At 65.9% G+C, this 91,010-nt stretch carries 89 protein-coding genes, 1 tRNA gene, 1 other RNA gene, 1 pseudogene and 1 riboswitch (1 of these 93 cut by a window edge); of the genes and pseudogenes, 33 read left to right on the forward strand and 59 right to left on the reverse strand.

The genetic code is table 11. The annotated features are described in order from the left end of the window. From ACTHQX_RS00640 to ACTHQX_RS00675, 8 genes are all read right to left on the reverse strand, one after another. A protein-coding gene (locus tag ACTHQX_RS00640) for a DEAD/DEAH box helicase (protein ID WP_111905907.1) crosses the window boundary here: on the reverse strand, nucleotides 1-824 show its start. Its footprint begins 955 nt before the window's first position; the window shows 824 of its 1,779 coding nt (coding positions 1-824); its start codon is at nucleotides 822-824; its stop codon lies beyond the left edge, outside the window. Beyond that, on the reverse strand, nucleotides 824-1,165 hold the full coding sequence (locus ACTHQX_RS00645) for a DUF3039 domain-containing protein (protein ID WP_440155157.1): 342 nt from the start codon (nucleotides 1,163-1,165) through the stop codon (nucleotides 824-826). The genes ACTHQX_RS00640 and ACTHQX_RS00645 overlap by 1 nt, the downstream gene beginning before the upstream one ends. Nucleotides 1,166-1,216: 51 nt before the next feature. Next, the gene (gene nagB, locus ACTHQX_RS00650) at nucleotides 1,217-1,999 is read right to left on the reverse strand and encodes a glucosamine-6-phosphate deaminase (protein ID WP_440155158.1); all 783 of its coding nucleotides are present in this window, start codon (nucleotides 1,997-1,999) and stop codon (nucleotides 1,217-1,219) included. Nucleotides 2,000-2,080: 81 nt separating this feature from the next. Further along, nucleotides 2,081-3,652 carry a transporter gene (locus ACTHQX_RS00655; protein WP_440155160.1) on the reverse strand — a complete coding sequence of 524 codons (1,572 nt, stop codon included), beginning with the start codon at nucleotides 3,650-3,652 and terminating at the stop codon, nucleotides 2,081-2,083. After that, complete coding sequence (locus tag ACTHQX_RS00660; RefSeq protein ID WP_190602120.1) at nucleotides 3,634-4,398, reverse strand: ABC transporter ATP-binding protein; 765 nt, start codon at nucleotides 4,396-4,398, stop codon at nucleotides 3,634-3,636. The genes ACTHQX_RS00655 and ACTHQX_RS00660 overlap by 19 nt, the downstream gene beginning before the upstream one ends. A gap of 84 nt (nucleotides 4,399-4,482) precedes the next feature. Beyond that, on the reverse strand, nucleotides 4,483-5,580 hold the full coding sequence (locus tag ACTHQX_RS00665; RefSeq protein ID WP_440155482.1) for an NADH:flavin oxidoreductase/NADH oxidase: 1,098 nt from the start codon (nucleotides 5,578-5,580) through the stop codon (nucleotides 4,483-4,485). A gap of 5 nt (nucleotides 5,581-5,585) precedes the next feature. Next, the gene (locus ACTHQX_RS00670) at nucleotides 5,586-6,563 is read right to left on the reverse strand and encodes a co-chaperone YbbN (protein WP_440155162.1); all 978 of its coding nucleotides are present in this window, start codon (nucleotides 6,561-6,563) and stop codon (nucleotides 5,586-5,588) included. Nucleotides 6,564-6,645: 82 nt separating this feature from the next. Then, nucleotides 6,646-8,388, reverse strand: coding sequence for a hypothetical protein (locus tag ACTHQX_RS00675; RefSeq protein ID WP_440155163.1), 1,743 nt, complete (start codon nucleotides 8,386-8,388; stop codon nucleotides 6,646-6,648). Nucleotides 8,389-8,580: 192 nt separating this feature from the next. Between ACTHQX_RS00675 and ACTHQX_RS00680 the strand changes: the two genes are divergently transcribed. Continuing rightward, complete coding sequence (locus ACTHQX_RS00680; protein ID WP_440155165.1) at nucleotides 8,581-9,948, forward strand: AI-2E family transporter; 1,368 nt, start codon at nucleotides 8,581-8,583, stop codon at nucleotides 9,946-9,948. 13 nt (nucleotides 9,949-9,961) lie between these two features. Here ACTHQX_RS00680 and ACTHQX_RS00685 read toward each other — a convergent pair whose 3' ends face one another. Both ACTHQX_RS00685 and ACTHQX_RS00690 read right to left on the reverse strand, forming a co-directional pair. After that, complete coding sequence (locus tag ACTHQX_RS00685; RefSeq protein ID WP_440155167.1) at nucleotides 9,962-10,759, reverse strand: alpha/beta hydrolase; 798 nt, start codon at nucleotides 10,757-10,759, stop codon at nucleotides 9,962-9,964. A 53-nt stretch (nucleotides 10,760-10,812) separates the two neighbouring features. Beyond that, nucleotides 10,813-11,169: an ATP/GTP-binding protein gene (locus tag ACTHQX_RS00690; RefSeq protein WP_440155168.1), complete on the reverse strand. Its 357-nt coding sequence runs from the start codon at nucleotides 11,167-11,169 to the stop codon at nucleotides 10,813-10,815. 155 nt (nucleotides 11,170-11,324) lie between these two features. Between ACTHQX_RS00690 and nucS the strand changes: the two genes are divergently transcribed. Next, nucleotides 11,325-12,020 carry an endonuclease NucS gene (gene nucS / locus ACTHQX_RS00695; RefSeq protein ID WP_236803957.1) on the forward strand — a complete coding sequence of 232 codons (696 nt, stop codon included), beginning with the start codon at nucleotides 11,325-11,327 and terminating at the stop codon, nucleotides 12,018-12,020. A gap of 294 nt (nucleotides 12,021-12,314) precedes the next feature. Further along, nucleotides 12,315-12,518, forward strand: a complete 204-nt coding sequence (locus tag ACTHQX_RS00700) for a cold-shock protein (protein WP_003804766.1) — start codon at nucleotides 12,315-12,317, stop codon at nucleotides 12,516-12,518. A 153-nt stretch (nucleotides 12,519-12,671) separates the two neighbouring features. Here the strand turns inward: ACTHQX_RS00700 and ACTHQX_RS00705 are convergent, their stop codons facing one another. The 12 genes from ACTHQX_RS00705 to ACTHQX_RS00760 all read right to left on the reverse strand — a co-directional run bounded on the left by ACTHQX_RS00705 (nucleotide 12,672) and on the right by ACTHQX_RS00760 (nucleotide 22,282). Beyond that, nucleotides 12,672-13,103 carry a DUF2550 domain-containing protein gene (locus tag ACTHQX_RS00705; RefSeq protein WP_440155169.1) on the reverse strand — a complete coding sequence of 144 codons (432 nt, stop codon included), beginning with the start codon at nucleotides 13,101-13,103 and terminating at the stop codon, nucleotides 12,672-12,674. A gap of 10 nt (nucleotides 13,104-13,113) precedes the next feature. Then, nucleotides 13,114-13,398 carry a F0F1 ATP synthase subunit epsilon gene (locus tag ACTHQX_RS00710; RefSeq protein WP_111905897.1) on the reverse strand — a complete coding sequence of 95 codons (285 nt, stop codon included), beginning with the start codon at nucleotides 13,396-13,398 and terminating at the stop codon, nucleotides 13,114-13,116. 1 nt (nucleotide 13,399) lies between these two features. Beyond that, a complete protein-coding gene (gene atpD, locus ACTHQX_RS00715; protein WP_111905896.1) occupies nucleotides 13,400-14,854 on the reverse strand; it encodes a F0F1 ATP synthase subunit beta in 1,455 nt (484 codons plus the stop codon). A 72-nt stretch (nucleotides 14,855-14,926) separates the two neighbouring features. After that, nucleotides 14,927-15,817 (reverse strand): F0F1 ATP synthase subunit gamma, encoded by an 891-nt coding sequence (locus ACTHQX_RS00720; RefSeq protein WP_440155170.1) that lies wholly within the window; start codon nucleotides 15,815-15,817, stop codon nucleotides 14,927-14,929. Nucleotides 15,818-15,893: 76 nt separating this feature from the next. Continuing rightward, the gene (atpA, locus tag ACTHQX_RS00725; protein WP_440155483.1) at nucleotides 15,894-17,531 is read right to left on the reverse strand and encodes a F0F1 ATP synthase subunit alpha; all 1,638 of its coding nucleotides are present in this window, start codon (nucleotides 17,529-17,531) and stop codon (nucleotides 15,894-15,896) included. A gap of 83 nt (nucleotides 17,532-17,614) precedes the next feature. Continuing rightward, nucleotides 17,615-18,442: a F0F1 ATP synthase subunit delta gene (locus ACTHQX_RS00730; protein WP_236803965.1), complete on the reverse strand. Its 828-nt coding sequence runs from the start codon at nucleotides 18,440-18,442 to the stop codon at nucleotides 17,615-17,617. Next, nucleotides 18,442-18,999: a F0F1 ATP synthase subunit B gene (locus ACTHQX_RS00735; protein WP_236803967.1), complete on the reverse strand. Its 558-nt coding sequence runs from the start codon at nucleotides 18,997-18,999 to the stop codon at nucleotides 18,442-18,444. Before ACTHQX_RS00735 ends, ACTHQX_RS00730 begins: the two co-directional genes overlap by 1 nt. 53 nt (nucleotides 19,000-19,052) lie before the next feature. Beyond that, nucleotides 19,053-19,271 (reverse strand): ATP synthase F0 subunit C, encoded by a 219-nt coding sequence (gene atpE, locus ACTHQX_RS00740; protein ID WP_003804776.1) that lies wholly within the window; start codon nucleotides 19,269-19,271, stop codon nucleotides 19,053-19,055. 78 nt (nucleotides 19,272-19,349) lie between these two features. Continuing rightward, nucleotides 19,350-20,150 carry a F0F1 ATP synthase subunit A gene (gene atpB / locus ACTHQX_RS00745; RefSeq protein WP_102972065.1) on the reverse strand — a complete coding sequence of 267 codons (801 nt, stop codon included), beginning with the start codon at nucleotides 20,148-20,150 and terminating at the stop codon, nucleotides 19,350-19,352. Nucleotides 20,151-20,231: 81 nt separating this feature from the next. Further along, nucleotides 20,232-20,570 carry an AtpZ/AtpI family protein gene (locus ACTHQX_RS00750; RefSeq protein ID WP_440155172.1) on the reverse strand — a complete coding sequence of 113 codons (339 nt, stop codon included), beginning with the start codon at nucleotides 20,568-20,570 and terminating at the stop codon, nucleotides 20,232-20,234. Further along, nucleotides 20,570-21,064 (reverse strand): hypothetical protein, encoded by a 495-nt coding sequence (locus ACTHQX_RS00755; protein ID WP_440155174.1) that lies wholly within the window; start codon nucleotides 21,062-21,064, stop codon nucleotides 20,570-20,572. The genes ACTHQX_RS00750 and ACTHQX_RS00755 overlap by 1 nt, the downstream gene beginning before the upstream one ends. Nucleotides 21,065-21,154: 90 nt before the next feature. After that, nucleotides 21,155-22,282: an MraY family glycosyltransferase gene (locus ACTHQX_RS00760; protein ID WP_236803973.1), complete on the reverse strand. Its 1,128-nt coding sequence runs from the start codon at nucleotides 22,280-22,282 to the stop codon at nucleotides 21,155-21,157. 303 nt (nucleotides 22,283-22,585) lie between these two features. Between ACTHQX_RS00760 and ACTHQX_RS00765 the strand changes: the two genes are divergently transcribed. Beyond that, a complete protein-coding gene (locus ACTHQX_RS00765) occupies nucleotides 22,586-23,482 on the forward strand; it encodes a glycosyltransferase (protein WP_440155175.1) in 897 nt (298 codons plus the stop codon). An 18-nt stretch (nucleotides 23,483-23,500) separates the two neighbouring features. Here the strand turns inward: ACTHQX_RS00765 and ACTHQX_RS00770 are convergent, their stop codons facing one another. From ACTHQX_RS00770 to argS, 10 genes are all read right to left on the reverse strand, one after another. Then, a complete protein-coding gene (locus tag ACTHQX_RS00770) occupies nucleotides 23,501-24,271 on the reverse strand; it encodes a WecB/TagA/CpsF family glycosyltransferase (RefSeq protein WP_440155177.1) in 771 nt (256 codons plus the stop codon). Then, nucleotides 24,268-25,071, reverse strand: a complete 804-nt coding sequence (locus tag ACTHQX_RS00775) for an L-threonylcarbamoyladenylate synthase (RefSeq protein ID WP_440155178.1) — start codon at nucleotides 25,069-25,071, stop codon at nucleotides 24,268-24,270. The genes ACTHQX_RS00770 and ACTHQX_RS00775 overlap by 4 nt, the downstream gene beginning before the upstream one ends. A 15-nt stretch (nucleotides 25,072-25,086) precedes the next feature. Beyond that, entirely contained in the window at nucleotides 25,087-26,016 is a 930-nt protein-coding gene (gene prmC / locus ACTHQX_RS00780; RefSeq protein ID WP_440155180.1) for a peptide chain release factor N(5)-glutamine methyltransferase, read from the reverse strand. A gap of 15 nt (nucleotides 26,017-26,031) precedes the next feature. Then, nucleotides 26,032-27,105, reverse strand: coding sequence for a peptide chain release factor 1 (prfA, locus tag ACTHQX_RS00785; protein ID WP_236803983.1), 1,074 nt, complete (start codon nucleotides 27,103-27,105; stop codon nucleotides 26,032-26,034). A 288-nt stretch (nucleotides 27,106-27,393) separates the two neighbouring features. Continuing rightward, the gene (gene rho, locus ACTHQX_RS00790; protein ID WP_440155182.1) at nucleotides 27,394-29,610 is read right to left on the reverse strand and encodes a transcription termination factor Rho; all 2,217 of its coding nucleotides are present in this window, start codon (nucleotides 29,608-29,610) and stop codon (nucleotides 27,394-27,396) included. 448 nt (nucleotides 29,611-30,058) lie between these two features. Further along, on the reverse strand, nucleotides 30,059-31,024 hold the full coding sequence (gene thrB / locus ACTHQX_RS00795; RefSeq protein ID WP_236803990.1) for a homoserine kinase: 966 nt from the start codon (nucleotides 31,022-31,024) through the stop codon (nucleotides 30,059-30,061). An 11-nt stretch (nucleotides 31,025-31,035) separates the two neighbouring features. Continuing rightward, a complete protein-coding gene (gene thrC / locus ACTHQX_RS00800; protein ID WP_236803992.1) occupies nucleotides 31,036-32,142 on the reverse strand; it encodes a threonine synthase in 1,107 nt (368 codons plus the stop codon). Continuing rightward, on the reverse strand, nucleotides 32,143-33,471 hold the full coding sequence (locus ACTHQX_RS00805; RefSeq protein WP_440155185.1) for a homoserine dehydrogenase: 1,329 nt from the start codon (nucleotides 33,469-33,471) through the stop codon (nucleotides 32,143-32,145). It abuts the gene before it with no gap. Then, nucleotides 33,472-34,959, reverse strand: coding sequence for a diaminopimelate decarboxylase (lysA, locus tag ACTHQX_RS00810; RefSeq protein ID WP_440155186.1), 1,488 nt, complete (start codon nucleotides 34,957-34,959; stop codon nucleotides 33,472-33,474). Between the two features lie 5 nt (nucleotides 34,960-34,964). Next, entirely contained in the window at nucleotides 34,965-36,614 is a 1,650-nt protein-coding gene (argS, locus tag ACTHQX_RS00815) for an arginine--tRNA ligase (protein ID WP_440155188.1), read from the reverse strand. A 203-nt stretch (nucleotides 36,615-36,817) separates the two neighbouring features. Here argS and ACTHQX_RS00820 point away from each other — a divergent pair, with 203 nt between their 5' ends. From ACTHQX_RS00820 to ACTHQX_RS00845, 6 genes are all read left to right on the forward strand, one after another. Continuing rightward, on the forward strand, nucleotides 36,818-37,276 hold the full coding sequence (locus ACTHQX_RS00820) for an FMN-binding protein (protein WP_440155189.1): 459 nt from the start codon (nucleotides 36,818-36,820) through the stop codon (nucleotides 37,274-37,276). Between the two features lie 9 nt (nucleotides 37,277-37,285). Next, complete coding sequence (locus ACTHQX_RS00825) at nucleotides 37,286-38,188, forward strand: FAD:protein FMN transferase (protein ID WP_440155191.1); 903 nt, start codon at nucleotides 37,286-37,288, stop codon at nucleotides 38,186-38,188. Beyond that, nucleotides 38,185-39,741: a ferredoxin--NADP reductase gene (locus tag ACTHQX_RS00830; protein WP_440155192.1), complete on the forward strand. Its 1,557-nt coding sequence runs from the start codon at nucleotides 38,185-38,187 to the stop codon at nucleotides 39,739-39,741. Before ACTHQX_RS00825 ends, ACTHQX_RS00830 begins: the two co-directional genes overlap by 4 nt. Before the next feature lie 93 nt (nucleotides 39,742-39,834). Next, nucleotides 39,835-39,907 (forward strand) — tRNA-Arg (locus ACTHQX_RS00835). A gap of 98 nt (nucleotides 39,908-40,005) precedes the next feature. Then, nucleotides 40,006-41,046, forward strand: a complete 1,041-nt coding sequence (locus tag ACTHQX_RS00840; protein ID WP_440155194.1) for a M4 family metallopeptidase — start codon at nucleotides 40,006-40,008, stop codon at nucleotides 41,044-41,046. A 60-nt stretch (nucleotides 41,047-41,106) separates the two neighbouring features. Continuing rightward, a complete protein-coding gene (locus tag ACTHQX_RS00845) occupies nucleotides 41,107-41,391 on the forward strand; it encodes a protealysin inhibitor emfourin (RefSeq protein ID WP_111905874.1) in 285 nt (94 codons plus the stop codon). Here ACTHQX_RS00845 and ACTHQX_RS00850 read toward each other — a convergent pair. Further along, nucleotides 41,388-42,356, reverse strand: coding sequence for a GlxA family transcriptional regulator (locus ACTHQX_RS00850; RefSeq protein ID WP_111905873.1), 969 nt, complete (start codon nucleotides 42,354-42,356; stop codon nucleotides 41,388-41,390). The genes ACTHQX_RS00845 and ACTHQX_RS00850 overlap by 4 nt on opposite strands. A gap of 81 nt (nucleotides 42,357-42,437) precedes the next feature. Between ACTHQX_RS00850 and ACTHQX_RS00855 the strand changes: the two genes are divergently transcribed. The 4 genes and pseudogenes from ACTHQX_RS00855 (at nucleotide 42,438) to ACTHQX_RS00870 (ending at nucleotide 48,674) form a co-directional block, all read left to right on the forward strand. Continuing rightward, nucleotides 42,438-42,605 (forward strand): hypothetical protein, encoded by a 168-nt coding sequence (locus tag ACTHQX_RS00855; RefSeq protein WP_003804817.1) that lies wholly within the window; start codon nucleotides 42,438-42,440, stop codon nucleotides 42,603-42,605. A 142-nt stretch (nucleotides 42,606-42,747) separates the two neighbouring features. Then, on the forward strand, nucleotides 42,748-46,785 hold the full coding sequence (gene hrpA / locus ACTHQX_RS00860; protein ID WP_440155196.1) for an ATP-dependent RNA helicase HrpA: 4,038 nt from the start codon (nucleotides 42,748-42,750) through the stop codon (nucleotides 46,783-46,785). Between the two features lie 240 nt (nucleotides 46,786-47,025). Continuing rightward, complete coding sequence (locus ACTHQX_RS00865) at nucleotides 47,026-47,391, forward strand: hypothetical protein (protein ID WP_440155197.1); 366 nt, start codon at nucleotides 47,026-47,028, stop codon at nucleotides 47,389-47,391. Then, nucleotides 47,354-48,674, forward strand: a pseudogene (locus tag ACTHQX_RS00870) (HNH endonuclease). Before ACTHQX_RS00865 ends, ACTHQX_RS00870 begins: the two are co-directional and overlap by 38 nt. Before the next feature lie 25 nt (nucleotides 48,675-48,699). Here the strand turns inward: ACTHQX_RS00870 and ACTHQX_RS00875 are convergent. The 3 genes from ACTHQX_RS00875 to ACTHQX_RS00885 form a co-directional block, all read right to left on the reverse strand. After that, entirely contained in the window at nucleotides 48,700-49,128 is a 429-nt protein-coding gene (locus ACTHQX_RS00875) for an HIT family protein (RefSeq protein ID WP_440155199.1), read from the reverse strand. Continuing rightward, nucleotides 49,125-50,279, reverse strand: a complete 1,155-nt coding sequence (locus ACTHQX_RS00880; RefSeq protein ID WP_440155201.1) for an NAD(P)-dependent alcohol dehydrogenase — start codon at nucleotides 50,277-50,279, stop codon at nucleotides 49,125-49,127. The genes ACTHQX_RS00875 and ACTHQX_RS00880 overlap by 4 nt, the downstream gene beginning before the upstream one ends. A 73-nt stretch (nucleotides 50,280-50,352) precedes the next feature. Beyond that, nucleotides 50,353-51,195: a sulfurtransferase gene (locus ACTHQX_RS00885; RefSeq protein ID WP_440155203.1), complete on the reverse strand. Its 843-nt coding sequence runs from the start codon at nucleotides 51,193-51,195 to the stop codon at nucleotides 50,353-50,355. A gap of 60 nt (nucleotides 51,196-51,255) precedes the next feature. Here ACTHQX_RS00885 and ACTHQX_RS00890 point away from each other — a divergent pair, with 60 nt between their 5' ends. Continuing rightward, nucleotides 51,256-52,335 (forward strand): PLP-dependent cysteine synthase family protein, encoded by a 1,080-nt coding sequence (locus ACTHQX_RS00890; RefSeq protein WP_440155205.1) that lies wholly within the window; start codon nucleotides 51,256-51,258, stop codon nucleotides 52,333-52,335. Here ACTHQX_RS00890 and ACTHQX_RS00895 read toward each other — a convergent pair. Further along, complete coding sequence (locus ACTHQX_RS00895) at nucleotides 52,332-52,988, reverse strand: MBL fold metallo-hydrolase (RefSeq protein WP_440155207.1); 657 nt, start codon at nucleotides 52,986-52,988, stop codon at nucleotides 52,332-52,334. The genes ACTHQX_RS00890 and ACTHQX_RS00895 overlap by 4 nt on opposite strands. 95 nt (nucleotides 52,989-53,083) lie before the next feature. Between ACTHQX_RS00895 and ACTHQX_RS00900 the strand changes: the two genes are divergently transcribed. After that, entirely contained in the window at nucleotides 53,084-53,548 is a 465-nt protein-coding gene (locus ACTHQX_RS00900) for a Fur family transcriptional regulator (RefSeq protein ID WP_236804021.1), read from the forward strand. Between the two features lie 50 nt (nucleotides 53,549-53,598). On the opposite strand, the gene ACTHQX_RS00905 is transcribed toward ACTHQX_RS00900, so the two are convergent. From ACTHQX_RS00905 to ACTHQX_RS00925, 5 genes are all read right to left on the reverse strand, one after another. Next, entirely contained in the window at nucleotides 53,599-54,474 is an 876-nt protein-coding gene (locus tag ACTHQX_RS00905) for a metal ABC transporter permease (protein WP_236804022.1), read from the reverse strand. Continuing rightward, nucleotides 54,474-55,289 carry a metal ABC transporter ATP-binding protein gene (locus ACTHQX_RS00910; protein WP_180987318.1) on the reverse strand — a complete coding sequence of 272 codons (816 nt, stop codon included), beginning with the start codon at nucleotides 55,287-55,289 and terminating at the stop codon, nucleotides 54,474-54,476. Before ACTHQX_RS00910 ends, ACTHQX_RS00905 begins: the two co-directional genes overlap by 1 nt. Continuing rightward, on the reverse strand, nucleotides 55,286-56,272 hold the full coding sequence (locus ACTHQX_RS00915) for a metal ABC transporter solute-binding protein, Zn/Mn family (protein WP_440155209.1): 987 nt from the start codon (nucleotides 56,270-56,272) through the stop codon (nucleotides 55,286-55,288). Before ACTHQX_RS00915 ends, ACTHQX_RS00910 begins: the two co-directional genes overlap by 4 nt. Before the next feature lie 127 nt (nucleotides 56,273-56,399). Then, nucleotides 56,400-57,470, reverse strand: coding sequence for a hemolysin family protein (locus tag ACTHQX_RS00920; protein WP_440155211.1), 1,071 nt, complete (start codon nucleotides 57,468-57,470; stop codon nucleotides 56,400-56,402). Further along, a complete protein-coding gene (locus tag ACTHQX_RS00925) occupies nucleotides 57,467-58,849 on the reverse strand; it encodes a hemolysin family protein (RefSeq protein ID WP_440155485.1) in 1,383 nt (460 codons plus the stop codon). Before ACTHQX_RS00925 ends, ACTHQX_RS00920 begins: the two co-directional genes overlap by 4 nt. Nucleotides 58,850-59,304: 455 nt before the next feature. On the opposite strand from ACTHQX_RS00925, the gene ACTHQX_RS00930 reads away from it, so the two are divergent. From ACTHQX_RS00930 to ACTHQX_RS00950, 5 genes are all read left to right on the forward strand, one after another. Next, on the forward strand, nucleotides 59,305-63,132 hold the full coding sequence (locus tag ACTHQX_RS00930; RefSeq protein ID WP_440155213.1) for a multifunctional oxoglutarate decarboxylase/oxoglutarate dehydrogenase thiamine pyrophosphate-binding subunit/dihydrolipoyllysine-residue succinyltransferase subunit: 3,828 nt from the start codon (nucleotides 59,305-59,307) through the stop codon (nucleotides 63,130-63,132). A gap of 142 nt (nucleotides 63,133-63,274) precedes the next feature. Beyond that, nucleotides 63,275-63,874, forward strand: coding sequence for a GDSL-type esterase/lipase family protein (locus tag ACTHQX_RS00935; protein ID WP_102972034.1), 600 nt, complete (start codon nucleotides 63,275-63,277; stop codon nucleotides 63,872-63,874). Nucleotides 63,875-63,964: 90 nt separating this feature from the next. Further along, nucleotides 63,965-64,792, forward strand: a complete 828-nt coding sequence (locus ACTHQX_RS00940) for a DUF4097 family beta strand repeat-containing protein (protein WP_440155215.1) — start codon at nucleotides 63,965-63,967, stop codon at nucleotides 64,790-64,792. Then, a complete protein-coding gene (locus tag ACTHQX_RS00945) occupies nucleotides 64,792-65,397 on the forward strand; it encodes a PadR family transcriptional regulator (RefSeq protein ID WP_440155217.1) in 606 nt (201 codons plus the stop codon). The genes ACTHQX_RS00940 and ACTHQX_RS00945 overlap by 1 nt, the downstream gene beginning before the upstream one ends. 122 nt (nucleotides 65,398-65,519) lie before the next feature. After that, on the forward strand, nucleotides 65,520-65,594 hold the full coding sequence (locus tag ACTHQX_RS00950) for a 50S ribosomal protein bL37 (protein ID WP_369299106.1): 75 nt from the start codon (nucleotides 65,520-65,522) through the stop codon (nucleotides 65,592-65,594). Nucleotides 65,595-65,677: 83 nt separating this feature from the next. Here ACTHQX_RS00950 and rsrA read toward each other — a convergent pair whose 3' ends face one another. Together rsrA and ACTHQX_RS00960 are read right to left on the reverse strand one after the other, a co-directional pair. After that, nucleotides 65,678-65,938: a mycothiol system anti-sigma-R factor gene (gene rsrA / locus ACTHQX_RS00955; protein WP_102972031.1), complete on the reverse strand. Its 261-nt coding sequence runs from the start codon at nucleotides 65,936-65,938 to the stop codon at nucleotides 65,678-65,680. Beyond that, nucleotides 65,935-66,822 (reverse strand): sigma-70 family RNA polymerase sigma factor, encoded by an 888-nt coding sequence (locus tag ACTHQX_RS00960; RefSeq protein WP_440155486.1) that lies wholly within the window; start codon nucleotides 66,820-66,822, stop codon nucleotides 65,935-65,937. Before ACTHQX_RS00960 ends, rsrA begins: the two co-directional genes overlap by 4 nt. 307 nt (nucleotides 66,823-67,129) lie before the next feature. On the opposite strand from ACTHQX_RS00960, the gene ACTHQX_RS00965 reads away from it, so the two are divergent. The 9 genes from ACTHQX_RS00965 to ACTHQX_RS01005 all read left to right on the forward strand — a co-directional run bounded on the left by ACTHQX_RS00965 (nucleotide 67,130) and on the right by ACTHQX_RS01005 (nucleotide 75,334). After that, nucleotides 67,130-67,699, forward strand: coding sequence for a DoxX family protein (locus ACTHQX_RS00965; protein WP_111905857.1), 570 nt, complete (start codon nucleotides 67,130-67,132; stop codon nucleotides 67,697-67,699). Nucleotides 67,700-67,705: 6 nt separating this feature from the next. Continuing rightward, nucleotides 67,706-69,142 carry a 3-phosphoshikimate 1-carboxyvinyltransferase gene (gene aroA / locus ACTHQX_RS00970; protein WP_440155218.1) on the forward strand — a complete coding sequence of 479 codons (1,437 nt, stop codon included), beginning with the start codon at nucleotides 67,706-67,708 and terminating at the stop codon, nucleotides 69,140-69,142. Then, nucleotides 69,126-70,241: a ribosome small subunit-dependent GTPase A gene (rsgA, locus tag ACTHQX_RS00975; protein ID WP_395404667.1), complete on the forward strand. Its 1,116-nt coding sequence runs from the start codon at nucleotides 69,126-69,128 to the stop codon at nucleotides 70,239-70,241. The genes aroA and rsgA overlap by 17 nt, the downstream gene beginning before the upstream one ends. Nucleotides 70,242-70,307: 66 nt before the next feature. Beyond that, on the forward strand, nucleotides 70,308-71,120 hold the full coding sequence (gene hisN / locus ACTHQX_RS00980) for a histidinol-phosphatase (RefSeq protein ID WP_102972027.1): 813 nt from the start codon (nucleotides 70,308-70,310) through the stop codon (nucleotides 71,118-71,120). 181 nt (nucleotides 71,121-71,301) lie between these two features. Continuing rightward, nucleotides 71,302-71,415: riboswitch (SAM riboswitch) on the forward strand. A 34-nt stretch (nucleotides 71,416-71,449) separates the two neighbouring features. Then, nucleotides 71,450-72,868: an aminotransferase class V-fold PLP-dependent enzyme gene (locus ACTHQX_RS00985; protein WP_440155221.1), complete on the forward strand. Its 1,419-nt coding sequence runs from the start codon at nucleotides 71,450-71,452 to the stop codon at nucleotides 72,866-72,868. A 102-nt stretch (nucleotides 72,869-72,970) separates the two neighbouring features. Next, nucleotides 72,971-73,744 carry a class I SAM-dependent methyltransferase gene (locus ACTHQX_RS00990; RefSeq protein ID WP_440155223.1) on the forward strand — a complete coding sequence of 258 codons (774 nt, stop codon included), beginning with the start codon at nucleotides 72,971-72,973 and terminating at the stop codon, nucleotides 73,742-73,744. 31 nt (nucleotides 73,745-73,775) lie between these two features. Further along, nucleotides 73,776-74,489 (forward strand): metal-dependent transcriptional regulator, encoded by a 714-nt coding sequence (locus ACTHQX_RS00995; RefSeq protein WP_440155225.1) that lies wholly within the window; start codon nucleotides 73,776-73,778, stop codon nucleotides 74,487-74,489. A 6-nt stretch (nucleotides 74,490-74,495) separates the two neighbouring features. Beyond that, nucleotides 74,496-74,972, forward strand: a complete 477-nt coding sequence (locus tag ACTHQX_RS01000) for a fluoride efflux transporter FluC (protein ID WP_440155227.1) — start codon at nucleotides 74,496-74,498, stop codon at nucleotides 74,970-74,972. Next, a complete protein-coding gene (locus tag ACTHQX_RS01005) occupies nucleotides 74,969-75,334 on the forward strand; it encodes a fluoride efflux transporter FluC (RefSeq protein WP_440155229.1) in 366 nt (121 codons plus the stop codon). The genes ACTHQX_RS01000 and ACTHQX_RS01005 overlap by 4 nt, the downstream gene beginning before the upstream one ends. On the opposite strand, the gene ACTHQX_RS01010 is transcribed toward ACTHQX_RS01005, so the two are convergent. Further along, the gene (locus tag ACTHQX_RS01010) at nucleotides 75,331-76,710 is read right to left on the reverse strand and encodes an MFS transporter (protein ID WP_440155231.1); all 1,380 of its coding nucleotides are present in this window, start codon (nucleotides 76,708-76,710) and stop codon (nucleotides 75,331-75,333) included. The two genes, ACTHQX_RS01005 and ACTHQX_RS01010, sit on opposite strands and share 4 nt — an antisense overlap. A 22-nt stretch (nucleotides 76,711-76,732) precedes the next feature. Here ACTHQX_RS01010 and ACTHQX_RS01015 point away from each other — a divergent pair, with 22 nt between their 5' ends. Together ACTHQX_RS01015 and ACTHQX_RS01020 are read left to right on the forward strand one after the other, a co-directional pair. Then, complete coding sequence (locus ACTHQX_RS01015; RefSeq protein ID WP_440155487.1) at nucleotides 76,733-77,095, forward strand: hypothetical protein; 363 nt, start codon at nucleotides 76,733-76,735, stop codon at nucleotides 77,093-77,095. Between the two features lie 91 nt (nucleotides 77,096-77,186). Beyond that, nucleotides 77,187-77,321 carry a hypothetical protein gene (locus ACTHQX_RS01020; RefSeq protein ID WP_262982881.1) on the forward strand — a complete coding sequence of 45 codons (135 nt, stop codon included), beginning with the start codon at nucleotides 77,187-77,189 and terminating at the stop codon, nucleotides 77,319-77,321. A 100-nt stretch (nucleotides 77,322-77,421) separates the two neighbouring features. Here ACTHQX_RS01020 and ACTHQX_RS01025 read toward each other — a convergent pair whose 3' ends face one another. The 14 genes from ACTHQX_RS01025 to ACTHQX_RS01090 form a co-directional block, all read right to left on the reverse strand. Beyond that, nucleotides 77,422-78,405, reverse strand: coding sequence for a S1C family serine protease (locus ACTHQX_RS01025; protein ID WP_440155233.1), 984 nt, complete (start codon nucleotides 78,403-78,405; stop codon nucleotides 77,422-77,424). 178 nt (nucleotides 78,406-78,583) lie between these two features. Then, nucleotides 78,584-78,952: a transfer-messenger RNA gene (gene ssrA / locus ACTHQX_RS01030) on the reverse strand. 122 nt (nucleotides 78,953-79,074) lie between these two features. Then, nucleotides 79,075-79,545, reverse strand: a complete 471-nt coding sequence (gene smpB, locus ACTHQX_RS01035) for an SsrA-binding protein SmpB (RefSeq protein WP_003804881.1) — start codon at nucleotides 79,543-79,545, stop codon at nucleotides 79,075-79,077. Between the two features lie 127 nt (nucleotides 79,546-79,672). Next, nucleotides 79,673-81,061 carry a peptidoglycan DD-metalloendopeptidase family protein gene (locus ACTHQX_RS01040; RefSeq protein ID WP_440155236.1) on the reverse strand — a complete coding sequence of 463 codons (1,389 nt, stop codon included), beginning with the start codon at nucleotides 81,059-81,061 and terminating at the stop codon, nucleotides 79,673-79,675. Between the two features lie 24 nt (nucleotides 81,062-81,085). Beyond that, nucleotides 81,086-82,000: a permease-like cell division protein FtsX gene (gene ftsX, locus ACTHQX_RS01045; protein WP_102972019.1), complete on the reverse strand. Its 915-nt coding sequence runs from the start codon at nucleotides 81,998-82,000 to the stop codon at nucleotides 81,086-81,088. Then, nucleotides 81,997-82,821 carry a cell division ATP-binding protein FtsE gene (gene ftsE, locus ACTHQX_RS01050; protein WP_440155238.1) on the reverse strand — a complete coding sequence of 275 codons (825 nt, stop codon included), beginning with the start codon at nucleotides 82,819-82,821 and terminating at the stop codon, nucleotides 81,997-81,999. The genes ftsX and ftsE overlap by 4 nt, the downstream gene beginning before the upstream one ends. 173 nt (nucleotides 82,822-82,994) lie before the next feature. Further along, nucleotides 82,995-84,110 carry a peptide chain release factor 2 gene (gene prfB / locus ACTHQX_RS01055; protein WP_236804057.1) on the reverse strand — a complete coding sequence of 372 codons (1,116 nt, stop codon included), beginning with the start codon at nucleotides 84,108-84,110 and terminating at the stop codon, nucleotides 82,995-82,997. Nucleotides 84,111-84,170: 60 nt separating this feature from the next. Beyond that, the gene (locus ACTHQX_RS01060; RefSeq protein WP_440155240.1) at nucleotides 84,171-84,584 is read right to left on the reverse strand and encodes a pilus assembly protein TadG-related protein; all 414 of its coding nucleotides are present in this window, start codon (nucleotides 84,582-84,584) and stop codon (nucleotides 84,171-84,173) included. 65 nt (nucleotides 84,585-84,649) lie between these two features. Continuing rightward, entirely contained in the window at nucleotides 84,650-85,225 is a 576-nt protein-coding gene (locus ACTHQX_RS01065) for a hypothetical protein (protein ID WP_236804061.1), read from the reverse strand. After that, on the reverse strand, nucleotides 85,206-85,601 hold the full coding sequence (locus ACTHQX_RS01070) for a TadE family protein (RefSeq protein ID WP_440155243.1): 396 nt from the start codon (nucleotides 85,599-85,601) through the stop codon (nucleotides 85,206-85,208). Before ACTHQX_RS01070 ends, ACTHQX_RS01065 begins: the two co-directional genes overlap by 20 nt. Before the next feature lie 3 nt (nucleotides 85,602-85,604). After that, the gene (locus ACTHQX_RS01075; protein ID WP_440155245.1) at nucleotides 85,605-85,847 is read right to left on the reverse strand and encodes a hypothetical protein; all 243 of its coding nucleotides are present in this window, start codon (nucleotides 85,845-85,847) and stop codon (nucleotides 85,605-85,607) included. A gap of 72 nt (nucleotides 85,848-85,919) precedes the next feature. Continuing rightward, nucleotides 85,920-86,861, reverse strand: coding sequence for a type II secretion system F family protein (locus tag ACTHQX_RS01080; protein WP_440155246.1), 942 nt, complete (start codon nucleotides 86,859-86,861; stop codon nucleotides 85,920-85,922). Further along, on the reverse strand, nucleotides 86,858-87,712 hold the full coding sequence (locus ACTHQX_RS01085; protein ID WP_440155247.1) for a type II secretion system F family protein: 855 nt from the start codon (nucleotides 87,710-87,712) through the stop codon (nucleotides 86,858-86,860). The genes ACTHQX_RS01080 and ACTHQX_RS01085 overlap by 4 nt, the downstream gene beginning before the upstream one ends. Next, entirely contained in the window at nucleotides 87,712-88,935 is a 1,224-nt protein-coding gene (locus tag ACTHQX_RS01090; RefSeq protein WP_440155249.1) for a CpaF family protein, read from the reverse strand. Before ACTHQX_RS01090 ends, ACTHQX_RS01085 begins: the two co-directional genes overlap by 1 nt. A gap of 281 nt (nucleotides 88,936-89,216) precedes the next feature. Here ACTHQX_RS01090 and ACTHQX_RS01095 point away from each other — a divergent pair. Further along, nucleotides 89,217-91,010 (forward strand): GH25 family lysozyme (locus ACTHQX_RS01095; protein WP_440155251.1); only part of this gene is annotated, 1,794 nt, incomplete at its 3' end.

The following is a 91,010-nucleotide window of genomic DNA, read 5'->3' on the forward strand; positions in this document are numbered from 1 at the left end:
CCCGCCAGGACGGCGGGAATCCATTCCCCCGCGGGGTTCAGGGCGGTCCGCCATGCCTGCGACGTGATGTCCTTGGTGACCGCGGCCTCGCCGAGGGAGGCGGCCATCTCGTCACCCGCGCTGGTGCGCCAGCGCATCTGCCCGGAATAGGCCATGAAGATGACCGGCCGCACCACATGGTCACGGAGCGCATTGCCGTAGCCGTAGGTGTAGTCCGATTTGGAGCGACGGATGCCCTCGCGGTCCTCGGTGTACTCCACGAACGGAATGGGTGAGGTATCCGAGCGGAAGGGCGTACCGGTCAGGGACAGCCGCCGGGCCGCGGGGTCGAAGGCCTCGCGGAGACCGTCGCCCCAGGACAACGCCTCGCCGCCGTGGTGGATCTCATCAAGGATCACCAGGGTGCGGGCGGCTTCGGTCTTGGCCCGGTGCAGCATGGGCTTGCTTGCCACCTGCGCATAGGTCACGGCCACGCCGATGAATCCGCGGCCGTGTTGGCCGTCGGAATTCTTGAAGTTGGGGTCAATCGCGATGCCGACGCGCGCGGCGGCGTCAGCCCACTGCCGCTTCAGGTGGTCGGTGGGCGCCACGATGGTTACGCGGTTCACCGTGCCGGCCTCGATGAGCATGGAGGCCACCCTGAGCGCAAAGGTGGTTTTGCCGGCGCCGGGCGTGGCCACGGCCATGAAGTCGCGGGGAGCCTTGCTGAAGTAAAGGTCCAGGGCTTCCTGCTGCCAGGCACGGAGCTTCTGGGCGGTTCCCCAGGCTGCACGTTCCGGATAAGCCGGAGGCAGGGTGGGTCCGCCGAAGAGTGTCTCCGTCACTACTTGTTGTTGCCTGAGTCTCCGCCGGACCCCTTGCCGCCGTCGTTGCCCGGGCGGAGGCCGTCATAGACCTCTTTGCACTCCGGGCACACTGGGAACTTCTGCGGATCCCGTCCGGGCGTCCAGACCTTGCCGCACAGCGCGATGACCGGTTCGCCCGTCATGGCGGACTCCATGATCTTTTCCTTGCGCACGTAGTGCGAGAAGCGCTCACGGTCGCCGGGCTCCACTTCCTGGCGCAGTTCCTCGCGCTCAATGGTTGCGGTGGACGATCCGGTGCCGGAAAGCTCACGCATGGGGTCGTTGTCGAGAGGATCCGTCGTGCTACTCATGGCATCCATCTTAGCCGTTCCGGACGGGCGGCCGCGGGAGGACCCGGGCGCAGGTTGCTGTCAGAGCCCCTGCCACGCCGGTTTGTGGTCGAAGGTGTGCCGGTAGTAGTCGGCGAGCTTCAGTGACGACGCGGCGGCCTCGTCCACCACGATGGAGGCATGGGGGTGCAACTGCAGGACAGAGGCAGGGCAGATCGCGGCAAGGGGCCCCTCCACAAGGTCGTGGACGGCCTGCGCCTTCTGGGCGCCGGTGGCAATCAGGATCGCGTGCCGCGACTCGAGGATGGTGCCCAGCCCCTGGGTCACCACATGGTGCGGAACCTCTTCAAGGCTGTCGAAAAAGCGGGCGTTGTCGCGCCGGGTCTGCTCGATGAGCGACTTGATCCGGGTGCGGGATGCCAGCGATGATCCCGGCTCGTTGAAGCCGATGTGCCCGTCGGTTCCCAGGCCCAGGAGCTGCAGGTCGATGCCGCCGCGCTCCCTGATCCGGTCCTCGTAGGCCCGGCAGGCTGCCGGGATGTCCGCAGCGCTTCCGTCCGGTCCGAGGACGTTCCCGGGGTCGATGTTGACCCGGTTCGCGAAATCGCGGCGGATCACCTCCCGGTAGGACTCGGGGTGTCCGGGCTCCAGCCCGACGTACTCATCCAGGGTGAAGGCGCAGGCGCGGCTGAAGTCCAGGCCGGCCTGTTCGTGGCGCCGGGCAAGTTCCTCGTAGACCGGCAGCGGCGATGATCCCGTGGCCAGCCCCAGCACGGCGTCGGGCTTGCTCCGCAGCAGGCTTTCCACCGCGTCCGCCACGAGGGAGGCAATCTGCTTGCCGCCCGGAAGTATGACGACTTCCATTTCCGGCCTTTCTCTCAGCTGTCCTGCTAGTCAACCACGGCGGGTCCCCGCCCGGCAGGGGCACTCAGCGGTTGGGGGTCTTCACCGGTTAACAGCGACCTGGGCCAGGAGCTCGGGGCCGCGGGCATCAAGCCAGCGCCCGCCCACCCGGACCCCCACAATGAACAAAGCCGCGCCCAGGACGGGGCCAAGCGCCAGGTTGACCCAGCCGAACAGCGGATCACCCGTAAGTACCTGAGCCAGGACCAGGCCGGCCTCCGGGAGGACCAGCACCAGGAGGACACCCATCCCGCCAAACTGGACGGCGAGGGTCTGCCCCACGTTGCCCGGGGGCTTCTTGAACGGGCTGTCACCGGGAAGAGGTACGGCAATCGTGTAGCGGGCGGATACCACGGACGACAGGCCCAGCCCGGTCAGTAGCACTCCCACGGATATCCCCAAGATGGAGGGCCACCACGTCCAGTCCCCTGTGATGAAGAACGGCACAATGGCGAGAACCAGCACGGCGGGCAGCGCAAACGCCAGGCAGGCCAGCGCGCGCCCCAGCCGGTCATGGACGCCCCGCACGCCTGCGGCCAGGTGCAGGGCAAACGCGGTGTTGTCGTACGAGACATCCCCCGAGATGGACCACGCCAGCAGGAACGCGGTAAGCGGCCCGGTGACCATCAGGACGCCATAGTCGTTGGTTTGGCTGCCTTGGAAGGCCAGGACAACCGGCAACAGCGGAATGACCACCAGCGAACCTGAGTACCGGGGATCGCGGAACCAGTAGGTGAGGGCCCGTGCCGTGATGGCACCGGCCGGCGTGCCGGGCAGGAGCGCGAAGAGCCCCAGCCGCCCGCCCTTCCGGCGGCTGCTTCCGGCATAGGGCGGCGTGACCAGCGCGCGTTCGAGCAGCAGCTTCCAGCACCAGGAAAGCCCGGCGAGCGTGGCCACGGCGATGAGCAGCTTGAGTCCTGCCGGGCCAGTCTGGCCCCTTTCGAGGTCGCCGCCCAGTGACCAGGCGGCCCCCAGCGGCGTCCAGGAGATCCTGCCGGCCAGCTCGGACAGGAAGGCTCCTGATCCCCCCATCCCCTGGAAGATGCCGGCGGTGATGGGGCCGAGGAGGACCAGTGGAACCATGAAGGCAATCCCGCTGACGTCCTTGAAACGCCGTGAGGCAGCCAGGCTTGCAGTGGCCGTTGTGACGACGCGGGAGAACACCACACAGGTGAGCACGCCCAGGATGGCGCCCACCAGCGCGCCCACGGCTGGCAGCACACCGCGCGACCAGGTGACCACGGTTCCCAAAGCGACGAGCAAAGTGGCCAGCCCCGGGAGCCCGATGAGGCCGCCGAGTGCGAGGCCGGCCAGCAGCTGCGGCAAGGGCACGGCCGACGTCGTGAACCGGGCCGGGTCCAGAGTCATGTCCACGGCCGAGGCAATGACGGGCACAATCCCCCAGCCCAGCAGAGCGGCCGAGCCGCCGAGCACCACAAAGGTCTGGGCCAGGCCCGGATCCTCCTGGCGGAGGAGGACCAGCAGCACCACGCACATGCCCACGATGCCCAGCGCATACAGTCCGCCAAAGGCCAGCCCCACCAGCTGCCACGGGCTGCGCTTCAGGCCGTTTCGCAGCAGCGTGAGCTTCAGCCTCAGAAGGTGCGCAACCATTCGAGCCCCTCCGTCTGGCTCCTGCCGCCCACAAGCTGCACGAACCTCTCCTCCAGGCTCGCGCCGGCCCGCACCTGGTCCACCGTTCCGGCAGCCAGGATCCGGCCGCCGGCAATCACGGCGACGTGGTCGCACATCCGCTGCACGAGGTCCATCACGTGGCTGGACACGATCACGGTACCGCCCGTGGCCACGTACCTCTCCAGGATGTCCCTGATGTTGGCGGCGGAGACGGGATCCACGGATTCGAAGGGCTCATCCAGCACGAGGACCTTCGGAGCATGGATCAGCGCGGAGGCCAGCGCGATCTTCTTGGTCATGCCGGCGGAGTAATCCACCACGAGGGTGCCCGCGTCCTGGCTGAGGTCCAAAGCAGCGAGCAACTCCCCCACACGGGCAGCCACCACGGCCCTGTCCATGCCCCGGAGCAGCCCGGCGTAGGTGACCAGCTGCTCACCGCTGAGCCGGTCAAAGAGCCGCACTCCGTCGGGCAGGATGCCCATCAGCTTTTTGGCTTCCAGCGGCTGCGCCCACACATCCACCCCGTGGACCACCGCCGTTCCGAAGTCGGGGCGGAGCAGGCCCGTGGCCATGGACAGGGTGGTGGTCTTGCCGGCACCGTTGGGCCCGACAATGCCGAAGAATGAACCGGCGGGAACGTCGAGGCTGATGCCGTCCACAGCGATCTTGGTGCCGAAGCGCTTGGCAAGCCCCCTGATCGAGAGGGCTGTTAAGGGAGTGCTCATGCACTTACCCTAGTCTTGGCCTCTCGCCGGGGGGATCCTCCGGAAGGAGTAGAAAACGTACTGACGCGGTACGCCGAAAAGCTGTCAGAACGTGCGGCGCGGCACGGCCCGTTCGTACTGCGGCGCCCAGCGCAGCTCGTGGCCGAGTTCAAAGGCGGCCCGCAGCCACCAGTGCGGATCCCGCAGTGCCGCCCGGGCGATAAAGACGCCGTCGGCCTGTCCGGTGGCCACCACATGTTCGGCCTGCCCGGGGGACGTTAGCAGCCCCACAGTGCCGGTGGCGACTCCTGTTTCGCGGCGGATCCGGGCTGCGAACTCCGTCTGGTAGCCCGGCCCGGGCTGGATCTGCTGGTGCGCCACGGCCCCGCCGCTGGACACGTCCACCAGGTCCACTCCCCGTTCGGCGGCCTGCGCGGCCAGGCTGACCGAGTCCTCAACGCTGATGCCGCCCTCTGCCCAGTCGGTTGCCGAGATGCGAAGCAGCAGCGGCATGGACTCCGGGATGACATTGCGGACAGCGTCGATGACGGCCAGGGTCAGCCGGTTGCGTCCCTCCGCATCGCCTCCCCAGGCGTCCGTGCGGTCGTTGATCAGCGGGCTCTGGAACTGGTGCAAGAGGTAGCCGTGGGCCCCGTGCAGCTCGATGGTGTCAAAGCCGATGCCGACGGCGCGGCTTGCAGCGGCGGCGAAATCCGCGATGACGCGCCCGATGTCATCCTCGGTCATGGCCGCGGGCGGCGCGTAGCCGTCGAACGTCTGGGTGCCCGGTCCCACTGTCTCCCAGCCGCCCTCGGACGCCGGGACCGATCCGCTCCGGCCCGAAAACGGCCAGTAGGTGGACGCCTTCCGTCCCGCATGGGCCAGCTGGGCACCGATCTTGGCGTCGGCGACGCCGTGGCGGTGCACGAAGCGGACGATCCGCTCCCAGCCCTCCGCCTGCTCGTCCTTGTACAGCCCCGCGTCGCGCGGGCTGATGCGCCCTTCGGCGTTGACAGCCGCAGCCTCGGTCAGGATGAGGGCCGCTCCCCCGGCGGCGAACGATCCGAGGTGCATGAGGTGCCAGTCGTTGGGCACTCCGGGGGCCTCGTCAGGTTCGCAGCTGTACTGGCACATCGGCGAAACCCAACCGCGGTGCTGCAGTTCCAGGGAACGCAGCGTCAGGGGCTGGAACAGCGCGGGCACCGCCACTAAAACAGCACCCGTGCCAGGGCCTGGCGGGCCTTGCCCACGCGTTCATCGGTGGTTCCGACAACTTCGAACAGCTCGAGCAGGCGCACGCGGGCGGACTCGCGTTCCGGGCCGAAGTTCCTGCCGATATACGCGACGACGCGGTTCAGGGCATCCTCCACATGGCCGCCTGCGAGATCAAGGTCGGCAATGCCCAGCTGGGCGGTGAGGTTGTCCGGTTCATCCGCGGCCAGCTGGCGCAGTGCCTCGCCCTCAGGTCCGGAAAGGCTCTGCAGGCGTTCCATGAGTTCCACCTGCGCCAGGCCAGCCTTGGCCTCGGCGTCCGCCGGCATCTCGACGAGCGCCTGCCGGTAGGCAGCGGCCGCAGCAGCGTAGTCACCCTCTTCAATGGCGTCGAAGGCCTTCTGGTGAAGCGGCGGCAGAGGGGCCGGGGCAGATTCTTCCGATGTGCCCGCGCCGCCTCCGACGTTGCCGGTCACTCCGTTGGCGGCCGCAACCGTGAGCAGTTCGTCCAGCAGCGGGCGGATCTGCTCCTCGTCGGCGCCACCCTGGAAGAGCGGAACCGGCTGGCCCTTGAGCACGGCGACGGCGGTGGGAACGGCCTGCACCTGGAACGCCTGGGCCAGTTGCGGGAATGCTTCGATGTCCGCGGCGGCGAGGACCAGCCGGCCGCCGTAACTCTGGATGATCCGGTCAAGCGCATCCAGCACGCTGGTGGACTCGGGCGAATAGGCGGCCCAGAGGGCAAATACCACGGGCACCTGGGCGGACAGCTCCACAAGGCTCTGGAAGTTCGCCTCGGTGACGTCCACCCGGAGCGCGGGTCCGGCGTCGGCCTGCTGGGAATCAGCGGCGCCGGTCTTGCCTGGAGGCGCCGGCGGCGCCGGGCGCTGCTTGAGGGAGGAGAGGTCGACGGCGCCGCGAAGGTTAAGCTGGCTCGCGGCCGAAGGGACAGGGCGGGAAGCTGGCGAACTCATAGCTCCCACTCTAGCCACAAGAGCGGCCGCGGTAAGCACCGCGGCCGCTCGAGTGACGGCAGGTTTACGACAACGCCGTTCCTTACTTGAAGCTGGCGCCAACCAGTCCGCGCGTGGCGGCCACGAGCTTCATCGGATCCTTCGAGGTGGCCGGCGGCACATAGACGGCTACGGATTCGGCGAATTTCAGCACCATCCCGGTAGTGGTCTCCTTGCCGCCAGCGAGAACGGCCGCATCGTTGCCGATGGACAGCTTGTCGCCCTCCGCCTTGGGGGTGCCGTCGAAGTTGAAGGTCAGGCGGCCAAGGACCAGCGCCCCGCCGTCCTCCGTCCGGAACACGACAGTGCTCTCCGGAATGACCTTGTGCGTGAACGCGAACTTGCCGTCGACGCCATCCTTCACGATGTCAGCCTGGTAGGACAGCGTGTCCGCGATGTACGGGGATGATTCCCCTTCAACCAGCTTGCTCTTGAATGTGGAGTTGGACTTGGTCAGCCGGTCAGCCAGGCCGGCGAGCGCTTCCTGCCCGCTGTAGAGCAGGCCGGACTTGTCGTCCGCGGCAAGCGACTCGGTGCCCCCGCGCACGATCGCGGGGAAGGTGGTGCCGGGCTGCAGCGGCGACGTGCCCACAAGCTTGTAGTTTTCCCGCGGCGAGTTCTGCACGAGCGTCAGCAGCTGAGGCACGACGTTGCCTTCGCCCTGCGTAACGGCCATGACAGAGCGCGGCCATTCGCGCTTGTCCGTCACCACCGTGGTCAGGAGCTTCGTGGAACGCACAGGCATGCGCGCGTCATAGGAGGCCACACGCGACCTGATCTTGTAGTTCTGGGTCCGGACCTCAAGTTCCGTTCCGGCAACGCGGGCGGTCAGCTTCTTGGCGTCCTTGGCGGCGTCGCCCGAGTCGGTGGCGCTGGCCACCTGCTCCAGGATGCGGCGGAACTGGGCGTCCAGGACCACCGGCGTGCCCGTCGCTGCAGGGGGTGCGGATGCGCTGTTCGTCGGGGCCGCGGACGTGCTGGCCTGGGCGGCAGCTGCGCCGCCGGCGAGGACAGCGGCGGTGGTGGCCGCGACCACCACGCTGAGCCGCGCGGAGGAGGACCGTTCACCAGCCTTGGCCGCCGCCTTGGCGCGGGCGCGCCGGGCAAACGGGCTGCCCTGCTTATCGGTGGCCTTGCTGGCGGACCCGCCGTCAGCCGACCCGCCGTCGCGGGAAGCCCCGCCCTTGGGCTTGAGGACCAGCAGTACCCCACCCGCGATAATGAGGAGTCCGCCGAGGACCATGAGCGGCACGGCCCAGGGCATGGAGGTGTCATTGGGGAACGTCATGGAAATGGACGACGGCGCGGGCTTCTTTCCGTCTGCTGCGAGCAGCAGGGACCAATCGCCGTCGGCCGGGGCGGACCACGTGTAGTCCAGCTCGCCGCTGGCGTTCTCGGTGCTGACCCAAAGGTCGGAGCCGGCAGGCGACGGCGCGCTGGCTTCACCGTCGGTGTGCTTAACCTGCAGCGACTTCTTGTCCTCGGAAAGTCCGGTGACCGTGTTGTGGGCGGTTTTGCCCACCCAGGCGTCGACGTCATCCGGGCGTCCGGCCGCGAGCAGGAAGCTGCCCTCACCCTTGACCTTGATGGTGACCGTTCCGCCCTCGAGGGTGCGGAGCTTCTGGTCGATAACGGTCAGGGGCGCGGCTTCGCCGGCGGAAGCCGTTGCCGTTACCGTCTCGGCAGGAGCCCAGAAGGTCTTCTGCCCGATGCCGGCCAGCAGTGTCAGGAGGCCGAGCAGCACAAGTGCAACTGCAGTCTTGAAACGCAAAGGAATACCTATCATCAGCGGGGGTTTACCTCCAATAGTAACCGTTTTGTTACCAATAGGCCGGATCGGGGGCCGCGGAGCCCCGGCTGCCGACCAAGCGAAGCGCTGCCCGCCCGGCTATTCACAAGGCTGCTGATAGTGTTTGCGATGATCATCACATCCGGCCCGCAGCCGCGGCGCCACGCACGGTAAAGGCATCAGAAAGCAGTGACTGAACACACGGATCCGTCCATGCGCGGCCCCGAAGATCTGCCCGACGCCGACTCCCCCCAGAGCCTGCCGGCACCACAGGACACTGCTGCACACCACGCGGCAGAGTCCAGCACCGCGCCACAGCCCGCCCCGCACCAGAAGCCCGTCAAGACGAAGGGCCGTCCGGCAGCCCTCGGTGCCGTGCTGAGGCGTCTGCGCCAGCCGATCCCCGGCGCCCAGCCGCGGCTCCGCTTTGAATTCCCGCCCGAGCATCCCGACAACCTTCAGGCAGAAGATGCCGGCGAACCCGGGGACACCGAGCGTTTCGGTTCCCCCGGGCCACGCATCTCGACCCAGCACCCGCTGTACCTGGGATTCATGGGCACCGTGGGCGTCGGCCTGGCCCTCCTGGTCTACTGGATCGGTTCCCACACCACCCAGCTCCTGCTCTGGATCGTGGCCGCCCTGTTCATCGCCCTCGGCCTGGACCCGGTGGTGCGCTGGTTGGAGGGCAGGAAGATCCCCCGGCCCGCCGGCATCCTCGTGTCGGTATCCGTGCTGATGCTCGCCGTCGTCGGCTTCTTCGCCACCCTCATCCCCACGATCGTGGAGCAGGTCACCGAGCTCGTGAAGCAGGCTCCAGTGTGGGTGCGCGACTTCATTAACTCGGATTTCTTCCGGACCGTGGACAACCAGTTCGGCGTTCGCGACCGCATCACGGAGGAACTGGACAAGTTCGTCAAGAACCCGGAGGCCATGAGCGGCATCTTCGGCGGCGTCGTCGGCTTCGGTTCGACGGTGGCCAATGGCCTCTTCGGCACCCTGATCGTGCTGGTGCTCAGCCTGTACTTCCTCGCCGCCCTGCCCGCAATGAAGAAATGGGGCTACCGGCTGGCACCGCGGTCCCGGCGGGGACGGGTCGAGGCGCTGTCCGAGGAGATCAGCCGCTCCGTGGGCAACTACGTCATCGGCCAGGCGGTGGTCGCCCTCCTGAATGCCACCTTTGCCTTCATCGTCATGTCCATCATCGGCGTGCCGTTCGCCGTGCTGCTGACGTTCGTGGTGGCGCTGCTGGCCTTCATCCCCCTGGTGGGCGGGCTCATCGCCGGCGTGGTGGTCATCCTGATCACGCTGACGCTGGGCTGGCAGTCCGCCCTGGCCTACGCCATCTGCTACTTCGCCTACCTGCAGTTCGAGGCGTACTTCATCTCGCCGCGCATCATGCAGAAAGCAGTGGCGGTGCCCGGCGCCGTTGCTGTCATCTCGGTGATCGCGGGCGGCAGCCTGCTAGGCGTCCTGGGGGCACTCATTGCCATCCCGACGGCGGCCGCCACCCTGCTGCTCATCAAGGAGATCTACATCGTGCGCCAGGACAAGCACTAGGCACACCCAAGCACTAGACGGCGGCGGCCACCGGCCCTTCCCATTCCTGCGGCAGGCCCTCGACTCCCGCGCCGTCGCGGGTGACGTCGTCCACGATCTCATTCAGCACCCGGGCGGCCTGCTTCTCCCCCACCCAAAGGTGCTTGGCGCCGTCGACCCCCACCACCCTGGCCTGCGGCACAAGGCCGAACCGGGCCTCTGCAGCGGCGGGCCGGAGGTAGTCGTCGTGCTCGGGCACCAGGACGGTCAGCGGCTTGCCGGCGGCCGCCCAGAGCAGCAGGTGCTCGTCGGTGGCGCGGTGCAGCGGCGGGGACAGCAGCACTGCGCCCTCCACCTGGGAGGCCACCGGTTCCACGGCGCCGTACATGAGGGCGAGCTCGGTGCCGAAGGACCAGCCCACCAGCCAGCGGTTCGGCAGCCCCCGCTCGACGGCGAAGCGCACCGCCGCCTCCACGTCGTACCGCTCGCCGATGCCCTCTTCAAAGGTTCCGTCGCTGGTTCCGCGCGGCGAGGACGTGCCCCGGGTGTTGAAGCGCAGTACGGCCACTCCGGCCAGCGCCGGCAGCCGGTAGGAGGCCTTGCGGTACACGTGGGAATCCATGAAACCGCCATGTGTGGGCAGCGGATGGAGGGTGATCAGCGTGGCAGTGACCGGACCCGATTCCGGCAGGGCCAGTTCGCCCACAAGAGTGTGGCCGTCCTCGGTGTGGATTTCGATGTTTTCGCGCCGGGCGGGAAGCACCGTGGAGGCGCGGATCGCGGTGGCTGCTGATGGCTGGCTGAAAACGTACGACGCCGGGTCAAAAGTCATGCGCACCAGCTTATCTTCCGGCCGGCTTGCTCCCCACACCGGTCCACCGGGCGTTAGCGGTACCGGAAGTTACGGGACGTCCAGCAGTTGGTGTGCCAGTGGCGCCGCTCGGCCAGCCCCGCGGCAGCTCCGAACAGGTGGTCGTCCGCCCAGACCACAAGGTGTGCGATCCCGGGCTGCACAGCGGTGGAGCAGCCCGGACAGATGTACGTCTTCTCGGCGTTGCGCGCCGTCATGGTGCGCACCATCCAGTCGCCGTCCGGCGCGCTTTCCCTGCGGGCGATTCCCGCGCGGGCTCTCTCCAGGTCAAGTTCCGGGGCGGGGCCTGCGCCGTGCTTTCCTCCGCCCGGCGTGTTTCCGCCGGCACCGCGACCGACTCTGGGGCGGCGGGGACGGTTGGAGCGGGGCATGCCTCCATTCTGCCTTAGCGGATCCCCATGCCCTGCGCTGCATGACACCGCGCTACTGCACGCCGCGGTTTCGTCCCTGCCTCGCGGCCACGGCAGAAGGCCCTGCAGGGCAGGCCCTGCAGGGAAGACACTGCAGAGAAGGTATGGTGTAGGGCGTGCGTCTCGTCATAGCCCGTTGCTCCGTTGATTATGTTGGCCGGCTCAAAGCCCATCTCCCCCTCGCCACCCGGCTCCTGCTGGTGAAGGCCGACGGTTCGGTCCTGGTGCACTCCGACGGCGGCTCCTACAAGCCGCTGAACTGGATGAGCCCGCCCGCCGTTCTCCGCGTCACCTCCCCGGAGGACGCCGAAGTCGAAGTTGGCGTCGTCGAGCAGTGGACGGTGCAGTCGGCCAAGACGGACGACCGGCTCATCATCAACATCCATGAACAGCTCCACGACAGCTCCCACGAACTGGGACAGGACCCCGGCCTGATCAAGGACGGTGTCGAGGCCGACCTGCAGCGGCTCCTCGCCGACCAGATCGAAACCCTCGGGGAGGGGTTCTCCCTGATCAGGCGGGAGTACTTCACCGCCATCGGACCAGTGGACATCCTTGCCCGGGATGCCGGCGGCGCCACGGTGGCCATTGAGCTGAAGCGCCGCGGGGACATCGACGGTGTGGAGCAGCTGACCCGGTACCTTGAACTGCTCAACCGGGATCCCCTGCTGGCACCGGTACGCGGTATCTTCGCCGCCCAGCAAATCAAGCCGCAAGCCAGGGTGCTTGCCACGGACCGTGGCATTGACTGCGTGACCCTGGATTACGATGCGATGCGGGGCGTGGACGACGTCGAGTCCCGGCTTTTCTGACCGTACTTTTAAGCTGCGGGGCCGTAACGGATGGGTGATCAGGCGTTCACTGCGTATTTGCCCAAAATTTGGCGTAATTCGCGTTTTGACCGTTGACCAGACGGTTTGCCCATGAAATTCTTATACCAGTCTTTGTGTAGGTGGTTTTCATGCTCGCAAGACATGTTGCGAGCGCGAAGCTCCTGCAACGCAATTCCGGTCATCGGGGGTGCAGGCCAGGATTCTTCTCGCGGAGTAACCAAGACCAGTACGAGGTGTGCTGGCCTTAAAAAGTTCCATACTGAGGAGAAATAAATGGCACAGGGAACCGTCAAGTGGTTCAACGCTGAAAAGGGCTTCGGCTTCATCACCCCGGACGACTCCGATGGCGATGTCTTCGTTCACTACTCCGAGATCCAGACCGGTGGCTTCAAGACCCTCGACGAGAACCAGCGCGTTCAGTTCGAAATCGGCCAGGGTGCCAAGGGCCCCCAGGCCACGGGCGTAACCGTCGTCTAATTTGTCGCAAAATAAATGATCCTCGGCATTCGTGCCGGGGATCATTTTTTGTGTCACTAATATTTTCAAACCATGAAACATTCACGGCGCCGCCTTGTGCGGTTCAGGCCGGTGCGGTTCAGACCGGTGCGGTTCAGGCCGGTGGCGGCAGCCTCAGCGCCAGGTCCCCACGCCGATGACCGGGCCGGCTTCAAGCCACGAGGACAAACCCGTGTAGGCGTCGAACTTCATGGCCAGGAAGACATCCTCCCCTTCGTACCGAAGCTCCACGATCACCACATCGGGCTGCACCTTGACCAGTTCCGCCTCCGTGGGCTGGCGCCGGCCCAGCAGCTCAAGGGAACTCCGTTTGAAACGGTGGCCGGGCCGAACGCTCAGGGACAGCAGCTTGAACCACTCAAGCTCATTGTCCTGATAACGACAAACCCCCATCCGCCAGCTCTTTCCAGCCGTACGAATGGAGGCGTCCACCGTGCCCAGGGCGCGCCGCAGGTTGAAGCGGCGCACCCCAAACAGGCACAGCGTAAAAATCAGCACCGCAAACACGGTTGCTATGGCGATGAACGGAAAGGAAGTAACGTCCATCAGGGTTGTGCTATCGGATCCCCGCAGTGGCCGCGTCACCCAGTTGGGCGTTGTCAGCAACAATTACCACCCGGTCGTTGTCGACGGAGAAGAACCCGCCGTCAACATCCACGGCAATGCGGTCGCCGGAAACCGGCTCGATTGCCAACTGGCCCTCGGCCAAAATCGCCAGCACGGGCGAGTGGCCGGGCAGGATTCCGATTTCACCATCGCTGGTGCGGGCCTTGACCATCTTGGCCGCCCCGGACCACACGAAGTGATCCGCTGCGACAATCTCAACCTCAAGCTCAGCCATATTACTTGGTCTGTTCCTGAATCTTGGCCCACTGGCGCTCAACGTCATCCAGGCCGCCGACGTTGAAGAACGCCTGCTCTGCGATGTGGTCGAGTTCGCCGTCGCAAATCGCGGAGAAGCCTTCAACGGTGTCCTTGATGGAAACCGTGGAGCCCTCAACGCCGGTGAACTGCTTGGCGGTGTAGGTGTTCTGCGACAGGAACTGCTGGATACGGCGCGCACGCGAGACGACGATCTTGTCCTCTTCGGACAGTTCGTCGACACCGAGGATGGCGATGATGTCCTGGAGTTCCTTGTTCTTCTGCAGGATCTGCTTCACACGGACAGCCGTGTTGTAGTGGTCCTTGCCGATGTACTGCGGGTCCAGGATTCGGGACGTCGAAGTCAGCGGGTCCACTGCGGGGTACAGACCACGGGAGGCAATTTCACGGGAAAGCTCCGTGGTGGCGTCCAGGTGTGCGAACGTCGTGGCCGGTGCCGGGTCGGTGTAGTCATCTGCGGGGACGTAGATGGCCTGCATCGAGGTGATGGAGTGGCCCTTGGTGGACGTGATGCGCTCCTGGAGGAGGCCCATCTCGTCGGCAAGGTTCGGCTGGTAACCCACTGCGGAGGGCATGCGGCCCAGCAGCGTGGAAACCTCGGAACCTGCCTGCGTGAAGCGGAAGATGTTGTCGATGAAGAGCAGCACGTCCTGGTTCTGGACATCGCGGAAGTACTCCGCCATGGTCAGGGCGGACAGCGCCACGCGCAGACGCGTTCCCGGCGGCTCGTCCATCTGGCCGAACACAAGGGCGGTGTCCTTAAGGACGCCTGCCTCTTCCATTTCGACCCAGAGGTCGTTGCCTTCACGGGTACGCTCGCCGACACCGGCGAACACGGAAGTACCACCGAAGTTGCGGGCAACACGGGTGATCATTTCCTGGATCAGAACGGTCTTGCCCACGCCGGCGCCGCCGAACAGGCCGATCTTTCCACCCTTGATGTACGGGGTGAGGAGGTCGATGACCTTGATGCCCGTTTCGAGCATCTCGGTGGAACCTTCGAGGGACGCGAAGGACGGGGCCTTGCGGTGGATCGGCCAGTAGTCCGAAGCCTGGATCTCGGACTCGTCGACGTCCAGCGGCTTGCCGAGGACGTTGAAGATGTGGCCCTTGACGCCGTCGCCAACAGGGACGGTGATCGGGGAACCGCTGTCAACTACGGACGTGCCGCGGACCAGGCCGTCGGTTGCCTGCAGGGAGATAGCGCGGACGAGGTTGTCACCCAGGTGCTGGGAGGTCTCGAACGTGATGGTCTTGGTCTCACCGTTGAGAGTGATCTCGGTGGTGAGTGCGTTGTAAATCGAGGGGATTGCGTCAGCCGGGAATTCGACGTCGACAACCGGGCCAATAACACGTGCGATACGGCCGGTGGCACCGGCCGTTGCTGCTACGTGTTCGGTAGCGGTGGCAGTCATCTCTCTCACTTCACTCGTAGATGGCGTGGGGTTAAGTTTATCTTTTGTTGCAGGGGTCCGGGACCGGTCCGGCTACGACGCGAGAGCGTCGGCGCCGGCCACGATTTCGGAAAGCTCCTGCGTAATCTCTGCCTGGCGGGCGGTGTTGCGCAGACGCGTGTACTTCTTGATGAGCTCCGTGGCGTTGTCGCCGGCAGATTTCATCGCCCGCTGGCGTGCAGCAAGCTCAGAAGCCGCTGCCTGCAGCATGGCCGCGAAAATGCGGGATTCGATGTAGCGCGGCAGCAGTGCGTTGAGCACCTGTTCCGGCTCCGGTTCGAATTCGTAAAGCGGCAGCAGTTCCGATTCGGAGGCTGCCTGCTCTTCCACAACTTCGAGGGGAAGAAGTCGGATGACGGTCGGCTCCTGCGTCACCATGGACTTGAAGCGGGTGTACACAACGTGGATCTCGTCCACGCCGCCCTCTTCGAAGTCCGTGGCGAAGTCTTCGAGCAGGGCCGCGCCGATCTCCTGCGCCGTGGCGAACTCAGGGGCATCGGTGTTGCCGGTCCAGACGCGCCCATAGGGACGGTTCCGGAAATCGAAGTAAGCCTGCGCCTTGCGGCCCAGCAGGAATGTCTTGACGTCCTTGCCTTCGGCACGGAGCAGTTCATTCAGGCCTTCGGCCTGCTTGAGCACACTGGCGGAATACGATCCTGCAAGGCCACGGTCTGAGGTGATGACCAGGACGGCGGCCCGGCGGATGTTCTCCGGCTCGGTAGTCAGGGGGTGATCGATTTCGCTCTGGCTTGCGACAGCAGAAACAGCGCGCGTGATCGCGTTCGCGTAAGGCAGTGAAGCTGCCACCCGGGCACGGGCCTTGCCGATGCGCGAGGTAGCGATCAGTTCCATCGCCTTGAAGATCTTGCGCATCGACGTCGTCGAGCTGATCTTCTGACGGTAGACCCGGATCTGGGCTCCCATACTTATCCTTTCCTAAGATCCCGATGGCCGGGACTGCCGGACCCCCGAAGGGTTCCGGCAGTCCCTGCCAGCGAAACTAGCGCTTCTGCCTGACGATTTTTTCCTGGTCGACCTGACCCTCCGAGATAGCTTCATGCTCCTCGTGGCCGGCGCCCACCAGCTGGCTGTCCCCCTCGCCGAAGAAGCCCTTCTTGAAGTCCACGATCGCGGTCTTCAGTGCTTCGACGGTGTCATCGCCCAGAACGTTGGTCTGAGCCAGCGTCGTGAGGATGGAGGACTTGTGCTTGAGGTGGTCCAGGAATTCGGACTCGAAGCGGCTGATGTCCTCAACCGGAACGTCGTCCAGGTAGCCCTGGGTACCGGCCCAGATGGACACAACCTGGTTCTCAACCGGGAACGGCGAGTACTGGCCCTGCTTGAGCAGTTCCATCAGGCGTGCACCGCGGGTCAGCTGCTGACGGGATGCAGCATCGAGGTCCGATGCGAACATCGCGAACGCCTGCATGTCGCGGTACTGGGCAAGATCCAGCTTCAAGGTACCGGAGACCTTCTTCATGGACTTGACCTGGGCGGCACCGCCGACGCGGGACACCGAGACACCAACGTCAACAGCGGGGCGCTGGTTGGCGTTGAAGAGGTCCGACTGCAGGAAGATCTGGCCATCGGTAATGGAGATCACGTTGGTCGGGATGTAGGCGGAAACGTCGTTTGCCTTGGTTTCGATGAGCGGCAGACCGGTCATCGAGCCTGCGCCGAGCTCGTCGGAGAGCTTGGCACAACGCTCCAGCAGGCGGGAGTGCAGGTAGAAGACGTCACCCGGGTAGGCTTCGCGTCCCGGCGGGCGGCGGAGCAGCAGTGACACGGCGCGGTAGGCTTCGGCCTGCTTGGACAGGTCATCGAACACGATGAGGACGTGCTTGCCGCCGTACATCCAGTGCTGGCCGATGGCCGAACCGGCGTACGGTGCAAGGTACTTGAAGCCAGCCGGGTCGGAAGCCGGGGAGGCAACGATCGTGGTGTACTCGAGCGCTCCGTTGTCCTCAAGGGTCTGGCGGATTGCTGCGATCGTGGAAGCCTTCTGGCCGATCGCGACGTAAACGCAGCGGACCTGCTTGTTCACGTCACCGGAAGCCCAGTTGTCCTTCTGGTTGATGATCGTGTCGATGGCAATGGCGGACTTGCCGGTCTGACGGTCACCAATGATCAGCTGGCGCTGGCCGCGGCCGATCGGAATCATGGCGTCGATGGCCTTCAGGCCGGTCTGCATCGGCTCGTGCACAGACTTGCGCTGGGTAACGCCCGGAGCCTGAAGTTCCAGGGCGCGGGTGGTCTCGGCCTTGATCTCGCCGAGGTCATCGATCGGCACACCCAGGGGGTCCACCACGCGGCCGAGGAAGGCGTCGCCCACCGGCACGGACAGAACCTGTCCGGTGCGGTGAACTTCCTGGCCCTCTTCGATGCCGTAGAAGTCACCGAGGATGATGACACCGATCTCGCGCACGTCGAGGTTCTGGGCGAGGCCCAGGGTGCCGTCTTCGAAGCGAAGCAGCTCGTTCGCCATGACCGAGGGAAGGCCCTCAACACGGGCGATGCCGTCACTTGCGGTGGTCACACGGCCGACCTCTACGCGCTCTGCGTTTCCGGGTTCGTAGGACGCCGCGAATTCGTTCAACGCATTACGGACGTCGTCGGCGTTGATGGTCAATTCGGCCATCTGCAGTCCCTGCTCTCCTGTATTCGTGATCATCGTTGCTCACGATGACCGGGGTTTCTATCAGTTGTGTGGTGCTTGTCCGGCTAGCCGGCCAGCTGGCGCTGAAGGTCGTTCAGGCGGGTGAGGAGCGAAGCGTCGAGCACTTCGTCCCCCACCTGAACGCGGATGCCGCCGATCAGCGTGGGATCAACGTTGAAGTTGACCTTCAGCTCGCGTCCGTAAAGGGAGTTCAGTCCCTGCTGCAGACGGTTCTCCTGCGTCCCCGTGAGGGGACGCGTGACGCTGACCGTCGCAATCCAGCGCTGCTGGCGCTTGGCGGCGAGCTCGGCGAAACGGCTCACGAGTTTGGTTGCCTTGATGCCACGGGGCTGCGCGACCGCCTGTCCGATGAGGACCTTGGCTTCCTCACTTGCGGAAGGAACGAGCCTCTCGGCCAGGGCGATCTTTGCAGCAGCGCTGGCCTGCGGTTCAGACAGGGCGCGCTGCACATCGTGGTTGGCAGCCACGGCCTGGTTGAAGGAGAAAAGATCGTTCTCCAGCTCTTCCAGACCGGTGATACCGGAGGCAGAAACGGCCGACTTGTTTTCAGCAACGGCAATGACCACCGTTGCGGCAAGCGTCTCGAGTGCATCGCCGATGTCTCGCGCCGATGCCCAGCGTGAGCTGGCCAGACCGGCTGCGATGTCCACGGCTTCGGCGGAAGCTTTTCCGCTGAAGAGCTGCTTGATCAACGCCGACTTTTCCTCACCACTGCGGGAGGGGTCAGTCAGGGCGCGGCGCAAGCCAGCCGAGCTGTCTACCGCTCCCAGGATTCCGAAAAGTTCCTTTGCCAACTGCAGCGATGCAAACGGAAGCTTTGGCTCCAGCTCGGTCAGCGCCTTGGTCAGCGATTCGCTCGATACACCTGCCATTACTTAGCTACACCTGCGTTCTGGGTCTCCAGATCAGCCAGGAAGCGGTCAACGACGCGTGCTGCACGTGCGTCGTCCTCGAGGGTTTCCCCAACGATGCGGCCCGCAAGCGTGGTGGCAAGGGTGCCCACCTCCGAACGCAGCGACACAACGGCCGCCTGGCGCTCGGATTCGATCTGCGCGTGTGCCTGAGCGGTGATGCGTGCAGACTCTGCTGCAGCCTTCTCCTTCAGTTCCGCCAGGATCTGGGCGCCTTCGGCACGCGCTTCCTCACGGATACGGTTTGCCTCGGCACGGGCATCGGTGAGCTGCTGCTTGTACTCTTCGAGTGCAGCAGAAGCCTCAGCCTGAGCCTTCTCAGCCTTGGCGATGCCGCCCTCGATGGCCTCGGCACGCTCTGCAAACGTCTTCTCGAACATCGGGACAACGAACTTGACCACGATGAAAAAGAGGACAGCAAAGCCGGCGAGGACGACGCCCATTTCCCAAAGATTGGGAACGAGCGGGTTAGCCGCCTCGGCGCCTTCAGCGGCGGCTGAGATGATCAGCTGATTCATATTTCACCCGTCCTTATCTACTCGGTTCTGAATGTTCGCTTGGTTCTGAAGGTTTACTTGAGAACGAAAGCGAAGACCAGGCCCAGGATGGCGAGGGCTTCAGTCAGCGCAAGGCCGAGGAATGCGATCGGCTGCAGGACGCGCTGGGCTTCCGGCTGACGTGCCACACCGTTGATGTAGGCAGCGAACACGAGACCCACACCGATACCACCGCCGATGGCCGAGAGACCGTAGCCGATGAGGTTGAGGGAGCCGTTGATGGAGCCTTCCATTTTTCTTCCTTTCAAGATGCCATGTATATGGCAGGTTGTTTGGGTTGCTTCATCCCCACGAGGGGAAGTTTGGGGTGCCTAGTGGCTGTCGGCGTGGAGTGCGCCTTCAATGTAGATCGCAGTCAGCAGTGTGAACACGTACGCCTGCAGCGCCATGATCAGCGCTTCCAGCATGTACATGGCAATCGCGCCGGCCAGAACCAGCACGGAGGTGCCCTTGAGAAGGACGTTCTCCTGCATGACGAGGTATTCAATGCCTGAACCGGCAATCATGACGATCAGGTGGCCGGCCAGCATGGTGGCGAAGAGACGCAGGCTGTGCGTGACCGGACGGACCAGGAAGTTGGAGATGATCTCGATCGGAATGACGATCGGGAGGATGTAGACCGGGACACCGGAGGGAACAGTGGCGAGCTTGAAGTAGCGCAGGCCGTTCTTCTTGATGCCGATGCCGATCCAGGTGACGTACACAATGGCGGCAAGCACGTAGGCGCCGCCGACGTGCGAGAAGCTCGGGAGCTGGATCACCGGGATTGCACCGTAGATGTTGTTCACCAGGATGAAGAAGAACAAGCTGAACAGCAGCGGGACATACTTGATGAAGTCCCTGCCGCCGATGATGTCCTTGGCGATGCTGTTGCGGACGAAGCCGTAGGCGGCCTCACCTGCGAACTGCAGCTTGCCGGGAACGAGCTGCTGCTTCCGCGCAGCGAGCACAAAGAATGTGGCGATAATGACGACGGACAGGATAACCAGCAGCATCTGCTTGGAGAATCCGTCTGCCGCACCCCACGGCAGGATTGCCGGCAGGTGCATTTCTTCAATTCCGGGAGGTGTGAACTCTCCTGAATTTTGGGCCGGGAGCGCAAGCGCGATCAACGCGTTTCCTCTCTGCAGTGTCCATCGTTGGGCGTTGGTAAGGTTCCGGCGCGCGTCATGCTTGCCCTCCCCCTCGTGAAATTATTTGGCATTACTGTTCCCGTCCTCGGACGGGCCGCTGGCTGCACCGTTCCCGCCAGTTGGTTTCCTTGAACTGGTGAGGCCGTGCATATGGGACAGATAGAACCCTCCCGCAGCTCCAAGCAGAGCGCCTACGAGCACAATCCAGCGGGTTCCCCACAGATAATCCAGTCCCCACCCTATCAAACTCCAGACGATGATTCCGCCAATTATGTAGCTAAAGACGGCCATTCCAGCGTTGTAACCGCCGTCGGAATTTTCGCTGGGTACGGCGGCAGGACCGGGCGTCGGTTCAGGTGCTCCAGGCTCGTTTTTCCCGGGGTGCTTGTGCTTGGTCATCAGTGTTGCTCACCGTTCGACTTGGGGCTGTCCGGTTCGGGGTCGTTGAAGATCTGCAGCCGGGCTTTGCTGAAACCGTAGATCTCGGCAGCCTGCCACGTGACCACGGCCACGACGGCGCCTATGACGAACCAGCGGCCGTGCAGCCAGTCGGGAGCACCCACGGCGAACAACACCACGGCGAAACCGATGACCTTGACGAAGTAGGTAGCCACGAACAGGCCGACGGCACCCGAAGGGTTACTCCGCCCCACAAAGTGTCCGATCAGCAGGCTGATGGCGAAGAACACGACCACCAGCAGGCCGCCGAGGCTGCTGGACACAACACCGGTCCAGCCGTTCAGCAGCAAGGCCACCACGCCGGTAAGGACGAGCGCGCCGCAGGAGACTGCAGAACTGAGTCCAAGCAGGCCGAGCCAGAGCGACCGCGTGGGCCCGGAGACACCAACGGATTCCTTGCCGGACACAGGTCCGGGCTCGGCGTTGGAGGACATGCGAACCAATCTTCGGGGCAGGGTGGAGTGGTGCAGGAAAGACCTGCACCTGAATTCTACATGAGATAGAAATTTTCCGAAAAGCGGGTCTTACTCCGGTGTTGGCCCTACTCCGGCGTCATCGCCGCGGCGGCTCAGGTACGGCCAGGCCGTGACCAGACCCATGACCAGGGTGGCGGCGACCATGACGGCCACCACAACCTGCCAGGGGTAGACGGCGAAGGCCAGACCACCGAAAGACAGCACCGCCGCCCACAGATACAGCAGCATGACCGCGGTGCGGTGGGAGTATCCGATGTCCATGAGCTTGTGGTGCAGGTGCCCCCGGTCGGCGGACCACGGTGAACGCCCGACGGCGGTGCGGCGCACCACTGCAAGGCACAGATCCAGGAGCGGCAGGAACAGCACGGCGAACGGCAGCAGGATGGGGATGATCGTGGGGATACCGTTGACGCGGTCATAAAGGCCCGAGGTGATCTGCCCGGTCGAGACCACACCGGCCGACGCCATGAGCAGGCCTATCAGCATCGCGCCGGAATCGCCCATGAAGATCTTCGACGGAAACCAGTTGTGTGGCAGGAACCCCAGGCAACTGCCCACAAGGACCGCCGTCAGCAGAGTGGCGAGATCGGATCGGTCCAGGATCGGCGCGTTCCGGTGGACCCAGTAAGCGGTGAGGAAGAACGCGGACCCGCCGATGATGGCCACCCCGGCGGCCAGTCCGTCCAGCCCGTCGATGAAATTGAAAGCGTTCATCGTGACGACGATGAGGCCGGTGGTGAGGACGATGTTGATCGGGTCCGAGTCGAAACGGATCGGTTCCGGAATGAACGGGATGATGGTCATCCGCACGCCCCAGACAGCCACCACGAGCGCGGCGAGGGACTGCCCTATCAGCTTGACCCACCAGCGAAGATCCAGGAGGTCGTCAGCCACTCCGACCAGCACGATGACGGCAGCGCCCGCCAGCACACCCCACGGGGCGCCGTTGTTGCGGAAGATGTCCTTGACGAAGAAGGATTGGCTTGCCACGGCCAGTGCCACCAGCACGCCGGCGAAGATCCCCAGCCCGCCGAGCCGCGACACCGGGCTTGAATGCATGTCCCGGCTGCGGATAGGGGCGAACAGCTCAAGCCGGTTACCGATCAGCCGTGCACCCCATGTGGCCCCGTAGGACACGAGCGCCGCGGTCAGCATCATGGACAGGTACATGATCATGGCGCAGCCACCATTCCTGTGGTGCTGGCGCACTGCCTACCGCCATGCTGCAGTTTATGCGGATGCGAATGCGGGGTCAGTCCGGGCGGACCATGCGGGCTCGATAGGTGTGGATCTGACGTGCAATAAATGAAACTTCTCCGTCGCCATGCGCGCACAGACAGGCAGTGCATAGTGCCTGACGGGGCTGTATTACAGTGGACTCTAGTCAAGATACTAACGCCAACGGGTACATCGCTTCGCGTCACACGGCCTTACGCCGGCGGGAAACTTGCCGACGGCTGTGCTGAAAGGATCCCCGAAATGCCAGTGTCGGTCGCAGTTGCCGCCGTGACGTTTGACCGCCCCCATGAGCTAGCGGTCCTGCTGAAGGCCATCAATGGGCAGACAGCCCGCGTGTCGACAATCTGCCTCGTTGACAGTGGCACAGTCCCCGCAAAGGACGTCGCCGCCCAGCATGCAAATGTGGACTACATCCGTTCGGAAGCCAACCTTGGCGGCGCCGGGGGCTTCTCCCTTGCGGCGCTCAAGGCCGTGGCCAGCGGCGCCGACTGGGTCTGGATGATGGACGACGACGCCGAGCCGGCGGACGCCGAGTGCCTGGCCACGCTGATCCGGGAAGCGGAGGCGCGAGATCTTGAGGCCGTTGTGCCCCTGGTGGTATCCCCGGGGCATCCCGACCAGCTCTCCTTCTTCTTCCGGCTGGACGGCAAGGTGTCCCACGACCGGGCCGCGCTGGAGAAGGTGGGGTTCCTGCCGAACGACGGCCACTTCTTCAACGGCGCGCTCATCCGCTCGGATGTCTTCTTCAAGGTGGGCCTGCCGGACATGCGCCTCTTCATCCGCGGCGACGAGGTGGACTTCACCATCCGGCTGCGCAAGGCAGGCATCCGTTTCGGCACCGTCACCACCGCTGCAATCATGCACCCGCACGCGTTTTCCGAAACGAAGCACGTGTTTGGTGCCCGCTGGCACGTCATCGTCCCGGAGGGCGCCTTCAAGCGCTACTACTACTACCGCAACCGCGGTTACCTCATTCGCCGCCATTTCCGCGTGAAGTCCCTGGTGGCCGACGTGGGCGGCTACCTCGGCTATTTCCTCCGCCGCGGGGATGTCCGGGGGCTGGCGGACTGGTTCCGGGCGTTTTCCACGGGGCTGCGCGGCAAGGGATTTGGCCCGCTGAAGGACCAGAAGTTCTAGCGTAGGCGGGCGGGGCTGTCAGCCCTGCCCGCGCAGCCGGCGCCGCAGCAGGAGTGCCAGCAGGACCCACGGCTCGCCAAACACCCTGTACGCCACGCGGCGCGGATGCAGCAGCAGCCGCCACGCCCATTCCAGCCCAAGCCGGCCAAGCCAGCGTGGCGCCAGCTTCTGGATGCCGGCGATCTGCTCGATGGCTCCGCCGACCGCGCAGTAGACCGCGGGCGGCAACGACGGCAGGCGGCGCCACAGCACCTCTTCCTGCAGCGGCATGCCAAGGCCGATCAGCACCAGCTGCGGCTGGAGTTCCGCCAGCCACGCGGCAGCTTTCTCCTCCAGTTCCGAGTCCCAGTCCTCCCCCGGCATGCCCGCGACGGTGGCGCCCGGCACCGTGGCCTGCAGTTTCGCCACGGCCATGGCGTTGGCAGTCGCGCCGGCCCCAAGGACAGCAATGCGGTGGAGGCCGTCCAGCCTGCCCAGCGCGGGGATCCAGTCCGTTGAACCAAGCCGGTAGTCCATGACGGACCTTGTATGCCGGGCCGTCTTTTGCCTGCTCCTCCCCCACAGCCAGAGGACGGGCGCGCCGTCGAGAAGGACAACGTCGCTGTTCTCGTAGAACTTCCTGAACTCCGGTTCGGAGTGGAAAAGCGTCACGCTGTGGAGATTGTGTCCGACGACCGTCCTGGTGGTGCCGTCAGCCACGAATCCGTTGAGGACGGCGGTGAGTCCGTCGACGTCCAAGGGCGTGGCGTCCACTCCAAGAACGGGAATAGGTTGCCTTTGCAGTGTCATTCGGCGCTTGCGGGCTTTTCGCCGGCGTCGGACTGCAGAGGAGCGTCAGCAGCGCTGTCGGGCGCCGCGTCCCCGGGGGAAGCATCCTCGGAGCGAGCGTCAGCCGGGACAGCGGTGAGCCCAGCTTCGTCCGCGGCGTTGCCGTTGATGTCGAGAACTCCGGGAACAACCTCGCGCAGCCGCTCCAGGCTGATGGCGCCCTCGCGGACGACGCGCAGCGGCAACGAGGTGGCATCCACGATGGTGGACGGCCGGGCGTCGGTCCCCTCGACCGGACGGAAACCGCCTTCAAGGTAGACCTCAACGGACTCCGCGAGCTGGGAACGCGCTTCAAAGGCTGTCTGCGCCGGAGCCTGGCCGGTCCGGTTTGCCGAGGACACGGCGAGGGGTCCGGTAACGGTCAGCAGGTCAATGGCCACCTCGTCGTCCGGAATGCGAAGGGCAACGGTGCCCTTGGTCTCGCCCAGATCCCAGTCGAGGGACGGCTGCGCGTGGAAGATCAGGGTCAGTCCCCCGGGCCAGAAGGCCTCAGCCAGGTCGCGGGCATCCGGGTACACATCGGTGGCCAGCCCGTCGAGCGCGTTCAGGCGCGGAATCAGGACGGGCGGCGGCATGTTTCGGCCGCGGCCCTTGGACACCAGCAGCATGGTGACAGCCTGCGGGGAAAAGGCATCGGCTGCGATTCCGTAGACGGTGTCCGTGGGCAGGACAATGCACTTCTTCTCGAGGATCGCCCGCCGTGCGTGGGCGATTCCGGCGGTCCGCTCGTCGTCGGCCGTGCAGTTGTACGTAGTGGTCACTGCCTCATTCTTTCATTACTCCGCGGGCGGGAAAGCAAGGACGGCGCTGGTGGCGCGTTCCTTGCCGTTAAGGTCAAAATGCGTGGTGACGTCGGTCCAGAGCTTCGTCCGCTTCAGCATCGTCGATATCCAGCCAGCCTGGACTTCGGCGTGTTCCATCACGAAGTAGCCGCCCGGAACCAGGAGCCGTGCTGCGGAGGCGGCGGCCGCCGTCGGCAGTTCCATGCCGTCCGCTCCCCCGCCGTAGAGTGCTTCCGGCGGATCGTGCAGCGCCACTTCCGGTTCGTTGGGGATGGCTTCGGCGGGGATGTACGGCGGGTTGGAGACGACGACGTCGAACGTTCCGTTGAGTTCCGGCAGGGCGTTCCGCAGGTCCCCCAGCAGCAGGGTGACCCCCAGCGGCCGGAGGTTCTTCGCCGCCCAGGCGTGCGCGAACTCGCTGAACTCCACCGCGAAGACTTCCGCTTCGGGAACCTCGTGTGCGATGGATCCGGCGATGGCACCGGATCCGGTGCCCAGGTCCACCACCTTGGGGCGGACCACGCCGGCACGTTCCAGTGCACGCAGCCGGTCGATGACCAGCTGCACCACGGACTCCGTCTCCGGGCGCGGAATGAACACACCAGGCCCCACTGCGAGCTGGAGGTAGCGGAAGTGCGCCACGCCGGTGATGTGCTGGAGCGGAATCCGGGTGGCGCGCTCGGCGACGAGTTCGGCGTAACCGGCCGGGGCCGAGGCATCGCCAAGCATCATGGACCGCAGCCGCCCCAGGCCCACGCCCAGCAAATGGTCGGCCAGGAGTTCGGCGTCCACCCGCGGGCTGGGGACGCCGGCCTCCGTAAGCAGCTCGGTTGCCTCCCGGACGGCCTCCGCCAGGGACTGGCCAGACAGGGATTGGGCGGGCAGCGAGTGGGCAGGCGGCTCCGGGGTGTGCTCGGACGTCATGGAATCCCCGGGCTCCTAGTCGCCGATGGCGTCCAGCCGCGCCTGCTCGTCCATCTCGATGGCGGACTGGATGACCGGCTCGAGGTCCCCATTCATGACCTGGTCAAGGTTGTAGGCCTTGTAGCCCGTCCGGTGGTCGGCAATCCGGTTTTCCGGGTAGTTGTACGTGCGGATCCGCTCAGACCGGTCCATGGTGCGGATCTGGGACTTCCGCTGCTCTGAGTTGGCGGCGTCGATCTGCTCCTGCTGATGCGCCAGGATGCGGGCACGGAGGACGCGCATGCCGGCTTCGCGGTTCTGCAGCTGGGACTTCTCGTTCTGCATGGCCACGACGATTCCGGTGGGAAGGTGCGTGATGCGGACGGCGGAGTCGGTGGTGTTGACGGACTGGCCGCCGGGACCCGAGGACCGGTACACGTCGATCTTGAGGTCGTTCTGGTTGATCTCGAGCTCTTCGGGCTCATCCACCTCGGGCAGGACCAGGACGCCGGCGGCCGAGGTGTGGATGCGGCCCTGCGATTCGGTCACGGGCACACGCTGCACACGGTGCACGCCGCCCTCGAACTTGAGCCGCGCGTAGACGCCTTCGGCGGGGTCGTTGGAGCTCCCCTTGACGGCAACCTGGACATCCTTGTAGCCGCCGAGGTCCGACTCGGTGGAGGAGATGATCTCGGTCTTCCAGCCGCGGGACTCTGCGTAGCGGGTGTACATGCGGAGCAGGTCCCCGGCGAACAGTGCCGCCTCGTCGCCGCCTTCGCCGCCCTTGACCTCGAGGATCACGTTGCGGGCATCGTCCGGGTCCCGGGGAATCAGCAGCCGCGTCAGCCGCGCCGCCGCGGCCTCCAGTGCTTCCTCAAGTTCAGGGACCTCGGCAGCAAAGTCCGGGTCCTCGGCAGCCATCTCCTTGGCAGCCGCGAGGTCATCATGCAGCGCATGCCACTTGTGGTAGGCCTCCACAATGCCGTTCAGCTGAGCAGACCGCCGCCCCAGCTTCCGCGCCAGCTTCTGGTCAGCATAAACAGCCGGATCCCCCAACTGCGCCTGGATGGAATCATGCTCATCCAACAGGCCCTGTACGGACTCAAACATTCTCAAAACCTCTTTCGACTTGTAACCAAGTCTAGTGATGACAGCAAAGCACGACGGCGGATGGTGAGCTTAACGACGAAGCCGCACGGATTTTCCGCTGGGGAATGGCAACTAAGGGTCGGGCCGAGGGCCCCGACGCGAGCTTGCGAGTGTTGGGAAGGCCCCTACCCGCTGTCGGAGCGTTGCAGCTGACGTACGCAGTACGTCAGCTGCAACGCGAAGGGGCGGGGGCGGAACATCCGCGCGGCACTCACCGCACGAACGCACCTGCGCCCGCCCCTAACTCAGCTACTTGTCGTTATCCGACTTCGCACCAAGCGTCGTCTTCTGAACCTGCATGAGGAACTCGACGTTGCTCTGGGTTTCGCGGATCTTGTTGGTCAGGAGTTCCAGGCTCTGCTGGGTCTCCAGGCCGGAGAGGACGCGGCGCAGCTTCCACATGATCTTGACCTCTTCGGCCGAGAGCAGGTTTTCTTCACGGCGGGTGCCGGAGGCGTTGACGTCCACGGCGGGGAAGATGCGCTTGTCCGCCAGCTGGCGGGACAGGCGGAGCTCCATGTTGCCGGTGCCCTTGAACTCTTCGAAGATGACCTCGTCCATCTTGGATCCGGTCTCCACGAGGGCCGTCGCCAGGATGGTCAGCGAGCCGCCGTTTTCGATGTTGCGGGCAGCACCGAAGAACCGCTTGGGCGGGTACAGCGCTGCGGAGTCCACACCACCGGACAGGATGCGGCCGGAGGCCGGGGCTGCCAGGTTGTAGGCACGGCCCAGACGGGTCATGGAGTCCAGGAGCACCACAACGTCCATGCCCATTTCCACGAGGCGCTTGGCGCGTTCGATGGAGAGCTCGGCCACGGTCGTGTGGTCGTCGGCGGGACGGTCGAAGGTGGAGGCAATGACCTCACCCTTGACGGTGCGCTGCATGTCCGTAACTTCTTCGGGACGCTCGTCAACCAGCACCATCATGAGGTGGACCTCAGGGTTGTTGGTGGTGATCGCGTTGGCGATGGACTGCAGGATGAGCGTCTTGCCGGCCTTGGGCGGGGAGACGATCAGGCCACGTTGGCCCTTGCCAATCGGGGCAACCAGGTCGATGACGCGGGGGCCGATCTTCTTGGGGTCGGTCTCGAGGCGCAGGCGCTCGGACGGGTACAGCGGGACGAGCTTGGCGAACTCCACGCGGTCCTTGAGGTCCTCGGCGGTCTTGCCGTTCACCGAGGTAACGCGGACCAACGCGTTGAACTTCTGGCGGGCGGACTGCTGGCCGCGGTCCTCGCCGTCACGCGGCGCACGGATGGCGCCAACAACGGCGTCGCCCTTGCGCAGGTTGTACTTCTTGACCTGGGCCAGGGAGACGTACACGTCGTTCGGGCCCGGCAGGTAGCCGGAGGTACGGATGAACGCATAGTTTTCGAGGACATCCAGGATGCCGGCCACCGGCAGCAGCACGTCGTCATCGGTGACCTCGACGTCGTCGACGTCGGGCCCCTGGCTGCGTCCCCGGCGGCGGTCGTTGCGGTCGCGGAACCGTTCGTTGCGGCTGCCGTCGCGGCTGTCCGAACGCTCGTTGCGGTCGTTCCGGTCGCGCCGGTTCCGCCGGTTGCGGCGGCTGCCGCCGTCGTCGTCGGCGTCGCGGTTGTCGTCACGGCGGTTATCGTCCCGCCGGGTGTCATCACGGCGGGTGTCATCACGGCGGGTGTCACGTCCGCCAGCTTCGCCGGCGTCACGGCCACCGCGGCCGCGGGCATCCCGGCGTTCGCGCTGTCCGGCTTCGCCCTCCGGTGCCTGCTCGCGTGTCTCAGCACCACGTGCTTCAGTGCCACGGGCCTCAGTGCCGCGGGTTTCAGTGCCACGGGTTTCAGTGCCACGTGCCTCAGCGCCGCGTGCCTCGGGGGCAGCCTCAGCGGGGGCAGCGGGTGCTTCGGCGGGAGCCGTTGCGGCTGCTTCGCCGCGGCGGCGGTTGCGGGTGCGCGGCTGGCGGCGCTCTGCGCCTTCTGCCTCACCGGAGACTGCACCTTCGGCCGAAGCAGCAACGGGCGCCTCGGGGGCGGACGGTGCTTCAGCGGCAGGAGCCTCGGCGGGGGTTTCCGTTGCGGGTGCGGCAACGATTCCGTCGCTCACTGCCCGGCGGCTGCGGCCGCGGCCACGTGCACGGGTTTCCTGGGCCGGAGCCTCGGCTGCTGCAGCGGCTTCCGGAGCCAAAGCTGCTGCGGCGGTATCGGCAGCCGGAGCTGCCGCGCTGGCTGCAGCGGCCTTCGCGGAGGTCCGTGCCGGCGCCTTGGTGGCGGTGGCGGACGTGCCTGCACGGTGCGCGGAAATAGCCGCCACCAGGTCGCCCTTGCGCATGCGGGATCCGCCGGAGATACCGAGCTGGCTGGCGAGGGCCTGCAGCTGGGCGAGCTTCAGGCCGGCAAGGCCGCTGCTCTTGGCGGGTGCTTCCGTCAACGATCCGGAAGCAGAAGATGATATGTCCACAGCTGGCGACAGCTCAGTGGTTTCGGTCACGAAGGATCCTTCCCCCTCGACGGCGTCCAGACTGTGAGCTGGACGCGATGATTGGATCTGGGCTGCAGTTCAGATCTGCAGCCGCGATGTTCGGCCTTGCCGGTTGGAGTTCGGCCAGCAGGGCCGGATACTGATCACCTTCAAACGCTCCGCATAGCTGGCGGGGCGGCGGACTGGCGGTTCAGGGAACAGAATCACATCTGTAGGTTCCTGGCCAGGCCAAGCAGGTGGCACCGAAAAATATCGCGCAAGTAAGAGATCGAAGCAGCAGCAGCAGATCGAAGCAGATTCTGACCCGGTGACCGGTTAAGGCCATTTTCGGAGTCGGTGACTGCACGGTCTCTTGGCTGCAGGGCCCTCTCGACTGCAGAGTCGCCGTCTGGCTGCATCAATGAATGCTGTGATGGCTCAGTGAATGCGGTGCTGACTGCGGAGACTGCATGCGGTGTTACCGCCGGTGCACTCCCACTTTAGCACCTTCGACGTCGACTGCCAGCTTCATCACACGCCAGTTGATGTCCGGAGTGTTTGCCTCGGAAAACGACGCAATGAATTCCAGAACCTCGGCGGCCTCGGCCTCGCCGTCGGCCAGGACCAGAACCGTGGGACCGGCTCCGGAGACAACGGCAGCGTGGCCGGCAGCGCGCAGGGCCCGGATAAGGGCCGCACTGGGCCGCATGGCCTCCGCGCGGTAGCTCTGGTGCAGGAAGTCCTCGGTGCCGGCGAGCAGGAATTCAGGCTTCTGCGTCAGGGCATGGATGAGGAGTGCTGCACGGCCGGAGTTCATCGCCGCCGCGTGATGGCCGATGGATGCAGGCAGCAAAGCGCGCGCTGCCTCGGTGGAGAGCTCGAAGTCCGGAACTGCCACGATCGGGATGACGGCAGCGTCCACGGTGGCGCACGTGGTGCTGTACTGGTCACTGTCCTGCCAGGACAGCGCCAGTCCGCCGTAGATCGCCGGAGCGACGTTGTCCGGGTGGCCTTCCATCTCGCTGGTCAGCTGCAGGATCCAGTTCCGGTCCTGCTGCTCCCCCGCCGGCAGCAGCGCGTTTGCGGCAGTCACGGCTGCCACCACTGCGCACGCCGACGAACCCAGGCCACGGCCGTGCGGATTGACGTTTTCCGCCGTGATCTTCAGGCCCGTGTGGCGGTAGCCCAGCCGCCCGAAGGCGGCATTCATCGCCCGGACCACCAGGTGGCTGGCGTCCCGGGGAAGAGAATCCGCACCCTCACCGCTGAGCTCAAAGACCAACTCGTCGGTGTCGAGGCTCTCCACGGTAAGGGTGTCGTGCAGCGTGAGTGCCAGCCCGAGGCTGTCATAGCCGGGACCGAGGTTGGCGCTGGTGGCCGGTACGCGGACCGTCACCTGCTGCCCGGCCTTGATGGCGGGCAGCTGGGCGGTCTGCGGCAGCATGGTTTCCACTGTTATTTGTCTTCCAGTCCCAGTTCTGCGGCAACGGTGACGACGTCGTTGGACACCTTGACGGGCTGGACATCGCTGCCGTCCTCGGTCCTGAGAGCCCACTGCGGGTCCTTGAGGCCGTGTCCGGTGACAGTGATGGCGATGGTCTTGCCGGCGGGCACCTCACCCGCGGCGTGCTTCTTGAGCAGGCCCGCCACGCCGGCAGCCGAGCCGGGCTCCACGAAGACGCCCTCACGGGACGACAGCCAGCGGTGGGCGGCCAGGATTTCTTCGTCAGTGACGGAATCGATGAATCCGCCGGACTCGTCACGGGCCGCAATGGCGCCGTCCCAGGAGGCGGGGTTGCCGATCCGGATGGCGGTGGCGATGGTGTCCGGTTCCGTGATGGGGTGGCCGGCCACGAACGGCGCGGCGCCAGCGGCCTGGAAACCCCACATGGCGGGGGTCTTGGTGGCGACGGGAGCAAGCGTACCGGCAGTTTCGGACTCGAACGGGGCTGCGTACTCCTTGTAGCCCTTCCAGTAAGCCGTGATGTTTCCTGCGTTGCCGACCGGGAGCACGTGGATGTCCGGGGCGTCGCCCAGGGCGTCGACGATCTCGAAGGCGCCGGTCTTCTGGCCCTGGATGCGGGCCGGGTTCACGGAGTTGACCAGGAAAACCGGGTAGGACTCGCCCAGCTTGCGGGCGATGTCCAGGCAGTTGTCGAAGTTGCCGTCAACCTGCAGGAGCGTGGCGCCGTGCGCGATGGCCTGGCTCAGCTTGCCCATGGAGATCTTGCCTTCGGGCACCAGCACGGCACACGTCAGGCCGGCGGCGGTGGCGTATGCCGCGGCGGAAGCTGACGTGTTTCCGGTGGAGGCGCACACCACGGCCTTGGCCCCGGCCTCCACGGCCGCGGTCATGGCCATGGTCATGCCGCGGTCCTTGAAGGAACCGGTGGGGTTCATGCCCTCGACCTTGAGGTAGACCTCGGAGCCGGTCAGCTCGGACAGCTTCTGGGCATAGACCAGGGGCGTGCCGCCCTCGCCGAGGGTGATGACCCTGGTGGCCGCTGTGACGGGCAGACGGTCAGCGTATTCGCGGATGACACCGCGCCATTGGTGAGCCACTTAAGCTCCTTCTACCCGCAGTACGGATGTAACGGAATTGATCACGTCGAGGGCCTTCACGGCCTCGACGGTTGCTGCCAGTGCAGCTTCGCTTGCGCGGTGGGTGACGATCCGCAGCTCGGCCGATTCCACGTTGGAGTCGGCATCGCGGTGGATGGTCTGGCGCATGATTTCGATGGAGACGCCGTGCTCGGCGAACAGCTGCGCGATCTTCGCCAGCACGCCGGGCTGGTCCGCAACGTCCAGGCCGATGTAGTAGCTAGTGGTAGCCTCATCGATCGGCAGCGCCGGCACGTGGCCGGTGGTGGACTCGATGCGTCCGGGACCGCCCAGGACGATCCGGCGGGCGGCGGAGACGAGGTCGCCCAGCACGGCAGACGCCGTCGGGGTTCCGCCGGCACCCTGGCCGTAGAACATCAGCTCGCCGGCGCTCTCCGCCTCGACAAAGACAGCGTTGAAGGCACCGCGGACAGCTGCCAGCGGGTGTTCGCGCGGCAGGAGCGTCGGGTGGACGCGCACCGAAACTCCCTCGCTGCCGGCTGTTTCCGTGCCGGTGGCGGTGATTTTCTCGGCGATGGCCAGCAGCTTGATGACAAAGCCAGCTTCCTTGGCGGCGGCGATGTCGGCGGCGCTGACGCGGGTGATGCCCTCGCAGTAGACGTGCTCCAGGTCGAAGCGGGTGTGGAAGGACAGGGACGCCAGGATGGCGGCTTTGGCCGCGGCGTCGTGCCCCTCGACGTCGGCGGTCGGGTCAGCTTCGGCGTAGCCGAGCCGCTGGGCCTCGGCGAGTGCGTCGGCGAACTGTGCGCCGGTGGAGTCCATCTGGTCGAGGATGAAGTTGGTGGTGCCGTTGACGATGCCGAGCACGCGGGTGATGCGGTCACCGGAGAGGCTGTCCCGGATGGGGCGCAGGATGGGGATAGCGCCTGCGACGGCGGCTTCGTAGGACAGCTCGACGCCGGCCTTGTCCGCCTCTTCGTAGAGTGCCGGGCCGTCGGCGGCAAGCAGGGCCTTGTTGCCCGTGACCACGCTGGCGCCGTTCTGGATGGCGGAGAGGATCAGCGAGCGGGCAGGCTCGATGCCGCCCATGAGCTCGATGACAAGGTCGGCCTCTTTGACCAGGGTTTCAGCGTCGGTGGTGAAGAGGTCGCGCGGGAGGTCCACCTCGCGCTCGGCGTCGAGGTTCCGCACCGCGATGCCGGCCAGTTCCAGGTGTGCGCCGGTGCGCGGCGCCAAGGTGCCGGCGTCCTCAATCAGAATCCGCGCCACCTGAGCCCCGACGTTGCCACAGCCCAGCAGGGCCACTTTCAGGGTTCGCAATTCGGTCATTCAGGCTCCCATGTCGCGGTTCAGCAGATCTTCTTCGGTTTCCCCGCGGACAATCAGCCGGGGAGATCCGTCGCGCACAGCGACAACGCCCGGCCGGGCCAGATAGTTGTAGTTGCTTGACAGGGCCCAGCAGTAGGCGCCGGTCCCCGGTACAGCGAGCAGATCACCGGCTGCCACGTCCTCGGGCAGATATACATCTCTAACAACTATGTCGCCGCTCTCGCAATGTTTGCCCACTACGCGGGACAGCTGCGGGGCCGCTGCGGAGGTCCGCGACGCGAGAATGGCCGAATAATCCGCGTCGTACAGCACCGGACGGGCGTTGTCGCTCATGCCGCCGTCCACTGACACATAGCGGCGCGGGTGCGTAACGTTTTTAGCGGTATTTTCAGCGGCTGCGCCATCGCCGGCCGCCGGGGCGTCCACGCGGACGGTTTTCAGCGTGCCCACCTCGTACAGCGTGAAAGTACTGCTGCCCACGATTGCCCGGCCGGGCTCGATGGAAATCCGGGGTGCATTGATGCCAAGTTCGGAGCACTTGGAACGTACGACGGCGGCCATCGCCTGCGCGATGTCGGCTGCGGGCCGGGGCGTGTCCACCGGCGTGTAGGCAATGCCGTAGCCGCCGCCGAGGTCAAGCTCGGGAAGGGTGATGGAATATTTGGCCTGCACGGCAGCCAGGAAGGTCAGGAGCTTCTGGGCGGCCAGCGCAAAGCCGTCCGGCTCGAAGATCTGCGAACCGATGTGGCAGTGCAGGCCCAGCAGCTCGACGCCGTCGTAGGACGTTGCCGCGGCAACGGCTTCCTCGGCGGCTGACAGGCCTGCCTCGTCGGTCGTATCCTCCGCCATGGAGAGGCCGAATTTCTGGTCCTCGTGGGCGGTGGCGATGAACTCGTGGGTGTGGGCGTGCACGCCTGGCGTCAGCCGCAGCATGACCTTGGCGGTCTCGCCGCGGCCGGAGGCGATCTTGGCCACGCGCTCCAGCTCGTCAAGGCTGTCCACAACGATGCGGCCAAGGTTCATGTCCAGCGCCCGGTTGATCTCGGCGTCGGATTTGTTGTTGCCGTGCAGCGAAAGGTGCGCACCGTCGATGCCGGCGCGTGCGGCGACGGCAAGTTCGCCGCCGGAACAGGTGTCCAGCCGCAGGCCTTCTTCGGCCACCCACGCCGCCACTGCGGTGCAAAGGAAGGACTTGCCGGCGTAATAGACATCCACTCCCCCGCAGATGTCGGCGAAAGCGTCGTCGAAGGCATCCTTGAAGGCGCGGGCGCGCGCCCGGAAGTCCGATTCGCTCATGACGAAAAGGGGCGTGCCGAACTGTTCCTTGAGGTTGCTGACCGGAATGCCGTCAATGGCAAGTTCGCCGCCGGCGTTCCGCTCCACGCCGCCGGCCCACACGGGGGTATGGAGGGCGTTGAGGTCCGCGGGGACAGCCAGCCACTCCGGAGCCAGCGGCGAGGCAGCACTGCGGTTGCTGGTTTCCTGCACGTCGATCACATCCGTTCCGGCGCCGAAACGCCCAGCAGTTCGAGTCCGTTGGCCAGCACCTGGCTGGTGGCGTCATTGAGCCACAGCCTGGTGCGGTTGGTGTCCGTGACGGGTTCGTCGCCCATGGGCGCCACCCGGCAGGCGTCATACCAGCGGTGGTAGGCGCCGGCGATGACCTCGAGGTGCCGGGCCACGCGGTGCGGCTCGCGCAGTTCGGCTGCCTTGGCGACGATGGAGGGGTAGCTGCCCAGGTAGGACAGCAGTTCGTTCTCCGTGGCGTGGTCCAGCAGCGAGGCGTCGAAGGCGCTCCGGTCCACTCCGGCAGCCACGGCGTTGCGCGCGGTGCCGCGGGAGCGGGCGTGTGCGTACTGCACGTAGAACACCGGGTTCTCGTTGGAGTGCTTCTTGAGCAGCTCGGGGTCCAGCGTGAGCGGCGAGTCGGCCGGGAAGCGTGCCAGCGAGTAGCGGACCGCGTCCGTGCCGAGCCAGGAGATCAGGTCCTTGAGTTCAATGATGTTGCCTGCACGCTTGGAAAGCTTGGCGCCGTTGACGGAGACCAGCTGACCGATCAGGACCTCGATGTTGACCTCGGGGTCGTCGCCGGCGGCGGCGGCGATGGCCTTGAGCCGGTTGATGTAGCCGTGGTGGTCGGCTCCCAGGAGGTAGATCTTTTCCGTGTAGCCGCGGTCCTTCTTGGACAGGTAGTACGCGGCATCGGCAGCGAAATAGGTCGGTTCGCCGTTCGCGCGGATCATGACGCGGTCCTTGTCATCACCGAAGTCGGTGGTGCGCAACCAGACGGCACCGCCGTCGTCGAACACGTGGCCCTGCTCGCGAAGGCGGGCAACGGCACTTTCGATCGCACCGGCGTCGTGAAGTTCCTGCTCGGAGAAGAACACGTCGAAAGCGACCCCAAAGTCGGCCAGGGTGTCCTTGATGTCCTTGAGCTGCGCCTCGTAGGCCGCGGCCCGGATCACGGGCAGCGCCGCGGCATCCGTCAGTTCGCGGATGTCCGGGTGCCGGGTCAGGACATCGTGGCCCAGGTCGCGGATGTATTCCCCCGGATAGCCGCCCTCAGGCACGTCACGGCCACGCAGGCGGGACAGCACCGAGTTGGCGAAGACGTTCATCTGGGAGCCGGCGTCGTTGATGTAGTACTCGGCGGTGACATCTGCACCGGAGGCGCGAAGCACCCTGGCGATCGAGTCACCCAGGGCAGCCCAGCGCGTGTGGCCGATGTGCAGCGGCCCGGTGGGGTTGGCGGAGACAAACTCCATGTTGACGGTGTGGCCGGCAAGCGCAGCGTTGGTGCCGTACTCGCTGCCCGCTTCCACGATGGCCTTGGCCAGCGCTCCGGCGGCGGCAGCGTCAACCGTGATGTTAAGGAAGCCGGGACCGGCGATTTCCACACCGTCGACGCCGTTGATGTCCTTGAGCCGCGCGCTGAGCAGCGTGGCGAATTCGCGCGGGTTGGTTCCGGCCTTCTTTGCCAGCTGCAGGGCGATGTTGGTGGCCCAGTCGCCGTGCTCCCGGTTCTTCGGTCGCTCCACCAGGACGGAGTCCGGTATCGCCGCCTCGGCAAGGGCGATGTCGCCGGCGGCAACGGCGTCTTTTAGGCAGGCGGATATTGCGAGGGAGAGTTCTTCGGGAGTCACACTCCTAGACTACCGGGGAGCCCGTCGTGGCGCGGAATCCGGCGGGGGCCCGCACGGCTCCCCAGCGTCACAGCAAATAGTAGGGAAATTCACAGGAAAACCCCTTAGCCTTTACTGACCGAAGCAATTGTTGAAACATCAACACTAGAGATCAACACTGTCAGCGCTGTCCCTAAAGTGCCCGCACCACGAAAAGAGACCCCGTGAAGCCTTCAATCCGCAAGACTGTTTTCGCCGGCGTGGCCGGCCTGTCCCTCGCCGGAACGGTGGCCGGCTGCGCGCCGTCGGCCCAGCAGCCGGCCGCGCAGGAGACCGAGCCCCGGCCGGCGGCTTCCGCGGCAGCCGGTTCCTCGGCGGGCGCCGCAGCCGGCTACAAGGACGGGACGTACAGCGCCGACGGCAACTACAAGTCCCCCAACGGCACCGAGACCGTGGGCGTTCAGCTGACGCTGGCCGGCGGGACCGTGTCCGCGGTGGAGATCACCGAGCACCCGTCCAATCCCAACACCCGAAAGTTCCAGGGCCAGTTCGCCGGCGGCATTGCTGACCAGGTGGTGGGCAAGAGCCTGGATAAGATCAACGTCTCCAAGGTGGCCGGCTCCTCACTGACCAGCGGCGGCTTCAACCAGGCGGTCGAAGCGATCAAGGCGCAGGCCCTGTAGGCGGCCGCCATGCCGCATTCGGGCTGGCAGAGCTTCCGCTTTGACGGCATCGGCACCAGCTGGGAAATCTCCACTCCTGCCCCGTTGCCCCCGGGGCTGCGCAGCTCACTGCTGGCCGAAGTGGAACGCTACGACGCCACGTGGTCCAGGTTCCGCGAAGACTCCCTGGTGACGCGTATCGCCGCGGCGCCCGGACAATACGAATTGCCGCCCGAAGCCGCCGGCCTGGCCGCGCTCTACCGGCAGCTTTACACGCTCAGCGGCGGGGGCATGACGCCCCTCATCGGGGAAAGCCTTGAGCGGCTGGGCTACGATCCGCGCTATTCGCTGCAGCCCCGCGGGGAAGCCGCACCTCCCCGTGCCTGGGATGCCGTCATGGAATGGCACGGGACATCGCTGCGGACCACTGCCCCGGTGGTCCTGGATATCGGCGCGGCGGGCAAGGGCCAGCTCGTGGACCTTCTGGCCGAACAGCTAAGGAGTCACGGTGTTCCGGACTTCTTCATTGACGCCAGCGGGGACCTGCTGAACGGCAGCAATGAGAACGGCAGCACTGAGAACGGCAGTCAGGAACCGGTGCAGGTGGCGCTGGAGCATCCCTATGACGCCGCGAAGGCGATAGGAACTGTGCCGCTGGGATCCGGCGCCCTCTGCGCTTCGGCGTCGAACCGGCGGGCCTGGGGAGACGGGCTCCATCATGTCCTGGACGGCACCACCGGGGCGCCCGTCAGGACGGTGGTGGCCACGTGGGCCCGGGCGGACACGGCCATGGAGGCTGACGCCCTCGCCACCGCCCTGTTCCTGGTTCCGGCCGAGGACCTGGAACGGCATTTCCGTTTCTCCTGGCTCAAGGTATTTTCCAACGGCAGCGCGGAGTACTCCGCGGAATTCGAAGGAAGGCTGTTCACATGAGTTCAACCACCTCCCTACAGCAGGCCTCACCCGGCACCGCCCTGGACGCGTACCTGGGCCGGTTCACGATGTACAGGCTGGTGTTGCTGGTGCTTGCCGTGCTGGCTGCCTACAGCCTCCTGCTCGACGCCCTCGGCTGGCTGACCTTCGGTATTCCGAACATGCTCGCCCACCTGGCCCTCTGCCTGGGGCTGACGTACATTTCCAACCGCGCCCTGGCCGTGCTGTTCAAGGTTCAGCCGCACGGGGAATCCTCGCTGATTACCGGGCTCCTGCTTTACTTCCTGTTCTGGCCAACCCAGCTCGGCCCGGCCTTTGCGCCGATGGACCTGGCCGGGGTGGCCCTGGCCTGCGTCCTGGCGTCAGCCTCCAAGTACGCCCTCGCCTGGCGCGGCCGCCATGTATTCAACCCCGCAGCGGCCGCAGCCTTCATCACCGGGCTGACTGGCCTCAACATCGCCACGTGGTGGGCCGGCACACCTGCCATGCTCTGGCTTCTGGTCCCGGGCGTCCTGCTGGTGCTCTACCGGACCCGCAAAACGCTCATGGCTGCAGTCTTTGTCCTAGTGGCAACGGGCGTCGTGGCCGCGGTGCAAATGCCTTCCGGCGTCGACCTCGGAAGTGCCGTGTGGCAAACCATGGCGCAGGGCCCCGTGCTGTTTTTTGCCGGATTCATGCTCACCGAGCCGCTCACCCTGCCGCCCCGGCGCTGGCAGCAGCTGGCGATCGCCGCCGTCGTCGGAATCCTGCTGGCTACTCCCTTCAACCTCGGCTACCTGGCCAACTCCCCCGAACTGGCACTGCTGGCGGGCAACCTGCTGGCGTTCCTGGCGGGCCAGCGCGGCAGCGTCCGGCTGCTGTTCAGCCACTCCCGCAGCCTTACGCCGACGACGACGGAATTTGTGTTCCGCCCCCAGCGCCCGCTCCGCCACTCATCCGGCCAGTACCTGGAACTGGATCTTCCGCACCCCAAGCCGGACGGACGAGGAAGGCGCCGCGTCTTCAGCCTGACCAGCCCGCCCGACGCAAAGCATGTGACAATCGGGGTCGGCACTGCTGACCCGGTCTCCGCTGCCAAGCGCAAGCTGTTGTCCCTCAAACCCGGCGAGGAGCTCATGGCCACCACCGTGGCGGGTGACTTCGTCCTGCCCAAGGGTTCGGACCCGGTGCTGCTCATTGCCGCCGGCATCGGTATCACGCCGTATCTGGCGCACTTGTCCGGCGGGGTGGCCCGCGAGCGCGACACCGTGCTTCTGTACCTCGCCCGGAGCGCGTCGGAACTCGCCTACGCAGCCGAACTGGAGGATTGCGGCGCCCGCGTCGTTGCCCGGCTCGCCGACGGATCGGCGCCGCCGGACTTCATCGAGGACGCCGGCGCGCTGCTTGCCCCGGGCGCGCGGCTTGACGGCCACGCACTGCAGCGGCTGGTGCCGGACATCGGCCAGCGAAGGGTTTTCATCTCGGGTTCACCGGCCAGCGTCGGCTCGCTGCGGCGCGCCGCGCGGCACGCCGGCTCACGCCGTATCCACGTGGATTCATTCGCGGGATACTGATGTAGGGCACGGAAACGGGTTTCGTTTTCCGTTCCGGCCCACCTTCCTGCTAAGCTCTAGGACGTCCGGCCGGGAACGGCAGGATCCCTGGATGCCCTCGTAGCTCAGGGGATAGAGCGTCTGCCTCCGGAGCAGAAGGCCGTAGGTTCGAATCCTATCGAGGGCACAGAAGAAACCCCCGCCGCTTACTGAAAGCGGCGGGGGTTTCTGCGTCTCCAGTGCGCCTGACGCAGAATGTCAGAGGCCGTTCGTAGTGTGAGTGGCATGTTCTGTTCCATTGTTCCGCCGTACATCCTGCGCCGCCTGGCCGCCCAGAGGTCACCCCGGTTCACGGCCGTTGCCCGCGCCGCCAAGGAAGCCCTCCTTCACGTCGGGGCCGTGCATGCGGGCCGCGCGGCGGCCCCGTCGGCCCCTGCCGGCATCAGGCAACTGGAGCCCGGCCCGGTCAACAGGTCCGTCTTCGACGCGAAGTCCGGCGAGTCGCTGCCCGGGCAGGTTGTCCGGAAAGAGGGCGACGCTGCCACGGGCGACCCCGCCGTCGACGAGGCCTACGATGGCCTGGGCCGTACGCACATCCTCTACGCGGACGCCTTCGGGCGGAACTCCATCGACGGCCTGGGAATGCCGCTGAACGCCACGGTCCACTTCGGCAGGATGTACGACAACGCGTTTTGGGACGGCCAGCAGATGGTATTCGGCGACGGCGACGGGGAGGTCTTCGAGCGGTTCACGAGATCGCTCAGCGTGATTGGCCACGAGCTGGCCCACGGTGTGACGCAGTTTTCGGCCGGGCTCGCCTACCGCAACCAGGCCGGGGCCATCAACGAGTCCGTGTCCGACGTTTTCGGCGCACTTGTGGAGCAGTACTTCCGGAAGCAGACCACCGCCGAAGCGTCCTGGCTGATCGGGGAAGGGCTGTTCACCCAGCAGGTTGAAGGGTCCGCTCTGCGCTCCATGAAGGCACCGGGAACCGCGTACGACGACGACGTCCTCGGCAAGGACCCACAGCCGGACTCCATGGACTCCTACGTCCGCACGAGGGCGGACAACGGCGGGGTCCACATTAACTCCGGCATCCCGAACCGGGCGTTCTGCGTCGTCGCCCAGACCCTGGGCGGGAACGCCTGGGAAGCGCCGGGCCAGATCTGGTATGAGACCCTGACAAACGGCTCGCTGAGCCCGACCAGCACCTTCACGGCCTTTGCCAAAGCCACCGCGGCGACGGCGAAGGAACTGTTCGGCGAGGAGTCGGCAGAGCATGACGCCGTGCGCGGGGCGTGGGAGACTGTGAAGGTAAAGCTCTAACCGACGCCGGGACTGCGACAGTCCGCTTCCCGGCGGCCGCGGAAACCCGGGAACCTCGCCATGAAAATCACAGTCGAGCGCAGCGGCGGGATAGCCGCACTCACCCGTGTCTGGACGGTGCTGGCCGTCACGACCAGTGACAAGAGCCGCTGGCAGCCGCTCGTGGAAGCGTGCCCGTGGGACGCCGTCGACGACCCCCGCCAGGCCGCGGATGGGCAGCCGGACCGCTTCATGTACTCCATCCGTGCCGGCCAACGCCGCGCCACCCTGCCGGAGACGGCTGTGACCGGTCCCTGGCGGGTGCTGGTGGAGTCCACCCGGGCAGCAGCTGAAGAATCGGCCTAGCCGGCCGGGGCCATCTGGCCGCGGAAGGCCCGGCGGTAGGACTGCGGACTGGTGTCCAGCACCTTGGCGAAGTGGTGCCGAAGCAGCACGGGATGGCCGAAGCCTGACTGCCGCGCCACCTCGTCAATGTTCAGTTCCGTGGACTCCAGGAGCTCCTGGGCGCGCAGGACCCGCTGGGAATTGAGCCACGCAGCCGGGGTGGCTCCAGTTTCAGCACGGAACCGCCGGGCAAAGGTGCGCGGCGACATGTGCACGCGGGCGGCCAGCTCCTGGACGGGATGCTCCTCGTCGAGGTTCGCCACCATCCACCGGAGGAGTTCCTCCATGGGCTGGGAGCCGCACTCGGGCATCGGCCGGTCGATGAACTGGGCCTGGCCACCATCGCGGTGCGGCGGAACCACCATGTCCCTGGCAATGGCGGCAGCCACGGCCGCCCCAAACTCGATCCTCACCAGATGCAGGCAGGCGTCGATGCCCGCCGCGGTACCGGCGCTGGAGATGATCCGCCCGTCCTGGACGTAGAGGACGTTCTCGTCCACCAGGACTTTGGGGTACTGGGCGGCCAGCTCTTCCGAGTAATGCCAGTGCGTGGTGCACCGGCGTCCGTCGAGGATCCCGGCCCGCGCCAGCGCAAACGCGCCGGAGCAGATCGACATCACCCAGGCACCCCGGCTGTGCGCCGCCCGGAGGGCATCGAGCACGGATTCCGGAACATCTTCCTCCCGGCCGTAGGGCGCCATGATCACCAGGTCGGCATCGGCGGCGGCTTCCAGACCGAGGCCGACGTTCATGGTGAGGCCGGATTTCAGCGGAACTTCCCCGGGCACCGGAGTGCAGACGCGGAAGTCGAACTGCGGCACGCCTGTTCCCCGGTCCGAACGGTCGATGCCAAACACCTCAAAAGCGGTACCGAACTCGAAGATCGAGAAGTTGGGAACCGCGATGATTGCCACTGATTTGAGCATGTTTCCAGTATGGCAGAAATTTGTACTTTTTAGGCATTTCTGCCACTTCTTTCGCTACTTGCAGGGGAGAACCATGGAGACATGGAAATCTTCGGAATCGCCCTTCTTGTCCTGGTCCTCGTTGCAGCTGCCGCCACGGTCGGCGCCATTCTGCGGGACGGGCGCGGCCATACCCCTCCCGAACACTCGGTCCGGGACTGGTCCGCACTGGACCTGCCCAGCAGCAACTACACCATGCGCATCTTCTAGCGGCGCATGGCCCCCCGTTCCCTGGCCGCCCACAACTTCCTTCCACACGAAAACATCGCCCACCCAGAACCACAGTCCCCACCAACACCAAGGACCCGGCGTACGCCGGGTCCTTTTACGCGGCAGTAGACTTGTGGGAGCCATGACTTTTCACATCTCCTACCCCGCCGAGCTGCCGGTTTCCGAGCGCCGCGAGGACCTGATGGCCGCGATTGCCGCCAACCAGGTGACCATCATTGCCGGTGAGACCGGCTCCGGAAAGACCACCCAGATTCCCAAGATGTGCTTGGAGCTGGGCCTGGGTGACAACGGCCTGATCGGCCACACCCAGCCGCGGCGGCTGGCAGCCCGCACGGTGGCCGAGCGCATCGCCTCCGAACTCGGCGTCGACATCGGGCAGGAAGTGGGCTTCCAAGTCCGCTTCACCGGCGAGGTGAGCAGGTCCACCAAGGTCAAACTGATGACCGACGGCATCCTGCTGGCCGAAATCCAGCGCGACAAGCTGCTCCGCAAGTACAACGCGATCATCATCGATGAGGCGCACGAACGAAGCCTGAACATCGACTTCATCCTCGGCTACCTCAAGCGGATCCTGCCGCAGCGCCTGGACCTGAAGGTGATCATCACCTCCGCAACCATCGACCCCGAACGCTTTGCGAAGCACTTCGGCTCTGACGAGGAACCGGCACCGATCGTTGAGGTCTCCGGGAGGACGTTCCCGGTGGAGATCCGTTACCGGCCGCTCTCCCAGCCGGCGGGCGGCCCGTCGGGCGACGACGAAGACAACTCGTCCGACGATGAACTCGAGGAAGACCGGGATCCGCTGGACGCGGTGTGCGACGCCGTCGACGAACTCGCCCTCGAAGCCCCGGGCGACATCCTCATCTTCTTCTCCGGCGAGCGCGAGATCCGGGACGCCGCGGACGCCCTGAACGCCAGAATCCAGTCCAACCGGCGGCTGGCCGGCACCGAAGTGCTGCCGCTGTTCGCACGGCTGAGCCTGCAGGAACAGCACCGGGTGTTCAATCCGGGCAGCAAGCGGAGGATCGTGCTGGCCACCAACGTGGCCGAGACCTCCCTCACCGTTCCCGGCATCAAGTACGTCATCGACACCGGCACCGCGCGCATCTCGCGCTATTCGCACCGCACCAAGGTGCAGCGGCTGCCCATCGAACGGGTGTCCCAGGCGTCGGCCAACCAGCGCTCGGGACGCTGTGGCCGCGTGTCGGACGGCATCGCCATCCGGCTCTACTCCGAGGAGGACTTCGAGTCCCGGCCGCTCTACACCGATCCGGAAATCCTGCGCACCAACCTGGCCGCGGTCATCCTGCAGATGACTGCCATGGGTGTCGCCCGCGGGCCCAAGGACATTGAAAACTTCCCGTTCGTGGAGCCGCCGGACTCGCGCGCCATTAACGACGGCGTGACCCTCCTTCGGGAGCTCGGCGCCTTGAGTGCGCCGCAGGCAGCAACTAGTGCGCCGCAGGCAGCCACTGGCGCTCCCCCGGCGGTCAACGCCGAAAACGGCAAAGGTGGCGGCCGCAACGGCGGCGGCGGGCTTACCGCCGTCGGACATAAGCTTGCCCAGCTTCCGGTGGATCCGCGGCTCGGACGCATGATTGTTGAGGCCGGCCAGCGCGGCTGCGTCCGCGAAGTCATGATCCTGGCGGCGGCGCTCACCATTCAGGACCCCCGCGAGCGTCCAACGGACAAGCAGCAGCTGGCGGCCGAGAAGCACGCCCGCTTCCGCGACGAGAACTCAGACTTCACCGGGTACCTGAACCTCTGGAACTACATCCACGAGAAGCAGCAGGAGCTGTCCTCCACCCAGTTCCGCCGCTTGTGCCGCAACGAATTCATCAACTACCTGCGCGTGCGCGAGTGGCAGGACCTGTTTACGCAGCTCCGGCAATTGGCCCGGCCGCTGGGCATCAGCCTGGACAATAGGCGCCAGGCCGATGCTGTGGGCAACCACGAGGGCATCCACATCAGCCTTCTCTCCGGCCTGCTAAGCCATATCGGCATCCTCGACGAACGCAAGCGGGAATATGCCGGCGCCCGCGGAACCCGCTTTGCCATCTTCCCCGGCTCGGCGCTGTTCAAGAAGTCGCCTACGTTTGTCATGGCCGCCGAGCTCGTGGAAACAAGCCGGCTGTGGGCCCGGGTGGCCTCAAAATTCGAGCCGGTCTGGGCCGAGCAGGTGGCGCCGCACCTGATCAAGCGCAGCTACAGCGAACCCCACTGGTCCACCAAGATGGGCGCCGTGATGGCGTATGAAAAGGTCACCCTCTACGGTGTACCCATCATCGCCCAGCGCCGGATCAACTTCGGCAGGGTCGATCCCGTCCTTGCCCGTGAGCTGTTCATCAGGCATGCGCTGGTCCAGGGCGAATGGAAGACACACCACAAGTTCTTCCACCGCAACCGGGCCCTGCTGCAGGAAGTGGAGGAACTCGAAGCGCGGATGCGCCGCCGGGACCTCCTGGTGGACGACGAAACGCTCTTCGAGTTCTATGACGCGCGGGTTGGCAAGGACGTCGTCTCGGAACGGCACTTCGACAAGTGGTGGAAGGACGCCCGGCAGCAGAATCACACGCTTCTGGACTTCGACGAGGCCCTGCTTCTGAGCGAGGACGCCGAGGCGCTGGACGAGTCCGCGTACCCGAAGACGTGGCTGCACAAGGGGTTCGAACTGCCCCTGAGCTATGAATTCCATCCCGTGGCGCCCGGCTCGACGCCCAACCCGTCCGACGGCGTTACAGCGGAAGTTCCGGTCCTCTTCCTGAACCAGCTGGAAGACGCACCCTTCCGTTGGCTGATCCCCGGCCAGCGCGTGGAACTGGTGACTGCGCTGATCAAATCGCTGCCGAAGCAGGTCCGCAAGAGTTTCGTTCCTGCCCCCGACGTCGCCCGGCAGGCAGTGGCGGCGCTGGAAGCCGATTTCGACCCCGCCGAGGACGAGCTGGAGAGCTCGCTTGAGCTTGTCCTGCGCCGCCTCAAGGGACAGGTCATCCCGCCCGGGTCCTGGAACTGGGAGGCCGTTCCGCCGCACCTGCGGGTGAGCTTCAAGGTAGTGGACACCCGCGGCAAAGTCCTGGACGAGGGCAAGGACCTGGAAGCGCTGCAGGAGCGGCTGGCGCCGGCCACCCGCCGGGCCATCGCGGAGTCGCTAGGCGCAACTCCGGCCACCGCCGGCCCGCGGTCCGCGAAGAAGGGCCAGCAGCAGGGGGCCGCGCAGGACGCGCGGGCACAGGACACACGGGCACAGGACGTTCGGGCACAGGGCGGCCGTCCGCAGCCGCACGCCGGGTTCACGGAGCAGTCCGGCCTGACCGAGTGGCGGTTCGGCGCCATTCAGCGGGAAGCCAGCGTCACCGTCAAAGGCCATACCGTCACCGGATTTCCCGCGCTGGTGGATGAAGGAAAGTCTGTGGGCCTGCGCGTCTTCCAGACAGCCTCGGAGCAGCAGGAAGCCATGCGGGGCGGTGTCATCCGACTCCTCGCACTGCGTGTGCCAGCGCCTGACCGCTATGTCCTGGAGCACCTGAACAACACCGAGAAGCTGACGTTCAGCCAAAACCCGCACGGGTCCGTCTCGGCCCTGATCGCGGACTGCGTCCTGGCTGCGGTGGACAAGCTGACCCCCGCGGAACTCCCCTGGGACCAGGCAGCGTTCGACGCCTTGTTTGAGCACGTCCGGGCGGAGCTGATAGACACCGTCTTCAGTGTTACCGCTGTGGTGGAGCGCATCCTCGCGAGCACGCGCCGGATCCAAAAGCAGCTCAAGGGCACCTCGAGCCTGGCGCTCATCAGCGCACTCAACGATGTCCGCAGCCAGCTTGAACAGCTGGTCTTCCCCGGCTTCGTGGCCCGTACGGGCTACGCCCAGCTGAGCCAGCTCCCCCGCTACCTCACCGCCATCGAAAAACGCCTCGAAAAGCTGCCCGGCAACGTGCAGCGCGATGCGCTCAACATGGCGGCGGTCCAGCAGCTGGAGGACGATTACGACGACGCCGTGTCGGCTCTGCTGCCCAGCCGCCGGGCAGGTGCCGAGCTGACACAGGTGCGCTGGATGATCGAGGAGCTTCGGGTGAGCCTCTTCGCCGTCGAACTCGGCACAGCCTATTCCGTGTCCGAGAAGCGGATCCGGACGGCGTTGAACAAGGTGCTCGCGGCATAGCGTCAGCCGGGTACACCAGCCAGGAATTTCCCGTTCGACGGCGCTGCTGCCGCGGCTTGGGTTGTCCGCCCGCCCCTGCACCCAACTGGGTAGCACTTCACGGCGTTCCCAAGGCCGGGAACGCCCTGAAGTGCTACCTGGTTTTGTTCTCAGGCATAGCCGAAAAAACTTCTTGGATCCCGCCCGCATCCGGCGCCCTGTCGGCCCTTTATTGTCGGTCCCCCTTGGCAGACTGTGTCCATGGAAGGGTTCGGGAATTCAGCACTGACAGCAGCGGCGCCGCGCGTGGTTCTGCACGCTGCCGCGGTTCCTGACGCCTTTATTGCAGACGCCGTTTTTCCTCTTGCCGCGTTCCCCGAGGATGCGTTCCGGGACGACGCCGTTCCCTCCGATGGGTTCGCGGACGACGGGCTTCCGTATGACGATGACCCCCACGCCGCGTATCCGGCATCGTTGCCTGAGGATCCGTTTCCGGAGGTTCTGTTTGCCGACCGTGCTTTCGACGAGGGCCTCTTCGACGACCACCTTTTGGACGACGGCATTCTTAGGGGCAGCGTTCCCTCCGGCGCTGCTGCATCCCCCGGGCCGGTTTTTCCCGGCAGCTGACCTCACCGCTGGCAATGCCGGGCTGATCGACCAAGTCCGAGCGTACGAGAACGTCAAGTGCTGGGCCGCCGGGCAACAGGCGCGGCTTTCTGTGACCTTCGAGGCCAGGCTCCGCCAGGAATCCATTGACAGTGCGCCCCTCGCTCCGGAGGACCTGGGCAAGGGCCGCGGCAAAGAGCAGGGCCTGGGCGCGGCCGAGCAGATCGCGCTGGCCCGGGGCGAATCCCCAAACCGCGGGCGCCGGCTCCTCGGCACAGCCAAGGCCCTGACACAGATGCCACACGCCCTGGCCGCACTGGACACCAGGGCAGCTGAACGAAGAGCGGGTCATGCACGTCGCGAAAGAGACCGCCTGCCTGAGTCCGGCGGACCGGTCTGCCGTCGACGAGGAACTCGCCGCCGACACCGGCACTTTCACCGGAGCCGGGACGCGGGCCATGGTGGCAGCCGTGAGGGCCGCCGCCATCCGCAGGGACCCCCGCTCCGTCGCCCAGCGGGCAAGCCCATGCCGCCTCGGAGCGCAGGGTGAGCCTGCGCCCGGCCCGGACTGCATGACGTATCTGACGGCGCTGCTGCCGGTCCACGAGGGTGTCGCGGTCCTCGCGGCGCTGACCCGGAACGCCGATTCCCTCCACGCCGCCGGAGACCCGCGCTCCCGCGACCAGATCAAAGCCGACACCCTGGTCGAGTGGACCACCGGCACGCCCGGAGGCATCACCGGCATCGAGCTTAACGTCGTCATGACCGACCGCACCCTCCTCCAGGGCGACAGCGACCCCGCCCGGATTCCCGGCTACGGTACCGTTTCCGGAGACTGGGCCCGGAACCTGATGAGCACCGAACAGGCCAAGGGAGTTGAGGAGCTGAAGACCTGGGTCCGGCGGCTCTACACCGCGCCCGGGACCGGTGACCTGGTGGCCATGGACTCGCGGCGGCCTCTGTTCCCGGCACCACTGCGCCGCTTCATCCAACTCCGCGACGACACCTGCCGCACCCCCTACTGCGACGCACCGATCCGCCACCACGACCACATCATCCCCTGGCACGACGACGGCCCCACCTCGTTGAGTAACGGCGCGGGACTGTGCGAAGCCTGCAACCACACCAAAGAACTCCCCGGCTGGAAAGCCCAACCCAGGCCGGGCCCGAGGCACACCATCGAACTGACCACACCCACCGGCCACACCTACCGCTCCACGGCGCCTCCGTTGCCGGGATCTGGACAGTCCCGAGCCGACGTACGCGAAAGGCACGTATCCGAGCATCCCGGCCCGGCCCCGTAACCAACCGGGCGCGCCGTGCCGCAGCCTAGCCTTCCGGAACGAACTCCCCGTAGCCTGCGTCACGGAGGCCTGCGCGCAGCTTCTCGGCATTGGCGTCCAGCCGCGCCGGATCGGGGTTATGCTCGGCCGTGGCGAAGTTGTACTCCGCCATGCTGTTGGACGGCCACACGTGCACGTGCATGTGGTTGATTTCGTAACCGGCCACAATGAGCCCTGCCCGGGCTGCCCCGAACGTGTCCACCTGCACCGCGCCGATGCGCCGCGCCACCTCCATGACCCTGGCCAGGGTCTCGGGCGAGGCGTCCGTCCAGCGGTCAACTTCCTCGGTCGGCACGACCAGCGTGTGCCCGTCAGCAAGCGGACCCATGGTCAGGAACGCGGACACGTCCGGTTCGCGCCACACAAACCGGCCAGGGATCTCCCCGTTGAGAATCTTGGTGAACAGCGTGCTCATGCGTCAGCCCTTTCCGACGGTTCCTGCAGTGTGGATGCATCCAGGACAAAACGGTACTTCACATCTCCTGCGACCATCCGGTCATAGGCGGCGTTGAGTTGCTCGGCGCCGACCAGTTCGATGTCCGAGACGACTCCGTGCTCGGCGCAGAAGTCGAGCATCTCCTGCGTCTCGGCGATGCCCCCGATCAAGGAACCGGCGTACGAGATCCGCCGCCGGATCAGTGCCCCGGGATTGACAGGCGGCATGGCGTCGGAGGGCAGACCCAGCTGGAACAGGGCCCCGTCCCGGCGCAGGGTCCGGAAGAACGGGTTGAGGTCGTGCGGTGCTGCCACCGTATCGATGATGACGTCGATGCTCCGGTTCTCAGCGGCCATCGCTTCCTCATCGCGGGAAAGCACTACTGCGTCAGCGCCGAGTTCCAGCGCCGCCGACACCTTGGATTCAGAGGTGGTGAAGACCTTGACCTCGGCTCCCATGGCTTTGGCCAGCTTGACGGCCATGTGGCCCAGGCCGCCCAGGCCCACGACGCCGACCACATGGCCCGCCCGGACACCGAAGTGGCGCAGCGGCGAGAACGTGGTGATGCCTGCACAGAGCAGCGGGGCAGCCGCTGCAGGGTCCAGGCTTTCCGGGACCCGCAGGACGTACCGCCGGTCCACCACCACCGACGTGGAGTAACCGCCCTGGGTGACCGCGTCCCCGTTCCTGGCGTCTTTGGCTCCGTACGTCCCGGTCAGGCCGCGTTCGCAGTACTGCTCCAGCCCCTCGAGGCAGCTCCCGCATTCCCGGCAGGAGTCCACCATGCAGCCCACACCCACGCGGTCTCCCGGCTGAAAGTCCAACACACCAGAACCGACGCGGCTGACCCTGCCCACAATCTCGTGGCCGGGAACGAGCGGGTAGTTCGGGGAGCCCCACTCCCCGCGGGTGGCGTGAACGTCCGAGTGGCACAGCCCGCAGAACTCGATAGCAATTTCGACGTCGTCGGCTTTGGGCGCCCGGCGGGCTACCGTCAGCCCGACCAGGCCGCTGGTGGCGGATGACGCGCCGCGGGCGGCAGCAAGGCGTCCGCCAAGGGGTTCGGCGGCGGTCTCTTCCAGCGGAATTCGCAGGTTCAGCGGCGGGGGCACGGGGCGTCCAGGAGTCATAGGGCGACGCTACCGCGGCTCCCCGGTGAGTTCCAATTACCGGTTCACTCCGTATCCGGGCGGGCCCCGATACTCACTTTCCCGGATCGGCGCCCGTCGCCACCTGGCGGGAGGCGTCGTTGGACCATTCGGAGAAGGAACCGGGGAACAGCACGGCACTGAATCCGGCGATTTCCAGGGCCGCTATCTGGTGCGAGGCCGTCACGCCGCTGCCGCAATAGACGGCGGTGGCCGTCTTTGCGTCGACCCCAAGGCCCGCGAAGCGCTGCCGCAGCGTCTCCGCCGGGAGGAAGCGGCCGTCGTCGTCGAGGTTCCCGGTGGTGGGTGCGCTGACTGCGCCGGGAATGTGGCCGGCCCGGGGGTCCACCGGTTCGACTTCCCCGCGATACCGTTCCCCGGCGCGCGCATCCAGCAGCACGCCTCCCGCTGCCCAGTCTGCGGCTCCGTCGGCGTCGGTCACCGGCATGCTGCCGTCGGCGAGCGCTACGTCTCCGGTATCCGGCTCCACTGCCCCGCCCTCCACAGGCAAACCTGCCGTACGCCAGGCGGCAAGGCCGCCGTCGAGCAGGTAAACGGTGCGCACGCCGGCATTCCGGAGCATCCACCACGCACGGGCAGCGGAGGTGTTGCCGGCATCGTCGTAGGCGACCACGACGTCGCCGTCGCGAATTCCCCAGGACCGTGCCGCTTCCTGGAAGCGGGCCGGCGAAGGCAAGGGGTGGCGCCCGCGGCCGGGATCCGCCGGGTCCGCCAGCTGGGTGGGCAGGTCCACATACACCGCGCCCGGAATGTGCCCCGTCAGGTAATGGCTGTAGCCCTCCGGATCCCCGAGCGCCCAGCGGACATCGAGCACCACGGTGCGCTGGCCGGAGTCCATCCGGGCATTCAGCCCGGCCACGTCAATGAGGGTGTCCATCTGTCTCCTTGGGTTTGCACCAACTCTAGCCCCGGCTGTCCGCCCCGGTAGGCTGAATCCGTGAGCAGGCGATTCAGTGAACGGGCATGGGCCGATGAGGCTGTCCGCAAGATCAACGCGGAAAACAACCGGTCGGCCGACACCCACCTCTATTCGGTGCCGCTGCCCGGACACTGGGGCGTCCAGCTGTACCTCAAGGATGAATCCACGCACCGCTCCGGCAGCCTGAAGCACCGGCTGGCACGTTCCCTCTTCCTGTTCGGACTGGTGAACGGGTGGATCCACGAGGGCACCACCATCGTGGAGGCGTCCAGCGGCAGCACCGCGGTCTCCGAAGCGTACTTCGCACAACTCCTGGGCCTGCCGTTCATCGCCGTGATGACCCGCACCACCAGCCCGGAAAAGATCGCCCTGATCGAACAGTTCGGCGGCGCCTGCCTCCTGGTGGACCATGCCTCAGAGGTGTACGCGGCAGCGGCCGAGGTGGCTGCCACGAGCGGCGGCCACTACATGGACCAGTTCACCTACGCCGAACGCGCCACCGACTGGCGGGGCAACAACAACATTGCCGAATCCATCTTTGAGCAGCTGGCGCTGGAGGAGCATCCGGTCCCCCGCTGGATTGTGGTGGGGGCCGGAACGGGCGGGACCAGCGCCACGATCGGCCGCTACCTCCGCTATCACCGCCACGCCACGTCCCTGGCGGTTGTCGATCCGGAAAACTCCGCCTTCTACCCCGGCTGGCGGAGCGGCGCTGCGGACTTCAGCACCGGAATGCCCTCCCGGATCGAGGGGATCGGCCGGCCCCGCATGGAGCCAAGCTTCGTCCCCTCCGTGATCGACCACATGATCCAGGTTCCCGACGCCGCGTCGGTGGCCGCCATGCGGCACCTGCACACACTGGCAGGGCTGCACGCGGGGCCGTCCACGGGCACCAACCTCTGGGGTGTCTGGCAGCTCGTGGCCCAGATGGTGGCGGACGGCGAACGGGGCAGCATCGTGTCACTGATGTGCGACGGCGGTGACCGGTACGCCGGCAGCCACTACAGCCCAGCGTGGCTGGCCGCGCAGGGACTGGATCCGCAGCCGCACGAGGACACGCTGAAGGTGTTCTTCGAGACGGCTATCTGGCAGCCCTAAAGCTCCACGGATTCCCGGCTGGAGAGGTGGGTGTATTCGGTTCCGTACCTGGCCCCGATCCGCTTGACGTGACCCTCCACCAGGCCGAGGCCGGTGTCATTCAGGAGCCCGTCGTGGATGGCGAAGGCCCGCTCCGCGCGGACGCCGATGACAAAGTCCACCACCTCGCTGACCTTGTTCCACGGGGCATGGACCGGGACAAGGAGAGTACGCACGCTGATGCCGTCCGGGATGATGAACGAGTCGCCCGGGTGGTACACGTTCTCGTCCACGAGGTAGCCGATGTTGGCGACCACCGGAATCTGGGGGTGGATCAGCGCGTGCTGGCCGCCGAAGCTGCGGATCGCGAAGCCTGCGGCGTCGAACGCGGTTCCCGGTTCCACGGCGTGCACCCGGCCACCGGCATCCGGCGCTTCCTTGCGCACGCTCTGCGCCACGCCCTCCGGTGCGAAGAGTTCAAGCCCGCCATTGTCCGCAAGCGCGGAGGTCACCGCGGGAACATCGATGTGGTCGGCGTGCTCGTGCGTGATGAGGACGGCGTGTGCGCCGTCCAGCGCCTCGGCGGTTTCGGAGAAGGTCCCCGGGTCCAGGACCAGCACCTGGCCATCCTTTTCGAGCCGGACACAGGCGTGCGTGAATTTGGTCAGCTTCATGAAGCAAGCCTAGGGACGGCCCCGATCAGTGTCCACGCGGCTCCGGCTGGTAACGTTAAAGCCTGCCATTACCCGGAAGAAAAGCGAGTTCATTCATGCCACAACGCACCAGCGCTGACGGCAGACCACAGGCACCTTCGACGGCGGCCGGCGGGAAAGAGCAGCGCGTCACCAAGCAGCGGATCGCCGTAAGCGCCGCCCTGGACGAACTCAATGACTTCGTGAGCACCCAGGAGCTGTACCGGATCCTCCAGAACAAGGGTGTCTCGGTCTCCCTGGCCACCGCCTACCGGATCCTGCAGTCACTGGCCGACGAGGAACTCGTGGACGTGCTGCGCAACGGCGACGGCGAGGCCGTCTACCGCCGTTGCGCCGTGACGGTGCACCATCACCACCTCCTCTGCCGCAACTGCGGCAAGGCCGTGGAAGTGGAGGCCCCCGCCGTCGAGACCTGGGCCGCGCGGACCGCGCAGGAGCACGGCTTCACGGAAGTGGCCCACACGGTTGAGATCTACGGCCTCTGCCCCGACTGCTCCGCACGCAAGGCCTCCGCGCAGTAGGAACCGGGCGCAGTAGGAACCGAGCGCACTAGTCAGCGCGCCTACAGAATTCAGGCGGTCCGCATGACCCGGCCGTTGAGGCCGCGCCTGGCGCGGACGGTGCCGATGACCCTGCACACCACGTAGATCAGGAACGACAGCGTGGTGACGTAGGGGCTGATAGGGATGCGGCCCCCAAGGGCGAGCAGGATTCCCCCCACTGTCGCAGAAACGGCGAACACCACGCTGAGCAGGACAACGAGGCGCGGCGAGGACGTCACCCGCAGGGCAGCGGCCGCCGGAGTAATCAGCAGCGCCAGAACCAGCAGGGCACCCACGATCTGGATCGACAGCGCCACGCTGACGCCCAGGAGCACCATGAAAACCAGGGCCAGGGACCGCACGGGAACACCGCGGGCCTCGGCCAGTTCGGGATCAACGCTGGCGAAGCTCAGCGGGCGCCAGATGACGCACAGCGCCGCCATCACGGCCACGGCGGTGCCCGCCAGCACCTGGAGCTGGACGGTGTCCACGGACACAATCTGCCCGGTGAGGAGGCCGAACTTATTGGCGGCCCTGCCCTCGTAGAGCGACAGGAAGAGAATGCCGAGCCCGAGGCCAAAGGGCATGATCACGCCGATGATGGAGTTCTTGTCCCGAGCCCGGACGCCCATGAGCCCGAGCAAGAGCGCGGCCGCCACGGACCCCACCAGGGAGCCGAACACCACGTCGGTGCCGATCAGGAGCGCGAAGGCCGCGCCGGCGAACGACAGTTCGGAGATTCCGTGGACGGCAAACGCCAGGTCGCGCTTCATCACGAAAGTCCCCACGAGGCCGCCGAGGAGCCCAAGCACCGCACCGGCCCACAGCGAGTTCTGCACCAGCACCAGCAATTCGCCGTAGTTCTCGAAGTTGAACACAGACTGCAGGATTGATTCCAGATCCATCAGGAGCCCTCCCCGGCAGCGGCGTGCGCGTCGTCATGATGGTGGGTGGTGGCGTCGGGCAGACCGACGACGACGATCCGGCCGTTGGCATGGATCACTTCCACGTTGCTGTCGTAAAGGTCGGAGAGGACCTCGGTGGTCATGACCTCGTGCGGCGTTCCCACGCTGAACCGGCCGCCTGCCAGGTACAGGATGCGGTCCACGTAATCGATGATCGGATTGATTTCGTGGGTCACGAACACCACGGCGCTCTTCCGGTCATGGCACTGCTTGTTGATGAGTGCGCTGACGGCCTGCTGGTGGTGGAGGTCCAGCGACAGGAGCGGCTCGTCGCAGAGCAGCACCTTCGGGTCGGTGGCAAGGGCCTGGGCCACGCGGAGACGCTGCTGCTCACCGCCGGACAGCTGCCCGACGGGGACTTTGGCATAGTCGCTGGCCCCAACCAGGTCCAGCAGTTCATCGATCCTGCGGTTGGCTTTGGCCGTACCCAGCCGGATTCCCCAGCGGTGCCCGTCGACGCCCAGGCCCACCAGGTCGCGGGCCCGCATGGGGGTGTCAGGCAGGAAGGGCTTCTGCTGCGGGATGTAGCCGATCAGCCGGCTGCCCCGCTCTACAGGATGGCCGCCGAGGCTCGCGTGACCGGAGTGCAGCTCCTGCAGCCCCAGCAGGACCTTGAGGAAGCTGGTCTTGCCACTGCCGTTTGGCCCCAGCACTGCGAAGAACTCCCCCGGATTGATGTCCAGGTTCAGGTCTTCCCAGAGCGCGCGCCGGCCGAACTTCAGGGACGCCTGTTTCAGGCTGATGACTGGGTTCAACGCTGGCTCTTCAGGGCTTTGCTGACGTTTTCCACGTTGTCCGCCATCCATTCCAGGTAGGTCTTGCCGTCCGGAAGTGTTTCAGTGAAGTCCACCACCGGCGTTCCCGCGGCGCTGGCGGCGTTTTTGACGGCCTGGGTCTGCGGGCCTTCTGTCTGTTCGTTATAGGCGAGGAAACTGGTGTCCCTTGCGGCCACCGCCGAGGTGGCAGCCTTCAGGACGGCCGGCGGAACGTCGGCGCCTTCCTCCACGGCGGCCGTGTACTCGGCAGGAGTGCGGTTCTCAAGTCCCGCCGCTTCCAGCAGGTAGAGGGGCACCGGTTCGGTCACGGCGACGCCGGCACCGCCGTGCGAGGTCTTCATTGCGGAAATCTTACTCTCAAGCTTTGCGAGACCGGACTTGAACTCGGCGGCGTTGGCAGTGAACTGGGAAGCTGACGCGGAGTCGAGCGCGCCGAGCCGGGCCGCCACGGCGTCGGCGAGATGTGTCATGGCATCAAGGCTGTACCAGACGTGCTCGTTGAAGTTGCCGTGGTCATGGACGTGCCCGTCCTCCGCGTGGGCGGACTCTGAGTGGGCGGAGGCCGGGCCAGCCGGTTCCGGGCCCAGACCGGACACGTCTACGGCACTGATGATGTTCTCATGCGGCACATTGCTGTCATCCGCCAGGGTGTGGATGAAGTCGTCGTAGCCGCCCCCGTTTTCCACCACCAGCTTGGCCTTGGATACGGTCAGCCGGTCCTGGGCGTTGGCCTCGTAGGAGTGCGGGTCCTGGCTCGGACGCGAGATGATGGCCGAGACATTGACCTTGTCCTTGCCGATGGCCTCAACGATGTCCCCGTACACATTCGTGGACGTTACGACGGTAATGCGGCCGCCGGCGTCTGCACTTGGAGTAGAGGCCGCCGGCGAACCACAGCCGGTGAGGAGCAGGCCGAAGCCGGCCACGGCGGCGGTCAGGAAGATGCGGGCGTTGCTGGGCACGGAAATACCTCGGTTCTGGACAGGTCAGGTTGCGGGGAGGGGCAACCCCTCATCGAGTGTACCGCTAAATAGGAATGATTCCTATTTAGAAAACGCCACGGCGGACTCGGCCGGGGCACCCTCGCGGCTATTCGCCGTCGGGACTGCCCAGCCGCCGGATGCCCTTGGCCTGGGTCGCATCCCGGATCTCCCCCACGAGCTGCTCGATCACGTCTTCCAGGAACAGCACTCCTTCGGTCTGGCCGCCCGGCCCGATGACGCGCGCCAGGTGCGAGCCGGAGCGCTGCATCACGGACATCGCCTTTTCTATCTCGTCGTCGCGCGAGAGGTTGGCCAGCGACCGGATGCGGCTCTCCGCGATGGGCAGCTCATAACCGGATTCCGGGATGGCAAGCACATCCTTGATGTGGAGGTAGCCGGCCAGCAGGCCGTCGTCATCCAGCATCGGGAAGCGGGAGAAGCCGGTGCGGCTGACAGCTTTTTCAAACTCCAGCGGGGAGGTCGATGACCTCAACATGACCAGCCGTTCCAGCGGGACCATGACACTGCCGGCGGTGTACTCCGAAAATTCGAGGGCCCCGGTGATCAGGCCGGCGTCGTCATCCACCAGGCCATGCCGCGTGGACTCCTGCACGATGGACTGAACCTCCTCCAGCGTGAACGTGGAATTGACCTCGTCCTTGGGCTCGATGCGCATCAGCTTCAGGATGTGGTTGGCGGACCAGTTGAGCGCCGCGATGACCGGGTTCACGATCCGTGCAATGAACATCAGCGGCGGAGCCAGGAGCAGCGCTGCCTTGTCGGCAACGGAGACGGAAATGTTCTTGGGGACCATCTCCCCGAACGTCACATGCAGGAACGTCACCAGCATCAGGGCCACAGCGAACGCCGAGACGTCGGCAATCTCCGTCGGCACCCCCAGCCCGGCAAGAGGCACAGCCAGCAGGTGGTGGATCGCCGGCTCCGCGACCAGCAGGATCAGCAGCGAGCACACGGTGATACCCAGTTGGGCGCATGCCAGCATCAGTGAGACGTTCTCCATGGCCCGCAGCGTGGTCTGCGCGCGGAGGACGCCCTCGTCCGCCAGCGGCTCAATCTGGCTGCGGCGTGCGGACATGACCGCGAACTCCGCAGCCACAAAGAAGGCGTTGCCCAGGAGCAGCACCACCAGCCAGATCAGTCCTGCCCAGTCGCTCATGACCGGCCGCCGTTCCCGGACTTGCCGTTGCCGGGCTTGCCGCCGTTCCCGGATTTGCCGTGATTGGCGGCGCTGTCCCTGGGCTCATGGTGTGGCCGGAAGCAGATCCGGTCGATGCGCCGGCCGTCCATCCTCGTAACACTGAGCGTTCCGCCGCCCGCCTCCACGGTATCCCCAACCTCGGGAATCCGGCCAAGCTCGCTCATGACATACCCGCCCACCGTCTCGTAAGCGGCCTCGTCGGGAACGGCGAGGCCCGGAATCTGTTCCGAGAGCTCGTCCGGCCGCATCAGGCCCGGGAAGTACCAGTCACCAGAGGCGCTTTGCAGCAGCCCCGGCCGGACCTTGTCGTGCTCGTCGGCCACTTCGCCCACGATTTCCTCGACCAGGTCCTCCAACGTGGCGATGCCGGCAGTTCCGCCGTACTCGTCAAGCACCACGGCCAGCTGCAGGTTCCCTTCCCGCAGTTCGGCCAGCAGGGCGTCCAAGTGGATGGTTTCGGGCACCCTGAGGACGTCCGTCATGATGGCGCCCGCCTCAAGGTTCCGCCGCCGGTTCGGGGGAACTGCGATGGCCTTCTTGACGTGCACCAGCCCGCGGATATCGTCCGCAGACTCACCAATGACGGGGAACCGCGAATACCCGCTGCGGCGGGCCGCGTCGATGATGTCCGAGACCCGCTGGTCGGCGTCGATGGTTTCAACGCGGATGCGCGGTGTCATCACGTCAGCGGCGCTGCGGCCCGAGAAGTTCAGCGTGCGGGCAATGAAGTTCGCGGTCCCGGGATCGAGCGTGCCCATGGCCGCGGACCTGCGTACCAGGGAGGCAAGCTCCGCCGGCGTGCGCGCCCCGGAGATCTCCTCCTTGGCCTCCAGCCCGAAGATGTTCAGGACCTTGTTCGAAAAACCGTTCAGGACCACGATGGCGGGCTTAAAAATGGCGGTGAAGACCAGCTGCGGCCGCGCCAGGGCACGGCCGATGCGGAACGCCAGGGCTATGGCCATGTTTTTGGGAACGAGCTCGCCCAGGAGCATCGAGAGCCCCGTTGCTATGACCATCGCGACCACAAGGGAGACGGAACCGGCCACCGGCTCGGGGATCCCGACGGCGGCAATGGGCGCCTCGAGCAGCGCCCCGACGGAGGGCTCCATGACGTAACCCGTCAACAGCGTGGTCATGGTGATGCCGAGCTGGCAGCTGGACAGCTGCGTGGACAGGGATTTCAGGCAGCTGAGCAGCGGCACTGCGGCGGCGTCGCCGTCGTCAACGGCACGCTGCACCGTGGGCTGGTCCAGCGCAATAAGGGAAAATTCGACGGCGACGAAGAAGCCTGTTCCGAGGATGAGCAGCAGTCCGGCCGCGACAAGGAGCCACTCCATCATGGGCCAGCCGGAAGTATTCGGCTGCAGTGGCCCGGGCCAGTGGGTTTGCCGGCGCTGTGGTCGGGCTGTGCGGCGCTGACCGCGCTCCGCTGAAGCCCCCCAGGCCGGCACCTGGATTTACCGTCCATGGCACCTATATCTACTGTCCATAAGGATTGCAGTCTACAGGAGCAACGCACGGCCACAGAGGACTGAAGGGGCTCATCCGGCCCGTCCGGAACGGCCGTCCGGGCACGGTGGAAAAGGACACTGTTCGGGGCTCGTTTGAACGCCATTTCGCCATAATTCGGGCGGTACATGATTTGGGTCACCCTTATTGGCAGTTAACCCTGAACGGTCATTAGACTGGCAAAGGTCTGGGTTCATAGGACACAGAAACTGGTTCGATCGTTGTGCCGTGGCACCTTAGGCGACCAGAGGGAAATCAAACTCATGGAAGAGGCGTATTTCAAGTGCCAGAGCAGCCTAGCCACCGTCTGCCAGAGGAATTTGGTGGAAACGAGTGGCTCGTTGACGAACTGTACGAGCGTTACCAGCAGGACAAGAACACGGTTGATGCCAAGTGGTGGCCGCTGTTCGAATCATTCGACAGCGGCAGCGGTCCATCTTCCAACGGCGTGCCGGCAGTGACGTCACCGGCGGCCAATCCGGCTACCCGCGAACTGCCTGTTGTCACTCCCCCGGCGCCCACAAAGGCACCGGCATCCGCTACTCCCGCGGCCCAGGCGCCTGCGGCAGCTCCGGCATCGGCGCCGGCGGCAGCCCCCGCCCAGCCCGCACCTGCCAAGAAGGCTCCGGCAACGGTAGCCCGCGACGGCGCGAAGAAGACCGAGGCGGGCACCGGCGCCCAGCCTATCCCGGCCCAGCTGCCGAAGAACGTCAAGGCTCCCACCGCCCCCGAGGAAGACGTCGTATCCGTCCTCCGCGGACCGGCCAAGGCCATTGCAACGAACATGGTCACCAGCCTCGAAGTGCCCACGGCCACCAGCGTCAGGGCGGTCCCGGCCAAGCTCCTGATCGACAACCGGGTTGTCATCAACTCCAACCTGGCCCGTGCCCGCGGCGGCAAGGTGTCCTTCACCCACCTCATCGGCTACGCCGTTGTCCGGGCGCTGTCCCAGTTCCCGTCCATGAACGTGTACTACGACGAGGTCGACGGCAAGCCCGTCGCGGTCCAGCCGGCACACGTGAACTTCGGCATCGCCATTGACATGCCCAAGCCGGACGGCACCCGCCTTCTGATGGTTCCCAACATCAAGAAGGCCGAAACCATGAACTTTGCGGAGTTCTGGCACACCTATGAGGACCTCATCAAGCGTGCCCGCAACGGCAAGCTGACGGCAGACGACCACGCAGGCACCACCGTGTCGCTGACCAACCCGGGCGGCATCGGCACCGTGCACTCCGTGCCCCGCCTCTCGAAGGGCCAGGCCGCCATCATCGGCGTCGGCGCCCTCGACTACCCGGCCGAATGGCAGGGCGCCAGCGAGAAGATCATTGCCCAGAACGCCATCAGCAAGATCCTCACGCTGACCTCCACGTATGACCACCGCGTCATCCAGGGTGCAGGCAGCGGCGAATTCCTCAAGCTCGTCCACTCCCTGCTCCTCGGCGCGCAGGACTTCTACGACGAAATCTTCGAAGCGCTGCGCATCCCGTATGAGCCTGTGCGCTGGAGCCCGGACCTGCAGGTGGACCCGGCCGACCAGATCAACAAGGTCGCCCGCATCCAGCAGCTGATCCACTCCTACCGCGTGCGCGGCCACCTCATGGCGGACACCGATCCCCTCGAGTATGTCCAGCGCAAGCACCCCGACCTCGACGTGCTCACCTACGGCCTCACGCTGTGGGACCTCGACCGCGAGTGGCCCACTGGCGGCTTCGGCGGCAAGCCGATGCTGAAGTTCCGCGACATCCTCGGCGTGCTCCGGGACGCCTACTGCCGCACCACCGGCATCGAGTACATGCACATCCAGGACCCAGCCGAACGCAAGTGGTTCCAGGACCAGTTGGAGCACCCGTACTCCAAGCCGAGCCGCGACGAGCAGCTGCGCATCGTCTCCAAGCTGAACGCCGCAGAGGCTTTCGAGACCTTTCTGCAGACCAAGTTCGTAGGCCAGAAGAGGTTCTCGCTGGAAGGCGGCGAGTCGCTGATTCCGCTGCTGGACGCAGTCATCTCCGATGCAGCCGACGACGGTCTGGACGAGGTTGCGATCGGCATGGCCCACCGCGGCCGCCTGAACGTACTGACCAACATCGCCGGCAAGACCTACGCCCAGGTGTTCCGCGAGTTCGAAGGCACCCAGGACCCTCGCTCCGTGCAGGGTTCCGGCGACGTCAAGTACCACCTCGGCACCGAGGGCACGTTCACGTCGGACAACGGCAAGGAGACCAAGGTCTACCTCGCCGCCAACCCCTCGCACCTCGAGGCCGTGGACTCGGTCCTGGAGGGCATCGTCCGCGCCAAGCAGGACCGGCTGGACCAGGGACAGGCGTTCCCTGTGCTGCCCATCATGGTCCACGGCGACGCGGCCTTCGCCGGCCAGGGTGTTGTGGCGGAAACGCTCAACTTGTCCCAGCTGCGCGGCTACCGCACCGGTGGAACCATCCACATCGTGGTCAACAATCAGGTCGGCTTCACCACCGCACCGTCCTCCTCGCGTTCGTCCACGTACTCCACGGACGTCGCCAAGATGATCCAGGCTCCGGTCTTCCATGTGAACGGCGACGACCCCGAGGCAGTTGTCCGCATCGGCCAGCTCGCCTACGAGTTCCGCCAGCGGTTCCACAAGGACGTTGTCATCGACATGGTGTGCTACCGCCGCCGTGGACACAACGAGGGCGATGACCCCTCGATGACGCAGCCGCTGATGTACAACCTCATCGAAGCCAAGCGTTCCGTCCGGAAGCTTTACACCGAATCGCTGATCGGCCGCGGCGACATCACCGAGGAAGAAGCCGAGCAGCTGCTCCGCGACTACCAGGAACGCCTCGAGCGCGTCTTCGCCGAGACCCACGCCGCCCAGACGTCCCCGATTCCGATCATCACGGCCGATTCGGCTGCGGTTTCGGACATCGAGCGCCCCCAGGCCCAGCAGTCGGACATCGGAACGAACGCCCCGGCGTCCACGGCGATTTCCGCCGACACCCTCGCCCGCATCGGCAAGGCCCACGTGCAGATCCCCGAGGGCTTCACCGTCCACGCGAAGCTGAAGCAGCTGCTGGAGAAGCGTGAGCAGATGTCCCGTGAGGGTGGCATCGACTGGGGCTTCGGCGAGATTGCCGCCTTCGGGTCCCTGATCATGGAAGGCGTGCCCGTACGCCTTGCCGGCCAGGATTCACGCCGCGGCACGTTCGTCCAGCGCCACGCCGTGTTCCACGACCGCGCCAACGGCAACGAGTGGCTGCCCCTGGGCAGCCTGTCGGACAACCAGGCCAAGCTCTGGATTTACGACTCCCTGCTGTCCGAATACGCTGCCATGGGCTTCGAATACGGCTACTCGGTGGAGCGCCCCGACGCCCTGGTCCTGTGGGAGGCGCAGTTCGGTGACTTCGTCAACGGCGCGCAGACCATCATCGATGAGTTCATCTCCTCGGCCGAGCAGAAGTGGGGCCAGCGCTCGTCGCTCGTGCTGATGCTTCCCCACGGCTACGAAGGACAGGGCCCGGACCACTCCTCGGCCCGGATCGAACGCTTCCTGCAGATGTGCGCCGAGGAAAACATGATCGTCGCCAACCCGACGACGGCGGCATCGCACTTCCACCTGCTGCGCCGCCAGGCCTACAGCCGGCCGCGCAAGCCGCTCATCATCTTCACGCCGAAGCAGCTGCTGCGCCTCAAGGCCGCTGCCTCGTCCGTGGAGGATTTCACCACCGGCGGTTTCCGCCCGGTGATCGGTGACCATGAGCAGCTGCCGGCGGACGCCGTCGAACGCGTTCTCCTCGTCTCCGGACGTCTGTACTACGATCTTCTGTCCACCCGGCAGAAGACCGGCGACAAGACGACGGCGATCGTCCGCGTGGAGCAGCTCTACCCGCTGCCGCAGGCGGAGATCGAGGCCGAACTGGCCAAGTACCCGAACGCGGAAGTTGTGTGGGCGCAGGACGAACCCGCCAACCAGGGTCCGTGGCCGTTCATGGGCCTGCACCTGCCCACCGCCCTGGACCGGAAGGTGCGCCTGGTTTCGCGCCCGGCTTCGGCTTCCACCGCGGCCGGCTCCATGAAGCGCCACGCTGCGGAGCAGGACACGCTCCTGAAGCAGGCATTCGCCCGTAAGTAGCAGAACAGCTGCCCGGCCGGACGGTGACATACCGTTCCAGCCGGGCAGTTCTGTTTAATCGGCGTGAGTTAATGGACCTTTAGGCTGGCATGCAAACGGTCCGTATCCGGGACACGCCCTCCCAACAAGTGAAGAGGTAGTAGTGGAAGACAGGAAGCTGCGGATTGCGGCTGTTGGAGATGAACTGCTGGCCGGGCTCGGCGATCCCCGGGCGCTGGGATGGCTGGGCCGGGTGCTCGCCCGCACTCCGCAGGACGGCATGACGGTGGAGAGCTTTTCCCTTCCGTGCCCCCAGGAAGGAACCGAGGGCCTGGCCGCGCGCTGGCTCGAGGAGGCCGGCCGCCGGTTCGCCGACAACCACGAGAACCGCCTGGTCATCGGGCTCTCCGGCCGGGACATCGAGTTCGGGCTCTCCACTGCCCGGAGCCGGCTCAATCTCGCCAACATCCTGGATTCAGCCACGCAGAAGCGGCTCGAGGTCTTCGTCGTGGGGCCGCCTCCCACCCTGGATCCGGTGCAGAACCGCCGCCTCGGTGAGCTGAACACTGCCTTTGCGGACGTAACCACCCGGCGCAAGCACCTCTACGTCGACACGTTTTCACCGCTGCTGAACCACGAACAGTGGCGCCAGGACCTCGCCGCCAACGGCGGCACGCCCGGGCAGGCGGGCTACGGGCTGATGGCATGGCTCGTCCTCCACCGGGGCTGGTTCCAGTGGCTGGGGATGGACACCCCGGAGTAGGAAAACCCACTCGCGATATATCTTGATCTTCAGACGCTTGCGGACTAGCGTGTCTTTCACAGTCACGATATATCGCAAGTGGAGGCAATGATGGAAGAGAACTCCTGGACCGTCACCGGCCCGCAGACCATGGACGTCGACGGCGTCTCACACCTTAAGGTGGGCATCGTTCGCGGCAGGCTCGACATCGTCACGCACGATGAGGCAGCCGTCCGGATCGAGGTATCGGACGTGCACGGGGATCCGCTGGCCGTGTCAGTGACCGGCGGCCGCCTTGAAATCCGCCACCAGCTGCATGGGCCGCAGGGATGGTTCAAGAATCTGATGGATTCGGTCAACAACAGCAGCGACAATTCCGTGGTTATCAGCATCGCTGTCCCGGCCGGCGTCGAGGTCGAGGCAGGCACCGTCAGCGGGGACGGACTGGTCTCGGGCGTCCACGGCCGGACACGGCTGAGCACCGTGACCGGATCCCTGCTGGCAGACGGGACCACTGGTGAACTGCACGTCAACACCGTCAGCGGCGAAGTGATCGCCCGCAACCACAGCGGCGTCCTTACGGCCAAGAGCATCTCAGGCGAGGTCACGGCGTCCGGCCAGTTCAGCAATATCCGGGCCAACACCGTCAGCGGCGACATGGGCTTTGACCTGCACGGCTTCACCCACGACTTCGGCGCGAACTCGGTCTCCGGGGACCTCACTGTCCGCGTCCCGCACGACGTCGGCGTGGACATCGTTGCCCAGTCGGCCACAGGTCCGGTGGTCATCGACGACCGGAAGTATGGCCACCCTGGCGGCAAGGTGCAGACCATCTCGGGCCCGGACGCCAAACTCATGCTGGTCCGGACCAACTCCGTGTCCGGGAAGACGTCCATTTTCCACGGCCAGGCACCGGCCACGCCGGAACCGGCGCTCTGATGCCTCCCGTCTTTGCCCACGGCGCGCTCCGGCTCTATCTGCTGGCGCTCCTCGAGACGGGGCCCAAGCACGGATATGAACTCATCAAGGCGCTCAGCGACCGGTTCGGCGGCACCTACTCCCCCAGCGCCGGCACCATCTATCCGCGCCTGGGCAAGCTGGAGGAGGAAGGCCGGGTGTCCACGGAATCCCAGGGGCGCCGCACCAACTACCGCATCACCGCAGCGGGTCTGGCTGAGCTGAACAGCCGGCGCGAGGAGCTGGAGACCGTTGAAAACGACATTGCGGCATCCGTCCGCCGGCTCGCCGATGACCTTCGCCCCGACATCCGCAGCAACATGCGCGGGCTGCGCGCGGACCTCGCGGCCACGGCGGAATCGGCACGCAGCGCGGCCAGGTCGGCGGATCCGGCCGGCCCGGGCCGCTACACCGCAGAAGGGCAGCGCATGCTCAAAGAAGCGGAGATGCTGCTGCAGGCGTTCCGGGACGACATGCGCGCGGAGCTGCGCCTGCACACCAGCGCCCGACCCTTGACACCGGTGGCCCTGGAAACCGTGCGGACCGTGCTGGATCAGGCCCGGGTCTCGATCCGGAACTCACTGTAGGCGCGGTCCGGGCACCGCGTCCCGGTTCCCTGCCCCCACACCGCCGTCGGTTCGCAGCCGGTCCGCTGATATGGGAGACTGGAGGGCAACTCTTTTGGGTAACGAAATTAAGGAGGCCAGCTATGAGCAAGCGTGCACGTAAGCGTCGTGACCGTAAGCGTGGCGGTGCTAACCACGGGAAGCGCCCCAACACCTAAGCCACGGCTTGAACCGAAGCTTAAACGCGATGCCCCCGCTACCAGCAAGGTAGCGGGGGCATCGCGCTTAAGTCATGCAACCGTCAGGCGTCCACCGGCCGTATCGTGTGAATCCGCTGCAGGATGGCGTTCTTCAGGTTTTCCGGAGCAGCCTCGGTACAGGAGCGCTTCACCACTTTCCGAATGACGCACTCCAGATCGTACTGCTGCGTGCATTCAGGGCACTCGTCCAGGTGCTGCTTGATCTCCGCAAGGTCGCTGCGGGTCAAAGCCCCGTCCAGGTACTCGTAGATGCGCTGCATCCTGGTGTCATCGCAATCGCCCAATCCCTGGCAGTCGCTCATTTCCCGTTCTCCTGTTTGTTGCTTTCCGTTGCCGCCGTGGCGTCTGCAGCAGCTTTGAATCCCCGGTCGGCGGCGTAGTCCGCCAGCTCGTCCCGCAGCATTTTCCGGCCCCGGTGGAGCCGGGACATCACAGTACCGATGGGGGTGTTCATGATGTCCGATATTTCCTTGTACGCGAAGCCCTCCACGTCGGCGAAGTACACGGCCAGCCGGAACTCCTCCGGGATGGCCTGCAGGGCCCGCTTGACGTCCGAATCAGGCAGGTGGTCCAGGGCTTCGGCCTCCGCGGACCGCAGACCGCTGGAGGTGTGGGACTCGGCACGTGCAAGCTGCCAGTCCTCGATGGTGTCCGAATTCGACTGCAGGGGTTCCCGCTGCCGCTTCCGGTACAGATTGATGTAGGTGTTCGTCAGGATGCGGTACAGCCAGGCTTTCAGGTTGGTGCCCGGCTTGTACTGGTGGAACGCGGAGAACGCCTTGGTATACGCCTCCTGCACGAGGTCCTCGGCATCGGCCGGGTTCCGCGCCATGCGCATGGCCGCCGAATAGAGCTGGTCCACGTACTGCATGGCGTCACGCTCAAACCGGGCCCGGCGCGCTTCGGCGCTCTCCGAGCCGACGTCGATATCCTCTGCCGCTTCAGCGGCGGGTGACGTGCCAGTCTTCGGGATGCCGTTGGCGGCGTCCTCCTGTATGCCCTGCAGGGCCGGATCCACGGTGCTCATTGCGCTCAAGTCTACTTTGATCGTGGCTGACCGCTTCTGACGGCGTGCCGTGCCGTAGAGTGCCGTGCTGGAGCGTGCCGCCCCGTAGTCCGGGCCGGCGAAGACGTCCGGGCCCGAGAGGGCATTTCCGCCCTCGAGCGCCTGGGCTTCCGGCACCACAAACGGACGCATCCTGGCGGGACTTCGCACCCCCACAGCTTCCTTCACCAAAGTCAATGCTCCATCTCCACTCCGCTTATTAAGACCGCTTGCTCAGGCCCGCGCTCGTGCGGCGGTCCGTGCTCTTGCCGGTTCCGGCCTTTCCCCAGCCGCCGCTGAACACCGGAAACCGCACAGGACACCGCCTGCTGGCTGCTTCCGGCCTGAACTACACAACGACGCGCGGTGGGCAAATATTCCGCAAAGGTGCAAGACTAGAACCGACTCCGCCGCGGCCACCGCGGCTCGGCCATCCAGGAGGAAATTCATGTCCGTTGTCCGCTTTTTTGCCCGGCCGATGCTGGCCTCAAGTTTCATCCTCGCCGGAACGGACAAGCTCAGGAATGCGGACGACACCGCACAGCAACTGTCGCCCCTCTTGCGCCGCGCCTCCGAAGCCCTGCCGTTCCAGACGGACGAGAAGGTCCTGGCACGGGTCATCGGCGGAGCCCAGGTGGGTGCAGGTGTCCTCTTCGCGCTCGGCAAATCTGCGCGCCTGGCAGCCTCGGTGCTGGCCGTCATCTCGGCACTGAACGCCTTCGTTGAATGGCGCAGCGCAGACATCAGCAGCAAGGAGGGCCGGGAAGCCCGCCGCAACCAGCTGCTCAAGAACATCACCCTCACCGGCGGCGTGCTGCTGGCCTCCGTGGACACAGCCGGCAAGCCCGGCCTGGCCTGGCGCGCGGAGCACCTCGCCGCCGACGCACGCAAGACCGCGAGCCACCTTGCCGCGGACGCCCGCAAGACCACCGGCAAGAAGCTGCACAGCGCCGACAAGGCTGTCCGCAACGCCGACAAGGCAGTCCGCCGGGCTGTTGACCACGCGGTGGGGGCATAAGCAGGAATGACGGCTTCACCCATGGGCGCGTCCGCTGAGACCTCCGGCGCAGCTCCGCACTGGCCCGCGCCGTTTGCGGAGCAGCCGGTTGACGCCACCGTCCGCGTGCCGGGCTCAAAGTCGCTGACCAACAGGTACCTGGTGCTCGCCGCGCTGGCCGACGGGCCGTCCCGGCTCCGGGCGCCGCTGCACTCCCGCGACTCAGCGCTGATGATCGAAGCCCTGCGCCAGCTGGGCGCGGACATCCGGGAAGTGCCGGGCGACGGCGCCTTCGGCCCGGACCTGGAGGTGACGCCGATTCCGGCCAACTCCGGCGGTGCCGACGTCGCCATCGACTGCGGCCTGGCCGGAACCGTCATGAGGTTTGTTCCGCCGCTGGCGGCGCTCCGCAGCGGTTCCACCGTTTTCGACGGCGACCCCCACGCCCGGGCCCGGCCGATGGGGACCATCATCGAGGCACTGGCAGGCCTGGGCGTGGCCGTCAGCGGCGACGACGGCGGCATGCCCGCTTCGCTGCCGTTCCGCGTCGAAGGCACGGGGCAGGTCCGCGGCGGCCACCTCGTCATTGACGCCAGCGCGTCCTCGCAGTTCGTCTCCGCCCTGCTGCTGGTGGGGGCACGCTTCGCGGACGGCCTGCACCTTCAACACGCCGGCAGCACCGTACCCAGCCTGGACCATATCAACATGACCATTGCCGTGCTGCGCGGCGCGGGCGTGGTGGTGGATGACTCCACGCCGAACCACTGGATAGTCAGCCCCGGCCCCGTCCGTGCGTTCGACCAGCGCATCGAGCAGGACCTGTCCAACGCCGGCCCGTTCCTGGCCGCTGCCCTGGCGACGGGCGGCACTGTACGGATTCCGGACTGGCCGGAGCCCACCACACAGGTGGGCGACATGTGGCGCAGCATCCTCACCGACATGGGGGCAACGGTGAACCTGCAGGACGGCACCCTGACGGTCACCGGCGGCAGCGAAATCAAGGGGGCCGACTTCGCCGAAACCAGCGAGCTCGCCCCCACCGTCGCCGCACTGTGTGCACTGGCCTCCGGACCCTCCCGGCTGAGCGGCATCGCCCACCTCCGCGGACACGAGACGGACCGGCTCGCCGCGCTCGTCACCGAGATCAACCGCCTCGGCGGCGACGCCGAGGAAACAGAGGACGGACTCATCATCCGGCCCGCGGAGCTCCGCGCCGGCGTCGTGCACAGCTACGCCGACCACCGGATGGCCACCGCGGGGGCCATCCTCGGGCTGGCGGTCAGGGGTGTGGAAGTGCAGGACATCGCCACAACGTCCAAAACCATGCCGGACTTCCCCAAGCTCTGGGCGGAGATGCTCGGACAGCGTGGTGGCGCAGGCGGCAACAGCGCAGGCGCAGACACGGCAGGCGCAGCGACGGCAGGCGCCAACACCGCAGGGACCCCCGGTGGCACGCAGCACTGATTCCTGGGACGAATCCGACGTCCGGATCCGGCCGAACAAGAAGGGTTCCCGGCCCCGGACGAAGGACCGCCCCAGCCACGAGGACGCCGTGACCGGACGGATCATCACCGTTGACCGGGGGCGGTACACAGCTGTCGTAGGCGAGGATTCGGGCAACGAGCGGACGGTCATCGCCGCCCGCGCCCGGGAACTCCGCCGCTCCCCCGTGGTGGCCGGAGACTTCGTGTCCCTCGTGGGTGATGTGTCCGGTGAGCCGGACACGCTTGCCCGGCTCGTGAAAATCCAGGACCGCAAAACCCTGCTGCGCCGCAGCGCCGATGACACCGATCCCGTGGAGCGGGCTGTTGTTGCCAACGCGGACCAGCTGGTGGTGGTAGTCGCTGCGGCCAACCCGGAACCCCGCACCGGGTTCATTGACCGCGCCCTGGTGGCAGCCTACGACGCCGGGATCGAACCGCTGCTGCTGGTCACCAAGGCGGACGTCAAGGACCCCACCGGGCTGCTGGACAACTATCGCCACCTCGACTTTCCGGTCATTATCAGCCGCACCGCCGATTCCGAGGCCGGCGGCATCGACGCCCGGTCCGACGACGGCCTCTCCGCCCGGCTCGACGTTGCCGCCGTGTCCGAGCTCCGCGCCCACCTGGACGGCAAGGTGACCGTGATGCTGGGCCATTCCGGCGTCGGAAAATCCACCATGGTCAACGCCCTGACAGGCGCCGAACGTGCCACCGGCGGCGTCAACGCCGTGACGGGCCGCGGACGGCACACGTCGTCGTCGGCCCTTGCCCTCAAGCTCGCTGACGCCCCGGCGGGAAGCTGGATCATCGACACGCCGGGCATCCGCTCCTTCGGGCTGGCCCACGTCGACCCGGACCGCATCCTGCACTCCTTCCCCGACCTTGAGCCGGGCACCGAGGCCTGCGAACGCGGCTGCAAGCACGACGCCACCGCCGTCAACTGCGGCGTCGATGCATGGGTAGCGGCCGGGCATGCCGGCCCAACCGGAGCAGCCAGGCTCGCGTCCCTGCGCCGCCTGCTGGGCACCGACCCGCGCATGGAGGCTCAGGAAACCAAGGAACTCGGCAGCGTCGGCTAGCCTCCCGCGGCGCAGCCCGGCGGCTGCCTCCCCGCCCCGCCGGGCCTTTGAGGGTAGTTTGGAACCATGACCCAACCCGCTTCAACGTACAACGATGACCTGCGTCTGGCCCATGTGCTGGCCGATTCCGTGGACGACCAGACCATGAGCCGGTTCAAAGCGCTGGACCTCAAGATCGAGACGAAGCCAGATCTGACGCCGGTCACCGATGCGGACAAGGCCGCCGAGGAGTCCATCCGCGGCCAGCTGTCCCGTTCCCGTCCCCGTGACGCCGTCCTCGGTGAGGAGTTCGGAAGTTCCGGCCACGGTTCCCGCCGCTGGATCATCGACCCCATCGACGGCACCAAGAACTTTGTCCGCGGCGTGCCGGTGTGGGCCACGCTGATCGCCCTCGTCGACGAAGGCGAACCGGTCGTGGGCGTGGTCAGCGCCCCTGCGCTGGGCAAGCGCTGGTGGGCGGCAAAGGGCGCCGGCGCCTACTCGGGCCGTTCCCTCGCGGCCGCCACGAGGCTCAAGGTATCCAATGTGTCCAGCCTTGCCGACGCGTCACTGTCCTACTCCAGCCTCGGCGGCTGGAAAGACCGCGGAAACCTCGATGAGTTCCTCCAGCTCACTGAGGAAGTTTGGCGCACCCGGGCCTTTGGCGATTTCTGGTCCTACTGCATGGTGGCCGAAGGGGCCGTGGACATCGCCTGCGAACCTGAGCTGAACCTGTACGACATGGCGGCGCTGGTGCCGATCGTGACCGAGGCAGGCGGCCGTTTCACGTCCCTCGAAGGCACGGACGGCCCGTTCGGCGGCAATGCGCTGGCGACCAACTCGATCCTGCACTCGGAAGTCCTGAAGCGCCTGAACCCGCAGCTGGACGATTTGCTCTAGTTTTTGTCCTGCCGCGCCCTGCGCCTCTTGTGCTGAATATTACGACGGCGGCCGCCCCCTTCCGTGGGCGGCCGCCGTCGTTTATTCGGCCACAGGCCCGATATCCGGGCTACGTAATAATCCGCTTAACATTCCGGACCGGCTTTTTCATCGCCCGTCCGGATGTCCTAGTCTCGTAACAGGTCACGAGTGCCAGCGCTAAACCCCGGTTTGCTGGCCGGCAACCCTCCATTCGCGGTGGGGTGCCCCGGGTGACGACCAGGCCGATCCGGAACGGACCCGGCAAGCGCGGATCCCCGTCACACGGGGTCCTTTCTCAGTGAGGTCCCATGACGACTGCAACCATTTCTTCCACCGAGTCTTCTGCCGCGGACGCGGCCCTGCTGGACGGCCGGTTCGCCGCCGCAGGCCGTCCCCTGGCAGCCGTCACCGGCGCAGAAATACAGGCTCCGCTGATCCAGGGCGGACATGTCCGCTACGCCAACCTCGACTACGGCGCTTCCGCCCCTGCGCTGTCTGTGGTTTCTGCATACCTCAACGAGATCCTGCCGTACTACGCGAGCGTCCACCGCGGTGCAGGCTATGCCTCGCAGATCAGCACGTCCGTGTACGAGAACGCGCGGGACATCGTGCGGGAGTTTGTGGGCGGCCGCGCCGATGACGCCGTCATCTTCACCCGGAACACCACCGACTCCCTCAACCTGCTGGCCGGCTGCCTTCCCGTGCAGGACCACCACCACACCGGCGAGGTGCTGTACCTGGACATCGAGCACCACGCCAACCTGCTGCCGTGGCAGGGCGTGCCGCACCGCAGCGTCGTGGCCTCGGAGACGCTGGAAGCCACCATCGGCAGCCTGCGCGCCGAACTGGAGCACGGCGATGTCAGCCTCCTCGCCGTGACCGGCGCCTCCAACGTCACCGGCGAAATCCTTCCCATCCGGCGCCTCGCTGCCCTTGCCCATGAATACGGCGCCCGGATCGTGGTGGACGCCGCGCAGCTCGCGCCGCACCGCCGCGTCAACATCGCCGCGGACGACGTCGACTACCTCGCCTTCTCCGGCCACAAGCTCTACGCCCCCTTCGGGGCCGGCGTCCTGATCGGCCGCCCCGACTGGCTCGACGCCGGCACTCCCCACCTCGCCGGCGGCGGCGCCGTGAGCGAGGCCAGGCTCGACGGCGTCAGCTGGGCCACCGGCCCCGCCCGCCACGAGGGCGGCTCACCCAACGTGCTCGGCGCAGCCACCCTGGCCCGGGCAACCCAGGTCATCGCTGCCCTGGATCCGCAGGGCTGGCACGCCCATGAGGCGGCCATCCGGTCCTTCCTCGTCGAGGGGCTGGGCAAGATCGACGGTGTCACTGTCCACCAGATCTTCGCCGACAGCGACCCGGACGACGCCATCGGTGTTGTCAACTTCTCCGTGGAGGGCTACGACGCCGGCCTGGTGGCCGCCTACCTGTCGGCCGAACACGGCGTGGGCCTGCGCGATGGCCGCTTCTGCGCGCACCCGCTGCTGAAGCGCCTCGGCCTGCCGTCCGGATCCCTGCGCGCCAGCTTCGGCGTGGGCTCACGGCTCGAGGACGCCCAGCGACTGCTCGCCGGCATCGAGGAACTCCGCCGCTCCGGCCTCGGCTGGGACTACGTGGTGGACGCCGGACGCTGGGTCCCGGCGAACGACACCCGCACCTACCCGGAGTGGGCACCCAACACCCCCGGCACCGCGGGCGCCGCACCCTGCGCGCAGGACTAAGCGCCGCCCCGGACTAAGGCGCCGCCCCGGACTGCTACGGCAGCTGTCTCCGTACGGTAAATTCGAAAGGTAATTTTCGACGTCGGGCTAAGGAGACTGTGCGTGGCACGGGGCGGTCCCAAACTTCATCACGCACGCCGGCAGGAGCTCGGGCAGAGCTTCCAGGACGGCGGCGAGCACTACCACCGCGTCCGTCCCGGCTACCCTGCTGATTCCGCGGACTGGCTCATTCCGGCGGGGGCCCGCACGGCCGCAGACATCGGCGCCGGAACCGGCAAATTCACGGCACTGCTGGTGGAACGCGGGCTGAGCGTCAGCGCGGTGGATCCTTCCGTGGACATGCTGGAGCAGCTCAGCCGTGTCTTTGGAAACAGTGCCTACCCCGCGGTGCAGGCTCTGGAAGGGACCGCCGAGGCAACCGGACTGCCCGAGGCGGCGTTCGACGTCGTCAGCGTTGCCCAGGCATGGCACTGGTGCGACCCGCTGCTGGCCAGCACCGAGATTTCCCGGATCCTCAAGCCGCACGGGGTGCTGGGCCTCATCTGGAACCAGCTGGACACATCCGTTCCTTGGGTACACCGGTTGTCCCGCATCATGCACGCGGGCGACGTCCACAAACCCGACTTCCGCCCCAAAATCGGCCCCGAATTCACGTCCCTGGAAAGCCACCTGACGCGGTGGGAGGATCCCGTCACCCCTGACGACATCCTGGAACTGGCCAAGTCCCGCAGCTATTACCTCAGGGCCAACGACGCCACCCGAGCCAAGGTGACCCACAACCTGACCTGGTACCTGCACGAACACCTCGGGCATGCCGACGGCGAACTGCTGCAGCTCCCCTACCTCACCCAGACCTGGCGGGCTGTCAGGGCGTAACGCCCCGGTGGCAGCAGGTAGGCTTGAAGCTGTGAAGACCAGTACGCCCTCCTCCTCAATCGAGGACTACGTTAAGGTCATCTATTCCTTCACGGAATGGCAGGACAAGCCCATCACCTCCACCCAGCTTGCACAGCGCCTCGGCGTGGCCAACTCCTCGGTCTCCGAGATGGTGCGCAAGCTCAAGGACCAGGGGCTGGTCCTGCACAAGCCGTACAGCGCCATTACGCTCACGCCCCAGGGAGTCAGGCTGGCCCTCTCCATGGTCCGGCGGCACCGGCTCATTGAGACGTACCTGGTCAAGGACCTCGGGTACAGCTGGGACGAAGTCCACGATGAGGCCGAGCAGCTGGAACATGCGGTCTCGGACACGTTCATTGAGAGGCTGGCAGCCCGGCTGGGCAACCCGTCCAGGGACCCCCACGGCGATCCCATCCCCTCGGCCGACGGTTCCGTCCGGATGCCGTCCGCCCACCGGATGATCGAGCTCGACGACGGCCACACCGGCAGGATCACCCGGATCAGCGACGAGAACCCGGAGCTGCTGCGCTACCTCGCAGCAGAGAAGATCAGCCTCGACGCCGACGTCGAGGTGCGCGGCCGCAAGCCTTTCGGCGGCGCGCTGGTTGTCCGCATCGGTTCCCCCGGGACCAGCCGCGACGTTGACCTCGCCGACGAAGTCGCCTCTGCGCTCTGGATCCACAGCGACTCCGCACATCCCGGCTGCCGCATGGCCGGCCTGTAGGCACTGGTGGGGTCTCCCCTGGCCGGCAGCACCGGCGCCGGCCCCATGGCGGGTTCCGGTTACGGCTGGCGGGCCTGGACCGCCGTGGCCGCCGGCGGCCTACTGGGCACGGAACTCCGGTACGTGCTGGGACTGCTGTTCCCGGACCAGCCCGGAGACCTGCCGTGGGCTACGCTGGTCATCAACATCGTTGGCAGCTTCGTGCTGGCAGCCCTCACCACCATCTGGATCGCGCGGCCGCAGACCCCGTTCTGGCTCCGCGCCGCAATCGGGCCGGGTGTGCTGGGCTCATTCACTACCTTCTCCGCCGTCGTATTTTCCGCGGACCAGCTGACCCGCACCGGTTTCCCGGCGTTGGGACTTCTCTACGTGGGACTGTCCGTCCTGCTGGGGCTGGCGGCGGCTGCCGCCGGCTGGCGGACCGGCAGGGTGCTCGGCGCGCCCCGTGCTTTCCGCGGCGCTCCCCGTGGTGTTAAACAGTGACGGCACTCCTCGTGGGCCTGTTCGGCATCGGCGGAGCCCTCCTCCGGTTCGCCGTGGATGGCTGGCTGGCCGGCTTCCCGTCGCCGCGGCGGCACTGGCCCTGGGCTACCCTGGTGGTCAACGTGGCCGGCTCGTTCGTAATCGGGCTGTCCGTGGGCGTCACCGCGGCGTTCGGCCCCGAATGGCACGCTGCCCTGGCCACCGGGTTCGCCGGCGGCCTGACCACGTTCAGTTCCTGGACCACTGCGACGGTGCGGCTGGCCAGCGAACGGCGCTACCTCGCCGCCGCCGCCAACATCCTCGCCAACTTGGTGCTTGGGCTGGCTGCTGCCGCGGCGGGAATCGCGGTCAGCGGCGGCTAGCGGGCACCCGGGTTGCGAATTCCGACGGCGGAGCAGGCGGCACCCAGCAACAGCAGCGCCGCGGTGGCCAGCAGCGCGCGGTGCAGGCCCGGCGTCGTTAGATCGGGACCGACGATGAAGCCCGCAAAGGCGATGCAGACCAGGCCTGCGATCCTCGAAACAGCATTGTTGACCGCTGACCCCACCCCGGCCTGCTTCTCAGGGACTGATCCCAGGATGGCCGCCGTCAGGGGCGCCACCGTTATGGATAGGCCGAGGCCAAAGACCACCTGCCCGGGCAGGACCTGGGTCCAGTAATTCATGGGGCCACCAACGGACAGCGTCAGCAGGAATCCGGCCGCACACAGCACCGGACCGGCGGTCATGAACCACCGCGGCCCGTACTTGCCGGCCAGGCCGCCAAAGAACGATGCCAGCAGCATCAGGATCACCGTCGAGGGCAGCAGTGCCAGGCCGGCGGTGGTCGCCTTCATGCCGCCGACCTGCTGGATATAGATACCCAGCACGAAGAACCCGAGGGAAAAGCCGCCGTAGATCGCGGCGGTGGCGATGTTGCCCCAGCCGAAGTTCCGGACCGTGAACATGCCCAGGGGCAGGAGCGGCGCGGCCGTCCGGGATTCATGGATGAGGAACAGCACCGTGGCGGCGAGGCCCGCCCCCAGCGGCAGCCAGACCTGCGGACTGCCCCAGCCCGCAGTCCCCTGCTCGATCAGCGCGTACACTGGTCCGCCAAGCGCGATGACGGCCAGGAGCGCCCCGGCAACATCGATGCTGCCGGCCGGGCCCGGGACGGCGTCGGCCTTGCGCAGCCTGGCCAGCACGGGCCAGATGACCGCCGCCGGCAGGACGTTGACGAGGAAGATGACCCGCCACGAGAGCAGGTCCACTGATACGCCGCCGATCAAGGGGGCCACGATGGCGGCGGCGCTGGTCCACGCCGACCATTTGCCGATGGCCGCCCCCTGGGCGCCGCTGTCGAAGTGGCTGACAATCAGGGCGAGCGAACTGGGCACCAAGAGTGCTCCGGCCACTCCCTGAAGACCGCGGCTGACCACCAGCATTTCACCGGTCCATGCTGCCCCGCAGAGGACCGAGGTGAGGGCAAACCCGCCCAGCCCCCACTGCAGGACACGCACCCGTCCGAAATGGTCCGAGAGCGAGCCGGCCGCCAGAATGAGCGCCCCGAGCGTCAGGAGGTAGGCGTCCACTACCCACTGCTGGACGCGGAGGCCGCCGCCGAGTTCCCTGCCGATGGCGGGGAGCGCCAGGCTGACCACGAAGCTGTCGAGGATCGCCATGAAAGACGCCACGATCGCGACAGCCAGCACCTGCCGCTGCAGGCGCGTGGGCGCGGTGGTCTGGCTGGCATCGCTCATGACTTACCGTATCGTGGACTGGATGATCAGCAGACGTGATGCGGCAATTGCCCTGGATGTACCACTGGAAATGGCGCAGCGCCACGGCATTCCCAAGCTTCTGACCGAAGCCCAGCTGGGCGAACTGCTGGACAATCCGCCTGCGTGGCTCGTCCAGTCCCGCGCCAACCGGACAGGGAAGCGGCCGGTGTGGGTGCACCTCGTCTGCGCGGTCTGCGGTTACGAGGAGGCGGCACGGCCAAAGAAGTGGTGGCCGGAGTTCACGTACGTCGTGTGCGACCATCACCGCCCGTCCGAGGTCCCCCCGCCCGCGTCCGGATACGTACGGAGCGAGTTCGACGGCGTGGGCACCAGGTTTTTGGGAATCGCCGACGTCACGGGTTGACGGGTGATCCGGGCAGTTACATTCGGGCTGAAACAGGCGTAATTTACGTAGGGAGGGGCACCCTCCTGCCCCTCGGACGAGGGAGCACGCCATGCCGGACAAATCGCCGCACCAGCAACAGCAGAAAAAAGCAGGCAAGACCATCAAGCAGAAACGCGCAGACAAGAAGGCCAAGGCCCCGCATGAGGGAGCAGTGGACCCCGTAGCCCATCTGAAGAAACGCTGATTGCCCGATACCAACGGACGGGGTGGCCAGGATTCCCTGGCCACCCCGTTTTTGTGTCCGGCTCTTGGCTCCGTGCCCGGTCCGCCTATCCCCAGCCTGTCTATCCCCAGTCCGCCATCTCGCCGGGGACGGCTATGACGTCAGTTAGGTGTCCGTCGCGCAGAACGGATACGTTCATCGGGACGCCGATGGCCTCGGCGAAGAGCAGTTTCTGCAGGCTCTCGGCATTGCTGACGGCGCGGGGGCCTACCCGCAGCAGCACATCGCCCGTCCTTAGCCCTGCCTGCTCCGCCGGGGAGCCGGCGAGCACCTCCACGACGCGCAGCCCCTCCCGCTGGCCCGTGCGGACCACTTCGCTGGCCCCCAGCCGGATCGGGGTGCTGACTACGCCGAGATAGGCCCGCCGGACCCGGCCGTCCGACAGCAGCGCGGAAATGATCCGGCGCGACGTGCTGTTGATGGGAACGGCCAGCCCCAGCCCGGCACCGGCCACCGCAGTGTTGATTCCAACGATCCGGCTTCGTGAATCGGCCAGCGCCCCGCCGGAACTGCCGGCGTTCAAGGCGGCATCCGTCTGGATGACATCCTCGATTACCCTGCGGTTGCGTCCGGCCCAGACCGGGATGGCGCGTCCCAGTCCGCTGACCACACCGGCCGTCACCGAGCCCGAGAGCCCCAGCGGGTTCCCGACGGCAATGACGAGCTGCCCCACCTGCAGCGACTCGGCGTCCCCGAACTCGGCAGGAGCCACATGCGGGGCGCGGCCCCGGATCACTGCCAGATCGGACAACGGGTCCGCGCCAACGACTTCGAGGTCTGTGCTGGAGCCGTCGGCGAAAACGGCACGGCCCTTCTGCGTCCCGGCCACCACGTGGGCGTTGGTCAGCAGGTAGCCGTCCTCGGTGAACAGGACCGCGGATCCGGTGCCGATCCGGAACCGGCCGTTACGGCGGTTCCCCGTCATCTCAATGGCTGCCACATGGGGTGTGACGGTCCTGGCCACCCTGGTGACCGTCGTTGAGTAAGAGTCCAGGGCCGCGCCGTCGTCGACGGGATCTGGTTCGTTTGCAGCCGCCGTGGACATGGCATGCCTCCCTACCGCTGGTTTGGAATCGCCGGATTCGTGATACCTGTCACAACCCCACAGGGAGGGCGGGTAGTCCCGTACGGGCTACGCCTTGGGTGAACGGCAAGGGGCATAACGCTTTAAACAATGAATGCCCGGACCGAGGTCCGGGCATTCCTTGTTGGGTAACGGGGTTTGGTGGAGATGGGGGGAATTGAACCCCCGTCCGATGTCGTGTTGTCAGGGCTTCTCCGGGCGCAGTTTGCGTCGGATTTTCTCGGCCCCAGCCGTCCTGCAAACAGGCGGCTGATCCGGGCTCAGTCATCTAAAAGTCCCGTTTACTCCGATGACAGGAGCAAACAGCAGTGGCTATCTAAATGACGCCAGGATCCGGGGCGATAGCAACCTCGGGCTGACGGACTGTCTTACTGCTTAGGCAGCAAGAGCGAAGTCAGTGCGCTTAGATTCGGCACTTATTGGTTTGCAGACAGCGTTTACGAGATAATTCTGCATCCTCGGCCCGCTTCACCTGTCGCGACTAACATCGTCGAAACCGATCATCCCCGTATTTTGTTACCAAACCGGCGGAGCATAGGTTCTGGACCAGATCCCTGCCGGACTATCTAGCATAACGCATCGGGGCGGTTATTGATTCCAGCCGAAGTACCGCGCGTCGGCCTTTCCGTCCTAGCGCCGGTTGCGTTCCCGCATGACGCGGAGGGCCTCGCGCTTGTCCTGCTGCTCGCGCAGAGTCTGGCGCTTGTCGTAATCCTTCTTACCCCGCGCGATGCCGATTTCCACCTTGGCGCGGCCGTCCACGAAGTACAGCTGCAGTGGCACAATGGTGAAGCCGGATTCGCGGATCTTGTGCGAGATCTTGATGAGTTCCTCGCGGTGCAGCAGGAGTTTCCGCCGCCGGCGTGCTGCGTGGTTGGTCCAGCTTCCCTGGTTGTACTCAGGGATGTGGATGCCCTCCATCCAGAGTTCGTCGTTATAGAACGTGCAGAACCCGTCGACCATGGAAGCGTGGCCTTCGCGGAGGGACTTGACCTCGGTCCCCATGAGAGCGATGCCGGCCTCGTAGGTGTCCATGACGTGGTAGTCGTGCCGGGCCTTCCGGTTGGTGGCCACGACTTTTCGACCACTTTCTTTGGGCACGGTTCAACTCCTCAGTTCTCGGTACTGACTGTCCCGGCGGCACCGGAACAAAGTCTTACTATTCTACGGCAGGTGCACCGGCGGGCCGGCGCCGGCAGGCTGCCGCTTCCCCCACTGCCTGCCCTGGTCAGAGGAGGCGCATCGGGTCGACAGCTTCACCGTTCAGCCAGGTCTCAAAGTGCGAGTGGCAGCCGGTGGAGTTTCCTGTGGTGCCGGAGTATGCGATGAGCTGGCCCTGGCTGACCTGCTGGCCGGGCGAGACCACCACACTGGTGTTGTGGTAGTAGATCGTCGTCAGCGAGTTGCCCTGGACCACGCCGTGCGAGATCTTGACGTTGTTCCCGCCACCGTCGTCCGCCCAGCCGGCTGAGAACACTTCACCGGCCGCCGCCGCGTAGACCGGGGTGCCGCAAGCGGCACCGAAGTCAATGCCCGTGTGCATGTAGCCGCCGGCACCGTAGAAATCGATGGTGCCGGGCGGCGTCGCCCGCCATCCAAAACCGGAGGTGATGGGTACGCTGCCGGGGAACGGGTGGCGGAGGCCAAAGGCCGACGGCGGGCCGGTCACGGGCGGCACGTAAGGCGGGGGCTGCTCCCCCTGGGCCTTCGCCGCCGCGGCGGCAGCGGCGGCGATCCGCCGCTGTTCGGCGAGCCACGCCTCGCGCAGCCTGCGGTCACGCTCTTTGATTTCGGCGGCGACGGCGTCCTGGCGTGCCTTGACGCCAGCCAGCTTCTTCTGGATTCCGGGCCTGGCCGCCTCGAGTTCGTTGTTCAGGCGGGTGGTGTCGGCGATGAGCTTGTCCACCTTGGCCTTCTTGTCGGCGGCCTCGTCGCGGGCGGCCTTCTCTTTGGCGAGCGCCGCATCGGCCTTGGCCTTCAGGTCCCTGATCTCGGCTTCGACCGCCTGCAGGCGTGCTTGCGAGTTTACGTTGGTGGCGTTCTGCTGCGTGAGCTTGTCCACTGCGGAGTTCTGGCTGCGCAATGCCTGGTCGGCCATGTCCATCGTGTCGGTGAGACTGCCCGTGTTGTTGGAACCGAAGAACAGGGTGAGGTCAGACGGAACGCCGCCGGACTTGTACGCCTGCGTCGCTATCTGGCCGATCAGCTTCTTCGTGCTGGCGATCTTCTGCTTGTCTGCATCCAGCTGCTGGGTGATCTTGGCCTTGTTCTGCTGGGCCAGATCCACCCTGGCAGCGAGGGCCTCCACTTCCTTGACGGCGCTGGCCACCCGACCCTGGGCCTCGAGCAGCGCCTGCTGCGCGGCCGGAAGCTGGCCCCGGTAGATCACCAGGTCGCCGACAGCTTTGGAAATCTTTGCGTCGACGAATTCGAGCGACTCCTGGACGCGGGCAGCTTCGGCTTTCAGGGCGGCCTGCTGGTCTTCAAGGTCCCCAGCAAAGGCGGCAGGAGCCGACGCCCCCAGGCTCGCGGCCAGCACCAGTGCCACGGCGGCACTAAGAACCCTGCGCTGGCGCCCGCCCGGGCTTCGTCGCACGGGCCTGCCGGAACTGGTCATGGGCATTCCTTCGATGAGCATGGCCTACACCCTCAAGTATCGGCGCAGCGTGAGCAGAGATGAAGTACCCGCCAGGACAACACCCAGCCCGACGAGCGCCGGGGCGAGGAGCAGCGTCTGCGCCGGCGAGATGAACGCCGTATCCGGATACTGTTTGGACAGGTACTCGCCCAGGAAGAAGTGGGCCACGGCCCACAGCGTTCCGGATGCGAGGGCGGCCCCGATCACCGCGGCAATCACGCCCTCCAGGATGAAGGGTAGCTGGATCACTGTCTTTGACGCGCCCACGAGCCGCATGATGCCGGTCTCCCGCCGCCGGCTGAACGCCGAAAGCCGGATTGTGGTGGCTATGAGCAGGATGGCGCACACCGTCATTACGCCGGCGATGATGACTGCCACGAGGGACGCCGCATTCATCACGGAGAAGAGCCGCTCCAGGACCTGCCGCTGGTCGATGACAGTTTCGACGCCCGGCTGCGAGGAGAACGTCTCGCTGATGATCTGGTACTTTTCCGGGTCCTTCATGTTGATCCGGAATGAGGCGGGAAGCTGGTCCGGAGTGACTGAATCCACGATCGGAGAGTTCGAGAACTGCTCCTTGAAGTGCTTGTAGGCGTCGTCCTTGGATTCGAACTGGAAATCGTTGACGTACTGGGCCACCGCCGGCGATTCCAGCAGGGTCCGCACGTTGTCCTGCTGTTCCGCCGTCACCGGTCCCGAGGCGCAGCCGGCCGCCGTCGACCCTTCCCCGCACAGGAAGATGGCCACCTGGACCTTGTCGTACCAGTAGCCTTTCATCTGGTTGATTTGGAGCTGGAGCATACCGGCGGCGCCCACGAAGGTCAGGGACACGAAGGTCACCAGGATGACGGAGACGACCATCGACAGGTTGCGTCGCAGGCCGCCGCCGATCTCGCCGAGGATGAACTGGAGCCTCACAGCCGGCCCTCCCCTGCCTGCTCGCGCGCTGCCTGTTCGCCGGCCGCCTGTTCGCGGACAGCCTGGCCGCCGGAGTCCGCGGCCTCATCGCGTCCGCTGGCGTCCCTGAGCCTTCGGGACTGGCCGACCACAGGCATCATCGACGTGTAGAGGGCACGGGCTTCGTCGCGGATGACTTTGCCGTTCTTGAGCTCCACGACGCGCTTGCGCATCTCATTGACAATGTCGTCGTCGTGGGTGGCCATGACCACTGTGGTGCCATTCTGGTTGATCTTGTCCAGGACGCCCATGATGCCCATGGACGTGGTGGGGTCGAGGTTGCCGGTGGGCTCGTCGGCCAGCAGGATGCCGGGGCGGTTGACTACGGCGCGGGCAATGGCCACGCGCTGCTGCTCACCGCCGGAGAGCTCGTGCGGCATGCGCTTCTCTTTGCCCTCCAGGCCTACGGTCTTGAGGACCTCAGGGACTGTATCGCGGATGACGCTGCGGCTCTTGCCGATGACCTGCATGGCGAAGGCGACATTGGCGAAGACGTTCTTCTGCGGCAGCAGGCGGAAGTCCTGGAACACCACGCCGATTCCGCGGCGGAGGCGGGGCACGCGCCAGCTGGAAATGTTGGCGACGTTCTGGCCGGCCACGTGGACCGTCCCGGAGGTGGCGCGGTCTTCCTTGAGGACCAGGCGCAGGAACGTGGACTTGCCGGATCCCGACGCGCCGACGAGGAAGGCGAATTCACCACGGTCAATTTCAAGGCTGACAGAATCCAGGGCGGGCCTGGCTTTCTGGTCGTAGACCTTGGTGACATTTTCGAAACGGATCATGACCCTAAAACCCTGCAGGACACGGCTTTATGGGCATGGTCTGCAACCGGCGCGGGGGCTTTCTCTAGGGGGAAGAAGAGCTCCGGCCTCTCGACTATACGCACGGGTCACCGTGCTCAGGCGGGAGTCAGAGGGCGTGTCGCGGGATTGGGTCCCTTGACCGGGCGGTGCGTCTAGCGTTCGGCGTTGCGGTTGTCGGTGCGCCAGCGGATCCCGGCTTCGATGAAGTCGTCAATGGCGCCGTCCAGCACGGCCGTGGTGTTTCCCACTTCGTGCTCGGTCCGGAGGTCCTTGACCATCTGGTACGGATTCAAGACGTAGGAACGCATCTGGTCGCCCCAGGATGCCTTGACGTCGCCCGCGAATGCCTTCTTCTCCGCGTCCTCCTGCTCCTTCTTGAGCAGCAGGAGCCTCGACTGGAGCACCCTCATCGCGGCGGCGCGGTTCTGCAGCTGCGACTTCTCGTTCTGCATGGAGACCACGGTCCCGGTGGGGATGTGGGTCAGCCGGACGGCGGAGTCGGTGGTGTTGACGGACTGGCCGCCGGGGCCGGAAGAGCGGAAGACGTCCACGCGGATTTCGTTGTCCGGGATGTCAATGGAGTCTGTCTGTTCGATGAGGGGAATGACCTCCACGGCAGCGAAGGACGTCTGCCGGCGGCCCTGGTTGTCGAACGGGCTGATCCTGACCAGCCGGTGTGTTCCCGCCTCGACGCTCAGCGTGCCGAACGCGTACGGCGCGTTGACCTCGAAGGTGGCGGACTTGAGACCCGCCTCCTCCGCGTAGGAGGTGTCCATGACGGTGGTCGGGTAGCCGTGGCGCTCCGCCCACCGCAGGTACATGCGCAGCAGCATCTCCGCGAAGTCCGCGGCATCGACGCCGCCGGCGCCGGAGCGGATAGTCACCACGGCCTCGCGCTCGTCGTACTCGCCGGAGAGCAGGGTGACGACCTCGAGGTCCTTCAGCGACTTGCGGATGGACTCAAGCTCCGCCTCAGCCTCCCCCATGGAGTCGGCGTCGTCCTCGTCCTGGCCGAGTTCCACCAGCACCTCAAGGTCGTCGATGCGGGAAACCAGCGTGTTCAGCCGCTCCAGCTCGGATTGGCGGTGCGACAGCCGCGAGGTAATCACCTGGGCTGCCGCGGGGTCATCCCACAGGTCCGGCTCGCCGGCCCGCTCGCTCAGTTCTGCGATCTCTTCCTTGAGCGCCTCGACATCGGTGACCTTTTCGATGGAGGTATAAGTGCCGCGCAGCGCGCGGATTTCTGCAGCAAAATCAATTTGAGCCATGGTTGTTTAAGCGTACGCTATCCGCCCTCACCGGCCTGACGGTGGAACCGGCGGCCTGGGCTACCGGGTCAGCCGCGAGCGTGCGGTGGACGTGGCGGCAATGGTTATGCCATCCGGGACGAGGAAATTGACCACCGGCGGGTGCACGGTGGCGCTGAGGACCACGACGGAGGTGGAACCGTCCGGCGTCCCTGTTCCAGCTGCGACGACCAGTCCGTCGACGCGCCCGAAAGCGCCGCTGCGGCTGAGATAATCGGCGGCGACGTTCCGGACTCTGTCACCGTTCAGAAGCGCCGACGGAGTGCCGCTGGCCGTTTCCACCTGGCCAAGCGTGTAGGAGTCGGCGGCGGCCACGGAGGCGCCGTCCGCGAGCGACAGGAGTTTCTTGTGCTCGATGTAAAGGCTGGACGCCGCCATGACCACGGTGCTGACCAGCAGGGCGAGCATGACGAACCCGATGATGAGGACTGTCATTTGCCCGTCCTCATCGCGGCTGGTTCGCGCTGGCCCGGCGGAGGGGCTACTGGCTGCAGGAGGCGTCAACGGAACCTGCCCACAACCTGGGTGGCCGAAGCACTGAGCTGGCCGGCGTTGAGGCGCATTGCCTCCCCGAAGGGAGCGAAAGGCAGCGGCACGGTGAGCCGGACGGTGACGGTGACTGCCGAGCCCGCCGCCGTGCAGTCACCACCAGAGTCACAGCGGATCTCGACGCTGGCGTTCCCGGCCGGATGGCCGTAGTCAGCAAGGGCCACCATGGTGGCCTGCTCTGCCGCTGCCCGGCCCGACGGTGCGTCGGGCTGGGCCACGTAGACCTTGGCCGCCTGGTCCGCTGCGCCCACCACGGCGAACGAGCCGCCCTGAAGCTGGCCAACAGTGATGATGAAGTACACGACGGGAACCATGAGGAGCAGTCCGAGGAACGTGAACTCCACGACCGCGCTCCCCCTTTGCCCGACGTCGTCCCTCGCGTTGCCCGGGTCAGCGGTGCCTTGGGCGGCGAAGCTGCCGAGCGGAACTGAAGCACCGCCGGGGCCGATGCACAGAGCCTCCCGGAACCTGTCCGCACATTGCTTAGTGAAGTGGCGCCGCCTGCGGTCAGCCGGTGATCGCGGCATGGCCGGTGACCTCCAGCCCTCCGCGCGGACCGATTAGACCGATGACCGGCAGCGGGGCCCTGACGGTCACCTCCAGTGTCCGCAGCCCTTGGAACACGACTTCACGTGTTTCAATGTCGCGGGCAAAGTCGGCATTGAGCGACGTGCCGATGAGCTCGCCGGTGCGGTGCCGGGCGTCGTCCGCGCTGCGGTCGGCCAAGGTTCCGTGCCGGGCGCCGGACGCCGCAGCGTCGATAAGTGTGTTCCGGACGTGCAGGATGAGCGCGAGCTGAATGATGGAGACAAAAAACATCGTCAGCAGGGCGCCGACGAGCACAAAGTCGACAACGGCAGCACCGCGCTCGCGTCCGGAAGTGGCCGGACCGGTTTCGTTCACGGGCTACTTTCCGACCGTGTCCATCGCCTGGTTGAACATGGCTTCCAGTGCCGGGCCTGCCACGGCCAGCAGCGCGGCAACAAGGACCGCGGACATCAGGGTGATCATGACCCAGCCGGGCACATCCCCACGTTCAGGATGGTCCGCGAAGGTCTTCCGGGACCGCGGGGCCGCGGTCAAGGAGCGGCCGATCAGCGCCGCCACTGCGGCGACAAGTGCAAGTCCGTGCGTGGCCATGAATGTCATGTGCTTCCCTTTTCTCGGAGTTGTTTCGTATGTTGAATGTGGCTACTGTCGGCGGTTGCCGGAGCAGCGGCGTCAAAAATTCAGGCTGAGTGCGGCTATCCCGGGGAACACGGCAAACACCACTGTCAGGGGCAGCACACCGAAGACAAGCGGCACCATCATCGCGATCTCCTTTTTGCCGGCGGACTCCATCAGCTCGCGCTTGGCCGTGTCCCGGACGTCCTGGGCCTGGGCCCTAACGACTTCGGCCAGTGGTGTTCCGCGTTCGACCGCCACGATGATGCCGTCAACAAAGCGGATGAGCGGCCCCAGGTCGGTGCGTGCAGAAAATTCCTGAAGCGCTTCCACCAGAGGCTTACCCGCACGGGTTTCGGCCAAAACCCTGCTGAATTCCTTGGAGAGCTCGCCCCGGGCGGTCCTGCACACGCGGTCGAGGGCACCGGTGGCACTCTCCCCGGCGCCCACAGCAAGCGCAATCATTTCTGCCAGGCTGGGGAATTCTGCCAGCATCCGCTCCTCCCGCCGTTTGATCTGCACCCCGAGCCAGTAGTCCCTGAAGAGGAAGCCGCCGATCGCGCTACCGACGGAGACCGCCACGGCCAGGACAGGGCTGAATCTCCCAGAGAGCGCGGCCAGCACTACCACGCTGACAGCCGCAATGAATGCGCAGAGCCCCCAGAAGAGCTGTTGGGCCCGGAAGTCCAAGGGGGACTTGTCGATGCGTGCCTGCGCAAGTCTTCTGCTGAGGGCGGCGGAGCCGAGGTTGAACCTGGCCAGTTTGGCTGTAGCTTCCCGGATCAGCGGGCGGAGTATGCGTTCGAGGGGACCAAAAGGAGTGAGAACGCGTTCCTCCGCCCGGAGGAGCCTCGATTCGAGGTTTTGGGATCGGAGTTGCGGTTCGATTCGTTCCACGAAACTGATGGACCGCATGAATGGGAGCCTGACAAGGAGGAGCCACAGACCAGCACCCAGGAATGCCCCGCAGACCATTGCAGCCGCTGGAACGGTGGTCATCGCAGCACCCTCTCTTCCTCTGGGAGGGCTCCTATCTTCAGCATGACCGAATAGCAGACCAGCGAGACAACCAGGCCTCCCAACAGCACGGCCGCCCCGATGGGCGTGTTGTATGCAGCCACAGCCTCCGGACGGCTGACCAGCAGCAGCATGACGATCCACGGCGCCGCGACGGCCAGCCGGGCAGCGTTGACTGTCCACGACTGCCGCGCTTCGAGCTCGCTCCGGGTCCGTGCACTTTCGCGCAGGAACTCGGCGAGGGTCCCGAGCAGCTTGCCCAGATCGGAGCCGCCCACCTCCCGGGTTAGCCGAAGTGCCTCGATGATGCGGTCAGCTACGGGGTCCGCCAGCCGTTCCTTGAGCCTATTCAGCGATGCGTCGAACTGGCCGCCCGAGCGGTAGTCCGAGCCGAAGTCACGAAATACGTGCCGGAGCTCCTCCGGCCCCTTTTCGCCCAGCTGTATCAGTGCTTCGGGCAGCGACAATCCGGCCCGGATGGCCGATCGCAGATGGTCCACGACGTCGGGCCACACCCTCCGTAAGATGGAGCTTCGCCTTTTGACCCGCCATTTCACCACCGCCACCGGAAGCCAGGCGGCGAACAGGCCGAAGCAAACCGAAATGGGCAAGGACCTGCTCACCGCGAAGAAGGCCAGCGTCGCGAAGGCGCCAAGTCCCAGGCAGCTGCCGATGAGACCGGCACCGGTGACCTTTTCAATTCCGGCAGACATCAGCAGGTCATGGAGACGGTTCGTCCGCGGTACTCGCGTGGGACGAGGGGGCTCGTCCCAGGCCGACCACCAGATGAGGAACAGCCCGGCTCCTACCAGGACCCCCAGCAGCGCAGCCATCAGCGCGGGTCCAAGAGGGCCGCGACCTCATAACCTGCTTTTGCGAATTTCTCCTCCGCCGGCATTGTGTTGGCCGTCGGTTCCAGCAGGCCGCCGATCGTGGAGAAAATCATTGAGGACTCGATGATTCCGTTCTCGACCCGCCTGCCCAGGGAGAGAATTTCCGTCACCTGCCTCCGCCCGTTTGCAAGGCGGCTGCAGTGAACCACCAGATCGATACACGAGGCCACGGTGGGTACCACGAAGGCGCTGGAAATGTTGTCCCCGGCGAGCAGCGGCAAGGTGCACATCTTGGTCACGGCGTCGTGTGCTGAATTGGCATGGACGGTGCACATCCCCGGCAGCCCGCTGTTGAGGGCGATCAGCATGTCGAGGCTCTCTGCTTCGCGGACTTCGCCGACCACCAGGCGGTCAGGGCGCATGCGGAGGGCTTCCTTAACCAACCTGCGGAGCGGTATCTCGCCTTCGCCTTCGAGGTTCGGCTGCCGGCATTGCATCCCGACCACATCGCGCAGCGGAAACTGTAGTTCGAAGATCTCCTCGACCGTAATAACTCGCTCACGGCTGCCGATGCTGGCAGCGAGGCAGTTCAGCAGCGTCGTCTTCCCCGCCTGCGTCGCGCCCGACACCAGGATGTTGAGTCCACTCGCGACAGCGGCGCCAAGGAAGCGCCCGGACTGAGGGGTCAGTGTACCCAGTTCCACTAGGTGATCCAGCCGGGTCGCCTTCACAACAAACTTACGGATGTTTACCGCCCAGTGGCGTCTGGTGACGTCGGGAATGACCACATGTAGGCGCGATCCGTCAGGCAGTGCCGCGTCCACGAAGGGTGACGAGATGTCCAGCCGCCGGCCCGAGCTCTTCAGCATCCGTTCAACGAGGTCCCTGACCTGCTGGTCCGTCAGGCTCAGGGATGTGAGTTCGGATTCGCCGTTCCGGGCCACATAGATTTCGGTGGGCGCGTTGATCCAAATTTCCTCAATGCCCGGATCGTCCAGAAACGGTTGGAGGGCACCGAAGCCGGCCACCGCGTCAAAGACAAACCGGCGTGCTGACTCCAGCGGCCCCAGCGGCGGGAGCGGCCCCATGAGCGCGCGCTCATCATAGTCGGTCACGGCCGCTTCCACGAGCCGCCTAACCTCGGCTGCCTGGTGCAACGGATCGAGACCCCGCCGACGAATCAGCTCCCGCACTTCATCCTCGACAATGCGTACTGCATCCATGAATTCCCCCGAACGACTGCCGCCCCCAGCGGAGGCAGTACATCTGGGTTAAAGCTAAGGTGCGCGCCGGCACACAACAAGAGCCTTCCTACCGAGTGTGGATAACACGAGCTGGAAAATAACATTGGTACCAACAGAACCACTCGCCCCATTGCTAACACTGGTGTTAGGGTAGTGCGCGTCACAGTCCTACCTTCACAGTTCAGGTCTCAGCCCCGAACTCACTGGAGCTGCAAACCAGATGCGGCGCTCCGATGGCGCCCATTGCTTCGGAGCGGAATATGAAGCGGAACCTTATCCACGTCAATAGCCATCGCGTCCGCATCGTCGGTCTCGCACTGCTCTCTGTCGCGCTGATGGCAGGCCCCGGGCTCGCTGCCCCGGTCTATGCTGATCCCCCGGCGATGTCCGAGGTCAACGCCGGCAGAACCCAGCAGAATCCCTCGTCGCCGGCGCCGGATACCCCGGCTACCGACGACAGGAATGCGGCGATGGCAGCCGCCATCGGAGCCGGCGGAGCTGAAATGGGGCAGCGCTCGCCGCGCGTCACCTCTTCCGCCTCCGGCACCGCTGCCAAACGGCTTTCGGCCGAAGCGCTTTCGACGGAGGGGACATGGAGCCCCACGTTCGGCATCAAGGGCCTGGACGTCAGCGGCCACCAGGCGAGTGTCAACTGGCAGCAACAGTTCAATATGGGTGCGAAGTTCGCCTACGTGAAGGCCACCGAAGGCAATTACTACGTCAATGAGGCTTACAGTTCGCAGTATCAAGGGTCGCGAAATGTGGGGATGGTCCGGGGCGCGTACCACTTTGCCATCCCAAACTGGTCATCAGGTGCCGACCAGGCGCGGTACTTCGTGCGGAACGGCGGAGGATGGACAGCTGACGGCTGGACGATGCCCCCCGTCCTGGATTTCGAGTTCAATCCCTACGCCGGCCGCACCATCAACGGGTTCAATTTCGGGAACACCTGCTACGGAATGTCCCCGGCGCAGCTGACTTCCTGGGTCAGGGACTTCGGCAACACCATGCGTTCCCTCACCGGCAGGTTGCCGGCGATTTACACGAACACCTCCTGGTGGAAACAATGCCTGGGTGATCCGACAGGCTTTGGTGACTATCCCCTGTGGGTTGCCGCTTACCCAAGCACCCCCACCAACAATGCGGGATCCATTCCCTCCAGCTGGAGTACCTACAGTATTTGGCAGTACAGCAGCACAGGACCTTTCGCCGGCGACTCCAATGTCTGGAACGGCACGCTGGAACAACTTAAGGCCTTCGCCAGGGCCGGGAGCAGTTCCGGCGGAGCCATCGAGCGCAAGTGGATTGCGATGGGTGGGGCAACTGGTTCCCTCGGCGCCGCAACGACTTCTGTAGACAACTGCAACCTGATAAACGGCGGTTGCTACCGCACGTACGCCAACGGCACCATCTATTGGAATGCAGCCACCGGAGCCTTCCCAGTAACCGGTAGTTTTTGGACTGCCTGGGGTGATGCGGGCTGGCAAAAGGCGGTCGGCTATCCCACCGGGGATGTGACCTGCCCCTACGGTGATCCCGCATCAACGACATGCCACCAGGCCTTCCAAGGCGGGATAGCGTACCGCACACCTGGCGTCGGCACGCACGTCGTCACAACTGCGTACCTGGCTGGGTGGAAAGAGGCGGGCTGGCAAGACGGGCTGGGCTACCCTACGGCTCCTGTTACGTGCGGACTGTATGGCAACGGCTGCTACCAGCCCTTCACCAAGGGCAACCTCTACTGGACCGCCGCCACCGGAGCGCACGCTGTAACGGGAGCCTACTGGACCGGCTGGAAGGACGCCGGCTGGCAGCAGGGACTCGGGTACCCCACCGGCCCTGTCACCTGCGGACTCTACGGCAACGGCTGCTACCAGCCCTTCGCCAAAGGCAACCTCTACTGGTCCGAGGCCAACGGAGCCTACGCCGTAACGGGAGCCTACTGGACCGGCTGGAAGGACGCCGGCTGGCAGGAAGGTCTCGGCTACCCCACGGGCCCTGTCACCTGCGGGCTCTATGGCAACGGCTGCTACCAGCCCTTCACCAAAGGCAAC

Source organism: Arthrobacter sp. SAFR-023, assembly GCF_051965295.1.
In the GTDB taxonomy this organism is placed as follows: Bacteria; Actinomycetota; Actinomycetes; order Actinomycetales; family Micrococcaceae; genus Arthrobacter.

Bases quoted from the DNA above. Each gene is read 5' to 3' on its own strand.
- ACTHQX_RS00645 (WP_440155157.1), bottom strand. From the start codon at position 1,165: ATGGATGCCATGAGTAGCACGACGGATCCTCTCGACAACGACCCCATG.
- nagB (WP_440155158.1), bottom strand. From the start codon at position 1,999: ATGGAAGTCGTCATACTTCCGGGCGGCAAGCAGATTGCCTCCCTCGTG.
- ACTHQX_RS00655 (WP_440155160.1), bottom strand. From the start codon at position 3,652: ATGGTTGCGCACCTTCTGAGGCTGAAGCTCACGCTGCTGCGAAACGGC.
- ACTHQX_RS00660 (WP_190602120.1), bottom strand. From the start codon at position 4,398: ATGAGCACTCCCTTAACAGCCCTCTCGATCAGGGGGCTTGCCAAGCGC.
- ACTHQX_RS00670 (WP_440155162.1), bottom strand. From the start codon at position 6,563: ATGAGTTCGCCAGCTTCCCGCCCTGTCCCTTCGGCCGCGAGCCAGCTT.
- ACTHQX_RS00675 (WP_440155163.1), bottom strand. From the start codon at position 8,388: ATGATAGGTATTCCTTTGCGTTTCAAGACTGCAGTTGCACTTGTGCTG.
- ACTHQX_RS00685 (WP_440155167.1), bottom strand. From the start codon at position 10,759: ATGACTTTTGACCCGGCGTCGTACGTTTTCAGCCAGCCATCAGCAGCC.
- ACTHQX_RS00690 (WP_440155168.1), bottom strand. From the start codon at position 11,169: ATGCCCCGCTCCAACCGTCCCCGCCGCCCCAGAGTCGGTCGCGGTGCC.
- ACTHQX_RS00700 (WP_003804766.1), top strand. From the start codon at position 12,315: ATGGCACAGGGAACCGTCAAGTGGTTCAACGCTGAAAAGGGCTTCGGC.
- ACTHQX_RS00705 (WP_440155169.1), bottom strand. From the start codon at position 13,103: ATGGACGTTACTTCCTTTCCGTTCATCGCCATAGCAACCGTGTTTGCG.
- ACTHQX_RS00710 (WP_111905897.1), bottom strand. From the start codon at position 13,398: ATGGCTGAGCTTGAGGTTGAGATTGTCGCAGCGGATCACTTCGTGTGG.
- atpD (WP_111905896.1), bottom strand. From the start codon at position 14,854: ATGACTGCCACCGCTACCGAACACGTAGCAGCAACGGCCGGTGCCACC.
- ACTHQX_RS00720 (WP_440155170.1), bottom strand. From the start codon at position 15,817: ATGGGAGCCCAGATCCGGGTCTACCGTCAGAAGATCAGCTCGACGACG.
- atpA (WP_440155483.1), bottom strand. From the start codon at position 17,531: ATGGCCGAATTGACCATCAACGCCGACGACGTCCGTAATGCGTTGAAC.
- ACTHQX_RS00730 (WP_236803965.1), bottom strand. From the start codon at position 18,442: ATGGCAGGTGTATCGAGCGAATCGCTGACCAAGGCGCTGACCGAGCTG.
- ACTHQX_RS00735 (WP_236803967.1), bottom strand. From the start codon at position 18,999: ATGAATCAGCTGATCATCTCAGCCGCCGCTGAAGGCGCCGAGGCGGCT.
- atpE (WP_003804776.1), bottom strand. From the start codon at position 19,271: ATGGAAGGCTCCATCAACGGCTCCCTCAACCTCATCGGCTACGGTCTC.
- ACTHQX_RS00750 (WP_440155172.1), bottom strand. From the start codon at position 20,570: ATGACCAAGCACAAGCACCCCGGGAAAAACGAGCCTGGAGCACCTGAA.
- ACTHQX_RS00755 (WP_440155174.1), bottom strand. From the start codon at position 21,064: ATGTCCTCCAACGCCGAGCCCGGACCTGTGTCCGGCAAGGAATCCGTT.
- ACTHQX_RS00760 (WP_236803973.1), bottom strand. From the start codon at position 22,282: ATGATCATGTACCTGTCCATGATGCTGACCGCGGCGCTCGTGTCCTAC.
- ACTHQX_RS00765 (WP_440155175.1), top strand. From the start codon at position 22,586: ATGCCAGTGTCGGTCGCAGTTGCCGCCGTGACGTTTGACCGCCCCCAT.
- ACTHQX_RS00770 (WP_440155177.1), bottom strand. From the start codon at position 24,271: ATGACACTGCAAAGGCAACCTATTCCCGTTCTTGGAGTGGACGCCACG.
- prmC (WP_440155180.1), bottom strand. From the start codon at position 26,016: ATGACGTCCGAGCACACCCCGGAGCCGCCTGCCCACTCGCTGCCCGCC.
- prfA (WP_236803983.1), bottom strand. From the start codon at position 27,105: ATGTTTGAGTCCGTACAGGGCCTGTTGGATGAGCATGATTCCATCCAG.
- thrB (WP_236803990.1), bottom strand. From the start codon at position 31,024: ATGCTGCCGCAGACCGCCCAGCTGCCCGCCATCAAGGCCGGGCAGCAG.
- ACTHQX_RS00805 (WP_440155185.1), bottom strand. From the start codon at position 33,471: ATGACCGAATTGCGAACCCTGAAAGTGGCCCTGCTGGGCTGTGGCAAC.
- ACTHQX_RS00825 (WP_440155191.1), top strand. From the start codon at position 37,286: ATGCCGCATTCGGGCTGGCAGAGCTTCCGCTTTGACGGCATCGGCACC.
- ACTHQX_RS00830 (WP_440155192.1), top strand. From the start codon at position 38,185: ATGAGTTCAACCACCTCCCTACAGCAGGCCTCACCCGGCACCGCCCTG.
- ACTHQX_RS00840 (WP_440155194.1), top strand. From the start codon at position 40,006: ATGTTCTGTTCCATTGTTCCGCCGTACATCCTGCGCCGCCTGGCCGCC.
- ACTHQX_RS00845 (WP_111905874.1), top strand. From the start codon at position 41,107: ATGAAAATCACAGTCGAGCGCAGCGGCGGGATAGCCGCACTCACCCGT.
- ACTHQX_RS00850 (WP_111905873.1), bottom strand. From the start codon at position 42,356: ATGCTCAAATCAGTGGCAATCATCGCGGTTCCCAACTTCTCGATCTTC.
- ACTHQX_RS00855 (WP_003804817.1), top strand. From the start codon at position 42,438: ATGGAAATCTTCGGAATCGCCCTTCTTGTCCTGGTCCTCGTTGCAGCT.
- hrpA (WP_440155196.1), top strand. From the start codon at position 42,748: ATGACTTTTCACATCTCCTACCCCGCCGAGCTGCCGGTTTCCGAGCGC.
- ACTHQX_RS00865 (WP_440155197.1), top strand. From the start codon at position 47,026: ATGGAAGGGTTCGGGAATTCAGCACTGACAGCAGCGGCGCCGCGCGTG.
- ACTHQX_RS00875 (WP_440155199.1), bottom strand. From the start codon at position 49,128: ATGAGCACGCTGTTCACCAAGATTCTCAACGGGGAGATCCCTGGCCGG.
- ACTHQX_RS00880 (WP_440155201.1), bottom strand. From the start codon at position 50,279: ATGACTCCTGGACGCCCCGTGCCCCCGCCGCTGAACCTGCGAATTCCG.
- ACTHQX_RS00885 (WP_440155203.1), bottom strand. From the start codon at position 51,195: ATGGACACCCTCATTGACGTGGCCGGGCTGAATGCCCGGATGGACTCC.
- ACTHQX_RS00895 (WP_440155207.1), bottom strand. From the start codon at position 52,988: ATGAAGCTGACCAAATTCACGCACGCCTGTGTCCGGCTCGAAAAGGAT.
- ACTHQX_RS00900 (WP_236804021.1), top strand. From the start codon at position 53,084: ATGCCACAACGCACCAGCGCTGACGGCAGACCACAGGCACCTTCGACG.
- ACTHQX_RS00905 (WP_236804022.1), bottom strand. From the start codon at position 54,474: ATGGATCTGGAATCAATCCTGCAGTCTGTGTTCAACTTCGAGAACTAC.
- ACTHQX_RS00920 (WP_440155211.1), bottom strand. From the start codon at position 57,470: ATGAGCGACTGGGCAGGACTGATCTGGCTGGTGGTGCTGCTCCTGGGC.
- ACTHQX_RS00925 (WP_440155485.1), bottom strand. From the start codon at position 58,849: ATGGAGTGGCTCCTTGTCGCGGCCGGACTGCTGCTCATCCTCGGAACA.
- ACTHQX_RS00940 (WP_440155215.1), top strand. From the start codon at position 63,965: ATGGAAGAGAACTCCTGGACCGTCACCGGCCCGCAGACCATGGACGTC.
- ACTHQX_RS00945 (WP_440155217.1), top strand. From the start codon at position 64,792: ATGCCTCCCGTCTTTGCCCACGGCGCGCTCCGGCTCTATCTGCTGGCG.
- rsrA (WP_102972031.1), bottom strand. From the start codon at position 65,938: ATGAGCGACTGCCAGGGATTGGGCGATTGCGATGACACCAGGATGCAG.
- ACTHQX_RS00965 (WP_111905857.1), top strand. From the start codon at position 67,130: ATGTCCGTTGTCCGCTTTTTTGCCCGGCCGATGCTGGCCTCAAGTTTC.
- aroA (WP_440155218.1), top strand. From the start codon at position 67,706: ATGACGGCTTCACCCATGGGCGCGTCCGCTGAGACCTCCGGCGCAGCT.
- hisN (WP_102972027.1), top strand. From the start codon at position 70,308: ATGACCCAACCCGCTTCAACGTACAACGATGACCTGCGTCTGGCCCAT.
- ACTHQX_RS00985 (WP_440155221.1), top strand. From the start codon at position 71,450: ATGACGACTGCAACCATTTCTTCCACCGAGTCTTCTGCCGCGGACGCG.
- ACTHQX_RS01010 (WP_440155231.1), bottom strand. From the start codon at position 76,710: ATGAGCGATGCCAGCCAGACCACCGCGCCCACGCGCCTGCAGCGGCAG.
- ACTHQX_RS01015 (WP_440155487.1), top strand. From the start codon at position 76,733: ATGATCAGCAGACGTGATGCGGCAATTGCCCTGGATGTACCACTGGAA.
- ACTHQX_RS01020 (WP_262982881.1), top strand. From the start codon at position 77,187: ATGCCGGACAAATCGCCGCACCAGCAACAGCAGAAAAAAGCAGGCAAG.
- ACTHQX_RS01025 (WP_440155233.1), bottom strand. From the start codon at position 78,405: ATGTCCACGGCGGCTGCAAACGAACCAGATCCCGTCGACGACGGCGCG.
- ACTHQX_RS01040 (WP_440155236.1), bottom strand. From the start codon at position 81,061: ATGACCAGTTCCGGCAGGCCCGTGCGACGAAGCCCGGGCGGGCGCCAG.
- ftsE (WP_440155238.1), bottom strand. From the start codon at position 82,821: ATGATCCGTTTCGAAAATGTCACCAAGGTCTACGACCAGAAAGCCAGG.
- prfB (WP_236804057.1), bottom strand. From the start codon at position 84,110: ATGGCTCAAATTGATTTTGCTGCAGAAATCCGCGCGCTGCGCGGCACT.
- ACTHQX_RS01060 (WP_440155240.1), bottom strand. From the start codon at position 84,584: ATGACAGTCCTCATCATCGGGTTCGTCATGCTCGCCCTGCTGGTCAGC.
- ACTHQX_RS01065 (WP_236804061.1), bottom strand. From the start codon at position 85,225: ATGCCGCGATCACCGGCTGACCGCAGGCGGCGCCACTTCACTAAGCAA.
- ACTHQX_RS01075 (WP_440155245.1), bottom strand. From the start codon at position 85,847: ATGACATTCATGGCCACGCACGGACTTGCACTTGTCGCCGCAGTGGCG.
- ACTHQX_RS01080 (WP_440155246.1), bottom strand. From the start codon at position 86,861: ATGACCACCGTTCCAGCGGCTGCAATGGTCTGCGGGGCATTCCTGGGT.
- ACTHQX_RS01085 (WP_440155247.1), bottom strand. From the start codon at position 87,712: ATGGCTGCGCTGCTGGGGGTCCTGGTAGGAGCCGGGCTGTTCCTCATC.
- ACTHQX_RS01090 (WP_440155249.1), bottom strand. From the start codon at position 88,935: ATGGATGCAGTACGCATTGTCGAGGATGAAGTGCGGGAGCTGATTCGT.